Annotated in this window: 72 protein-coding genes, 1 tRNA gene and 2 pseudogenes (1 of these 75 running past the window's edge); 26 read left to right on the forward strand and 49 right to left on the reverse strand. The window is 73.0% G+C overall.

Going from position 1 to position 115,343, the window contains the following annotated elements; genetic code table 11:
- Positions 1-123 precede the first annotated feature (123 nt).
- Both ACLJPY_RS41935 and mca read right to left on the reverse strand, forming a co-directional pair.
- A complete protein-coding gene (locus ACLJPY_RS41935) occupies positions 124-453 on the reverse strand; it encodes a hypothetical protein (protein ID WP_410596547.1) in 330 nt (109 codons plus the stop codon).
- Complete coding sequence (gene mca / locus ACLJPY_RS41940) at positions 450-1,361, reverse strand: mycothiol conjugate amidase Mca (RefSeq protein ID WP_410596548.1); 912 nt, start codon at positions 1,359-1,361, stop codon at positions 450-452. The genes ACLJPY_RS41935 and mca overlap by 4 nt, the downstream gene beginning before the upstream one ends.
- Positions 1,362-1,495: 134 nt before the next feature.
- Here mca and ACLJPY_RS41945 point away from each other — a divergent pair, with 134 nt between their 5' ends.
- The 3 genes from ACLJPY_RS41945 to ACLJPY_RS41955 all read left to right on the forward strand — a co-directional run bounded on the left by ACLJPY_RS41945 (position 1,496) and on the right by ACLJPY_RS41955 (position 3,494).
- Complete coding sequence (locus tag ACLJPY_RS41945; protein WP_410596549.1) at positions 1,496-1,942, forward strand: DUF4307 domain-containing protein; 447 nt, start codon at positions 1,496-1,498, stop codon at positions 1,940-1,942.
- A 195-nt stretch (positions 1,943-2,137) separates the two neighbouring features.
- Positions 2,138-2,638, forward strand: coding sequence for a transcription elongation factor GreA (gene greA / locus ACLJPY_RS41950; RefSeq protein WP_086845342.1), 501 nt, complete (start codon positions 2,138-2,140; stop codon positions 2,636-2,638).
- A gap of 52 nt (positions 2,639-2,690) precedes the next feature.
- On the forward strand, positions 2,691-3,494 hold the full coding sequence (locus tag ACLJPY_RS41955; RefSeq protein ID WP_410596550.1) for an MBL fold metallo-hydrolase: 804 nt from the start codon (positions 2,691-2,693) through the stop codon (positions 3,492-3,494).
- A gap of 30 nt (positions 3,495-3,524) precedes the next feature.
- Here ACLJPY_RS41955 and ACLJPY_RS41960 read toward each other — a convergent pair whose 3' ends face one another.
- Positions 3,525-3,998 (reverse strand): Lrp/AsnC family transcriptional regulator, encoded by a 474-nt coding sequence (locus tag ACLJPY_RS41960; protein WP_410596551.1) that lies wholly within the window; start codon positions 3,996-3,998, stop codon positions 3,525-3,527.
- Between the two features lie 109 nt (positions 3,999-4,107).
- Between ACLJPY_RS41960 and hppD the strand changes: the two genes are divergently transcribed.
- From hppD to ACLJPY_RS41990, 6 genes are all read left to right on the forward strand, one after another.
- Complete coding sequence (hppD, locus tag ACLJPY_RS41965; protein ID WP_410596552.1) at positions 4,108-5,307, forward strand: 4-hydroxyphenylpyruvate dioxygenase; 1,200 nt, start codon at positions 4,108-4,110, stop codon at positions 5,305-5,307.
- Between the two features lie 159 nt (positions 5,308-5,466).
- The gene (locus ACLJPY_RS41970) at positions 5,467-6,027 is read left to right on the forward strand and encodes a YbaB/EbfC family nucleoid-associated protein (protein WP_410596553.1); all 561 of its coding nucleotides are present in this window, start codon (positions 5,467-5,469) and stop codon (positions 6,025-6,027) included.
- 11 nt (positions 6,028-6,038) lie between these two features.
- A complete protein-coding gene (locus ACLJPY_RS41975; protein ID WP_410596554.1) occupies positions 6,039-6,347 on the forward strand; it encodes a type VII secretion target in 309 nt (102 codons plus the stop codon).
- Positions 6,347-10,996, forward strand: a complete 4,650-nt coding sequence (locus tag ACLJPY_RS41980) for a hypothetical protein (RefSeq protein ID WP_410596555.1) — start codon at positions 6,347-6,349, stop codon at positions 10,994-10,996. The genes ACLJPY_RS41975 and ACLJPY_RS41980 overlap by 1 nt, the downstream gene beginning before the upstream one ends.
- Positions 10,997-11,032: 36 nt before the next feature.
- A complete protein-coding gene (locus ACLJPY_RS41985; RefSeq protein WP_410596556.1) occupies positions 11,033-12,592 on the forward strand; it encodes a TNT domain-containing protein in 1,560 nt (519 codons plus the stop codon).
- Positions 12,593-12,595: 3 nt separating this feature from the next.
- Positions 12,596-13,408 carry a ferredoxin gene (locus ACLJPY_RS41990; protein WP_410596557.1) on the forward strand — a complete coding sequence of 271 codons (813 nt, stop codon included), beginning with the start codon at positions 12,596-12,598 and terminating at the stop codon, positions 13,406-13,408.
- On the opposite strand, the gene ilvA is transcribed toward ACLJPY_RS41990, so the two are convergent.
- The gene (gene ilvA, locus ACLJPY_RS41995) at positions 13,405-14,607 is read right to left on the reverse strand and encodes a threonine ammonia-lyase (RefSeq protein WP_410596558.1); all 1,203 of its coding nucleotides are present in this window, start codon (positions 14,605-14,607) and stop codon (positions 13,405-13,407) included. The genes ACLJPY_RS41990 and ilvA overlap by 4 nt on opposite strands.
- A gap of 95 nt (positions 14,608-14,702) precedes the next feature.
- Here ilvA and ACLJPY_RS42000 point away from each other — a divergent pair, with 95 nt between their 5' ends.
- Complete coding sequence (locus tag ACLJPY_RS42000) at positions 14,703-14,975, forward strand: hypothetical protein (protein WP_410596559.1); 273 nt, start codon at positions 14,703-14,705, stop codon at positions 14,973-14,975.
- A gap of 81 nt (positions 14,976-15,056) precedes the next feature.
- Entirely contained in the window at positions 15,057-15,533 is a 477-nt protein-coding gene (locus ACLJPY_RS42005) for a pyridoxamine 5'-phosphate oxidase family protein (RefSeq protein ID WP_410596560.1), read from the forward strand.
- Positions 15,534-15,536: 3 nt separating this feature from the next.
- On the opposite strand, the gene ACLJPY_RS42010 is transcribed toward ACLJPY_RS42005, so the two are convergent.
- The 5 genes from ACLJPY_RS42010 to ACLJPY_RS42030 all read right to left on the reverse strand — a co-directional run bounded on the left by ACLJPY_RS42010 (position 15,537) and on the right by ACLJPY_RS42030 (position 21,028).
- Positions 15,537-16,694 carry a cystathionine gamma-synthase gene (locus ACLJPY_RS42010; protein ID WP_410596561.1) on the reverse strand — a complete coding sequence of 386 codons (1,158 nt, stop codon included), beginning with the start codon at positions 16,692-16,694 and terminating at the stop codon, positions 15,537-15,539.
- Between the two features lie 50 nt (positions 16,695-16,744).
- On the reverse strand, positions 16,745-17,176 hold the full coding sequence (locus tag ACLJPY_RS42015) for a hypothetical protein (protein WP_410596562.1): 432 nt from the start codon (positions 17,174-17,176) through the stop codon (positions 16,745-16,747).
- Positions 17,177-17,593: a hypothetical protein gene (locus ACLJPY_RS42020; protein WP_410596563.1), complete on the reverse strand. Its 417-nt coding sequence runs from the start codon at positions 17,591-17,593 to the stop codon at positions 17,177-17,179.
- 384 nt (positions 17,594-17,977) lie between these two features.
- Entirely contained in the window at positions 17,978-19,531 is a 1,554-nt protein-coding gene (locus tag ACLJPY_RS42025; protein ID WP_410596564.1) for a hypothetical protein, read from the reverse strand.
- A gap of 126 nt (positions 19,532-19,657) precedes the next feature.
- Positions 19,658-21,028 (reverse strand): cystathionine beta-synthase, encoded by a 1,371-nt coding sequence (locus ACLJPY_RS42030; RefSeq protein ID WP_410596565.1) that lies wholly within the window; start codon positions 21,026-21,028, stop codon positions 19,658-19,660.
- 155 nt (positions 21,029-21,183) lie between these two features.
- On the opposite strand from ACLJPY_RS42030, the gene ACLJPY_RS42035 reads away from it, so the two are divergent.
- On the forward strand, positions 21,184-22,404 hold the full coding sequence (locus ACLJPY_RS42035) for an acetyl-CoA C-acetyltransferase (RefSeq protein ID WP_410596566.1): 1,221 nt from the start codon (positions 21,184-21,186) through the stop codon (positions 22,402-22,404).
- 51 nt (positions 22,405-22,455) lie between these two features.
- On the opposite strand, the gene ACLJPY_RS42040 is transcribed toward ACLJPY_RS42035, so the two are convergent.
- From ACLJPY_RS42040 to ACLJPY_RS42050, 3 genes are all read right to left on the reverse strand, one after another.
- Positions 22,456-23,724 (reverse strand): YeeE/YedE family protein, encoded by a 1,269-nt coding sequence (locus ACLJPY_RS42040; RefSeq protein WP_410596567.1) that lies wholly within the window; start codon positions 23,722-23,724, stop codon positions 22,456-22,458.
- Positions 23,725-23,887: 163 nt separating this feature from the next.
- Positions 23,888-24,610, reverse strand: a complete 723-nt coding sequence (locus tag ACLJPY_RS42045) for a hypothetical protein (RefSeq protein WP_410596732.1) — start codon at positions 24,608-24,610, stop codon at positions 23,888-23,890.
- Positions 24,611-24,803: 193 nt separating this feature from the next.
- Positions 24,804-25,637 (reverse strand): Bax inhibitor-1/YccA family protein, encoded by an 834-nt coding sequence (locus ACLJPY_RS42050; protein WP_410596568.1) that lies wholly within the window; start codon positions 25,635-25,637, stop codon positions 24,804-24,806.
- A 316-nt stretch (positions 25,638-25,953) separates the two neighbouring features.
- Here ACLJPY_RS42050 and ACLJPY_RS42055 point away from each other — a divergent pair, with 316 nt between their 5' ends.
- The 4 genes from ACLJPY_RS42055 (at position 25,954) to ACLJPY_RS42070 (ending at position 31,764) form a co-directional block, all read left to right on the forward strand.
- Positions 25,954-27,399, forward strand: a complete 1,446-nt coding sequence (locus ACLJPY_RS42055; protein WP_410596569.1) for a collagen binding domain-containing protein — start codon at positions 25,954-25,956, stop codon at positions 27,397-27,399.
- Between the two features lie 4 nt (positions 27,400-27,403).
- Positions 27,404-28,225, forward strand: a complete 822-nt coding sequence (locus tag ACLJPY_RS42060; protein ID WP_410596570.1) for a class F sortase — start codon at positions 27,404-27,406, stop codon at positions 28,223-28,225.
- 102 nt (positions 28,226-28,327) lie between these two features.
- Entirely contained in the window at positions 28,328-30,322 is a 1,995-nt protein-coding gene (locus ACLJPY_RS42065) for an SDR family oxidoreductase (protein WP_410596571.1), read from the forward strand.
- Positions 30,323-30,468: 146 nt separating this feature from the next.
- Positions 30,469-31,764 (forward strand): cell division protein DivIVA, encoded by a 1,296-nt coding sequence (locus ACLJPY_RS42070; RefSeq protein ID WP_410596572.1) that lies wholly within the window; start codon positions 30,469-30,471, stop codon positions 31,762-31,764.
- 76 nt (positions 31,765-31,840) lie between these two features.
- On the opposite strand, the gene ACLJPY_RS42075 is transcribed toward ACLJPY_RS42070, so the two are convergent.
- From ACLJPY_RS42075 to ACLJPY_RS42095, 5 genes are all read right to left on the reverse strand, one after another.
- Complete coding sequence (locus ACLJPY_RS42075) at positions 31,841-32,008, reverse strand: hypothetical protein (RefSeq protein ID WP_410596573.1); 168 nt, start codon at positions 32,006-32,008, stop codon at positions 31,841-31,843.
- Between the two features lie 759 nt (positions 32,009-32,767).
- Positions 32,768-34,093 (reverse strand): amidase family protein, encoded by a 1,326-nt coding sequence (locus ACLJPY_RS42080; RefSeq protein ID WP_410596574.1) that lies wholly within the window; start codon positions 34,091-34,093, stop codon positions 32,768-32,770.
- A 44-nt stretch (positions 34,094-34,137) separates the two neighbouring features.
- Positions 34,138-34,740 (reverse strand): helix-turn-helix transcriptional regulator, encoded by a 603-nt coding sequence (locus tag ACLJPY_RS42085; protein WP_354913070.1) that lies wholly within the window; start codon positions 34,738-34,740, stop codon positions 34,138-34,140.
- 46 nt (positions 34,741-34,786) lie between these two features.
- Positions 34,787-35,032: a WXG100 family type VII secretion target gene (locus ACLJPY_RS42090; protein WP_410596575.1), complete on the reverse strand. Its 246-nt coding sequence runs from the start codon at positions 35,030-35,032 to the stop codon at positions 34,787-34,789.
- Positions 35,029-35,274, reverse strand: a complete 246-nt coding sequence (locus ACLJPY_RS42095) for a WXG100 family type VII secretion target (protein ID WP_410596576.1) — start codon at positions 35,272-35,274, stop codon at positions 35,029-35,031. Before ACLJPY_RS42095 ends, ACLJPY_RS42090 begins: the two co-directional genes overlap by 4 nt.
- 173 nt (positions 35,275-35,447) lie before the next feature.
- Here ACLJPY_RS42095 and ACLJPY_RS42100 point away from each other — a divergent pair, with 173 nt between their 5' ends.
- Positions 35,448-38,708, forward strand: a complete 3,261-nt coding sequence (locus tag ACLJPY_RS42100; RefSeq protein ID WP_410596577.1) for a BTAD domain-containing putative transcriptional regulator — start codon at positions 35,448-35,450, stop codon at positions 38,706-38,708.
- Between the two features lie 219 nt (positions 38,709-38,927).
- Positions 38,928-42,527 carry a BTAD domain-containing putative transcriptional regulator gene (locus ACLJPY_RS42105; protein ID WP_410596733.1) on the forward strand — a complete coding sequence of 1,200 codons (3,600 nt, stop codon included), beginning with the start codon at positions 38,928-38,930 and terminating at the stop codon, positions 42,525-42,527.
- 233 nt (positions 42,528-42,760) lie between these two features.
- On the opposite strand, the pseudogene ACLJPY_RS42110 reads toward ACLJPY_RS42105, so the two are convergent.
- From ACLJPY_RS42110 to ACLJPY_RS42130, 5 genes and pseudogenes are all read right to left on the reverse strand, one after another.
- A pseudogene (locus ACLJPY_RS42110) lies at positions 42,761-42,880 on the reverse strand (family 1 glycosylhydrolase); the annotation flags it as partial.
- A 117-nt stretch (positions 42,881-42,997) separates the two neighbouring features.
- A complete protein-coding gene (locus ACLJPY_RS42115) occupies positions 42,998-43,822 on the reverse strand; it encodes a carbohydrate ABC transporter permease (RefSeq protein WP_410596578.1) in 825 nt (274 codons plus the stop codon).
- Positions 43,819-44,724, reverse strand: coding sequence for a carbohydrate ABC transporter permease (locus ACLJPY_RS42120; RefSeq protein ID WP_410596579.1), 906 nt, complete (start codon positions 44,722-44,724; stop codon positions 43,819-43,821). The genes ACLJPY_RS42115 and ACLJPY_RS42120 overlap by 4 nt, the downstream gene beginning before the upstream one ends.
- 6 nt (positions 44,725-44,730) lie before the next feature.
- Positions 44,731-45,987: an extracellular solute-binding protein gene (locus tag ACLJPY_RS42125; RefSeq protein WP_410596580.1), complete on the reverse strand. Its 1,257-nt coding sequence runs from the start codon at positions 45,985-45,987 to the stop codon at positions 44,731-44,733.
- 9 nt (positions 45,988-45,996) lie between these two features.
- Complete coding sequence (locus ACLJPY_RS42130) at positions 45,997-46,575, reverse strand: response regulator transcription factor (RefSeq protein ID WP_410596581.1); 579 nt, start codon at positions 46,573-46,575, stop codon at positions 45,997-45,999.
- A gap of 151 nt (positions 46,576-46,726) precedes the next feature.
- Here ACLJPY_RS42130 and ACLJPY_RS42135 point away from each other — a divergent pair, with 151 nt between their 5' ends.
- The 3 genes from ACLJPY_RS42135 (at position 46,727) to ACLJPY_RS42145 (ending at position 49,468) form a co-directional block, all read left to right on the forward strand.
- Positions 46,727-47,905, forward strand: coding sequence for a glycoside hydrolase family 3 N-terminal domain-containing protein (locus tag ACLJPY_RS42135; RefSeq protein ID WP_410596582.1), 1,179 nt, complete (start codon positions 46,727-46,729; stop codon positions 47,903-47,905).
- 242 nt (positions 47,906-48,147) lie between these two features.
- A complete protein-coding gene (locus ACLJPY_RS42140; RefSeq protein WP_410596583.1) occupies positions 48,148-49,017 on the forward strand; it encodes an oxidoreductase in 870 nt (289 codons plus the stop codon).
- A gap of 43 nt (positions 49,018-49,060) precedes the next feature.
- A complete protein-coding gene (locus tag ACLJPY_RS42145; protein WP_410596584.1) occupies positions 49,061-49,468 on the forward strand; it encodes a hypothetical protein in 408 nt (135 codons plus the stop codon).
- Between the two features lie 25 nt (positions 49,469-49,493).
- Here ACLJPY_RS42145 and ACLJPY_RS42150 read toward each other — a convergent pair whose 3' ends face one another.
- On the reverse strand, positions 49,494-50,816 hold the full coding sequence (locus tag ACLJPY_RS42150) for an MFS transporter (protein WP_410596585.1): 1,323 nt from the start codon (positions 50,814-50,816) through the stop codon (positions 49,494-49,496).
- Between the two features lie 109 nt (positions 50,817-50,925).
- On the opposite strand from ACLJPY_RS42150, the gene ACLJPY_RS42155 reads away from it, so the two are divergent.
- Positions 50,926-51,873, forward strand: coding sequence for an Lrp/AsnC family transcriptional regulator (locus ACLJPY_RS42155; RefSeq protein ID WP_410596586.1), 948 nt, complete (start codon positions 50,926-50,928; stop codon positions 51,871-51,873).
- A 231-nt stretch (positions 51,874-52,104) separates the two neighbouring features.
- Here the strand turns inward: ACLJPY_RS42155 and ACLJPY_RS42160 are convergent, their stop codons facing one another.
- Positions 52,105-52,743 (reverse strand): class I SAM-dependent methyltransferase, encoded by a 639-nt coding sequence (locus ACLJPY_RS42160; protein WP_410596587.1) that lies wholly within the window; start codon positions 52,741-52,743, stop codon positions 52,105-52,107.
- A gap of 44 nt (positions 52,744-52,787) precedes the next feature.
- Entirely contained in the window at positions 52,788-52,964 is a 177-nt protein-coding gene (locus ACLJPY_RS42165; RefSeq protein WP_410596588.1) for a zf-HC2 domain-containing protein, read from the reverse strand.
- Between the two features lie 301 nt (positions 52,965-53,265).
- On the opposite strand from ACLJPY_RS42165, the gene ACLJPY_RS42170 reads away from it, so the two are divergent.
- Together ACLJPY_RS42170 and ACLJPY_RS42175 are read left to right on the forward strand one after the other, a co-directional pair.
- Positions 53,266-53,514 (forward strand): hypothetical protein, encoded by a 249-nt coding sequence (locus ACLJPY_RS42170; RefSeq protein ID WP_410596589.1) that lies wholly within the window; start codon positions 53,266-53,268, stop codon positions 53,512-53,514.
- A gap of 302 nt (positions 53,515-53,816) precedes the next feature.
- Positions 53,817-54,836, forward strand: coding sequence for a glycoside hydrolase family 19 protein (locus ACLJPY_RS42175; RefSeq protein ID WP_410596734.1), 1,020 nt, complete (start codon positions 53,817-53,819; stop codon positions 54,834-54,836).
- 38 nt (positions 54,837-54,874) lie between these two features.
- Here the strand turns inward: ACLJPY_RS42175 and ACLJPY_RS42180 are convergent, their stop codons facing one another.
- From ACLJPY_RS42180 to ACLJPY_RS42245, 14 genes are all read right to left on the reverse strand, one after another.
- Positions 54,875-55,621 carry a thioesterase II family protein gene (locus tag ACLJPY_RS42180; protein WP_410596590.1) on the reverse strand — a complete coding sequence of 249 codons (747 nt, stop codon included), beginning with the start codon at positions 55,619-55,621 and terminating at the stop codon, positions 54,875-54,877.
- A 122-nt stretch (positions 55,622-55,743) separates the two neighbouring features.
- Positions 55,744-56,592: a carbohydrate-binding protein gene (locus ACLJPY_RS42185; RefSeq protein WP_410596591.1), complete on the reverse strand. Its 849-nt coding sequence runs from the start codon at positions 56,590-56,592 to the stop codon at positions 55,744-55,746.
- Positions 56,593-56,671: 79 nt separating this feature from the next.
- Positions 56,672-57,499: an AraC family transcriptional regulator gene (locus tag ACLJPY_RS42190; protein WP_410596735.1), complete on the reverse strand. Its 828-nt coding sequence runs from the start codon at positions 57,497-57,499 to the stop codon at positions 56,672-56,674.
- 196 nt (positions 57,500-57,695) lie between these two features.
- Positions 57,696-58,829, reverse strand: a complete 1,134-nt coding sequence (locus tag ACLJPY_RS42195) for a thioester domain-containing protein (RefSeq protein ID WP_410596592.1) — start codon at positions 58,827-58,829, stop codon at positions 57,696-57,698.
- A 216-nt stretch (positions 58,830-59,045) separates the two neighbouring features.
- Positions 59,046-59,876, reverse strand: a complete 831-nt coding sequence (locus ACLJPY_RS42200; RefSeq protein WP_410596593.1) for a serine hydrolase — start codon at positions 59,874-59,876, stop codon at positions 59,046-59,048.
- A 96-nt stretch (positions 59,877-59,972) separates the two neighbouring features.
- Positions 59,973-61,511: a cellulase family glycosylhydrolase gene (locus ACLJPY_RS42205; protein ID WP_410596594.1), complete on the reverse strand. Its 1,539-nt coding sequence runs from the start codon at positions 61,509-61,511 to the stop codon at positions 59,973-59,975.
- Positions 61,512-61,689: 178 nt separating this feature from the next.
- Entirely contained in the window at positions 61,690-63,567 is a 1,878-nt protein-coding gene (locus ACLJPY_RS42210) for a GTP-binding protein (RefSeq protein WP_410596595.1), read from the reverse strand.
- Positions 63,568-63,696: 129 nt separating this feature from the next.
- A complete protein-coding gene (locus tag ACLJPY_RS42215; protein WP_410596596.1) occupies positions 63,697-64,599 on the reverse strand; it encodes an aminoglycoside phosphotransferase family protein in 903 nt (300 codons plus the stop codon).
- 112 nt (positions 64,600-64,711) lie between these two features.
- A complete protein-coding gene (locus tag ACLJPY_RS42220; protein ID WP_410596597.1) occupies positions 64,712-65,203 on the reverse strand; it encodes a S26 family signal peptidase in 492 nt (163 codons plus the stop codon).
- Positions 65,200-67,023 carry an ABC transporter ATP-binding protein gene (locus ACLJPY_RS42225; protein ID WP_410596598.1) on the reverse strand — a complete coding sequence of 608 codons (1,824 nt, stop codon included), beginning with the start codon at positions 67,021-67,023 and terminating at the stop codon, positions 65,200-65,202. Before ACLJPY_RS42225 ends, ACLJPY_RS42220 begins: the two co-directional genes overlap by 4 nt.
- The gene (locus tag ACLJPY_RS42230; protein WP_410596599.1) at positions 67,020-67,514 is read right to left on the reverse strand and encodes a TlpA family protein disulfide reductase; all 495 of its coding nucleotides are present in this window, start codon (positions 67,512-67,514) and stop codon (positions 67,020-67,022) included. Before ACLJPY_RS42230 ends, ACLJPY_RS42225 begins: the two co-directional genes overlap by 4 nt.
- A complete protein-coding gene (locus tag ACLJPY_RS42235) occupies positions 67,514-68,014 on the reverse strand; it encodes a MauE/DoxX family redox-associated membrane protein (RefSeq protein WP_410596600.1) in 501 nt (166 codons plus the stop codon). Before ACLJPY_RS42235 ends, ACLJPY_RS42230 begins: the two co-directional genes overlap by 1 nt.
- Before the next feature lie 62 nt (positions 68,015-68,076).
- Entirely contained in the window at positions 68,077-68,244 is a 168-nt protein-coding gene (locus ACLJPY_RS42240; protein ID WP_410596601.1) for a hypothetical protein, read from the reverse strand.
- Between the two features lie 338 nt (positions 68,245-68,582).
- Positions 68,583-71,015 (reverse strand): tetratricopeptide repeat protein, encoded by a 2,433-nt coding sequence (locus ACLJPY_RS42245; protein ID WP_410596602.1) that lies wholly within the window; start codon positions 71,013-71,015, stop codon positions 68,583-68,585.
- Positions 71,016-71,371: 356 nt separating this feature from the next.
- Between ACLJPY_RS42245 and ACLJPY_RS42250 the strand changes: the two genes are divergently transcribed.
- On the forward strand, positions 71,372-72,940 hold the full coding sequence (locus ACLJPY_RS42250) for an MFS transporter (RefSeq protein ID WP_410596603.1): 1,569 nt from the start codon (positions 71,372-71,374) through the stop codon (positions 72,938-72,940).
- 542 nt (positions 72,941-73,482) lie between these two features.
- On the opposite strand, the pseudogene ACLJPY_RS42255 reads toward ACLJPY_RS42250, so the two are convergent.
- The 8 genes and pseudogenes from ACLJPY_RS42255 to ACLJPY_RS42290 form a co-directional block, all read right to left on the reverse strand.
- Positions 73,483-84,582, reverse strand: a pseudogene (locus ACLJPY_RS42255) (SDR family NAD(P)-dependent oxidoreductase); the annotation flags it as partial.
- Positions 84,583-84,602: 20 nt separating this feature from the next.
- Positions 84,603-102,950 carry an SDR family NAD(P)-dependent oxidoreductase gene (locus tag ACLJPY_RS42260; protein ID WP_410596604.1) on the reverse strand — a complete coding sequence of 6,116 codons (18,348 nt, stop codon included), beginning with the start codon at positions 102,948-102,950 and terminating at the stop codon, positions 84,603-84,605.
- 138 nt (positions 102,951-103,088) lie between these two features.
- Positions 103,089-104,630: a long-chain-fatty-acid--CoA ligase gene (locus ACLJPY_RS42265; RefSeq protein ID WP_410596605.1), complete on the reverse strand. Its 1,542-nt coding sequence runs from the start codon at positions 104,628-104,630 to the stop codon at positions 103,089-103,091.
- Entirely contained in the window at positions 104,627-105,916 is a 1,290-nt protein-coding gene (gene hemA, locus ACLJPY_RS42270) for a 5-aminolevulinate synthase (protein WP_410596606.1), read from the reverse strand. Before hemA ends, ACLJPY_RS42265 begins: the two co-directional genes overlap by 4 nt.
- 52 nt (positions 105,917-105,968) lie before the next feature.
- Entirely contained in the window at positions 105,969-107,540 is a 1,572-nt protein-coding gene (locus ACLJPY_RS42275; RefSeq protein ID WP_410596607.1) for a class I adenylate-forming enzyme family protein, read from the reverse strand.
- Between the two features lie 243 nt (positions 107,541-107,783).
- Positions 107,784-108,344, reverse strand: a complete 561-nt coding sequence (locus ACLJPY_RS42280; RefSeq protein WP_410596608.1) for a hypothetical protein — start codon at positions 108,342-108,344, stop codon at positions 107,784-107,786.
- 1 nt (position 108,345) lies between these two features.
- The gene (locus ACLJPY_RS42285) at positions 108,346-110,193 is read right to left on the reverse strand and encodes a DEAD/DEAH box helicase (protein ID WP_410596609.1); all 1,848 of its coding nucleotides are present in this window, start codon (positions 110,191-110,193) and stop codon (positions 108,346-108,348) included.
- 15 nt (positions 110,194-110,208) lie between these two features.
- Positions 110,209-111,774: an MFS transporter gene (locus ACLJPY_RS42290; protein ID WP_410596610.1), complete on the reverse strand. Its 1,566-nt coding sequence runs from the start codon at positions 111,772-111,774 to the stop codon at positions 110,209-110,211.
- A 533-nt stretch (positions 111,775-112,307) separates the two neighbouring features.
- Here ACLJPY_RS42290 and ACLJPY_RS42295 point away from each other — a divergent pair.
- Positions 112,308-112,997, forward strand: a complete 690-nt coding sequence (locus tag ACLJPY_RS42295) for a response regulator transcription factor (protein ID WP_410596611.1) — start codon at positions 112,308-112,310, stop codon at positions 112,995-112,997.
- Positions 112,998-114,113: 1,116 nt separating this feature from the next.
- On the opposite strand, the gene ACLJPY_RS42300 is transcribed toward ACLJPY_RS42295, so the two are convergent.
- Positions 114,114-114,190 (reverse strand) — tRNA-Leu (locus ACLJPY_RS42300).
- Between the two features lie 24 nt (positions 114,191-114,214).
- A protein-coding gene (locus ACLJPY_RS42305; RefSeq protein WP_410596612.1) for a lectin crosses the window boundary here: on the reverse strand, positions 114,215-115,343 show its 3' portion. Its footprint extends 197 nt past the window's final position; 1,129 of the gene's 1,326 nt are visible here — the last part of the coding sequence; the start codon falls outside the window, past its right edge; it ends in the stop codon at positions 114,215-114,217.

Raw genomic sequence — 115,343 nt, forward strand, 5'->3', positions numbered from 1 at the left:
CGGCATCAACAGGCTCAAACGCAACCGCGCCGTCGCCACACGGTTCGACAAACTCGCGGTCCGCTACGAGGCCACCGTGCACATCGCAGCGATCAACGAGTGGCTACGCCATTGAAACAGGCTCTAGTCGGCTTTCGAGGTGGTCGAGGAGTCCTTCACGGGCTTCTCGGCCGCTTCCGGCTCGGCCTTCCCGGTGGCCTCCGGCTGCTCCGGCGCGGCCTCGGCGGCCGGCTCGTCGAAGCTGGCCGGAACGCGCTTCAGGTGCTTCGTCATCGAACGGACCAGGAAGGCCACCGCGACGAGGAACAGGATCAGCACCAGGAAGCCGACCGGGGAAGACTTGCCGAAGTCCTCCCCCTGCCCGCCGTTGTCGCCGTTGCCCGGCTGCTGCGTCAGGACCAGGGCCGACGCGGTCACCGGAAGCGCCACGCCGGCCGGCAGCGTCAAGCTCATGTGTTCACCTTCTCCTTGATGCCGGCGAACAGGTCGTCCTCCGGCAACGTGCTGTCGACCAGCGACTTGACCAGCTCGTACTCCTCGGTCGGCCAAATCCTGCGCTGGATCTCCAGCGGGACGAAGAACCAGCGGCTGTTCGGGTCGATCTGGGTGGCGTGCGCCTTGAGCGCCTCGTCCCGCACCTCGAAGTATTCACCGCACTCGACGCGGGTCGTCACCCGCTCCATCACATCGGCCCGCTCGGGGTCCCACTTGGCCAGCCACTCGGTGTACGGCGACTCGAGCCCGGCCTCCTTCAGCGCGGCGTCGAAGGCCACCATCCGGGCCTTCGAGAAGCCGTGCATGTAGTACAGCTTCAGCGGCTGCCACGGCTCGCCGGCGTCCGGGAAGCGCTCGGGGTCCGGCGCCGCGTCCCACGCCGCCATCGACACCTCATGGGTGCGGATGTGGTCGGGGTGCGGGTAGCCGCCGTTCTCGTCGTAGGTCGTGATGACGTGCGGGCGGAACTCGCGGATCACGCGCACCAGCGCCTCGGCCGACTCCTCGAGCGGCACGACGGAGAACGAGCCCTCGGGCACCGGCGGCAGCGGGTCGCCCTCCGGCAGGCCGGAGTCGACGAAGCCCAGCCAGCGCTGGTTCACGCCGAGGATCTTGGCCGCGCGGGCCATCTCCTCACGGCGGATCTCGGTCATGTTCGCCAGCACCTCGGGCCGGTCCATGGCCGGGTTCAGGATGCTGCCGGCCTCGCCCCCGGTGCACGTGACGACCAGCACCTCGTGACCCTCGGCGGCGTAGCGCGCCATCGTGGCCGCACCCTTGCTCGACTCGTCGTCCGGGTGCGCGTGCACGGCCATCATGCGCAGGCGCGGGTTGGCGGTCTTCCTCAGCTCGTCGGCTTCCACCATGCTCCGAACGACTCCCCTTCTGCCCTTATTCCGCGACCCACCTGCGGGCCGCCCACCCGGCGGGCGGATACTCGGGACGTACCCGCGTCCCCATTGTCCAGGCGGGTACGACAAGAACGAGCAGGAGGCCCGGGTTGGCAGGCGGACCGGCGGAAACGGCCAGCGCGCCCGCGCTGCCCGCAGGCCGGTACGGCACCGCGCGGGCGAAGACGTCCCGGCGCTGGCGGCGCTGGCTCTTCCTGGCCATCGCCCTGCTGGTCAGCGGCCTGATCGCCTGGGTCGCGTACGTCAACCTCGGCTCGGCGCCGATCGACGCCGAGCGCATCGCCTTCAGCGCGAAACCGGGCAACGCGATGGAAATCACCATCAACGTCACCCGTGACGACGACAGCAGGCCGGGCGTGTGCGTCGTCCGGGTCCGCGACCGGACCGGCGCCGAGAGCGGCCGCAAAGAGCTCCTGATCCCGGCCGGCGCGAAGTACAGCAGGATGAGCACGACGATCAAGAGCATCGGGGAACCGGTTACGGCAGACGTATTCGGCTGCTCGTACGACATACCACGCTATCTGTCAACCCCATAGCGGCCAACGGGGTGAACCGCGCGCTCAACGCCCAGGGCGCGCGGAAATAACGGGCGTCGACCTCTCGCGCCGTGATAGTCTGACCCATCAGCACGGCCCACGACGGGCCGTGTTTTTCCTTTATCTCAGCCACGCGGGCACCTACGCCCGCGTGGGCCGGCTTGAACACGCAAGCCTGGCAGGCCCGACGAGGAGATGGTGACCGTGAGCGACACCAAGGTGACCTGGCTCACCCAGGATGCCTACGACCGGCTCAAGCACGAGCTCGACGAAATGATCGAGAATCGGCCGGTCATCGCCGCGCGCATCAACGACAGCCGCGAAGAGGGTGACCTCAAGGAAAACGGGGGCTACCACGCGGCTCGCGAGGAGCAGGGCCAGGCCGAAGCGCGCATCCGGCACCTGCAGGAGCTGCTGCGCTCGGCCAAGGTCGGCGAAGCGCCCGCGAACGACGGCACCGCCGGCCCCGGCAAGGTGCTCACCGTCCGCTACGAAGGCGACGACGAAGACGAGAAGTTCCTGCTGGCCACCCGCGAAGAGGGCGCCGAGGGCGAGCTCGACGTGTATTCCCCGGAGTCGCCGCTGGGCAAGGCCCTGCTCGGCGCCAAGGAGGGCGAGTCCCGCGAGTACGAGCTGCCCAACGGCAAGGTCCAGAAGGTGACGCTCGTCAAGGCGGTTCCCTACACCGACGCCTGACGTCCACGGCTAGCGTGTCCTCCCAGGATCCACATTCTGGGAGGACACAGCTGTGAGCACGCTTCCGATGTGCCAGGCCTGCGGCATGCAGTACGCCGTGGCCCGCGACGACTGCCCGATCTGCGAGGACGAACGCCAGTACGTCCCGCAGTCCGGGCAGCAGTGGACGAGCCTTTCCGCTCTCCGCGAAAGCGGCACGTACACCCCGCGCATCGAGGAGCAGGGCCCCGGCATCACCGGCGTCGGCTCGAACCCGGGGTTCGCGATCGGCCAGCGCGCGCTGCTGGTGCGGGCCCGTTCGGGGAACTTCCTCTGGGACTGCGCCGCGTACCTCGACGACGCGCTGGTGGCGCAGGTCCGCGAGCTGGGCGGGATCACCGGCATCGCGATCAGCCACCCGCACTACTACACGACGATGGTCGAGTGGGCCCGGGCGTTCGACGTGCCGGTGTACCTGCACGAGAACGACCAGCAGTGGATCGGGCGCCCCGACCCGGCGGTGAAGCTGTGGTCCGGCTCGACCCTCGACGTCGCCGACGACCTGCGGCTGGTCAACCTGGGCGTGCACTTCGCCGGCGGCACGGTGCTGCACTGGCCGGACGGCGAAAACGGCCAGGGCGCCCTGCTGACCGGCGACATCGTCCAGGTCATCCCGGACCGGACGCACGTGGGCTTCATGTACAGCTACCCGAACCTGATCCCGGAGCGCCCGGAAGTGGTCCGTCGCGCGGCGGAGCTCCTCGCAGGTTACCGCTTCGAGACGATCTACGGCGCCTGGTGGGACGCGATCGTGCGGACCGACGGCTTCGAAGTCGTCCAGCGCTCGGCCAAGCGGTACCTGGCGCAGGTCGTCTGACCGGGCACTTCCACGTGAAAGTGTCCGGTCTCAGCCCCGCGCGGTCCGCTCCAGCAGGGGGCGGACCCGCGGCGGCACCGGCGTCGACAGGGCGATCGACGTCGACGTCCGCAGCACGTCCGGGACGCCGACCACCTTGTCGATGACCCGCTGCAGGTCGTCGTTGCCCCGCGCCACCATGCGGACGAACAGGTCGCCCTGGCCGGTCGTCGCGTGGACTTCGCAGACCTCGTCGATCGCCGCCAAGGCTTCCGCCACCTCGGCGCGGCGGCCCTGCGCTATTTCGAGCACCGCGAACGCCGTCAGGCCGTAGCCCATCGCTGCCAGGTCGAGTTCCGGCGGGAAGCCGCCGAGGATGCCGCGCTCGGTGAGGCGGTCCAAGCGCGCTTGGACCGTGCCGCGGGCGACACCCAGCCGGCGCGCGCACTCCAGGACCCCCAGGCGCGGGGAGTCCGTGAGCAGCAACAGCAGTCGCGCATCCAGCGCATCGAGGTTCTCGGACATGCACAGATTGTCCACGATGACTGCCGCTACCGGCCAGACACCGGTCAACTTGTCCAGCAAAATCAGAGACCATTGCGCATCTTGCCTCGCAAGGATGATCCTTCGAGGTATGACCCAGACTGCCGAACCCCAGGGTGCCCTCGACGACGTCAGCTACGACCAGCTGCGTCAGCTGGTCGGGCTCGTCGACCACGACGCCTCGACCGACCCGTTCCCGGTCAAGGCCATGGACGCGGTGGTGTTCATCGCCGGCAACGCCACCCAGACCGCCTGGTACTACCAGATCGCGTTCGGGATGCAGCTCGTCGCGTACTCCGGTCCCGAGACCGGCGTCTACGACCGCAAGTCCTACGTGCTCAAGTCCGGCTCGGCCCGGTTCGTCATCACCGGCGGCGTGAAGCCGGACTCGCCGCTGCTCGACCACCACCGCAAGCACGGCGACGGCGTCATCGACCTGGCGCTGGAGACCACCGACGTCGACAAGTGCATCGAGCACGCCCGCGCGCAGGGCGCGACCGTCCTCGAGGAGCCGCACGACGTCTCCGACGAGCACGGCACGGTCCGCGTCGCCGCGATCGCGACCTACGGCGAAACCCGCCACTCGCTGGTCGACCGGTCGCGCTACAACGGCGTCTACCTGCCCGGCTACGAGCCGCGCGAGAGCACGGTCAGGCGGCCCGAGGGCGCGCCGAAGCGGCTGTTCCAGGCCGTCGACCACTGCGTCGGCAACGTCGAGCTCGGCAAGATGGACTACTGGGTCGACTGGTACCACCGCGTCATGGGCTTCGTGAACATGGCGGAGTTCGTCGGCGACGACATCGCCACCGAGTACTCGGCGCTGATGAGCAAGGTCGTCTCGAACGGCAACCACCGGGTCAAGTTCCCGCTGAACGAGCCGGCCGTGGCGAAGAAGAAGTCGCAGATCGACGAGTACCTCGAGTTCTACGACGGCGCGGGCTGCCAGCACATCGCGCTGGCCACCAACGACATCATCGCCACGGTGACGGCGATGCGCGCCGCCGGCGTCGAGTTCCTCGACACGCCGGACTCCTACTACGACGACCCGGAGCTGCGCGCCCGGATCGGCAACGTCCGCGTGCCGATCGAGACGCTCAAGGAGCACAGCATCCTGGTCGACCGCGACGAGGACGGCTACCTGCTGCAGATCTTCACGAAGCCGATCGGCGACCGCCCGACGGTGTTCTACGAGCTGATCGAGCGGCACGGCTCGCTCGGCTTCGGCAAGGGGAACTTCAAGGCTCTGTTCGAGGCGATCGAGCGCGAGCAGGAGCGCCGAGGCAATCTTTAACGCCGAGGCGCCATCAGACGCTGTCGCGGCAACCTCTGACACATCTTGGCGAAAGGCCACGATAGGTGATCTCCGGGTCCCCTATCGTGGCCTTTGTCGTGAACCGGGAACCGACGGCGGCCCGGGTCCGTCTGTGTGGGTGGAGGGAAGGGGGCCGTGATGCCGGAGAGCATCGACGCCAGCGATGCGCTGATCGACAACTGGACCAAGCGGCTCGAAGAGAACGCCGCGCGGTACCAGGCGCTGGCCGATCGCGTGCAGGGCCAGACGGTCACCGAGCGGTCGAAGGACGGGATGGTCCAGGTGACCGTCGACTCGCGTGGGTTGCTGAAGAACCTCGTCATCGCCGAGACGGCGGCCGGGAAGCGGATGGCCGAGGTGTCGGCGCAGGTCATGCAGCTGGTGCAGCGGGCACAGGCGCGGATCCCGGAGCTGCTGCAGCAGGCCATGACCGAGACCACCGGCACCGGCGACCAGGCCGCGGCCGAGATCGTCCGCGAGGCGCAGAGCACGTTCCCGGCGCCGCCGCCCGAGGGCGAACCGGCGTTCCCGGAGCCCGACCGCGTCCGCCGGTTCCTGCCGGAGGACGTCGAGGAGCCGCCGCGCACACCGCCCGCCCCGCCCGCGCCGCCCGCGCCGCCTGCCCCGCCGCAGCCGCCGCGGCGCCGTCGTCCGGTCGACGACGATGACGACGACTTCGGCGGGCCGATCCTTTCCTGAGGGGGAAACCGATGACGGACGTGGAACTCAGCACCGACCTGACGGCGCACGCGAAGCAGCTCGACGCCATCGGCGACGGGCTGCAGCAGGCCGTCGACGCGGCGAACCAGGTGAGCATGCCGACCGACGCGTACGGCATCCTCTGCCAGCCGTTCCGGATGCTGCTCGACCCGGTTGAGCAGTACGGGATCGAGGCGCTCAAGGACGCCGTGCAGGCGATGACGGCCGTGTCCGGCAAGGTGCGCGAGGCCGCGCTCGCCTACCGCTCGTACGAAAGCGGTGTCGCCGACGACCTGAACAAGTCCGTGGACGGTGCCTGATGTCGGAGGGCAACCCGCTCGTCGCGGAGGCCAAGAAGGATCCGGACGGGCCGGGCGGGTTCACGGCGGGCAACGGCGACTACGGCTGGGCCGGCGGCATCGGCATCGCCGAGTCCTCGATGGACGCGTTCAACGGCATCAAGGACGGCGACTGGGTTTCCGGCGGCCTCGGCGTGCTGTCGCTGGCCGGCGAGGTCGCCGGGGCGGCGATCGACCCGTTCGGGTACCTGATGTCGTCGGTGGCGTCGTTCCTGATGGAGCACGTCCAGCCGCTGAAGGACATGCTGGATTCGGTGGCGGGCAACCCGCCGGTGATCCAGTCCTATGCGGACACCTGGGGCAACGTCTCGAAGGCGCTGGGCGAGCGCAAGACGGACTTCGACAACGCGGTGAAGAACGGCACGACGGGCTGGACGGGCGCGGGCGCGGACGCGTACCGGAAGTTCGCGGCCGAGCATTCGGACGCGCTGTCGGGCGCGGCGACGGTGGCGGGCGCGATCAGCACGGTCACGATGATCATGGGCCAGGTGGTGTCGTTCGTCCGCGAGACGGTGCGGCAGCTGATCGCGGACCTGGTCGGCAAGCTCATCGCGTGGGTGATGGAGGAGGTGTTTTCCCTCGGCTTCGGCACCCCGGTGGTGGTGGCCCAGGCGACGGCGGCGATCGCCAAGTGGGGCAAGAAGATCGGCGAGCTGCTCAAGAAGCTGACGGACACGATCCGGAAAGTGTCGCCGCTGCTGTCGAAGCTGGTGGACCTGTTCGAGAAGATCGCCAAGGTCTTCGGGAAGGTGCTGGGGAAGGTCAGCGGCCTCGACGGGCTGAAGGTGGAGAAGGTCGGCTTCGTCCACAAGATGCCGAAGGAGGGCGGCGGGGTCCACGCCCGGGCCCACGGCGAGTCTTCCCAGGGTTCCGGCCACGCCGACGGGGATTCGCCGGGTTCGGACCCGATGCACACGGATTCTTCGAACGGCTCGCGCGGAGGATCGTCGTCGCGCGCGGGCGGCGAGGAGGGCGCTCCCGACGGTCCGGCCGGGGCGCCTGACGGCAGCCCGTCGGCGGGGCGCTCGAGCGAGGGTGGGCCGAACACGTCGTCGCGTGCGGGCGAAAGTGGGTCCGCGGCGACCGGGGATGGGGACGGCACGCTGTCGCACTCCGGCGACACAAGCTCCTCGCCTGCTCACGTGGGTGACAACGCGCCGGTGCGCGGTGGCTCGTCCGCTCGCGGCGGGGAGAACGGTTTTGCGGACCCGGGATCGTCGCGAGTTGGCGACGGCGGGCCTGCGCCTGCTCGCGGTGGGGACAGCGGGCCGTCGCACACGGGCGACCCCGGTTCATCGCGAATCGGCGACAGTGGACCGTCGCACATCGGCGACAGTGGGCCCACGCCGACCCGAACCGGTGCTCCCGCGGAGGCAGGACCGTCGCGGATAGGCGACAGTGGACCGTCGCCCACCAGGGTCGGTGACAGTGGGCCCTCGCACCTCGGCGACAGCGGACCCGCGCCCAGCCGGGTCGGCGACAGCGGACCGTCGCACCTCGGCGACAGCGGATCCGCGCCCAGCCGGGTCGGCGACAGTGGGCCGTCGCACGGTGGCGACACCAGCCCTGCTCCCGCGCATTCCGGCTCGTCGCCGGGTGGGCGGGCCGGTGGGCCGGACTCGCACGCCGGCACCGAGGCTCCGAGCAGCGCCGCGCCACCGCGGGTCGACGGGACCACCTCGGCCAGTGGAACCGCTCCCACCGCCCCACGGACGGGTGAGCCCGGCCCGGCCGTGCCGTCACCTCGCGGCGACGGGATTCCACCGCAGGGCGGCCAGCCCGTGCCCGGCGGCTTGCCACCCGGCGGCGCGGCACCTCCGCCCGGCAGCGGTCCCGCCGCCGGCGGATCCCCCCGCACGGGTGGCGGCGCCGGTTGGACGGGCACACCGGGCACCCCCGGCGCCCGCATCGACACGCCCGGACGCCCCCGCCCGGGCAGCGACCTGCCCGAAGGACGCCCCCGGACACCCGACACCCCGGCACCCGCGGCCCGCGGAGCAGCTCCGGCCCCCACGCGCCCCGGCCCGGACACCCGTCCGGACGGCTCGGGCCGCGGTCCCGGCGACCCGAACAGGCCCGCCGCCCCTGGTCACGGTCCCGACACCCGGCCGACCGGCCCCGGGCCCGGCGGCAGCTCAGGCCGCCCCGGCGCCGACACCCCGCCGAATGGCCGTGGCCCCGCCCGCACCAACCGATCCGACGGCACCCCCGACCCACGGCCGAGCAACTCCGGGCAAGGCCCCGCCGACCCCAACCACACCCCCGAAACCCGGCCCAGCAACTCCGGGCAAAGCCCCGCCAACCCCAACCACACCCCCGAAACCCACCCGGGCAATCCCGAGCACAGCACCCCCGAAACCCACCCGCACGGCTCCGACAGCCCGCCCAGCCCCGACCCCCGCAACCAAGACCTCCCGCCCGACCCCGACCTCCCGGGCCCGCACGACCCACACCCCCTCACCCCGGACGAAGTCAACGCCCACCACGCCGAAAGCACCCCCTCCGGCACCTCCTACCACGCCGGCGACCCCGCCATGGGCGACCTCCCCCACCGGGTGCAGCCCGATCCCGCCGGGCGCTACACCGTCGACGTGCACGTCACCCCCGATGGGCACGCCCGGATCGGGGATCGGCTCTACACCCCCGAGGAATTCGCCGACATCCTGCGGCGCAACGGGGACTACGACGGGCGGCCCGTCCGGCTGATCGGGTGCGATGCCGGCTCCAACGACTTCGCGCACCGGCTTTCGCGGGAGCTCGACACCGAGGTGCTCGCGCCCAGCAAGCCCGCCTGGACCGACTCGCACGGGCGGGTCTTCTCCTCCGACTACGAGATCGGGCCGGACGGGAAGATGCGGCCGCGGATTCCGCCGGACGGCGAATGGAGCGTGCACCACCCCGACGGCTCGACGCACGCCGCCGGGGAAACCGGGTTCGCTCCCGATACCCGGCACCACGATCCGCACGACGTCGATGCCGGCAGCTCGCGGCACCGCGGTGGTGACGACACCCGGCAGCGCCACGCTCCCGGCGCCGACCCGGATGCGCCGCCGTCCGTTCCGGAGGATCGGAATCCCCTTTCGCGGCAACAGGAACGCGAACTCACCGATCCGCAGCACCAGGCCGAGGTCCGGCGGAACCCGCAGCACAGCACCGACTTCACGCCGACCGGTGGGGAGCCCGTGCCCGTCGGGCCGGGCAGCGCGCACCCCGACGCGCCGCGGCCGCCGCACGCCGGGGAGCGCTTCCCGGGGGACCAGCCGCTGCAGGCGAACCGGTCCTACCAGGTGGTCGACGCCGACGGGCACCCGCGCGGCACCTACCACACCGACAGCTCCGGCCGGGTCACGCACATCGACACCTCGCACCCGAACGTGCCGCCGCGGATCCCCACCGGGCAGGCCGATCCCGCGTTCAAGCCGAACCCGGCCTACCACCCGAACCCGGACGTCACCCACCCGCACCCGAACACCACCTACCGGGTCGAGGTCGACGGGCACCACCAGACCTTCCACACCGACGCGGACGGCGTGCCGCACCCCTCGGTGCAGTACCACCGGCCGGACTTCGACGCCCCCGCCGTCGAGATCGACCGCCACCACCCGAACGCACCGGGACCGAAGCAGTCCTTCGCCGAAGGCGGCCCCTACGAGCCGCACCGGCGGTACGGCGTCACCGACTCCAGCGGTGTCCACCGCGGCACGTTCCACACCGACGCGAACGGGCACGTCCGCTGGGCGGAGGTCGACTCCGGCCGGATCGCGCGGACGAACCCGGACTGGAACGCCATCAGCTCCCTGCCGGGGAACCCGGAGGTCCACCTGCGGCAGCGGATCGACGCCGACGCCGAGGTCCCGCACGGCGTCCGGGACCCGGAGCGGTTCCGCGGCGCGCAGCAGCACGACGTCAAGCTCGCCAGCGGGAAGTCCTTTTTGGACACCCACCCGGACCTGGAGCCGAACTCCAAGTACGTCGTGCACAGCGACCACCGGGAGGGCAAGAACAAGATCGACCAGGTCCGCTCGGTCTACTGGACCGACGAGCACGGGAACGTCGCGGTGGTCGAGACCTTCCGGCCGCACCACCCGGACCTCAACAACCCGGCGCCGAACATGGTCTACCACGTCGACGACGGCCGGTTCACCTACCAGACCGGTCCCGAGGTCGACGGCGGCCCGGCGCAGACCGTGCACGGCCGCTCCCACCAGCCGGAGCTCGCTCCCGAGGGCGAGCTGCTGCGCCGGGACGGCTCGGCGCAGGGCGATTCCGGCCGACTGGGCGCGGGCATGGGGCTCTACGACGGCGGGCACATCGCGGGCAACCAGTTCCGCGGCCCCGGCGAGCTGGTCAACATGATGTCCCAGTGGCGGCCGCAGAACCAGGGCTGGCCGAACCAGGCCGGGCCCGACCACTGGTACGCGTTCGAGTCCGACCTCGCCGAGCACCTGAAGAAGGGCGGCAAGATCGACGGGATCGACGTGTTCCCGATGCGGCACGACGGCGATCTGGTGCCGCACACCATCCAAGTACGGTGGGTCGAGGTGGACACCGCCGGCAACCGCAGCGTCCACCTGCGCAGCTTCACCAACACGCCCGCGCGAGTGTCCTGATGGGACCGGCCGCCGCACCAGAAAGGACCGGCACGCATGCCTCGTGACGTCTCGCAGTGGCGGGAACAGTCGCACGAAGTGGGCAACGCCCTCGTCGACGCCGCACCCCCGGGGTGGCGGCGGATCGACCTGGTGAGCCGGGTCAACGTCGACGTCCAGGACTTCGTGCTCACCGTGCTGATGGCCGACGGGAGCCAGGTCCCGGTCGCGGTGCCGGACCGGGTGGCGCCCGCCGTGCGCCGCATCCGCGACGCCTACTACGTGCCGGGCGAGGGCACCTGGTTCTCGATGCGGTACATGATCGACCCGCCCGGGCGCATCCAGACGCTGTTCAACCTGGACTGGGACCCGCACTGGGCGCCGTCGATCGACAACGCGGGCTGGGTGCGCGACCTCGAGGCCTACCCCCGCGATCCGGCGAACATCCAGCCGTGGCTGCGCGCGCGGCTGGCCGAAGCCGGTCGCCCGGTGCCCGGCGACGTCCCGCCCGCGCGGCCGCGGCCGCCGCTGGCTCCCCCGGAGCAGAACTGGTACTGGGACCAGATCGCGAACGTCGTCGCGCTGTCCGTGCCGCCGGACTGGACGCAGGTGATGCTGACCTGGCGGGCGATCGGCGGGTACACCGAACGGCCGGTGTTCGTCCGCCGGGCCACCGACGGCGGCCTGTACCCGTGGGAGCCGCCGCGGGAAGTCGCCGAGCTGCTGGCCGAACTGCGGGCCGCCATGTACGTGCCGGGCCGGGGCACGTGGTTCCAGGCGGTCGCGCACGTCGCGCTCAACTCGAGCATCGAGTACACGTACACGTGGGACGACGAGCCGGCGTGGGACGGGCCGCGGCCGGTCGCCGAGTTCGCCCGTGAGCTCGCGCAGTTCCCGCGCACCGGTGCGGCCCTGCCCGGCTGGCTGGCCGAGGCGGCCGGTGGCGCCGCGACGACGGGTCCGGCGGACCCCGAAGCCGCGGAGAAGGAAGCCCTGCGCGCGGCCGAAGACGCCGCGGCCGAGCTGGAGATCCCCGCCGCCCGCTACCGCATCGGCGAGGTCGCCGACGGCGCCTGGTGCCTGGTGCGCGAGGACGACGGCTGGGCGGTGTTCGACGCCCGGGGCGGCGAACGGCTGGAGGCGGCGACGTTCCCGACGGCGGTGGCGGCCGTCCGCTACTTCACCGGGCACCTCTACCTCGACCGCGTCGCCCTGCGCGGCGAGCTGCCGCCCGACGCCAAGCGCCAGACCGACCAGTGGCCGATCCAGCCCGTCGGCGGGGACGCCCCGCTGTCGATGTACAGCGGGAAACGCCTGGTCACCCTGCCGCCGGGCACCGAAGTGGACCGCTACGGCGAGCCGTCGGGCAACACGCTCTACGCGGCCCGGACCGAGTGGCCGCACCGCTCGGAGCCGGCCGAAGTCCAGGGCTGGCCCTACCACGTCTACCGCCTGCGCCGGCCCGTGCGGGCCCTCACCGGCACGGCCGTCAGCTGGTACGACCAGCCCGGCGGCGGCACCGCCTACGTACTGGAGCGGCCGGTCGCCGACCTCCTGGCCGACGACGCCGTCGAGGAGATCCCGCAGGCGACCACGCGGCCACCCGAGCGGGGCTGACCGGTGAGCACACCGCCGGTGCCGCTGAGCCCGGAACAGCAGCAGCAGCTCGTCGACCGGATCGGGCACGGGCTGGCGTCGATGGCCCCGCCCGGTACCTGGCGGTCGGTCCGGGCCGAGTACCGGGCGGCCGGACGGCACATCGAAGCCGACGTCGTCGTCACGGGCCAGGACGGCGTGCCCCGCGCGGTCCAGCCGCCCCCGGAACTGCTCCGGCTCTTCGGCACGCTGCGCGCGGGCATGTACCGGCCGGGCGCGGGCACCTGGCTGGGCGCGGTGCTGACCGTGGACGCCGGCCAGGGGGTCGGCGCGGACTTCGCGTTCGACCGGGAACCGCCGTGGCGGCGCACGCCCCCGCCGATCGGCTTCCAGGACGAGCTGCGGGCGTTCCCGCGCGCGGACCAGCAGATCCCGGACTGGCTGCGCCGGCGCGCCACGCCGTTCGACGGCATCCGGACACCGCGCATCCACGACGGCGTCGACGCGGCCGGGCGCCCGATCGTCCGGCGGCCGCCGCTGCCGCCGTCCGAGGTCGAGCCGGTCCTGGCGTACCTGGACGCGGCCCCGGTGATCCTGGCGTCACGCAGCAACGGGCCGGACGCGTTCGACCCCGAACGCACGGACGCCGTGCCGCTGAACTTCCGCACCGACGGCGCCTGGGCGTGGCCCGGCGCGGTCGCGTACTACCTGCGCGAGCACGGCGTGCCGCCGGACCCGGACCTGGTCGCCCACATCCGGGCCCGGCGCTTCGCCGCACCGGCCGAAGTCCCCGAAGCGGCCACGGACCTCGCCCTGGCCGCCATCACCGGCGGCTAGACGACGGTGTAACCGGCGTTGGTCAGCGCGAACTCGACTTCCTTGCAGTGCTCGGGGCCGCGGGTTTCCAGCGCGAGCACGACGTCGGCCTCGCCGAGGTCGAGGCTGCCGGAGATGCGCGAATGCTCGACGTCCAGCACGTTCGCGCCCAGTTGGCTGACGCACGCCAGCACGCCGACCAGGGAGCCGGGGCGGTCCGGGACCCGCAGCCGCAGGTGCAGGTAGCGGCCGCCCGCGGTCATGCCGTGCTGGATGATCTGCAGCAGCAGCACCGGGTCGACGTTGCCGCCGGACAGGATGGCCACGACCGGGGGCTCGAACACGCCGGGGTGCTGCAGCAGTGCGGCGACCGTCGCCGCGCCGGCCGGCTCGACGACCAGCTTCCGCCGCTCCAGGCACAGCAGGACGGCGCGGGAGAGGAACTGCTCCGACACCGTCACGACGTCGTCGACCAGCGACTCGACGTGGGCGAAACTGACCTTGCCGGGCTCGCCGACCGCGATCCCGTCGGCCATGGTCGAGGTCTGGCTCAGCCGCACGGGCGCGCCCGCGGCCAGCGACGGCGGGTACGCGGCGGCCTCCTCGGCCTGGACGCCGACGACGCGGACGTCCGGCCGCAGCGCCTTCACCGCCGAGGCGACCCCGCCGACCAGCCCGCCGCCGCCGGTGGCGACCAGGATGGTCTTCACGCCCGGCACCTGCTCCAGGATCTCCAGCCCGACCGTGCCCTGGCCGGCGATGACGTCCGGGTGATCGAAGGGGTGGATGAACACCGCGCCGGTCCGCTCGCCGAACTCGACGGCGGCTTTCAGCGTCTCCTCGAGGAGGGCGCCGTGGAGGTGGACGTCGGCGCCGTAGCCGCGGGTGGCGGCGAGCTTCGGCAGCGGGGCCCGCAGCGGCATGAAGACGGTCGACTTGGCGCCGAGCAGCGACGACGCCAGCGCGACGCCCTGCGCGTGGTTGCCGGCGCTGGCCGCGACGACGCCCCGCTCGCGTTCGGCCTCGGTGAGGCCGTGGATGCGGGTGTAGGCGCCGCGGATCTTGAACGACCCCGTCCGCTGCAGGTTTTCGCACTTGAGGTGCACGGGACCGCCGTGGAGCCGGCGCAGGTCGCGCGCGTGCTCCATCGGCGTCACCCGGGTCACTCCGGTGAGGAGTTCCCGGGCGGCCTGGATCCGCTCGAGGGTGACGAGTTCCATGGGCCGGACTATGCCACTCAGGAACTCCACAGGTTGCCGGCACCGTGATCCGGGTACTCTGGGTCGCGTCAACACGCGGTAAACAAGGAGCAACCATGGCACCGGGGAACGACGCGGACACGGCCCGACGGGCCCGCGCGACGCGCTCCGCCGGTCTGCTCCCGCTCGTCGTCGGCCTGGCTTCGGCCGCCGCGCTCACCGGCGCCGCGTACTTCACGGTGGACAGCGCCTCGTGCGGGTCCCCGGCCCAGTACATCCGCCACGACAGCCACGTCGAGCTGGTCGGTGGCTGCGTCGACGGCGCGAACCTGCCCGCCACCGGCACGCCGTCGACCGGCGGCGTCGTGCACGGCAACTACAGCCCCTGACCTGGCGGGTTACCCCGGTGTGCCCGGGGAACACGAAAGTGCCTTCTTCCGCGGTCGCGGCGCGTCTTCGATGATCATCGGGTGACCACCGTCTACGAGCCGGGCCGCGGCCCCGGCCCCGCCAAACCCACGCCGGACGCAGTCAGCAGGCTGCTGAGCGAGCACTCACTGGGCGCGCTGGCGACCGTCAACCGCGCGGGCCACCCGCACCTGTCGACCGTCGCGTACAGCTGGGACCCGGCCGAGCGCGTCGTGCGGATCGGGTCCGCTGCGGGCCGCGCGAAGGTCCGCCAGCTCGCGAACAACCCGCGTGCGTCGCTCTATGTCGGCAGCGACGACCACCTGGCGTTCGCGGTCGCCGAAGGACTGGCCGAGGTTTCGCCGGTCAGCCTGGTTCCCGGCGACGAAACCGGCCTCGCCCTGCTCGCCATGCAGGCGCCGCTGCGCGACCCCGAGGACGAGGCCGCTTTCCTGCGGAGCATGGTCGAAGACCGCCGCGTGGTGATCACGCTCCGGGTGGAGCGCCTCTACGGCGGCGGCCTCGACGTGGGTGCCTGAAGCTCAGCCCAGCGCGGCCAGCAGGTCCGCGACCAGGTCGCGGCCGTCTTCGATGCCGACGGAGAGGCGGAGGAGGTCGGCCGGGACCTGCAGGGTCGAGCCCGCCGTGCTGGCGTGGGTCATCTTGCCCGGGTGCTCGATCAGCGACTCGATGCCGCCGAGGGACTCGGCGAGGATGAACAGCTTCGTGCGCGAAGCCACCTCCAGCGCCGCCTGCTCGCCGTCCACGTGGCTGAACGACACCATGCCGCCGAAGCGGCGCATCTGCTTCGCCGCCGTCTCGTGGCCCGGGTGCTCCGGCAGGCCCGGGTAGTAGACCTTCGCGACCTTCGGGTGCTTCACCAGCGCCTGGACGACCTTCTCGGCGTTGTCGCTGTGCCGCTCCATGCGCAGGGCGAGGGTCTTGATGCCGCGCAGAGTCAGCCACGCGTCGAACGGGCCCGGCACCGCGCCCGCGGCGTTGCGCAGGTAGAAGAACTGCTCGCGCAGCTCGTCCTCGTTCGTGACGATCGCGCCGCCGACGACGTCGGAGTGGCCGCCGAGGTACTTGGTCGTCGAGTGCAGGACGATGTCGGCGCCGAGCGCCAGCGGGTTCTGCAGGTACGGCGTCGCGAAGGTGTTGTCGACCACCAGGCGGGCGCCGGCGTCGTGCGCCGCCCCGGCCAGCGCTGCGATGTCGGCGATGCCGAGCAGCGGGTTGGTCGGCGTCTCGCACCAGATCAGCTTCGTCTCGGGGCGGATGGCGGCCCGCACGTCGTCGAGGTCGGCGAGGTTCGCGACGGTGTGCTCGACGCCCCAGAGGCTGAGCACCTTGTCGATCAGGCGGAACGTGCCGCCGTACGCGTCGTTGCCGAGCACGAGGTGGTCGCCGGGGCGGAGGGTACTGCGCAGCACCACGTCGGACGCGGCCATGCCGGACGCGAAGGCCAGCGCGTGCCGGCCGCCTTCCAGCGACGCCAGCGCCTCCTCCAGCGCCGAGCGGGTCGGGTTCGCGGTGCGCGAGTACTCGTAGTCGCCCTCGCGGGTTCCGCCCACGCCGTCCTGCGCGTAGGTGGAGGTCTGGTAGATCGGCACGATCACCGCGCCGGTGCGGGGGTCGGGCTTCTGACCGGCGTGAATCGCGCGCGTCTCGAAACCCAGTTCGGAGTAGTCGTCCACCATCGGTTCAGCGTACGGGCCACCCCTGGCATTCCCGTCAGGTGGGACGGATCTCAGCGGCGCGTCCACCGGCTGGTGGCCGGCAGGGCCGCGAGCACGAGCAACGCCGTGAACGGCACCACGACGACGATCCCGCGCAGCACGTCGGAGTCGAGCCCGGTCGGGCCACCCACGAGGAAGAGGACGCGCTGGTAGCGCAGCACCAAGGCGACGACCAGCGCGACCAGCGCGAGGACGGCGGCGGCCACGCACAGCACCCGGCCCGCCGCCACGCCGCCGAGCAACGAGACGCCGCCGAGCAGGAGCAGCAGGCCGACGACGGCGTCCGCGATCTGGCCGGGAACCATGATGTCCAGCTGGTCGTACCCCAGGACGAGGGTCCACCAGAAGGTGCCCGCCAGGAACCACATCCCGCCGAGCACGGCCAGCACCCCCGCGGCCACCGCCGGTCCGGTACCCCGCTTCGGCGGGGCGGTGACCGCCACTCACCAGCTCCGCGACGAGTAGGCGCCCTGGCCGGACAGGACCGGCGTCATCGACGTGCGGTAGCGCAGGTAGCGGAACGTCGGCGGCAGGAACGCCAGCACCAGCACGAGCACCGCCAGCGCGGCGAGGCCGACGCGGTCGGCCATCGCCAACCCGCCGTGCGTGAACATCGCGTCGGCGAACCGGGCCGGCGGCACGCCCACCGACATCGGCTCGGTGAGCAGCGCGCCGATGGCCAGCAGCGCGCCGAGGCCGAGCAGGACCGCGCCCGCCGTCGCGCGGAAGAGCGTCGCGAGCGAACCGATGAGCAGCACGAGCCCCGCGACCACGTACCCGGCGAGGTCCACCAAAACCCAGGACGGCAGCGCACCGAGGCTGAACTCGGCCGGCATGTCGAGGAAAATCTTGACCGGCACGTATCCCGCGGCGATCGCGGCCGGAAAACCGAGCACACCGGCGAGCACCGCCGTTACGCCGGATGGCCGAGTCGATGAATGCGAATGCGAATGCGACACCGGGTATCGGTGCGGACCGGTCACATCTCCCCCATCAGCCGAACACAGGGACCACGGCGTTCACCCTAGTCGGAATCGGAGAACCAGTCCTTAAACAGAACGGAATTCGGCCGGACGGCGGAACCCAAGATCATTTGTGTGCGGTAGTGGCAGAAATGCTGTCACACGATTACGCGGAGCTGTGGCACGGCGGTTCTTGTCCTTTTCGGACAATTGTGTGACCGGCCCTTGATGCAGCGTGCCCCGGAGCCGAAACGGCTCCGGGGCACGAGGGGGAACTGGTGGTCACCACTGCTGGTGCGGCGGCTGACCCGGCTGGCCGAACCCGCCGCTCGGCGGGCCCTGCTGGCCCGGCGGCGGCCCCCAGCCCTGCGGGGGCTGGCCCGGCTGGCCGTACCCACCGGGCTGCTGGCCCGGCTGGCCGTACCCACCGGGCTGCTGCCCCGGCTGGCCGTACCCGCCCGGCTGCTGCGGCGGCTGGCCCGGCTGCGGGAACCCGCCGCTCGGCGGCTGCGGGAACCCGCCGCTGGCCGGGTTGGGACCGCCCGGCTGGCCGTGGCCCGGGGGCGGCCCGTAGCCCTGCGGCGGCTGACCCGGCTGGCCGTACCCGCCCGGCTGCTGGCCGAAGCCACCCGGCTGACCGGGCTGGCCCGGCTGACCGAACGGCTGCTGCGGTCCACCGAAGCCCGAGGGCGGTCCGCCGAAGCCCTGCGGCCCGGCCGGCGCGGCACCGCCGCCGCCGAGGCCGATCAGCTGGGCGGTGGCCGGGATGAGCCCCAGCACGCCGACGACGAGCAGCAGGATGCCGAAGACCAGCGGCGGGATGCCGATGCCGGTGGCGCTGTCGAGGTTGCTGCCGAGGCTCTTCAGCCGCTCCACGAACGCGGGGTTCGGCGTCGTGCCGATCAGCAGCAGGACCGAGAACAGCACGGTCAGCGCGCCGCCGACGGCGAGGGCGATCGGCACGATCCTGCGCAGCTTCGCGGGCAGCTTGCCGGCGAGCGCAAGACCGATGCCGCCCGCCAGCGCGATCAGGCTGCCGACCAGCAGCCCGATGACGTAGAACCACAGCGTGCCCGGCCGCGCGGTGCCCGCCTCGTCGAGGAAGCGGTTGAGCACGGCGTCGCTGGGAGCCTCGCCGAGCGCCGTCGAGTAGTCGCTGACGTCACCGATGTAGACGAAGGTGTAAATCAGCGCGACGAGAGCGAAGAGCGTCGCGAGGCCGCCGGCGATGTAGCCGAACAGGCCGTTGCCGCCCGCCGGGGCCGCGCCGAGCTGCGGCGGCTGCCCGCCGAAGCCCTGCTGCTGGGGAGCACCGAAACCGGGGGCACCGAAGCCCTGCGGCGGCTGCCCCGGCTGACCCGGCTGGCCGAACCCGCCCGGCTGCTGACCGAAGCCGCCCGGCTGGCCCGGCTGCCCGAACCCGCCCGGCTGCTGACCATAACCGCCGTGCTGCTGGCCGAAGGCCGCGGCCGGGTTGTCGGCCGCGCTCGGCGGCGGGGTGTACGGGATCGCCGGCGGCTGGGAGCCCGGCGGCACGAACTGCGTCGAGTCCGCGACCGGGCCGCCGCCGGCCGGGTTCACCGCCTGGGTCGCGTTCGCGTCCACCGGCGGCATCGCCTGCGTCGCGCCGCCCCCGCCGTCACCCGGCTGGACGACCTGGGTGGGCTCCGGCGTCTCCCCGAACGGGGAACCGCCGTGGGGCTGCGCGGGCTGCACCACCTGGGTGGGCTCCGGGCTGCCGAACGGGTCGTCCTGCTGCGGCTGGGGGCCACTCGGCGGGCCCTGAGGCGGCTGGCCGCCGCCCCACGGCTGGTTCGGTGGCTGCGGTGCACTCATGTGGGTCTTGAACCCCCTTGACGAGGACGCGAAAGTGTTCTACTGGCGCCCACGCTATCGGATCACCCGGCCGGGCGCTCGCAACGCCCGGCCGGGTCCACCGATGAAGACCCGTCCCGGATCCGGTCAGCGACCGGCCAGGAAGCCCAGGAGGTCGTGCCGGGTGAGGACCCCGGCCGGCTTGCCGTCGACCAGCACGAGGGCGCCGTCGGCCCCTTCGAGCGCGGTCATCGCCGCCCCGACCTGCTCGCCGCCGCCGATCGTCGGCAGCGGCGGGGACATGTGCTGCTCGAGCCGGTCGGCCAGCTGCGCCTTGCCGGTGAACAGCGCGTCCAGCAGGTCGCGCTCGTTGACCGCGCCGACGACCTCGGCGGCCATCACCGGCGGCTCCGCGCTGACCACGGGCATCTGGCTCACGCCGAATTCGGAGAGGATCCCGATGGCTTCGGCGACCGTCTCGTTCGGGTGCGAGTGCACCAACGCCGGCAGGTGGCCGCTCTTCCTGGTGAGCACGTCGGCGACCGTCGCGCCGGAGGAGTCGGGCGGCAGGAAGCCGTAGGAGGACATCCAGGTGTCGTTGAACACCTTCGTCATGTAGCCGCGGCCGCCGTCGGGCAGCAGCACGACCACGACGTCGTCCTCGGTGAGCCGTTCGGCCAGCTTCAGCGCCGCGGCGACGGCCATCCCGCAGGAGCCGCCGACCAGCAGGCCCTCCTCGAGCGCGAGCCGCCGGGTGATCTGGAACGAGTCGGCGTCGGAGATCGGGATGATCTCGTCGGCGATCGTCCGGTCGTAGGTGTCCGGCCAGAAGTCCTCGCCGACGCCTTCGACCAGGTACGGGCGCCCGCTGCCGCCGGAGTAGACGGAGCCCTCCGGGTCGGCGCCGACCACCTGCACGCGGCCTTCGCTGACCTCCTTGAGGTAGCGGCCGGTGCCGGAGATCGTGCCGCCGGTGCCGACACCCGCGACGAAGTGCGTGATCCGGCCTTCGGTCTGCGTCCACAGCTCCGGGCCGGTGGAGAGGTAGTGGCTCTCGGGGTTCTGCGGGTTGGCGTACTGGTTGGGCTTCCAGGCGCCGTCGATCTCGCGGACCAGCCGGTCGGAGACGTTGTAGTAGGAGTCCGGGTGCTCGGGCGCGACCGCCGTCGGGCACACCACGACGCGGGCGCCGTAGGCCTTGAGCACGTTGCGCTTGTCCTCGCTGACCTTGTCCGGGCAGACGAACACGCACTGGTAGCCCTTGCGCTGGGCGACCATGGCCAGCCCGACGCCGGTGTTGCCGGACGTCGGCTCCACGATCGTGCCGCCCGGGCGCAGCTCGCCGGAGGCCTCGGCGGCTTCGACCATGCGCAGCGCGATGCGGTCCTTGACCGAGCCACCCGGGTTCAGGTACTCGACCTTGGCCAGCACGAGCGGCTTGAGCCCCTTGGTCAACGAGTTCAGCTTGACCAGCGGGGTGTTGCCCACGAGGTCTGCGATGTGCTCTGCGTACTCCACGACCGCCAGCCTAAACGCCGCACCGGCGGGGTTGTCCACTCGTGCGGGTTCGGCGCCCGGTAGTGGCGCAGGTCGCGTTCGGCTTTGCCGCCGGGGCCGTACCCGGCAGTATGGTGAGCAACTGCTTAGCTCGCGATACGAGGATGTGTCACGTCATGCCTGAAGCCGTCATCGTCTCCACCGCACGCTCGCCCATCGGACGGGCCAACAAGGGCTCGCTGGTCGGCATCCGGCCCGACGACCTGACCGCGCAGATGGTCGCGGCGGCGCTGGCCAAGGTGCCGCAGCTGGACCCGGCCGACATCGACGACCTGATGCTGGGCTGCGGCCTGCCGGGCGGCGAGTCGGGCTTCAACATGGGCCGCGCGGTCGCCGTCGAGCTGGGCTACGACCACCTGCCCGGCTGCACGATCACCCGGTACTGCTCCTCCAGCCTGCAGACCACCCGGATGGCGTTCCACGCGATCAAGGCCGGCGAGGGCGACGTCTTCATCTCGGCCGGCGTCGAGACCGTCTCGCGCTTCTCGAAGGGCAGCTCGGACTCCTGGCCCGACACGCACAACCCGCTGTTCGCCGACGCCGAGGCGCGCACCAAGGCGACCGCCGAGTCCGGCACCGACACGTGGACGGACCCGCGCACTTCCGGTGACGTGCCGGACGTCTACATCGCGATGGGCCAGACCGCCGAGAACCTGGCGCGGCTGAAGGGCGTCACGCGCGAGGAGATGGACGAGTTCGGCGTCCGCTCGCAGAACCTGGCCGAGAAGGCCATCGCGGACGGCTTCTGGGCGAAAGACATCACCCCGGTGACGCTGCCGGACGGCACGGTCGTCTCGAAGGACGACGGCCCGCGCGCCGGCGTGACGATCGAGGGCGTCGCCGGCCTCAAGCCGGTCTTCCGCCCCGACGGCCGGGTCACGGCGGGCAACTGCTGCGCGCTCAACGACGGCGCGGCGGCGCTGGTCGTCATGTCCGACGTCAAGGCGCGTGAGCTGGGCCTGACGCCGCTGGCGCGGATCGTGTCCACCGGCGTCACCGGGCTTTCGCCGGAGATCATGGGCTACGGCCCGGTCGAGGCGTCCAAGCAGGCGCTTTCGCGCGCGGGGCTCTCGATCGGCGACATCGACCTGGTCGAGATCAACGAGGCGTTCGCGGCGCAGGTCATCCCGTCGTACCAGGACCTGGGCATCGACCTGGACCGGCTGAACGTCAACGGCGGCGCGATCGCGGTCGGCCACCCGTTCGGCATGACCGGCGCCCGGATCACCTCGACGCTGATCAACTCCCTGCAGCACCACGACAAGCAGTTCGGCCTCGAGACGATGTGCGTCGGCGGCGGCCAGGGCATGGCGCTGATCATCGAGCGCCTTTCCTGATTTCCGTGACGGAGGCCCCCACCCGGCGGGTGGGGGCCTCCGTCACGGAAATCAGGAGACGCTGTCGGACGGCTCGGGGTTCGCCAGCCCGAACAGCGGCCGCAGCTTGAGGCCGATCCACGTGCCGCCGAGGGCGAACACGCCCCACAGCCAGCCGTGCAGGCTGCCGGTGGAGATGCCGCCGAGGTACGCGCCGATGTTGCAGCCGCCCGCCATGCGCGCGCCGACACCCATCAGGACGCCGCCCAGGAGGGCCGCGACCGCCGTGCGCCACGGGATCGAGCTGTGGATCTTCCACGCGCCCGCGGCCGCGGCGGCGACCGCCGCGCCGATCATGATGCCGATGTCGGTGAGGCTGGTCTTGTCCCGCCAGATCGGGCCGGCCAGCGACGCCGCGTTCGCCTTCAGCTGCCAGAACTCCCACGTCTCCGGGTGCAGCCCGAACACCTGCAGGACCTTGGCTCCCCACAGCGCGAACGCGCTGGTGATGCCCCAGATCCCGCCGGAGACCAGGAACACCGCGGCGGCCAGCACGCCCAGCACCACCGCGCCGACGAGCATCGGCCAGGACCCGCGGAAGACCCGGGCGAAGCCGTGCGCGGTCGGCACGACGTCCACCGGCGGCGGCGTCCGGCGGCGCTGCACCGCGCGGGTGACCAGGACGATCCCGGCCAGGACGGCGATGGTGATCGCCCACGAGCCGAACCAGCCGACGTGGTCGGCGAGCAGCACGCCCTTCAGCTCCGGCCAGCCCGACAGCACCGGGTAGGCCCAGGTGTAGAGCACCGAGCCGAGGACGAACCCGCCGAGGGTCAGCACGATGGTGGACTGCCCGGACCCGACGGCGAACAGCGTCCCGGACGCGCACGCGCCGCCGAGCTGCATGCCGATCGCGAAGAGCGTCGCGCCGACGAAGAGGGCGAGGCCGAGCGCGCCCGCCGTCGGCGCCGGTTTGCTGCCGAAGAGGCCGCTGCCGGTGCCCGCGATCAACGCGATGAGCGTCGCGGCGGTGCCGAGCAGGACGGTGTGGGCCCGCAGCCCCTGCCCGTTGCCGACGGCGATCAGCTGCCGCCACGCCGAGGTGAAGCCGAACCGGGAGTGGAACAGCGCGAGCCCGAGGCCGAGCCCGAGCAGCAGCAGGACGCCGAACTTGGCGCCTTGGCTCGCCCACACGTACCAGGTCAGGCCGGCGGCGAGCACACCGGCGACGGCCAGCGGGACGGTCTTGACGGGGTCTTCCGGCCGCGGCACGGGCGCGGCGCAGGACGTGGGGAAGTCGAGGAACTTCTTGTCACCGATCGGGGATTCGGTTGTCGCCACCGGTACTCCAGGCTCGGGCGGGCAGGACGACCAAAAGCTAGATCGGGTGACGGCTCCGTCGCAGCCCGTCGCACAGTGTGGGACGAACGGAGCAATCCGGGTACGCCTGAATGCGGCGAAGGCCCCCTCGCCGCGTGGTGAGGGGGCCTTCGTGAGGCCACCGCTATTCGTTCGTCTTCACGCACATCGTCGTCGCCGGTTCCGGGTACACCGCCACGCGCGTTGCGTCGGTCCCTTCGCAGACACTCTTGTCCGCCTGGCCCGTGACGACCTTCACCAGCTCGCCGTCCTTGGTCGGGTCGGTGCACGGGACCTTCACGTAGCCCTTCGTCTGGGACGTGAAGTTCGCCAGGCAGTCGCCCTGCTTCGCGTTGATCATCAGGCACAGCTTGTACGAGCTGCGGCCGCTGACCGAGTAGGTGTCGTAGCCGGCGCCGGAGGAGCCGCCGGGGCAGTCGTCCGAGGCGCTGTCCAGCTTCTTGGCGATCTTGACGTTCGCCTTCGGGTCGTTGCAGTCGGCCTTCGCCGGGTCGTCGCCGCCCTGGGTGAACTCGGTGATCGTGAGGCAGTCGCCGGCCTGGGAGGTCGCGGGCGACTTCATGAACGAGACGATCCCGATGACGATGATCGCGACCACGACGATCGCCCCGATGCCGGCCAGGATCAGGCGGGGGGCCTTCGAGCGCTTCGGCGGGGCCGGCGGCGCGGGCGGGAACCCGGGCTGGCCCGGCGCGAACCCCTGCTGACCGGGCGGGAACTGCCCGGGCGGCGGGCCGTACGGACCCGGCTGGCCCGGCTGGCCGTACTGCCCCGGCTGGCCGTACGGCTGCTGCGGCTGCTGCGGCTGGCCGCCCGGAGGCGGACCGTAGGGATCGGGCTGACCCACCGGCTGCTGGCCCCCGGGGGCCGGAGGGGGAACGCTCACTGTGAACCTCACACATGTGAAATGAGAACCGACCGGCTCATCAAACACGCAGGGTGAGCGTCGTCCGCAGCGGGGTCCTCATTTGCACGAATTACCCACAGAAAAGGCGCTCCGCTGGTTACGGAGCGCCTTCACTGCGGGACTGTGAGCCAGGTTACTCGCGGAAGTAGGAGAGCAGCCGCAGGATCTCCAGGTACAGCCAAACCAGCGTCGTCATCAGGCCGAACGCCGTGTACCAGGCCCACTTCGACGGCATGCCTTCGCGGATCATCCGGTCCGCCTGGTCGAAGTCGAGCAGGAAGCTGAACGCCGCGATGCCGATGCACAGGATGCTGAACGCGATGGCGAGCGGGCTGCCGTCGCGCAGCGGGTTGAACCCGAAGGCCAGCGAGCTGATCAGGTTGAACAGCATCAGGACCGCGACACCGACGACGGCGCCGACGATCCACTTCGTCAGCTTGGGCGTGACCTTGACCGCACCCGTCTTGTAGACCACCAGCATGCCGATGAAGACACCCACGGTGCCGACGATCGCCTGCAGCGCGATGCCCGGGTAGATCACCTCGAAGACGCCGCTGAGCGCACCGAGGAAAAGACCTTCGGCAGCCGAGTACGTCAGCGTCAGCGCGCCGCTGGGCTTCTGGCGGAAGATGATGACCAGCGAGACGACGAGGCCGACGAGCAGGCCGGCGATCATCACGCCGATGAGCGCGCCGGAGAGCCGGCCGGTGTCGGCCAGCTGGACCTGCGCCCAGATCGCCGTGATCACGCCGAACAGCAGCGCGGTGCCGAGGGACAGGCCGGTCTTGACGACGACGTCGTCGACGGTCATCGGGCGATCGCCCTCGCCGGAGGCGGCCCGGCCCGGGCCGTACCCGGGCACGCCGCCCTGCGGCTGGTTGAAGCCCACCGGGGGCCCGTACTGCCCGTAAGTCTGGGTTCCGCCGCTGGGCAGGTTGCGGAACGCCGGGTTGCTACTGGAACGCACCTGATCCTCCTGGATCTGCTGCTTCGTGGATCATCGCTGCATCGGGTTCAACGACCGCCGGGGACGAGCGGTTCCCGCCGAGTAAAGAACACTTTACTCGACCACCGCGGACCGGCCTCGGACGACACGGTAAGCGACGGCCGCCACGACCGTTCGGCGACAGCCACCCGAAGAGCGGTACACAGTTTCGCTCCTTGACGCAACGCTCACTTCGCGTGCTCGGACGTTCACCGAACGCGCGTCGGGGACTTGATCAGTCGTGTGACCTGCACAGACGTGGGGCACTGCCGTGCGTCGAACGAAGGAGCATTGACACATGAGGTGGTCAGCACGCCTGCGCGCGCTCATCGGACTCCTCGCCGCGACCCTCCTCGGCCTGCTTTCCGTGACGGCCGGCGCGACCCCGGCCGCGGCCGCCGTCCAGCAGGGCATCGGCCACGACGTCGGCGGCCAGCCGGGCTTCGGCACGGTCTGGCTCGGCTCGTACGTCGTAAGCGGCCAGCAGGTGTTCTGCGTCAGCTTCCTGCTCAAGGCGCCGGACACCGACGAGCAGTACAAGCCCGGCGACGAGCTGCTCACGAAGTGGGGCACGAAGCTGCCCGCCGGCGACGCCGCGAACATCTCGTACCTGCTGCTGCGCTACGGCGGCACCAAGAACGCGGACGAGGCGACCGCGCTCGCGCACCTGCTGCACTCGTGGACCGCGGCACCGCGCACCCCGGCCGATCTCGACCCGAGCCTGCCCAAGGACAAGATCGCCTACGACGCGCCGGGGCACCTCCAGTACCTGCGCGACCACTTCCCGGCCGCGGCCGACGCCGTCGACCGGCTGAAGACGGACGCCGAGACCAACCGCGGGCCGTGGACCGCGTCGATGACCACGCCGAAGGGCGACCAGCACCCCGGCGAGGCCGCCGAGTGGACGGTCACCGTGAAGAACGCCGGCGACAAGGGCGTCCCGGACGTCCCGGTGAAGCTGACGGCGACCGACGCCACCCTCGGCGACGGCAAGGCGGACACCACCGGCGGGAATTCGAGCCCGCAAGCCGCCGCGAAGGAAGTCACGCTGAAGACGGGCGCGGACGGCACCGTGACCGTGAAGCTGACTCCGGCCGGCGACGAACCGAAACTGGTGGCCTCGCTATCCGCGCCCGCCGACCGGCCGTACGTGCGGGTGCCGGTCGACACCGCGGTGCAGCGCGTGGTCTCCACCGGCGGCGAGAAGGAGCTGACCGCCCAGGGCGTGGTCGAGGTGACCAAGCCCGGCACCGTGCAGGTGACCAAGACGGACGCGAACACCGGCAAGGGCGTCGGCGGCGCCGTCCTGCGGGTCACCGGCAAGGACAAGACGTCGGCCGCGCTCGGCCAGGACGGCAAGCCGCTCACCGGCGCCGACGGCAAGCCCGTGGTGGTCACCACCGACGGCAAGACCGGCGGCGTGACGGTGGAGAACCTGCGCGCGCCGCAGGAGATCTGCGTCGTCGAGGCGAGCCCGCCGCCCGGCTACACGAACGCCTACGACCCGCAGAACCCGCCGTCGGCGTGCGGCACGCTGAAGCCGGGCGAGACCCTCGCGCTGACGGTGGCGAACAAACCGAACGAGGTCCCGCGCGCGATCCCGGCCGGCGACCAGCCGGTGGCGCTGGCCCGCGGGGTCGTCGAGACGCACTACTCCGCGCTGGGCCTGGCCGGGCTCGGCCTGCTGGTGCTGCTGGCGGCCGGGCTGGCCGGTGCCGCCGCGCGGCGGGCGTCCCGGCGGTAGCGGCGTGGCGCACCACGGCGGCTGGCAGGGCGAGGACTGGTTCACCGAGGAATGGCACCGGGGCACCGGCTGGGCGGCCGCCGACGACGAGCCGCCCGCCGGTCACCCGGAGCCGCCCGCGCCGAAGCGCGGGCGGGGCCGGCTGCTCGCCGGCTTCGCGCTCGGCGCGGCGACGGTGCTCGCGGTGGAGTTCGGTTCTTCCGTGGTCACCGCGCCGCCCGTGGCCGTCGTGACCGGCACGGCGCTGCCCGCCGCGGGCGCGGCCGGTGCCGCGGCTCCGGCGCCGTCCTCATCCCCGGCGGCGGCGACACCCGCGGCTCCGGCGGCCCCGGCCGCGCAGACGACCTCTTCGGCGGCGCCACCGCCGTCCCCGGCCTCCCCGGCGGCGCAGCGGCCGGGCACGGTCCGGCTGCCCGCCGGCGGGACGGCGACGCTGGTGCGGATGGACCTCGGCCCCGGCGGCGAGCTGCCGATCCCCGCGGACCTCGGGCAGGCGACGTGGTGGGGCGCGGCACTCGACGCGGCGAGCGGGGCCAGCGTGTTCGCCGGCCACGTGAACTGGCGGGGCGCGACCGGGCCGTTCGCCGAGCTGTGGTCGGCCAGGATCGGCGCCGAGGTGACCATTGTGGACACCGCGGGCAAGACGTGGCGCTACCGGATCTCGCAGCTGGTCACGGTGCACAAGAGCGACCTGCCGGCGCGCGCGGACTACCTCTTCGGCCCGTCCGGCCCGCACCGCGTGGTCCTGGTGACGTGCGGCGGCCGCTGGGTCGGCGGCTCGGACGGCTACGAGGAGAACCGCGTCGTCATCGCGGACCCCGCCTAAGTTACCCGTGGGTAACATCACGTTTCGACACGGTGGTCGCGGGCGACGCCATGCAGCACAATGCCCAGGGTCAGGGCGGTGGCGGCGAGAGGTGTGAGTCAGATGGCGACGTTCTTGGTGACCGGGGCGACCGGACTGATCGGGCGTCACTTCACCCGGCTGCTGCTCTCCCGGCCCGACGACGACCGCGTCGCCCTCGTGGTGCGCGCGTCCTCGCGGGCCAAGCTGGCCGCGCTGGTCGACCAGTGGCCGCACTCCGACCGCGTCACGCTGGTCACCGGCGACCTCGGCGAGCCGCTGCTCGGCGTGTCCGAAGCCGACCGCGAGCAGCTGCGCGGCGGCGTCGACCACATCGTGCACCTCGCCGCGCTCTACGACCTCACCGCCGACGACGAAGCCAGCGTCAAGGCCAATGTGGACGGTACGCGGGCCGTCGTCGACCTCGCCGCGGACCTGCGCGCGGGCTGCCTGCACCACGTGTCCTCGGTGGCCGTCGCGGGCGACCACGAAGGCGTGTTCACCGAGGAGATGTTCGACGCCGGGCAGCGGCTGGTCACGCCGTACCACCGGACGAAGTTCGAAGCCGAGAAGATCGTCCGCGAGCAGGACCGGGTGCCGTGGCGGGTGTACCGGCCCGCCGTCGTCGTCGGGCACTCCGAGACCGGCGAAATGGACAAGATCGACGGCCCGTACTACCTCTTCCCGGCGATCAACCGGCTCTCCGGGCTGCCGGACGTGCTGCCGGTCGTCGGCCCGGACCTCGGCGACACCAACATCGTGCCGGTCGACTACGTCGCCAAGGCGCTGCTGGAGCTGGTGGTCAAGCCGGGGCTCGACGGCCACGCCTTCCACCTGGTCAACCCCGAGCCGCAGCCGGTCGTTTCGGTGTACAACGCCTTCGCGCGGGCCGCCGGGGCGCCGACGATCACCGTCCAGCTGGGCGAGGGCCTCTCGAAGCGGATCGTCGGGCTGGTCAAGCTGACCGAGCACATCCCGGGCGTCACCATCGCGCGCGACGCCGTCCTGGAGCGGTTCGGGATCCCGCCGGTGCTGCTGGACACGATGGCGTTCCCGTCGGTGTTCTCCTCGGCCGAGACGCGCAAGGCGCTGGCCGGCACCGTCGAGGTCCCGCGGCTCGAGGAGTACGCGCCGACGCTGTGGCGCTACTGGCGCGAGCACCTCGACCCCTTCCGCGCGCGCAAGCACGGGCCGCGGGGCGAGCTGGACGGCCGCCGCGTGATCATCACCGGCGCGTCGTCGGGCATCGGGCGGGCGACGGCGCTGAAGGTCGCCGCCGCGGGCGGTGTTCCGCTGCTCGTCGCGCGCCGCCAGCACGAGCTGGAGGAGGTCCGCGACGAGATCATCGCCGCCGGCGGCACAGCGTCGGTGTACCCGGCCGACCTCACCGACGAAGACTCGGTGCGCAAGGCCGTCGACGCGATGCTGGCCGAGCACGGCCGGATCGACATGCTGGTGAACAACGCCGGCCGGTCGATCCGCCGCTCGATCAAGCTGTCCTACGACCGGATGCACGACTACGAGCGCGCGATGGCGATCAACTACTTCGGTGCGGTGCGGCTGATCCTCGCGGTGCTGCCGCACATGTCGGAGCGGAAGTTCGGGCACATCGTGAACGTGTCGTCGATCGGCGTCCAGGGCATCGCCCCGCGCTTCTCGGCGTACGCGGCGTCGAAGGCGGCGCTGGACTACTTCTCGCGCATCGCGGCGACCGAGACGCACGGCGACGGGATCACGTTCACCACGATCCACATGCCGCTGGTGCGCACGCCGATGATCCGCCCGACGAAGATCTACGACGCGTTCCCGACGAAGTCGCCGGAACAGGCCGCCGACATGGTGCTGAAGGCGCTCGTCGAGCGGCCGAAGCACATCGGCACCCCGGCCGGGCAGGCGATCGGGCTGGCCTACACGCTCACACCGGGCCTCACCGACGCCATCGCGTACCAGGGTTTCCGGATCTTCCCGGATTCGGCCGCGGCGGGCGGTTCGGGCGAGCTCAAGATCGGACGTGGCGAGAAACACCTCTCGCGCGCGGCGATGGCGCTGGCCCGGCTCTCGCGCGGCTTTCACTGGTGACTGCGTCCCGCTGGTCAGCGCGGATGCCGGTTTCGGGCTCACGCTGCGTTTCCCGGGTGAGGCCATTCCGGCGACACCGCGACACGTGTTGGTGATTCGTTAAGCCGGACGGCGGAGGCGGCGGGTGCCCGGGTACGGTCGGGCCCATGGTTCCTGAGCGCGACCCCGCCGCAACCGCCCTCAACGGCCTCCTCCCCCTCCGTCGTGAGTACACCCAGGCCTGGCACGGCTTCGACCGCAACGAGGTCCGGCAGTACCTCGACCACGTCGAAGCCCAGCTGCGCCGCGTGCTCAGCGAGCGCGACGCCGCCGCGGCCCAGGCCGCGACCGCGGCCCGCGAGGTCGAGTCCGTCCGGCAGCAGGTCGCGGCGCTCGAGGCGCGCGTCGAGGAACTGAAGAAGCCGCCGGAGCGGCTGGAGGACCTCGACGAGCGGATGCAGCGGACGGTGACGCTCGCGCAGGCCCGCGCGGACGAGATCATCAAGCGCGCCGAGGTGGCCGCGGAGAAGACGTGGGCGTCCTCGACGGATGCGTCGACGAAGCTGCGCGAGCGGTACACGAAGCTGGTCGCGGAGCTGGACAAGCAGGCCGACCTGCTGCACTCCGAGCACGAGGCCGCGCTGGCGGAGACGCGCGCCGAAGTCCAGCGGCTGACGATCGAGGCGGCCCAGCGGCGCGAGCTGCTGGACAACGAGGCCGAGCGGAAGCGCCGGAAGCTGGAGCGCGAGTTCGAGGCGACCCAGGCGGCCCAGAAGGCGGCGCTGGAGAAGCACATCGCGGACCAGCGCACGGCGAGCAAGAACCAGGCGGAGCGCCGGATCGCGGAGGCGACGGCCGAGGCGAAGCGGCGCCTGGACGAGGCGACGGCGGAGGCCAAGCGCCGCCTCGACGAGGCGACCACCCAGGCGGCCCAGCGCACGACGGCGGCCCACCGCAAGGTGGAGCGGCTGGCGGAGATCCGCGAGCAGGCGCGCAAGAGCCTGGCGATGGCGGAGGACATCCTCAACCGCAGCGAGACGCAGCTGGCGGCGCTGCCGGAGGAAGCGGTGATCCCACAGGCGTCGAGGCTGGTCGGCGGCGACTCGGCCGAGTCGGCGACGACCCCGGCGGCGCCGGTCGTGCCGGTGGTGCAGCCGACGATCCCGAAGGCGGCCGTGGCGGCGAAGCCCGCGGCGGCGGGGGAGCCGAAGGCGGCACAGCCCGCGGCGGCGGCAGCGGCACAGCCCGCGGCGGCGGCGGGCGTGGAGCCGAAGGCGGCGGCGCAGGCCGCGGCGGCGAAGCCCGCGCCGCAGGCGGCTAAGCCCGCTGTGGCTGCGAAGCCGGCGCCGCAGGCGAAGCCGGCGAACTCGAACGGCCCGGCGACCAAGCCCGCGAGCGGCAACGGCGCGAACGGCAACGGCGCGAAGCCGCTCTCGCCGACGGGGAGCAAGCCGGGCAACTGAGCCACGACAGCAGGCCCTGCCGCGCTGGACATCCGCGAAGGCCGCCTCGAGTGCTTCGAGGCGGCCTTCGGCGTGTTCACGATCGTTTCCGCTCCCTCTGTCGCTTCGAGGCTCTCGCGTTGAGCCGCGCTTCGAGGTACCGCCAGAAGTGCGGATACCGCAGCAGCGGCCGTGTCAGGACGGCCAAGGCCAGAATCACACCGGCGACCGGCGTCATGGGCGACTGGGTGATCGTGGTCAGCACGGAAGCTCCCCGGGTACGAGCGATCGATACACCCGAGGAATCTCCAGCTTCCGGGCAGAGCGGACAACCGTCTAACACGTCGTCGGACCCAGGCGAAGCATCAAAAACTGATTTCGCAAGCTAACCTTGACAAACCAGGCCCATCGTCGCTGATGACAGGATCAGCGCAGAACAGCACCTAACGTACTCTTGTCAAGGAAACCCGGAAAAAGCTCGTCAGGATCAGCTTGACGCCTTCACCCCGAGACGGATCGCCCGAACCATGTCGAAACCAGATCGCCCCTCTCTGCGCTCGCACGCCGAGTTGTTCGCCAAAGTGGCCCGTGCGTACTCGAGCCTCGCTCGGCGGCACCGGTCGGCCGCAGACGCGTTCGCCAGGAAGAAGCAAGCCCCCACCGCGGAGGGCGACTTCACCAGGTGGCTGCTGGAAGCCTCTGAACTCGCCGCGAACGCTGAACTCCTGCTCGCATACGAAGTCGACCTGGCTCGCAGTTTTGGAGTGAAGTGGGACGAAATCGCCGAAGCGCTCGGCGTCAGTCGCCAGGCGGTCTGGGAACGCTACGCAAAGGAGCCTCGAAGGGCGAGGAGCAGGCGTTACACGCAAGCGATGCGTGCACTACGAGCCGATTGGCATCGAAGTCTCGAGGTCCGTCCAAGCCGGGAACGCTACTCCGGCCTGGTTACGCATGAACGCGCTGTGTTCGACGGATCCGAGGACTAAAAGCCTGCGCGCTTCCAGTCGCGCACAGCTGCCCGCTCTCAGTTGCGAGCGGTCCGGGGCCAGGGGTTCGCCGCCTCCAGCTGAGCCGCCAAGCCCAGCAGCAGGGACTCCCCTCCCGGGCGGGCCACCAGCTGGACCGACGTCGGCAGGCCCGACACCACCGAACGGCCCGCCGGGACCGTGATCGCCGGGTAGCCCGCGAAGTTCCACTGGCCCGTGAAGCCCGCCAAGCGCGTCGACGGCAGGACGTTCGCCAGCCAGCCCTTCTCGTGCCAGCGGCCCGCCTTCACCGGCCAGTGCGACAGCGTCGGCGTCAACAGCACCTCGTGCGTCGCGAAGAACTCCTCCGCCCGGGCGATCCAGTGGTCGCGCGTGCGCGGGCGGATCAGGCCCGCGCGCTCGACCAGGCGGCCCGCGCGGACGTGGGCTCGCGTCCGGCGCTGCAGCCGCGCGCCGTCGAAGGCGCGGGCCTGGATCGCCGGGCCCGCCAGCCAGCGGGCCGTCATGCCCAGGACCATCGTGGGCGGGTAGCGCGGGGCCGCCGGGGTGATCGCGTGGCCGGCCGCCGCCAGGTGGCCCGCCGCCGTCGAGACCGCCGCCACCAGCTCCTTCGGGACCGGCGTGTGCAGCAGCGGCACCGTCGTCGACATCCCGATCCGGACCGCGGACGGCGACGGGACCGAAGCCAGCGCGGGTGCGTCGGCCAGCACCGACAGCAGCACCGCCGTGTCCGCGACCGTGGTGGCCAGCGGGCCGTGCACCGACATGCCGAACCAGCCGCCCTCGGCCAGCAGGTCCGCGCCCGGCTTCAGGCCCACCAGGCCGCACATCGCCGCCGGGAGGCGCACCGAACCCATGCCGTCCGAACCGTGGGCCAGCGGGACCAGCCCCGCCGCCACCGCCGCCGCGCTGCCGCCGGACGAACCGCCCGCGGCGTACGTCGGGTCCCAGGGGTTGCGGGCGATGCCGTCCGGGGTGTCGCTCATCGGCCAGATGCACAGCTCCGGCACCCGCGTCAGCCCCACGATCACCGCGCCCGCCGCCCGCAGCCGGGCCGCGATCACGCCGTCCGCACCCGCCTGCGCGGACGATCCCGCCTGCGAGCCGTGCGAGGCGTACTCGCCGGCCAGCTCCGTGACGTCCTTGACCGCGACGGGCACCCCGGCCAGCGGCAGCGACGCGAGATCCGGCCGGGCGGCGACCGCTGCGGCCTCCTTCAGCGCCTCCTCGGCGCGCACCCGCCGGAACGCGCCGACGACGCCGTCCGCCGCGGCGATCCGGTCGAGGGCCTCCTCGGTGACCCGCACCGGGTCCAGGTTCCCGGCCCGGACCGAGGCCGCGATCTCCACTGCCGTGAGCGCCATGACCGGACCCTAGCCGAAAAGGTGACAGCAGCAGAGAAAACGTCTCAGATTGCGCCCGCCCGCAGCGCGTAGGCGACGGCGTGGGCGCGGTTGTTCAGGCCGCAGCGCGTCATCAGGCCGTAGAGGACGTTCTTCACCGTCCGCTCCGAGTAGCACAGCTTCGCCGCGATCTCCTCGGTGCCGAAGCCCTCGGCGACCAGCCGCAGCACGTCGCACTCACGCGCCGCGAGCCCGGAAAGCGTGAGGCCGTTCGGCTCGAGGACGTCCTTGCGCATCCGCTGCACCTGCGCGAGCAGCGCGCCCTGCAGCCGCGGCGGCAGGTTGGCCGTGCCGTCGCCCGCGGCGAGCACCGCCGTGACCAGTTCGGCGCCGCCCGTCTCGCGGCGCGGCAGGATCGCGACCACCCCGCACTCCAGCGCCGCCATCAGGTCGCTTTCGCGGAAGTGCTCGACGACCAGCACGACGTGGGACGCCTTGGCCGCCCGGATCTCGCCGAGGACGGACTCGGTGACGTGGTCCTCCATCACCAGCAGCACGTCCGGCACGAGGTCGGTCAGCCGGACGTCGGGATGGTTGTCCAGCAGGCTCACCGCGCCGGCGTGCGTGATCGGGTCCGAGGCGAGGACGCTCACTTCGACGGGCTTCATGCGCGCAGTGTGGCCGACGTGTCTTCACGCCTTCCCTATTCCACCTTCACGCCCGTGAAGAAAGCTCCCCGAACGCCGCCCGCGCCCGCTCCAGGCACCCCGGCATCCGCCCGGCCGCGCGGGCCCAGTCGCGCTGCGCTCGCCGGTAGCCCTCCCGCGCCTCCGGCGGCCAGCCGGCCAGGTCCGGCTCGACCCGGGCCTCCAGGTCGGCCAGCACCGCGCCGAGCTGTCCGGTGATGGCGTCCATTCGGTCCAGCACCAGATCGGCGAAGCCGAACTCGAGCCGCGTCACGGCAGGCGCGGCCGCGGCATCGGGCCGCCGGTCGCCTCCAGCAGCTCCGCCAGCCGCGACAGGATGACGTCGTACTCCTGCTCCCAGTCGCGCATCGCCTGGCCGAACCGCACCGACGCCTCACCGCGCCACGACGCCTGCACGACCGCCATCTCGCTGTTGACCGCACGCAGGTGCGACCGGGCCGCGTCGAGCGCGGACGCGAAGCAGGCGGCGGCCCGCAGCATGTCTTCGGTCGGCATCCGCGGCTCCTCTCGGGCTTCCCGAGGGTGGCGCAGGCCGCGGCGGCGCGGAACCCCGACCGCGCCCGCGTTGCCCGAATGTCCGCCATCCTTGCCTGCCGGTTCACGGTGTCCGCGTATGCTCACGGCAGGCATCCGGCGCGTGACGATTCGTCGCGCACGAAGGGAGACCGATGTCGGCCGCGGACAGCTCCGCACCGAGGCTCCAGCTGCTGGGACCCATGAAGGCCTGGCAGGGCGAGACAGAGCTGGACCTCGGCTCCGCACACCGGCGGACGGTCCTCGCCGCACTGGCGATGCACCCCAACCGCACGGTTTCGCGCGAGGAGCTGATCGACGCCGTCTGGGGCGAGGCGCCGCCGCAGAGCGCGCAGGGCTCCATCTACACCTACGTCTCCGGGCTGCGGCGCGCGCTGGAACCCGGCCGGGCCAAGGGCGAGGGCCCGCAGCTGCTCGCGTCGATCGGTTCCGGCTATTCGCTGCGCCTGGACGCCGAAGCGATCGACGTCCACCGGTTCGAAACCCTGCGCGAGCAGGCCCAGCGCCGGCAGGCCGCGGGCGACCTGCGCGGGGCCCGCGAAACCTTCGACGAAGCGCTGGCGCTCTGGCACGGCGTTCCGCTGTCCGGCCTGCCCGGGCCGTTCGCCGCCGCCCAGCGCGCCCGGCTCACCGAGGTGCGGCTCGCGACCGTGGAGCGGCGCGCCGAAGTCGTGCTGGAGTCGGGCGGGCACACCGAACTCGTCGCCGAGCTGACCGCGCTGACCCGCGAGCACCCGTTCCGCGAGACGTTGCGCGGGCTGCTCATGCGCGCGCTGGTCCGGGCCGGGCGGCGGACCGAGGCGATCGCGGTCTACGCCGACGTCCGCGAGCGGCTCGTCGAGTCGTCGGGCACCGAACCCGGCCCGGCGCTGCGGCGGCTGCACGACGAGCTGCTGGAGCGACCCGCCGCGGCGCCCGACCCGAAACCGGCGCCGGCCCGCAGGCCGGCGCGGCTGCCGGCCGCCGCGCTGCCGGAGCGGGCCGACGTCTTCGTCGGCCGGGAAGCCGAACTCGACCGGCTGCACGAGGCCGTCGCCGGCCTCGGCGCCGGGACGGGCCGGTCGGTGTGGCTGGAGGGCGAGCCGGGCAGCGGCCGGACCGCGCTGCTCGCCGAGCTGCTCACCGCGGCGCAGGACTTCGAACCCGCCTTCGCCGCCGCGGACGCGCTGGACCAGCGGTTCGCCCTGCGGCCGCTGCTCGACGCACTGGGCGTGCACCCGCGCGCCACCGACCCGCGCCGGGCCGACCTGGCCGCGCGGCTCGCCGGACAGGCCGGCGAAGACCCCGTCGACGACGTGCTGGGGTTCGTCCGCGAGCTGTGCGCGGAAGCCCCGCTCGTCCTCGTCGTCGACGACCTGCACTGGGCCGACGACGCCACGCTGCACGTCTGGCGCTACCTGAGCCGCGAGACGCGGCAGCTGCCGCTGCTGCTCGTCGGCGCGTGCCGTCCGGTGCCACGACCAGCGGCGCTGGACGATTTGCGAGCCGAGCTTGACAACGATGACATCACCGTCCTGACCCTGCCGCCGCTGGCCGAGGACGCCACCCGCGAGCTGGCGACCGAGCTGGCCGGCGCGCCGCCCGGGCCGGGGCTGCAGCTGCTGGTGTCCTACGCGGCCGGGAACCCGCGTTACGTCAGGGAAATCGTCGAAACGCTGGTCGCGCAGTCGATGATCGTGCTCGACGGCGTCCACGCGCACCTGGACGGCAATGCGTGCCAGACGATCCCGCCGCCGCTGGGCTCGCGGATCACGCTCTACCTGAGCTTCCTCTCCAGCGGGACGCGCGACACGCTGCGCTGGGCGGCACTGCTGGGCCACGAGTTCTCGCTGGCGGACATCGCCGTCGCCACCGAACGGCCGCCGACGGCGCTCGTCGGCGCGGTCGACGAGGCGATCACGTCCGGCGTGCTCGTCGAATCGGGCGACCGGCTGGCGTTCCGGCACCCGCTGGTGCGCCGGGTGCTGTACGAGAAGACGCCCGCCGCGATGCGGGTCGCGCTGCACCGGCAGCTGGCCGAGGCCTTCGCCGCCGCGGGCGCCCCCGCCGAGCGCGTCGCCGGGCAGCTCGCCGCCGCGCCCGCGCAGGTCGACCCGTGGGTCACCGCGTGGCTGCTGGAGCACATCGGGACGGTGGCCACCGAAACCCCGCGCGTCGCCGTCGACCTGCTGCGCCACGCCGTCACGCAGGGCACGCTGCCGCCGGACGCGCGCGAGACGCTGACCGCGACCCTGGCCCGGCTGCTGTTCTGGCTCGGCCGGGAGCCGGAAGCCGAAGCGCGCTCGGTGGTGGCGCGCACGGCCGACAGCAAGCGCGCGGCCGAAATGCGCTGGATCCTGGCCTACGTCTACTACCGCCGCGGTGACTTCTCGGAGGCGACGGCCGAGCTGAAGCGGACGCTCGACGACGCCGACGTCCCGGAGATGTGGCGCGGGCGGCACGAGGCACTGCTGGCCACGCTGGAGAAGCTCGGCGAGGAGACGGCGCTGGCCCCGGCCGGGCTGCACCCGCTGGACGACGCGGCGTTGGCCGTGCCGAACCTCGACAGCCTCGAGGACGCCGCCGAGCCGCTCGACGCCGCCCGGCGGATCGCCGCGACCCGCGCGGTGCCGGGTGAGATGCACCTGGCCGGCGCGGTGCACTACTACTGGCTGGGCCGCTGGCCCGAGGCACTGGCCGAGCTGGACGCGGTGATCCGCGACGGCGCGGAGACGGCGTCCTACGTGCTGCGCAGCCCGGGTTCGGCGCTGCTGGTCCACGGCGTCGGCGCGCTGATCGCCGGGCACCGCGGCGATCCGGGTCAGGCCAGGACGCACCTGGACGCGGCCGAGCGCCGGCAGTGGCCGCCCGGGCTCGAGCCGGACGGCGGCGACTTCCTGCTCGCGGCGCGGGCGTTGCTGGCCGAGCAGGAGGGCAGGCCGGAGGCGGCGCTGGCGGCGTTGTCGCCCCTGCTGGAGGACAACTACCCGCCGGCGGCCCGCCACCAGTGGCTCCCCGACCTGGTGCGGCTGGCGTTGTCGCTCGGCGACCGGCAGCGGGTCGCGGAGGCGCTGGACTTGCTGGAGCCGGACGGCGAAATCCCTCCGGCCCACGCAGCGGCGGCCGCGCACTGCCGCGGCCTGGCGACGGGCGACCCGGCCCCGGTCCTGACGGCCGCGGGGCACTACCGCGCGGCCGGCCGGGTGCTGAAGGAGGCGAAGGCCACGGAGGACGCGGCGATCCTCCTGGCGGAGTCGGGCGAGCTGACGCAGGCACGGACGGCGTTCCGGGCGGCATTGACGGCGTACACGGGAATGGGCGCGGCGTGGGACGTCCGGCGCGCGGAGGTCCGGATGCAGCCGTTCGGGATCCGGCGGGCCCATTCGGTGCGGTCGCGGGCCGCTGCCGGGAGCTGAGGGGCTTTCGCCCGGCTTGACCGGCCGCGCTGCGGCCACCCGGTCTCGCCCCGACGAAGGTCGGGAGTTGCGGTTGAACGCGCAACCTTGCCCGGGGCCGTCACGTCGGTAAGGTCACCGGAGTAGCCGGTAGCAGATGTCCCTGGGGGATGGGGTCTGGGCGGATGTCCCAGAGGGGACGGCAACGACGTGCGAGCGGATGCGGACACCGGCCTGCGGGTGGGTGTGCTCGGCCCGCTGCGGGCCTGGCGCGGGGCGGCCGAAATCGGCCTCGGCCCCGCTCGTCAGCGTGCCCTCTTCGCGGTGCTCGCCGTCAACGCCGGGCGGCCGGTGCCGCGGGCCGAACTGATCGCCGGGGTCTGGGGCGACTCCGCGCCGGCCAGTGTCGAAGGCAGCGTGCACACCTATGTCTCCGGGCTGCGGCGGGCCCTCGAACCCGACCGCTCGCGGTGGTCGGCCGCCAGCGTTCTCTTGTCGGACCCGGCCGGGTATTCGCTGATCCTCGGCGAAGACGCGCTGGACGCCGCCGTGTTCGAACGGCACCGCGAACGCGCGCAGCGGCTGCTCGAACGGGGCGATCCGCGCGCCGCCGTCTCCGAACTCGACGACGCGCTCGCCCTCTGGCAGGGCGAGGCCCTCTCCGGGGTGCCCGGCGGGTTCGCCGAGCGGCACCGCGAATACCTCGCCGAGCTGCGGCTGGACACCCTCGAACGGCGGGCGCAGGCCGTGCTCGCCCTCGGCGGGCACCTCGATCTTGCGCCGGAACTGGCCGTGCTCGCCGGCGAACACCCGCTGCGCGAGTCGCTGCGGGAGTCGCTCATGCTCGCCCTCTACCGCAGCGGACGGCCCGCTGACGCCCTCGACGTCTTCCGGGACGCCCGCGCCACCCTCGTCGCCGAGCTCGGCGTCGAACCCGGCCCGTCGCTGCAGCGGCTCCAGCGGCAGATCCTCGCCCAGGACCCCGCTCTCGACGCGCCCGCGGCGCCCGTCGTCGTCACCGGGCACCGGCTGTACGGCCGGGGCGCCGAAACGGCGAAACTGGCCGAGCTCGTCAGCGACGTCCGCGCCGGGCGCGGGCGGGCCGTCTGGATCGAGGGCGACGCCGGGATCGGGAAGTCCGAGCTGCTCACCAGCTCGCTGCCGGACGGCCCCGGCTTCCAGCGGCTCTGGGCGGCCGCCGACGAGCTGAGCACCCGGTTCCCGCTGCAGGTCGTGCTGGAGTGCCTGGCCATCGACGTGCACTCGCCCGACCCGCGGCGGGCGCGGGTGGCGAAGGAGCTCGCGGGCGAAGGAGCGGCGCGCCGCTCCTGGGGGCCGGCCGACCCGGTGCTCGCCGCCGTCGACCGGCTGCTGGCCCTGGTCGACGAGCTGTGCGCGCAGTCGCCGCAGGTGCTGGTGATCGACGACCTCCAGTGGGCCGACGAAGCGTCCGTGCTGGTCTGGCACCGGCTCTGCGCGGCGACCCGGCAGCTGCCGCTGCTGCTGGTGGCCGCGACCCGCCCGGCGCCGGACCGCGCCGAGCTCGCGCAGCTGCGCCGCGGCGTCCAGGCGCGGGACGGGATCGTCCTCGACCTCGCGCCGCTGACCGGCGACGACGTCGGCAGGCTGATCGAAGACCAGCTCGGCGCCCCGCCCGGGCCGGGGCTGCGCGAACTGGCCGCCCGTGGTGCCGGGAACCCGTTGTACGTCAAGGAGATGGTCGACGTCCTGCGGCGGGCCGGTGCGGTGGCGGTGCACGACGGCCGGGCCGACGTCGACGACCCGGCGGAGTTCGAGGCGCCGCGGTCGCTGGTCGCCGCGGTCGACCGGCGGCTCGACTTCCTGACCGCGCGGACCCAGGAGGTGCTGCGCTGGGGTGCGCTGCTCGGCATGGAGTTCGCCGTCGGCGACGTCGCCGCGGTGCTCGGCTCGCGGCCGTCGGACCTGCTGGCGCCGCTCGAGGAAGCCGTCGCGGCGAACGTCCTCATCGACACCGGGACGCAGCTGGCGTTCCGCCACCCGCTGCTGCGCCAGGCGCTGTACGACCGGCTGCTGGCCGGGACGCGCGCGGCGCTGCACCGGCAGGCCGCCGAGGCGCTCGCCGGGATCGGCGCGCCGGTGAAGCGCGTGGCCGAGCAACTGGTGGCGGCACCGGCCACGGTGGACGAATGGGTGCTGGACTGGCTCGCCGCGCACCACGCCGCCGTCTCGACCCGGGCGCCACTGATCGCCGTCGAGCTGCTGGAACGCGCGCTGGCCGCGTGCTCCGCCGTCGACCCGCGCCGGGAGACGCTGCTGGTCGCGCTGGTCAAGGTGCTGTTCCGGCTGGAGCGCAGCCCGGAATCGCTGGCGCAGCAGGCACTCGACGCCGCCACCGACCCGGACGCCGCCGAGGAGATGCGGCACGTGCTCGCGGCGCTGCGGCACCGGCGTGGTGACACCGAAGGCGCCGTCGCGACGCTCGCCGCGTCCGTCGACGACCCGGCCGTGCCCGAGCTCTGGCGGGTCAAGCACCGGCAGCTGCTGGCGAACTTCCGCCGCGGCGACCTGTCCGATTTGGACAGAGCGGAACAGACCGCGCGCGAGACGAAGGCGCTCGCCGGCGGCGACCGCTACCTGACCGCGCACGCGCTGCAGTCGTTGTGGCTGGTCGATTCGGTGCGCCGCGAGCACGACCGCGCGCTCGCCCACATCGACGCGGCGATCGAGGCCGTCGGCGACGAGCACGAACTGGCCGACCTGCACCTGGACCTGCTCGACAACCGCGTCTTCACGCTGCAGAACCTCGATCGCCTGGCCGAAGCGGGCGACGCCCTGCGCGCGGCGGGCGAGGTCGCCGCCCGGCACGCGCTGCCGGTCGGGCTGCAGGTGTCCGCCGCGGTGCACCGGTACTGGGAGGGCCGCTGGGACGAAGCGCTGGTCGAGCTGGACACGGTCATCGAGGACGGCCCGGCGATCACGTTCTACGGCCTGCGCGAGCCGGGCCCGGCGGCGCTGCTGCTGCACGGCGTCGCGGCGCTGATCGCGGGCCGCCGCGACGACCGCGCCCAGGCCGCGGCCCACCTGGACGCGGCGGAGGAGTACGCCCCGGCGACCGGCGCCGAGCGCGAGAGCTTCGACTTCCTGCTGGTCGCCGACGCGCTGGCGGCCGAGCAGCGTGGCGACCGGGCCCGCGCGCTGGCCGTGCTGGAACCGATCCTGAACCCGACGTACGCCCAGATGATGCTGCGGCACCAGTGGCTGCCGGCGTTCGTGCGGCTGGCGATGGAGCAGGACGACGTCACCCGCGCCCGCCGGGCGTTGGCGGTGTGCGAGGAGGAAGCGGCGAAGGAGCGACGTCCGGCGCGGGCGCACGCGGCGGCATCGTGGTGCCGCGGCCTGATCGACGAGGACCCGGCGCCGGTACTGGCGACGGCGGAGCACTTCCGCACGGTCGGCCGGCGCCCGGAATTGGCTGCTGCGCTGGAGGACGCGGCCGTGCTGCTGGCGCGCACGGGCCGCATGGACGCGGCGCACGCGGCGTTCGAGGAGGCCGCCGAGCTGTACACGACGTTGGCGGCACGCTGGGACCTCCGCCGTGCGGAAACCCGGCTGCGCCGCCTCGGCGTCCGCCGGGGTGCGCTGTTGTCCCCGATCCGGCCGGGCCACGGCTGGGAGTCGCTGACGCCGATCGAGGTCCGCATCGCGGGGCTGGTCGCGGAAGGGCGGTCGAACCCGGACATCGCGGCCGAGCTGTCCCTGCCGCGCCGGACGGTCCAGGCCCACGTGGCCCGGCTGCTGGGCAAGCTGGAGACGCAGTCACGCTCGGGCGTCGCCGACGCCGTCCGCCGGCGCGGATAGCGGCGGTCCCAGTGGGTGGTCGCAGGCGACGACGCCGGTCGTTCGCTGACGGCCGCCGCGAAGGTGGCTCAGACGGATCGCCGTCGCCTTCGGCCACGGCGCCTTCGACCTGGCAGGACGCGATCGCCGCGCCCCACAGGAAACACGCCGGCACGGATAGCACAGCGGTCCCAGCGGGTAGTCGCAGGCGACGGCGCCGGTCGCCCGCCGACGGCCGCCGCGAAGGTGTCTCAGACGGACGGCCCGCCGCCGCCTTCGGCCACGGCGCCTTCAACTTGGTAGGACGCGGTCGCCGCGCCCCACAGGAAACCCGCCGGCACGGATAGCGCAGCGGTCCCAACGAGTAGTCGCAGGCGACGGCGCCGGTCGCCCGCCGACGGCCGCCGCCAAGGTGTCTCAGACGGACGGCCCGCCGCCTTCGACCTGGTGGGACGCGGCCGCCGCGCCCAACAGGAAACCCGCCGGCAGGGTCACACCGGTGCCCCGCTGAGGATGCCTCGCACGATGTGGCGGCCCAGCAGCAGGAACAGCGCGATGACGGGCACGACGGCGACGGTTGCGCCCGTGAGCATCAGCGCGTAGTCGGTGTAGTAGCCGCTGGCCAGCTGCGACAGGGCGACCTGCACGGTCGGCGTCTCGTTGGGGTCGAGGACCACCAGCGGCCAGAAGTAGTCGTTCCACGTGGCCGTGAACGTCAGCATCGCTAGCACCGCGGCCGGTGCGCGGAGGGCGGGGACGGCCACGTGCCAGTACGTGCGCAGGATCGAGCAGCCGTCGACGGTCGCGGCGTCGACGAGGTCCCGGCCGATCGCGTTCTCGCACGCCTGGCGCATCCAGAACACGCTGAAGGCGCCGACCAGGGCCGGCACGATCACCGCTTCGAGCCGCCCGTACCAGCCGAGGTCGCCGACGACGAGGTACAGCGGGATCACACCCAGCTGGGCCGGCACCATCGCCGAGCCGATGACCAGGAGGAACAGCGTGTTGCGGCCGCGGAACTCGAGCCGCGCGAAGGCGAACCCGGCGAGGCTCGCCAGCACGACGTTGGCCACCGTGACCGTGCCCGCGACGATCAGCGAATTGCCGATGGCCAGCCAGAAGTCGACGGTGTCGAACACGCGCCGCACGTTCTCGGCCAGGTGCCCGCCCGGGAGCAGCAGCGGCGACGTCTCGCCGATCGCCGAGTTGTCCCGCGTGGCCACGACGAACGACCAGTACAGCGGGAACACCGACGCGCCGAGCACCCCGACCAGTACCGCGTACACCCAGCCGCCCGGCCGGCGGCGCGGCGTCACGCCGACCTCACGAACCGGCGCACCAGCCGGTAGTTGACCAGCGCGAACAGCGCGCAGATCACGAACATCACCCAGGTCAGCGCGGCCGCGTAGCCGGCGTCGAGGTGCGTGAACCCCTTCTCGTACAGGTACATGACCAGCGTCTGGAACTGGCGGTCGTTGCCGCCGGTCCCGGCCGAACCGCCGGCGTCGAACAGCTGCGGCTCGGCGAACAGCTGCAGCCCGTTGACCGTGCCCGCGATGGCGGTGAACGCCAGCGCGGGGCGGATGCCGGGCACGGTGATCGACCAGAACGTCCGCCACCGCGAAGCGCCGTCGAGCTCGGCGGCCTCGTACAGGTCGCCGGGAACGGCCTGCATCGCGGCCAGGTAGATCAGGGCGTTGTAGCCGGTCCAGCGCCAGAGCACCATGCTCGCCACGGCGAAGTGCGACGACCAGGTCGTCGCCCGCCAGTTGACCGGCGCGATCCCGAACCAGCCGAGGACCTCGTTGACGACCCCGTAGTCACGGCTGAACAGCTGCCCGAACACGAGCCCGACGGCGACGACGGACACGACGTTCGGCAGCAGGATCCCGGTGCGCCACCAGGTCGCGCCCCGCAGCGGCCGGTCGAGCAGCGCCGCGATGCCCAGCGCCAGCAGGAACTCCGGGACGGCGGCGAGCAGGAAGATGGAGACCGTGTTGGCGAGCGCGTTGTAGAAGTGCGGATCGGTGAGCAGATCGCCGTAGTTGGCCAAGCCGAAGGCGCCTTGGTTGCCTTCGAGCAGGTTCCAGTCGTGGAGCGAAACCCAGGCGGTGTACAGCAGCGGGAAGGCGCCGAAGACGACGAAGAGCGCGAAAAAGGGCGCGACGAACAGCAGCGGCGTGACGGCGCGGTCGAAACGGGCGAGCCGGTGCTGCACGCGCGGCTACTTCAGGGCGGCTTGGGCCTGCTGGACGGCTTTCGCCCAGGCCTGGTCGACGGTGTCGGTCCGTTCCTCGATCCGCCCGAGGGCGCGGCCGAACTCGGGCCGGACGTCGGCGTCCCGCAGGCCGCGGTAGTTCGGCCGCAGCTGGTCGGCCGAGGCGGCGAAGATCCGCCCGATCGGCGCGTTCCCGAAGTACGGATCGGCGTGCGCGACGACCTGCGGGTCCTGGTAGACGGCAGGCTCGCTGGGAAGGATGCCGTCGGAGAGGAAGAGCTTCTTCTGCTGCTCCGGGGCGGTCAGCCAGCGGGCGAGCTCGTAGGCCGCCTTCTGGTGGGCGCCCTGCTTCGGCACGGTGAGGAACGAACCACCCTGGTTTCCGCTCCGGCCCGGCACGGTGGTGACGTCCCATTTGCCGCGGCCGGCGTCCCCGCCGGCTTCCTTGATCTGGCTGAGCATCCACGCGGGGCAGGCGACGGTGGCGAAGGAACCCTGCTTGATCGCCACGTTCCAGGCCTGCGTGAACGTGGTCGCCGCCGCCGTCTCCCCCTTCGCGGCCAGGCCGCCGGAGAGGAAGAAAGCCGTGCGCACGCTCGGGTTGCGGTCGGCGATGAACGAGTCGTCGCGTGCGGAGAAGTAGTTCTCCGGCGACTGGTTGAGCATCGCCGTGTAGACGGTCCCGGCGGAGTCGGCGAACTTCACGTCCGGCGTCTTGGCCGTGAACCGCTCGGCGGTGGCCGCGTACGCCGGCCAGTCCGGCATCAGCTTCGCGACCTCGTCACGGTCGGTCGGCAGGCCCGCCGCCTGGAACAGATCGCGCCGGTAGCAGAGGGCGAGGCTGCCCATGTCCGTGCCGAGGCCCAGGACGAAGGCGCCGTCGGTGCCCTGCGCCCACTTCCACGGCACCCACTGCTTTTCCAGGTCGCGGGCACCGAAAGCGGCGAGATCGGCGAACTTGTCCTTCGCTTTCCGGTACTGCGGCACGTACTGCTCTTCGATCGCGACGACGTCGGCGGCGCCGTGCCCGGTGGCGAGCTGCGTCGCGAGCCCCTTGTGGTGGGTGTCGAAGTCGGTGACGCGGTTCTGGACCGTGATGTCCGGGTGCAGCTTCTCGTACTCGGCGATCAGGGGCGCGTAGCCGAACTCACCGAAGGTCGCGATGGTGAGCTTCGTCTTCTCCCCCGTGTCACCCGGACTGCACGCGGCGAGCGCTGTCAGCGCGGCGACCACGAGCGCGGTCCGGCGGGCGATCGTTCGCAACAGGCTTCCTCAGATCACACCGGCCCGTACGGCGTACGCGACCGCGTGCGGCCGGTTGCGCAGGTTGAGCCGGTTGGTCATGGCGTAGATGACGTTCTTCACGGTCCGTTCCGAGTAGCAGAGCTTGCCCGCGATCTCCGCAGTGTCCCAGCCTTCGGCCATCAGGCGAAGCACATCCACCTCGCGCGGCGTCAGCGCGGCGTCACCAGCCGCCCCGGCCAGCGCCTCCACCTGCTCGTGCAGGGACGACGACCGGCCCTGCGCCGCAGCGACCACGGTGGCGGTGAGCCTGTCGAGCGCGGTCCGCGGCAGCACCGCGGAGACGTGGCACTCGGCGAGCAGGCCGACGTGCGCGGGGTCGACGTGCCCGGCGACCAGCACGATCGCGGCCGGCGACTCGGCGGCCGCGGCCCGCAGCGCGGCGACGGCCTCCCGGTCGACCTCCCCGACGGCGAACACCAGCACCGCCGCCTCACCCCGGTGGGCGCGGGGCAGGACCAGCAGCTCCGGCCGGGACTTGAGGTGGTTGATCAGCCCGGTCAGGGCGATCGGATCGGACGCCCACGCCGCCACTCGCACCTGGTTCATCGAACCCTCCCCGCCCACGACGAAACCTGACTGCGGCCAGTCTGCGGAGAACGCCTTCACGAATTCTCTAAGGGGCGCCGGGCCATTCTTCACGCCGTGAAGTTTGGCCGTCCACTACGGTCGAGGGGACCACGAACGAGTGAAGGGACCGATGAACCGCCGACGTCTTGCCGCCCTCGGGGTGGCGTTCTGCATCGTGGCCGGGTGTCTGCTGGTCGCGGGCCTGCAACCGCGGATCGTGTCCGGGTTGGCGCTGCCCCTGACCTCCGACCGGCCCACTCCTTCGCCGGTGGCTCCGCCCTCGCCTTCCGTGCCCACCTCCCGCCTCGCCCGGCCGGGCGACTGCGCCGCCCAGGTGGCCGGCCTCGACCTCCGCGCCCAGGTCGCGCAGCTGGTCGTCGTCGGGGTTTCGGGCGACAACCCGGCGGCCACGGTCTCGCTGGTGCGCGATCACCAGGTCGGCGGCATCTTCATCGGGGGTAACGCAACAGCGTTGTTGAAAGATCGCTCGCTGGCCGCCGTCCAGGCCGTGGCCCGGGTGCCGGTGGCGGTCTCGGTCGACGAGGAGGGCGGCCGCGTCCAGCGCATCGACGACCTCGACGGCGACCTGCCCTCGGCCCGGACGATGGCCGCGACGAAGACGCCGGACGAGGTGCGCGCACTGGCCGCCCAGCGAGGCCGCCAGCTGCGCGCCCGCGGGGTGACGGTGGACTTCGCACCCGATACCGACGTCACCGGCGCGCCGGACGACGACGTCATCGGCGATCGGTCCTTCAGCCCGGATCCGGCCAAGGTGACGACCTACGCGAAAGCGTTTGCCCAAGGCCTGCGCGACGCGGGTGTGCAGCCGGTGCTGAAGCACTTCCCGGGCCACGGCCACGGCTCGGGCGACTCGCACAAGGGCACGGTGGTCACGCCGCCGCTCGCGCAGCTGCGCGCGGTCGACCTGGTGCCCTACCGTGACCTCGCCGGCTACGGCCCGGTCGCCGTCATGGTCGGCCACCTGGACGTGCCGGACCTCACCGGCGGGGTGCCGGCTTCCTTGTCTTCGGCCGCCTACGCCTTGCTGCGCGGGGAATTCCGCTTCACCGGGCCGGTGGTGACCGACGACCTCGGCGCCATGAAGGCGATCACCGCCCAGTATTCGCTGCCGGACGCGGTCCTGAAGGCGTTGCAGGCCGGCGCGGACCAGGCGCTGTGGTCCTCCGGGGGCCGGGTGGACGAGGTGCTGGACCGGCTGGTGAAGGCGGTGCAGTCCGGGGAACTGCCGCCGAACCGCGTGCAGGAATCGGTGACGCGGGTGCTGCGGGGCAAGGGACTCTGCGGTTGAGCTGCGGACGTTCACGGTGATCTCCTTTCGCGATCACCACCGACGCTACCGAACGTGTGTGCGAACCCGCATCGCTGAACCGGGTGAAACCTGCGGATCGGTTTTCCGTTGCAGCGCAAGGAAAATCGCTTGAGCAGCCCCCGATTCCAGCCTACCCGTGTGCACCGACAAAATCGGCGGCGCGAAGACTTCGGTGACTGCGCCTAGACTTTCCGGCAACAGCACCCGGAGCGAGGAGCGGCATGGCGGATCTCGGCGGCACCTTCACCCTCGGCGGCGAACTCCCCGTGACGCGCATGGGTTACGGCGCCATGCAACTGGCCGGGCCCGGCGTGTGGGGGCCGCCGCGGGACCACGACACCGCCGTCGCCGTGCTGCGGGAGGCCGTCGAACGCGGGGTCACCCACCTCGACACCAGCGACTACTACGGCCCCCACACGGTGAACGCCCTGATCAAGGAGGCCTTGCACCCCTACCCCGAACCGCTCGTCATCGTGACGAAGGTCGGGGCGCGGCGGAGCGAGGACAAGGGCTGGCCGCCCGCGCTGTCGGCCGCCGACCTCACCGAGGCCGTGCACGACAACCTGCGCGACCTCGGCGTCGACGCGCTGGACGTCGTCAACCTGCGGCTCAGCAACGCCGCCGGTGACTACCCCGTGCCGATGTCGCTCGCCGAACCCTTCGGCGTGCTCGCGGACCTGCGCCAGCAGGGTCTGATCCGGCACCTCGGCGTCAGCCACGTCAGCGCCGAGCAGCTCGACGAGGCGAAGGCGATCGCGCCCGTCGTCTGCGTGCAGAACCAGTACAACCTCGCCCACCGGGAGAACGATCCCCTCGTCGACAAGTGCGCCGCCGAGGGGATCGCCTTCGTGCCGTACTTCCCGCTCGGCGGGTTCAGCCCGCTGCAGTCCGGGCTGCTCGACGACTGCGCCGCCCGGGTGGGCGCCACGCCGATGCAGGTCGCGCTCGCGTGGCTGCTGCAGCGGTCGCCGTCGATGCTGCTCATCCCCGGGACGTCGTCGCCGGGGCACCTGCGGGAGAACCTCGCCGCCGCCGATCTCGAGCTGCCCGCCGAAATTCTCGCCGATCTGGACCGGATCGGTACCGCCTGATCGCTACGCTGAGCGCCCGGACAGGCATGAGGACGGAGAAGCCGTGGCGGAGTGGGGCGATCTGGTCGCTTACATCAGGGAGTCGTACCGGGTGGTGCGCGACGAGCCCGACGAACTGCGCATCCGCCTGGTGTTCGGTGACGACCCGGACACCGAGCAGCGGGCGCAGATCGTCGTGGTCGCCCGCGAGATCCTCGACCAGCGCGAGGACTGGGTGCAGATCGCCACGCCGTTCGCCCGGCACGACGAGGTCGACCTCCTCGAGGTGCTGACCGAGGTCGGCGAGGCGATCGTGGTGGGCGGGATCGCGGTGATGGGCGACCACGTCGTGCTCCGCCACTCGCTGCCGTTGATCAACCTCGACATCAACGAGTTCACCGACCCGCTGGAGCTGGTCGCCGGCGCGGCCGAGCTGCTGGAGCAGCAGTTCACCGGCCGCGACGACTACTGAGCCACCCGCCTATTGAGCCGCCCGGCTACCGAGCCGCCCGGCCACCGGCGAGCGGCACCACCGCGATCGCGGCGGCCACGGCGAGCGCGGCACCCAGGCCGAGCGCCGCGGCCGCCGTGCCCGTGCCGAGGTAGAGCCCGCCGAGGAGGGCGACGCCGAGGGTGCCGCCGAGCTGCTGCACCGCGTTGAGCAGCCCGGCGGCCGAGCCCGTCTCGTGCGGCCGGACCCGGTCGAGGGCCGCGGTGAAGAACGGCACCGTGAACGCGCCCATCCCGAGCCCGCACAGCGCCAGCACCCACGGGTACGCGCCGGCCCCCAGGGCGAGGGCGGCCAGGAGGCCCGCCGTGAGCAGGGCGAGCCCGGCGAACATCACGCGCGCGCCGAACTTCGGCACCAGCCGGGCACCGGCGAAGTACGACGACACCGCGAGCCCGGCCGAGAGCGGCATCAGCGTCAGGCCCGCGGTGCGGACGTCGACGCCGAGCCCGAGCTGCAGCTGCATCGGCACCACCTGCATCAGGCCCGTCATCACCGCGAAGAAGAGCAGCGACCCGGCGAGCGCCGCCGGGAACCCGCGGTGGGCGAACAGGCTCGGCTCGACCAGCGGCGCGGCCACGCGGCGCTGGTGGAAACCGAAGACGACCAGCACCGCGGCGCCGGCCGCGAGCAGGCCCCAGTTCGTCCCGGCCGGATCGATCAGCGGGTACACGAACAGCCCGGCGCCGGCCGCGACGAGCAGGGTGCCGGTGACGTCGAGCCGGGGCCGGGTGGCGGCCCGGTCCTCCCGCAGCAGCCGGGCGGCGAGGAGCACCGCGAGGCCGAGCGGAACGTTCACCAGGAACACCGCCCGCCACGACACCGCCTGCGTCAGCAGCCCGCCGAGCAGCGGCCCGGTGACCGCGGACAGGCCCATCACCGGCCCGATGGTGCCCAGCGCCTTCGCGAGCTCGCCGCCGTCGAAGAGGGCGCGGATGAGGCCGATGGTCTGCGGGATGATCAGCGCGGCCGCCGCGCCCTGCACGGCGCGGGCCCCGATCAGCAGCCCGGCGTTCGGGGCGATTGCGCAAACGAGCGACGCGAGCACGAACCCCGCCACGCCGAGCTTGAACACCCTCGCGCGGCCGAAGACGTCGCCGAGGCGGCCGCCGGTGATGAGGAAGGCGGCGAACGGGAGCGTGTAGGCCGCGCTGAACCACGGGACGTCGGCGGCCGGGCCGGGCAGGTCGGCGTGGATGACCGGGCCGGCGACCTGCACGATCGTCGCGTCGAGCAGGTTCATCGCCTCGGCGGTGAGCAGCACGGCCAGCGCGGCCCAGCGCCGCCGGTGACGGATGGTGGTGGTGGGCAAGAGGTGCCTCCTTTCGTTGGCGCCCACCCTGACGGCTCGCTCGTGACCCGTTCCAGCTGCCGGATCGAGATCGCGGATTTATTCCGTCTAATACGCTTCAATGAGGGATATGACCACCTTGGACGACGTCGACCGCGCGTTGATCCACGCGCTGCACCTCGACGCGCGGGCGCCGTTCACGAAGATCGGCGACGTGCTCGGCGTCTCGACGCAGACGGTGGCGCGGCGCTACCGGCGGCTGCGGGCCGAGGCGTCACTCCGGGTCGTCGGCCTGCCGGATCCGCAGCGGGCCGGGCGGGCCGAGTGGATGGTCCGCCTGACCGCGACGCCGCACGCGGCGCAGGACCTGGCCCAGGCGCTCGCCCGCCGCGGCGACACCGCGTGGATCAAGCTGATGTCCGGCGGCACGGAGATCTGCGTGAACGTCCACACGCGAGCGGCGAGCGACCACGCGCTGCTGCTGCGGGACATCCCGCGGACGGCGAGCATCACGGCGGTCTCGGCCCACCAGCTGCTGCACCGCTACTTCGGCGGCCCGACGGCGTGGCTGGGCCGGGCCAACGCGCTCGACGCGGCGCAGATCGCGGCGCTCACGCCGGTGCACGCCGGGCCGGGCAAGCCGCTGACCAGCGAAGACGATGCTCTGATGGCGGCGCTGCAGCAGGATGGCCGCGCGGGCCTCGCCGAGCTGGCGACGGCGACCGGCTGGTCCGCGGCGACCGTCGCCCGCCGCCTGGCCGATCTGCAGGCGGGCGGCACGATGTTCTTCGACCTCGAGATCGACCCGGCACCGCTGGGCGCGACGACGCAGGCGCTGCTGTGGATGGCGGTGGCCCCGGCCCGGCTCGAGCAGGTGGCCCGGACGCTGGCGACCCACCCGGAGCTGGCGCTCGTGGCCGCGACGACGGGGCCGGCGAACCTGGTGGCGCAGGCGCTGTGCCCGGATGCGGCGGCGCTGCACCACTACCTGACCCACCGGCTGGGGGCGCTTGATGCCATCCGGACGCTGGAGACCGCGCCTGTGCTGCGGACGGTCAAGGCTGCTGCTTCGCGTTGAGGGGTCGGCGCCCTTCAGGCTGGCTTCGGGCGGGGAAGCACCGCCGGGGCGCAGGATTCGGGCCGCTCCGGGGTCGGCGCGCGTCAGGTGGCTTCGGACAAGCAGCACGGCCGGGCGGCGGCACCCGCGCTTCCGGGCGCCGCGGCCGCCGCCGCCCCGCCCGTAGTCAGCGCACGCCGGCGCCGCACCCGCCGCCGGGCCGCCCGTGCTCCCCGCCGCCCGCGGCACGTGTCACGGCTTCCGTGCCAGCACCCGGCCCTGGGGCACGCGGGCGGCCGGGTCGCGCAGTACCTGCGTCAGGATCTCGAACCCCGCGCCCGCCAGGAACTCGCAGACCCGCTCCACCGGCAACCAGTAGATGTCCAGGGAAAAGCCGTCGTGGCCGTAGCCGTCCGTTCGGTGGTGGCGGCGGTCGCCGACGTGGAACGCCAGTTGCAGGTGGCCTCCCGGGCGCAGGACGCGGAACAGCTCGGCGCACAAGGCCGGCAGCCGCGCCGGTGGGGTGTGGATGATCGAATACCAGGCCACCGCGCCGGCCAGGGCGGCGTCCGGGAGGTCGAGCGCGAGCAGCGATCCCTCGGAAAAGCGCAGGCCGGGGTGGTCGCGGCGGGCGATGGCCAGCATCTCCGGCGTCAGGTCGATGCCCGAAACGTCCAAACCCGCGGCGGCCAGGTAGGCCGTCACGCGGCCGGTGCCGCAGCCGAGGTCGGCGACCGGGCCGCCGCCGTCCGCTCGGACGAGGTCGGCGAACGCGGTCAGCAGCGCGCGGTCTTGGACGTCTTCGGCGATCGGGGGCGCGAAGCGGTCGTAGCTGCCGGCCACGACGGCGTACGTGTGGCGGGTCGGCTCGAGGAAGTGGTCGTCGGTCACGGCGCGGACCGTACCGGCGGGCACCGACAATTTCCCGCCGTGTCCTAAGTGGACTTCGTCCGGACCAGGTGGTCGAGCAGGCCGCGGACGGCTTCGAACTCCCGGACCTCCTGGCGGCAGTCCGGGCACGCCGCCAGGTGCCGCTCGACCCGGGCCGCTTCGGCGGCTTCGAGCAACCCCAGGCTGTACGCCCCGAGGTCGGTCCGGTCGTACCGGCCCATGGATCGCGTCTCCCGTTCCGCGTCCCGTGGGGAACGCCCGCCTCCAGGGTCCGGAGCCGAAGGCGCCACCGGTGCGGTTCCGCGGATTTCTACCCGAACGGCCGACAACTTCGGACGGCAAACGGCCCATGTGAGTGACGGCAACGATCACGGTACTCACCGGTCCGAACACGGAAAGCTTTTGTGCCACGAACTTCGCCGTTTCGGCGTCATGGCCTCCCGGCTCGTCCGTCGGACTGGCGTCGGGCCGGATTTTTCCGCTCCGACCTGGGTGAGAAGGCGATCCGAAACGAGGAGAGCGATGACCGTACGGAGCCACCGGGCGGACGACGTCGTGGACGAGGTCGGGGTGTGGCTGGCCGGGGAGTTCGCGGGGCGCCTCCCCGCGTCGGAGATCGACCGCGTCGTCCGGACGACGCGGCTCGACCTCGAGGGGAGCATCGCGCCGGAGGAGCTCGGGGAGATGCTCCACCGGCTGGGCCGGGCCAGGCTGCAGCGCATCCTGAACCTCGCCCCGGCGGCGCAGGTGAAGATCCCGCACGCGCGGTGACGTGCCGGGCGGGCCACGCGGCTTCGTGCCGCGTCGCCCGCCCCGCGGCACGACGGCCGCGGACCAAACCTCTTCGGGGACGATCGCGCACAACTGCTGCCCGCGCCCGCACGCAATCTTGACTGGACTAGACCAATCTGCTCTAGTGACCGGTGTCACGTTCGTCTCGGCCGGATGAGCATTCCCCACTCTCGACGACGGGCGCCTGCGCGCCCGGGTTCCGTCGTGGCCGAAGGAGTGAGCCAGTCTTGAGAAGACGTCCTGTCGCCGTCCTGTCCGCCGTTGCCGCCGTTGCCGGGCTCGTGTTCGGCACCCCCGCCGTCACCGGGCACGCGCCGCAGGCGGCCGCCGCCGCGTGCAGCGCGCCGAACTGGGTGGCCGGGCAGTGGTACGACGTCGGCGCCGTCGTGCGCTACACCGACGGCGGCTACTACCGCGCCAAGAACGCCAACCCGGGCTACGACCCGGTCATCAGCACCTGGTACTGGGAGCCCTACAGCTGCGGCGGGAGCGAGCCCGGCACCGGCTGCAGCGCGCCGAACTGGGTGGCCGGCCAGTGGTACGACGTCGGCGCGATCGTGCGCTACACCGACGGCGGCTACTACCGCGCCAAGAACGCCAACCCGGGCTACGACCCGGTCATCAGCACCTGGTACTGGGAGCCCTACAACTGCGGCGGCGGCACCGACCCGGGCAACCCGGGCGCGTTCGTGGTGAGCGAAGCGCAGTTCAACCAGATCTTCCCGGGCCGCAACTCCTTCTACACCTACAGCGGCCTGACCGCGGCGCTGTCGGCCTACCCCGGCTTCGCGACCACCGGCAGCGACACCGTGAAGAAGCAGGAAGCCGCCGCGTTCCTCGCGAACGTCGACCACGAGACCGGCGGGCTGGTCTACATCGTCGAGCAGAACACCGCCAACTACCCGCACTACTGCGACTGGAACCAGTCCTACGGCTGCCCCGCCGGCCAGTCCGCCTACTACGGCCGCGGCCCGATCCAGCTGAGCTGGAACTTCAACTACAAGGCCGCGGGTGACGCGCTCGGCATCGACCTGCTCGGCAACCCGTGGCAGGTCGAGCAGAACTCGGCCGTCGCGTGGAAGACCGGGCTCTGGTACTGGAACACCCAGAGCGGCCCCGGCACCATGACCCCGCACAACGCGATCGTCAACGGCCGCGGCTTCGGCGAGACCATCCGCAGCATCAACGGCTCGATCGAGTGCAACGGCGGCAACCCCGCCCAGGTCGAGAGCCGCGTCTCGAAGTACCGCCAGATCACGGCGGTCCTCGGCGTCGACCCCGGCGCCAACCTGTACTGCTGAAGCCGGTGGCGGGCGGGGTCTCGGCCTCGCCCGCCCGCTCAGCGGCCGAGCCGCTCGGCGAGCAGGCCGATGACCGCCGCCGCGTGGTCGTTGAGGTAGAAGTGGCCACCCGGGTACGTCTTCAGCTCGAACCCCCCGGACGTCCGCTCCGCCCACAGCCGGGCGTCGGCTTCGGTGACCTTGGGGTCGCTGTCGCCGATCAGGGCCACGATCGGGCAGGAGACGTCCGGGCCCGGGCGGTAGTGGTAGAGCTCCGCGGCCTTGTAGTCGCTGCGCAGCGCGGGCAGCACGAGGCTGCGGATGTCTTCGTCGTCCAGGATCGCCGCGTCCGTGCCGCCGAGCCGCTTGACCTCGGCCAGCAGCGCGTCGTCACCCTTTTCGTGGACCCGCTCGTCGTGGGGCGCCGACGGCGCCCGGCGCCCGGAGACGAACAGCGACAGCAGCCGCGTGCCCCGCGCCTCGAGCCGCCGCGCGACCTCGAACGCGAGGCTGGCGCCCATGCTGTGGCCGAAGAACGCCACCGGCCCGGCCGTCTCCGCGACGAGCACGTCCGCCAGCCGGTCGGCGAGCACGAACAGGTCGTCCACCGGGGCTTCGGTGTGCCTGTCCTGGCGCCCCGGGTACTGCACGGCCAGCACCTCCACCGCGGGTGCCAGTGCGGCCGAGACCGGGTGGAAGTAGCTCGCCGATCCCCCGGCGTGCGGGAAGCACACGAGCCGCGCCGTGGCGGACGGCGCCGGGTGGAAGCGCCGGACCCACTCCGAAGCATCGAGGGAAATCGTCATGGCCCCCAATCTGGCAGGCCGCGCCGCCGCCGTCGACCCCCAAGGTGCGCAGCCTGGGGCCGGCAGGTCCCGGGCCGCGGCCGGGACCTGCCGGTTCTCCCTCCCTCCTCAGCGGGACGGCCTCACTCCGCCCGCCAGAGCGCCGGCACGTTCGGCGGCTCCCAGCCCGGCTGCGCGGTGTGCGCCTGCAGGCACACGTAACCGCGGCCGCCGTAGGTGACCCGCGCGCCCGCCGCGTACGCGGTGCCCACAGCCCACGTCGTGCCCCCGGGCGGGGTGGAGGTCGGCGGGGTCGAAGACGGCGCTGTGGAAGACGGCGGCGTGGACTGCGTCGACGTCGGCGTCTGCGGGACGTCGAGCACGAAGTCGAAGGCGGCCTCCTTCGCCGAGCCGTTGTCGCGCACGGTCATCAGCAGGCGCGCGTCGAAGATCGTGTCGGTGTTGTTCCGCGGCTCGCCGGGGAAGTACAGCTGCGTGGTCAGGATCGGGCGGCCGGGTGCCTGCACCTTGACGTGGATGTGCCGCGTCCGGCCCGGGTAGAGGCCGGGCACGATCGTGGACAGCGTGAACGCGCCCTGTGCGTTGGTGTACTGGTGCCCGCGGAACGTGTAACCGGTGTTGTCGTAGGCACCGTTGACGTCCGCCTGCCAGAAGTCGAGCAGCGCCCGGTTGATCGGCAGGCAGGCCCGGCCGAAGACGTACCCGGACACGGTCAGCCGGGTGCCCTGCGTACCGGGCGTGACGAGGTTGGTCCGCTCCGGCGAGTTCGGCTTGAAGTAGGGGCCCTCCGTCTGCTCGATCGTCGGCTCGTCGCCGTCGTGGCACGCCGGGGTCAGCTCCGGTGCCGTGCCGCCGACGGCGTTCGCGCGGGCGAGCGCCGGGCCGCCGATCAGGGCGACCGGTGCGGCGACACCCGCGGCGAGCGCGGCCTTGAGGACCGTCTTGCGGCTGAGCTTGGTTTCTTCGTCCATGCCTGCTCCTCGTGGGGGAGGTCGGGGATCCCCTCGAACGTAGGCAGCGCACCGGGTGAGCGGCGATGGACTGGAACGGTCAGTCGTGGTGCTTCTCCCCGCCGCGCCGGAAGTCGCCGGGGCTCAGCCCGGTTTCGCGGCGGAAGAACCGGCAGAAGTACGCCGGGTCGGCGAACCCGACGCGGCTGGCGACCTGCCGCACGGTGAGGTCCGTCCGGAGCAGGAACCGCTGCGCCTCCCGGGTCCGGGCCTCGCGCAGCAGCTGCGCGGCGGTGCGGCCGGTCGCGGCCTTCACCGCCTCGGTGAGGTGACCCGGTGTGACGCCGAGGCGTTCGGCGTGCGCACGCACCGACCACAGCCCCGGCTCGGGGCGGCCGGTGAGCCGGACGAACTCCGCCGCCACCGCGGGGGCGGGCGCCGGCGACGGCGTGCCCAGCAACCGGCCCGCCCGCACGACCAGGACGTGGACCAGCGCCCGCAGCACCGACTCCGTGCCGTCGCCGCCGCGGCGGTACTCGTCCTCCAGGTCGGCGATCAACCGCGTGACGTGCGCGTCGGCGTGCTCGTCCAGGTGCAGCCACGGCCGTTCGCTCAGCCGGCGCAAGAGCTCGCGGTCGGCCGGGTGGTCGAGCAGGAAGTCGTCGGTGAACAGCACGACGTGCCCGGTGAGGTTCCGGACGTCCGCCCACTGGTGCACCTGCCCGGGCGCGAGGACACCGAAGTGCGGCGGCCGCAGCGGCCAGCGCGCGGTGTCGACGACGTGCGCGCCGGTACCGCCGGTGACGTGGACGAGCTCGTGGAAGGTGTGCCGGTGCGGGAAGTCCGCGTGCGAAAGCGGTCCCAGCGCGGCGAACGTGCCGACCGCGAACGGCGGCGCGTGCGGGGCGGGCACCTCCAGCCGGTGCATCGGCAGCTCCCCCGGCTGCGGGGGCCGGCAGGGCGTCCCGGGCGGGACCGTCGTACCGCGCATGGGTGAAAAGTCTAGACCAATTTAACGGCGATTCGCCGTTTTTGCCCCGATGATCGCAATCCGATCGTCGGGTTCCGGACACGAAGAACGGGGCCGGTCCACAGTGGACCGGCCCCGTTTCGTGAAGCGCTGCTTACGCGCGGCTGCGGCGCCGGTTCACCAGCAGCAGCAGCGCGCCGCCGCCGAGCAGCAGGCCGCCGATGCCGAACGGAACCGCGGCGTCGACACCGGTGTTGGCGAGCTCGCCGCCACCGGAGGGCGCACCGCCGGGGGTGGTGCTGGGCGCGGGGGTGCTCGGGACAGCGCCGGCTTCGGTCCAGCTCGCGCCCGCCTTCGCGGCCACCTGGGTCTTCTCCGAGTCGGCCACGATCAGCGACTGCGCCGGCTTCCGCGCGTAGTTCTCCGCGACGAACAGGCGGCCGGTGTCCAGCTCGCCGGTGACCTTGAGCGAGAACGAGCCGTCGCCCGGCTTGGCGCCGGCCGGGACGTCGACGAACAGCTTGCTGCCGTCCTTGACGTCGGCGGTCTTCAGCTCCTTGCCGTCGGCGTCGGTGACCTTGACGCCGTCGGGCAGCTCGGTGGTCAGCGACGTGACGTCACCGGACGTGGCGACCGAGAACGGGCCGACCTTGGTGCCGGCCTTGCCGTCGGCCTTGGCCGGCGAGATGTTCAGGGTCGGCTTCGGCTGCGCGCCGATGCCCTTGTTCTGGTCGCCGATCAGGTAGCTGTACAGCGCGGCGACGTCGGCGTTGGCCTCGGCCGGGTTGGCCTCGGCCAGCGGCTTCTGCAGGTTGAGGTTCACGCCGTCGCTGAAGTGCCACACCGCCGCCTGCGTGGCGGCGATCGCCTCGCGCTCGGAGATGCCGTCGTGGACCTTGACACCCTGCTTGGTGAGGGCGGCACCGACCTCGTCGAGCGTGAGGCCCGGGTACCCGTGGTGCAGCACCCAGTTGATCTTGTCGCTGTTCTTGTTGAACGGCGAGTCGGCGGCCGGGTACTTGTTCCACGGCGTCTCGACCATGTCGACGTCGGTGCGCATGCCGACGGTGATCTGCACGCAGTAGAGCTTGAGCGACTTGCCGTCCGACAGCTTGAAGCCGAAGAGCTTGGCGATGTAGTCGCCGCCACCGTCGAGGTTGATCCGGTAGCCGACCGTGCCCGCGTCTTCGACGACGCGGCCGCGCGCGGCGCCGTCGTCCGCGAGGGCGGAGGGAGCGCTGACCATGACCGCGGCGGCCGCGGCGAGCACCGCGATCCCGCCACGCACGAAAGCTGACCTGACCTGCATAAATCTCCTATCCGAGCCCGAACCACGCCGTTAGGGCCGCGTGAGATCACCAACCCCGACCACGGCGGCCACTGATTCGGGTGAGTGATCACCCGGTCAAGCGAATGGCAGCATACACAGACCTCACAGGGGCCTACGCACGGTGCCCCCATAAACACGATTGCGCTCGGAAATCCCCTGAAAGGGGGGCAGATTTCAGGCGCCGAAATACCCTGCGAACAGGATTCCGGCGATCTTCGTGGTGGTCTCGCGACCGACCTCCTCGCCGCCGGCGACGACGCCGGTGTCGTTCATCAGGGCGAGGGTGTACCGCTCGTCCGGGCCCGCGAAACCGACCGAGTCCATGATCCAGGAACCGTCGTCGTTGTCGTCGGACCAGCCGTTCTTGTTCCCCGGCCGCGCGGCGGGCCCGGCACCCCAGACGCCCCACTGCTGGTTGACGTCGACGGCGCGCAGTTCCCGCACGAGCTGGTCGCGGTGGCGCGCGGGCAGGCGGGTCAGGACGTATTCGATCAGCCGGTCCAGATCGTCCGCCGTCGTGCGGATCCAGCCCCAGTGGTGCGGGTGGCGATCACTGAACCGCATGTCGGTCATTCCGTATGCCGGAAACCGCCGGGCGAATTCGGTCTCGCCGCCGTAACGGGTCCACAACACGTGCGCGGCGGCGTCATCACTCGAATGGAGCATCCGGTGCAGCAGATCTCGATCTTCGGCCGACAGCGCGATCGCCCCGGCATCCTCGCGTAGCAGCAGGTCGACGGCCATCGCCAGCTTCGGCGTCGAGCAGGCCCAGATCAGCGTGCCGGCGGCCGGGCTGCGGTAGACGGCCCCGGTCCGGCGGTCGCGGAGCACGATGCCGGTCACCCCGGGCCGGCTGTCGGCGTACGCCTGCGCCCGCGCGATCCGCGCCCGCAGGTCCGAGCCGAACGGGTCGTCCGGCGCGTCTGCGGCGCGCCGGCCCGGGCCGGGCGGCGACGGCAGCAGCGCGAACGCCGCCAGCAGCGCGGCGAGCAGCAGCTTGCCCATGAAGTCCCCCGGGTGCGGACGAGCGGGTGGGTCCGCCCTGAAGACTCGCACGGACGCCGGGGGTGCGGCGAGCGCCGTCGCACCCCCGGCGTTCCCTCACGGGTGAACGGCCAGCAGGTGGGCGCGGAAGCCCTCGCCGTAGGTCTTGGTCGGCGTGCCGGCGAAATCTTCGATCAGCACGTTGCCGCCGCTGCAGCCCCACGGGTTCCACGTCCAGGCCGTGTACCCCAGGTTGTGCGCGTCCAGCCAGGCCATGACCTGGTCGAGGTAGTCGTGCGCGCAGGTGTTCTGGCCGATCTCCCCGGCCTGCACCGGCACCTGCGCGGCGACCGTGCCGATCTGGCTGTCCCAGCACGACGCGGTGACGCAGGCGTTGAAGTTGTACGAGTGCCAGGACGCCACCAGGTTGCCCGCCGGGTCGGCAGGCTTGTAGGCCAGCCACTGCGTGAGGTCGTTGGTCCACGTCAGGCCGCCGGTCATGACGACGTTCTGGGCGCCGGTCGCGCGGACGGCGTCGAGGAGTTCCTGCATCCCCGCGACGGTGTAGCCGATGCCGGTGCAGGTGCCGCCGTCACGCAGGCACCGCCACGAGGCGGCCGCGTCGGACCAGTTGGCGGCGGCGTCCGGGTACGGCTCGTTGAACAGGTCGAACACCACGGCGTTGTCGCCCTTGAACGCGGTGGCCACCTGCGTCCAGAACGTCGGCGTGTACTGCCGGTCGGGCATCGGCTTCTGGCAGGTCGCGTTGACGTCGGTGCAGGCCGAGGAGTTGCCGGTGTACTGACCGTGCGTCCAGTGCAGGTCGAGGATCGGGTTGATCCCGTTGGCCTCCAGCAGTTTCGCGTAGTCCTTGACGGCCTGCTGGTAGGGCGCGCCGCTGGGCGTACCGGACAGGCCGAGCCAGCAGTCCTCGTTCAGCGGGATCCGCACCGCGTGGATGTTCCAGGCCTTCATCGCGTCGACCGACGCCTGGTCGACCGGGCCGCTGTCCCACATGCCCTTGCCCTGCACGCAGGCGAATTCGGCGCTGGAGCGGTTGACGCCGAGCAGCCGGTAGGTCTGCCCGTCGGCGGTCAGCAGCTTGGTGCCCGACACGTGCAGCGCAGGCGCCGGCCCGGGCGGCGGCGGGGTCGAGGTCGTCGTGGTCGGGGTGGTGGTCGGGGTCGTCGGCTTGGTGGTCGGGGTCGTCACCGTGGTCGGCGGGGTCCCGGTGCACGCGGCGCCGTTGACCGCGAAGGTGGCCGGCGTCGTGTTCGTGCCGCTGTAGGAGAAGTTCGCGCCGGTGCTGACCGAGCCGCCGGCCGGGATGGCGGCGTTCCAGCTCGCGTTGGTCACGGTGATCTGCTTGCCGGACTGCGTCCACGTGCCCGACCAGCCCTGCTGCAGGGTCTGGTTCCCGGTGTAGGAGTAGGTCAGCGTCCAGCCGTCGGCCGCCGCGGAACCGACGTTGGCGATGCCGACGGTGGCGCTGAAACCGCTTCCCCAGTCGTTGGCCGAGTAGGTGACGCGGCAGGCGAACGCCGCGCTCGGCTCACGCGCGGACGACACCGCCGTCGTCGAGGTGACGACCCCGGCGGCGACCGCGAGACCCGCGACCGCCAGCGCGGCAGGACGTTTTCCGGCTCTTCCCCACATCGGCACTCCCTTGTGCACACTGACGTCGGCCGCGTCTGGGAGCGTTCCCAGACGCCGTCCACACCGTTGCTCCCCGGCCCGGGGTTGTCAATCACCAACGGCGGGAAACCGCGCCGATTCCGGCGAACAGCGTCCGGCGCGTTCCCCCGACGACCGCAGGCAGCTCACCCGGCCGGAGTCACCGCACGGGCCGCCACGGCCGGTAGCCGCCGGGATCGGCCGTGAAGACGGCTTCGCCTTGCCCGAGGGCCGGCAGCCGGCGCCGGAACTCCGCCGTCGCGGCCGCCGGGAGCGAGCCGGCGATCCGGGCGACGTCGCCGTCGGCCACGGGCGGCTCGCAGACCGCGTCGAGCTTCGCCAGCGCGATCAGGGCCGCTCCGGCGGCGGGTCCGGGCACCTCGAGGTCGAACCGGTCGACCGGTTCGTGCACGCGGGTCCGCGCCCGCGCGAACGCCTGCGAAAGCAGCCGCGCGGTGACCTCCCGGAAGCCGCCTGCCGTGCTGAGCGGCGGCTTGAACCCCGAGTGGGTCAGCGTGACGACGCAGTCGACGACCTCCCAGCCGTGCGGGCCGCACTTCGCCGCGCGGTGGACCGTCTGCTCGATGGCCGTGTGGAAGGCGCGCGGGAGCGAACCGCGCTCGACGGCCAGTTCGTACCGGACGCCGCTGCCGGTCGCGCCCGGCGCCACCCGCAGTCCCACCGTCACGACCGGATCGGTGGGCCCGAGCCGGTCGAGGAACTGGACCGCTTCCCCCACGCCCACGGGTTTTTCGACGTGCACCGGCGCCGGCGGCGCGAACCGCGCCACGAGCCCGAAGTCCTCCCGCAGCCGCTCGAGGAGCACCTCGATCTGGACTTCGCCGTAGGTCCGCACCGACAGGGCGCCGCGGCCGACGCGCAGGCCGAGCAGCGGGTCCTGGTCGCACAGCTCCCGCAACGCCTGGTGCAGCCGGGTTTCCTCGCCGGGGCGCGCGGTGACGACCGAGACGAGCCCGGGCGGCGGGAACAACGCGGCGTCCGCCAGGCCGTCCGGCGAACCTAGACGGTCGTCGACGCGGACGTCACCGAGCCCCGACAACCGGACCAGGTCCCCCGCGCCCGCCCGGGTGACTTCGCGGCCGGCGAGCGTCATCGCCGTCACCCGCCGCCGGCTGCGCTCGAGCGTGCCGTCCCCGGCGCGCCGGAACAGCTTCACCCGGTCGCGCACCTGCAGTGTGCCGCCGCGGACGCGGGCGTAGGCGATCCGGTCGCCGCCGCGGCCGCGCTCGACCTTGAACACCGTGGCCCGCAGCCCGTCGCCCGGTGCCGCCGCGGGCAGGAACTCGACGATCCCGGCGACGAGCTCGGGCACGCCGGCGCCGGTCACGGCCGAGCCGAGGAACACCGGGCAGGCGGCGCCGGCCGCCACCTGCTGCCGGAACGCCTGCCACATCAAGGCGTCGTCGAACCTGCCGGCCACGTAGTCCGCCAGGAGCTCTTCGCTGCGTTCGGCGGCGACCTCGGCGACCTCCTCGACGACGTCCGGGGCGTCCCGTGGCCGGCCGCGAACGACGACGTCCGCGCGGCCGGCCGCCTCGGCGGTCACCATCGGGACCAGCGCGCGGGAAAGCCTTTTCCGCAGGCCGGCGAGCACCGCGGCCGGGTCGGCCCCGGCCTGGTCGAGCTTGTTGACGAACACCAGCGTCGGCACGCGCAGCCGGCGCAGGGTGCGCCAGAGGATCCGGGTGCTCGCCTGGACCCCCGCGGGCGCGGAGACGACGAGGACGACCCCGTCGAGCACGCCGAGCGCCCGGTCGACCTCGGCGACGAAATCGGCGTGCCCCGGGGTGTCGATGACGTTGACCGTCCGGTCGCCGGCCCGGAAGGAGACCACGCCGGTGCTGATGGTGATGCCCCGCCGCCGTTCGACGGCGAGGGTGTCGGTCCGGGTCGTGCCGTCGTCGACGCGGCCGAGCGCAGCGACCGCGCCGGTGTCGAACAGCAGCCGCTCGGTCAGGCTGGTCTTACCGGCGTCGACGTGGGCGAGGATCCCGATGTTGAGCGGGGTTTCGGGCAAAGAACACTCCAGAGGCCGCAACGCTTGCTGGGAATTCGGCGGTGTTGCGGATCTGGCGCATGGTGCCCCCTCGCGGACGGGTCGGAACCGGCCCGACCGTAGCCGACGGCCGGGCGGCGGACCAAAGGGTTAATTCCCGGTCCGGTACTCGGTGAAGATTTCCGCGAGAACGCGGTGCGCGGCCTCTTCGCCGGGCCGGGCCGCGGTCACGAGCGTCTTCCACAGTGCCCAGCCGCGCCCGCGCGCCCAGGTGGCGTCGTCGACCGGAAGGCGTTCGCGGAACGCCTTCCGGCCGTCGGCGGTCAGCAGCGTCCAGGCGATGGCCGTGTCGCAGGCCGGATCGCCGACACCGCAGGTCCCGAAGTCGATGACGGCCGTCAGTTCCCCCGCGTCGAGCAAGAGGTTCCCCGCCGCGACGTCACCGTGGAACCAGACGTCCCGGCCGTCCCAGCGGGCGTCCAGTGCGGCCGCCCAGACCTCGCGGGCCAGGCCGGCGTCGACCCGGTCGCCCAGCGCCGCGAGCGCGCGTTCGGCCGCCGCCTCGTAGGTGCGCAGGGTGGCGCCCCGGAACCAGTTGTGCTTTCCCGGCCGCGGACCGCCGTCGGTCTCGACGTCCTGCAAGGCGGCCAGGAAACCGGCCAGGTCGGTGGCGAAGCGGACGGGATCGGCGATCCGGTCCGGGCTCGCGGGTTCGCCGTCGAGCCACCGGTGGACCGACCACGGGAACGGGTAGCCGGCGCCGGGATGCCCTTTCGCCACCGGAACCGGGACCGGCAAGGGCAACCGGGCAGCGAGCAGCGGGAGCCACTGCTGTTCCTTCGCGACGGCCAGTGCGTATTCGGCCGCGCTGGGCAGCCGCGCCACCAGGTCGCCGCCGACGTGGAAGGTGAAGTTGTCCCAGCCGCCGTGGGCCACCGGCCGGACCGGGAGCGCCGCCCACCGCGGGAACTGCTCGGCGATCAACCGGCGCACGACTTCCGCGCCGACGGTGACGCGCTCGGGCGGCGGGCCGAGATCCGGGGTGGTGTCCAACGGCGGTGTCCTCGGCTCGTTCGGGGACTCCGAGCATATGCCCGTGCGGCCCGCGGTTTGTGCCAGGTTGGCCGGGTGGATACCGCCGTTCGCCTTGTCCGGTCAGCTGCGCTCAGTGATGTCCCCGAGTACGCGTATGCGGCGACCGCCCAACGCAGAGCGCCGGATTTCCGCCCGCGCGGAGAACGTGTCGCACCACCACGCCGACGACCCGCTCCCGCGGCACGAACCCGTAGTGCCGGGAGTCCCAGCTGGTCGGCCGGTTGTCGCCCAGGACGACCGTGCAGCCGGGCGGGACGACTTCGCCGCCGAGGCCGTGCACGTCCGGGTCGGCCCAGCCGGGCGGGAGGCGGTCGCCGGCCACCGCCACCACCCGTTTGAGCAGCAGCTGGTTCCCGGCCGGCGCGCCGCTCGGCAGCGGCGGGAAGCGCAGCAGGGCCACCTGGCCGCGGCGCGGGCGGCGGGTCCGGCGCACCAGGACCCGGTCACCGGACCGCAGGGCCGGGGTCATGCTCGGACCGTCCACAGTGGTCAGAATGAGCCGGCGGCGCGCGACGAAGACGCAGCCGGCGACCAGCAACCCGGCGCACCGCAGTACTTTCACGACACGGCCTGGTAGCCGTCGGCCTGCAGGCGGAACAGGCGCGCGTAGCCACGGCCGTCGGCGAGCAAGCTGTCGTGCGTGCCCAGTTCGGTGATCCGGCCGTCCTCGAGCACGGCGATGCGGTCGGCGTCGCGGACCGCGCTCAGCCGGTGGGAGATGAGCAGGCTCGTGCGGCCCTGCCGGTGCTCGCGGATGCGGGCGTGCACCTCGTGTTCCGCCTCCGGGTCGAGACCGGAGCTCGGCTCGTCGAGGATCATCAGGTCCCGGCCCTCGCGCACCAGCGAGCGGGCCAGCGCCAGCCGCTGCCACTGCCCGCCCGAGAGCACCACGCCGGTCGAGGTGTCCTCGGTGCCGATCTCGAAGATCCGGGTGAGCGGCGTGTCGTACCCCCGGGGCAGGGCGGCGATCCGCTCGTGCGCGCCCGCGCGGGTCGCGGCGGCCATCAGGCGGGCGCGATCGTCCAATGCGGACAGTTCGCCGAGCCCGATGTTCTCCGCCGCGGTCATGTCGTAGTTCATGTGGTCCTGGAACACCGCGCTGATCCGCCCGCGCAGCATCGCGTGCGGGATGTCGCGCAGGTCCACGCCGTCCCAGAGGATCTGCCCGCGCGTCGGGTCGTACATGCGGCACAACAGCTTCACGAGCGTGCTCTTGCCGGCGCCGTTGAGGCCGACGAGGGCGACCGCCGTGCCGTGCGGGATCGTCAGGTCCACCCCGCGCAGCACCCACGGGAGGTCGTCGCTGTACCGGAACCACACGTCACGCAGCTCGAGTCCCCGCCGCAGCGCGGGAACCACCCCGCTGGACGCGCTCGGCAGATCGGGTTCGGCGCGGACCACGGCGACGTAGTGCGCGAACGAGAGCAGCCGGGCCTGGCCGTTGGCGATCGACGACGCCAGCGTGCCCAGCGCGGCCTGCACCCCGGCGACGGCGGCGACGAACATCGACACGTCACCGGCGCTGAGCGACCCGTCGCGCGCCGACGTGATCGCCCACCAGAGCCCCGCCCCGGCGACGGCCGCGCTCAGCGCCGTCAGCCCGCCCATGGTCCACAGTTCGCGTTCGTCCATGCGGCGCTGGGCTTCGTTGGCGCTGCGGCGTTCGGCCATCATCCGGGCGCGCAGGAACGCCCCGGTGCCGAACAGCCGGATCTCGGTCGCGGCCGGGATGCCGGTGAGCAGCTGGCTGTAGAAGAACTCGCGCCGCGTGTACCGCTCGATGCGCCATTCCACCGCGGCGCGGCGCCGGGCCAGCAGCAGTTCCGCGAGCAGGGCCGGGATCGCGGCGGCCAGCACCACGCCGGTCATCGCCGGGCTCAGCACGAGCAGCGAGCCGAGGAACCCGGCCAGCGACAGCGTCCCGCTGAGCGTGCCGCCGGCGCCGTCGACGATTTCCGGCATCCGGCCGCAGCTTTCCTGGGCCAGCCGCAGCCGGTCCTGGTAGGCGGGGTCTTCGAAGGTGCGCAACCCGACCTGGCGGCCCAGCGCGTCGAACAGCCCGTCGACGGCGACCGTGCTCGCCGCCCGGCCGATCTGCGCGCGGACGTAGTGCACCACCACGGGCAGCGCGGCGACGGCGAGGCCGGTGAGCACCAGCGCGACGGCGAGGCCGCCGACCGCGCCGGTGCGCTCGACGAGGCGGTCGAGGACGAGCTTGGTCAGCCAGGCGGTGGCGATCGGCGCGGTGGCCGCGGCCGCCGTCATGACGAGCAGGGCCGCCAGCCGCGCCGGGCCGGACCGCCACAGCAGCACGGCGGCGGCCGCGCCCGCGGCGCGCACCTGGCCCGCGCCGATCCGCAGGTCGGCTTGGCGCACGGTCACCGGCCGGCGGGCACGGGCAGTTCGTGCACCCGGCCCGCGGTCGCGGTCACCCGGCCGTCGGCCACGACGTACAGCGCGGGGGTCCAGGTGTTGCGGAACGCGGCGGCGACCGGGCCGCCGTCGAGTCCGGCCGTCACCACGTGGGCGACCTCGGCGAGCGCGCGCACGGTCTCCGGGTCGTCGCCGCCGAAGACGGCGAAGACGTTGTCGCGGCCTTGCGCGCGTGCGTAGGCGAGGAAGTCCGGCAGGGTGTCGTGGCAGGCGGCGCAGTCGGCGGAGAAGAACCCGACTGTGCCGGTCAGGGTGGCGGTGGTGAGCGGCTGTCCGCCGGTGGTGGTCGCGGTGAACTCGCCGACGGCCGAACCGGGGCGCAGCGCGAACGGCGTCGCGGCGGGCTGGGCGCGCATCCGGCGCAGGATCCCGACGGTCAGGAGCAGGTTCAGCAGGCACACCAGGCCGAGCAGCACCAGGGTGGCGACGACGTAGGGCATCAGGAACTCCTTGCGAACACGACGGCGATGTCGTCCATGGCGACGACGAGCACGGCCACCACCGCACCGGCGGCGAAGGCGACGGCGGCCCCGGCGACGGGCAGCCCGTGCTCCGGCGCGAGCGCGCCGAGGACGGCGAAGCAGATCAGCAGGCCGTTGCGGGCCAGGTGGCGCGGGCCGATCGGGGTTTCGGCCGCGCCGAAGCAGCGGCACGGGGCACGCCGCCCGCGTCGCAGCGAAGCGGCGATGGCGACGGTGAAAGCCAGCAGCAACGCCGACGCGAGGACGAAGCCGGCCACCGCGGTGACCAGCACGAGAACGGCGGAGGCCAGTTCCGCGGCCACGACGGCCACCGACACCGGCGTGACCCAGCCGGCGGGCATCGGCACCAGCGCGGGCACCGACCGGGCGAACCCGCGGAAGTCGCGCAGCTTCGAGACCGACGACGCGGCGAACACCACGGCGATCAGCGCCGCGGCGGCGGCCCGCAGGTACTCCATGTCACTCCCTCCACACCGGGCGGTGTCCGCGGGGAAGGCGGCGGACACCGCCCGCGGCCGGCTCAGCAGCTGCTGCGGACCTTGGACCACTCGCAGCCGGTCTGCGGGCAGCAGAACCGGTACCAGTAGCCGGGGTGGCCGGCGGAGTTGCAGAAGTAGCCGCCACTGCAGGCGGAAGCCTCGGCGGTGGGCACGATCCGGTTGAGCACGCGGTCGATCAGGCGCCCCATGGTGTCTCCCTTCGACGGTGGTTGTCCGCGGTGTGGGACGCGCTACCGCGGTCCCGCACCGGCTGCGAGCATCGCGGTCGGCGCGGTCGCCGGGCAGCAATCCCGGACGAACCCGGACGCGCACACGTCCCGGCCAAGCGCCCCGATGTGGCCTTCGGTGCGTTGAACCGGCACTGCGGCGCGGAGCGCCTCCGTTGAGGGGGCGGTGGGGGCATGGATGGAGCACCCAAGGCGGCCTTCGGTGCGTTGAATCGACACTGCGGCGCGGAGCGCCTCCGTTGAAGGTGGCGGTGGGGGCATGGATGGAGCACCCAAGGCCGCCCTGGGGCGCTTGGGGCTCACCCGCCGGCGGCCACCGGGCACCCCAGTGCCTCGGCGATCTCCGCCGACTCCGGCAGCCCCAGCTCACGGTGGTGAGCACGGGCCACCAGCCAGTGGGACCGGGCCTGCTCCGCCTCGCCCGAGGCCGTCAGCGCCCGGGCCAGTCCCGCGTGGGCGCGCGCCGCCGCGTGCAGGCTGCCCAGGTCCGCCGCGATCGCCACGGCGCACTCGTACGTCGCCCGCGCGTGGCCGGTGCGGCCGAGCTCCAGCGATGCGTCCGCGAGGCACAGCAGCGCTTCGAGGTGCAGGTCGCGGTCGCCGGCCTGCTCGGCGATCGCGACCGCGCGGTGGAAGTGGCCGTAGGCCTCCGCGTGGCTGCCGGAACGCAGGTGCGTGTCACCGATGTTGAGCAGCGTGCGGCCGGTGTCGCACAGGTCGCCGGTCTGCTGGTCGATGGCCAGCGCTCCGGTGTGGAACCCCAGTGCTTCGGTGTACCGGCCCAGCCGGCCGTAGACGTACCCGAGGTTGGTCAGCGCGGTGCGTTCGCCCGCGCGGTCGCCGAGCTCGCGGGCCAGGGCCAGCGCCGCCCGCTCGAACTCCGCCGACCGCGCGAAGTCCGCGTTCCAGGAGGCGATCGCGCCCAGCGTGCCGAGCGCCCGGCATTCGCCGGAACGGTCCCCGGCACCGCGGAAGCAGTCCAGCGCCTGCGCGGCGAACCGCGTCGCCACCTCGTAGCGGCCGACCTGGCTGTGCGTGGCCGCGACGCTCACCAGTGCGTGCCCGCGGGCGAGGGGGTCCGCCGACTCCGTCGCGCTCGTGTGCAGGACGAGCGCCTCGCTGATGTAGCCGCCGGTCTGCAGGTACCGGAACAGCAGCCGCGACAGCAGCCCCGCGTGACCGGTCGGCACCCCGTGGACGCCGGCGCCGACCAGGTTGGCCCGTTCGGCGTCGAGCCACGCGGTCGCCGCCTCGCGGTCGGCCAGCGGCGGGACCGGCAGGCCGGGGTCGGGCACGCGCGGCCGGTAGGCCCGCGTCCGCGGGGCGTACTGGTCCATCGCAGTCGCGGCGGCGAAGGCGTAGTAGTCGAGCAGCCGCGTCAGCGCGGCCTTCCGGCCGGCCGGAGCGTCCTCGTCCTGGGCGCGCGCCATCCCGAACGCGCGGATGAGGTCGTGCAGCTCGAACCGGCCCGCCCCACCGCGGCGGACGAGGCTCGCGGCGACGAGCCGGTCCGCGGTCCGGGTCGCCTCCGCCAGGCCGGTCCCGGTGAGCGCGGCCATACCGTGGGCGTCCAGGTCCGGACCGGGGTGCAGGGCGAGCAGCCGCAAGGCCCGCCGTTCCGGTTCGGCGAGCTGGTCGTAGGAGAGGCTGATCGACGCGTCCACGGCGTTGTCGAGCCGCAGGTGCGCGCGGCGCTGCTCCAGCCGCTCGAGGTGATCGGCCAGCAGCCACGACCGGTGGGCGGGCGCGGTCATCCGCAGCGCGGCGAGGCTCAGGGCGAGCGGCAGCCCGCCGAGTTCGGCGGTGATCCGCCGGGCCACGCCGGGCGCCCGGTCGATCCGCTCGGCGCCGACGGTGCGCCGCAGGTACGCGAGCGCGTCGTCCGGGCTCAGCACGTCCAGCGGCACGGAGACGGCCCCGGTCAGGCCGCCGAGCGCCCGGCGGCTGGTGACGAGCACCGGCCCGCCGCGCTCGTCGGGCAGCAGGGGCCGGACCTGGTCCTCGTCCGCCGCGTCGTCGAGGACGACGAGCAGCCGCCGCCCGGCCGATCGCTCCTGGTAGAGCCGCTGCTTGGCCGCCAGGTCGGCGGGGACGGCGTGGCCGGGCACGCCGAGCAGCCGCAGGAAGGAGTCGAGCACCGCGGCCGGGTCGACCGGTGGCCGCCCGGGGTCGGGGTGGAACCCGCGCAGGTTCACGAAGAGCGCGTTTTCGCACCGGCCGGTGCGCAGCAGCTCGTGTCCGGTGTGGACGGCCAGCCCGGTCTTGCCGACCCCGGCCATGCCCGCGATCGCCGCCACCCGGCCACCCTCGGCGGCACCGAGGACCGCGCACAGCCGCGCGAGTTCCGCCCGGCGCCCGGTGAAGTCCGGGAGCGCCTCGGGCAGCCCGAGCCGGGCCTGCACGAGGGTCGCCGCCTCGGCGCGGCCGCGGACCACCCGCAGCACGTCCTGCCAGCGGGCGACGTAGGCCGCGTCCGGGTGCAGCACCTCGACCACGGCCAGCAGCAGATCGGTGTTGGGCCGCGCCCGGCCGGTCTTGAAGCAGTCGGCGACGGTCGTGCGGGCGGTCCGCTCCCCGGGTGGCCGCCCGGCGGCCGTCCAGAGCCGGTTGACCCGCTCGGCGATCTGCGTGTACGACGGGCCGCCCGCCCACGCCTTGAGCAGCCGCAGCTGCCCGATGAGCTCCGCCAGCGTGCGCGCGTGCCCCGGATCGGGTGGTTCGGTGAACGCCATACCCGCCATCGTGGCGGCGGCGGGCCGGTCGGCGGTCCGGTTTCCGGAAAGATCCGGCGGCCGTCCTCACCAGCGCCCTGCGGTTCGAGCTGAACGAGCAGCCGGCCGGCTGCTGGAGTGCCGCCGGCGATCCCGAGGGCACGGCCCCTGCCGTGGGGCAACCCTTCCGGCGTCATGAAATCCTTTTGGGCGCAAATTCGCCGGGAGGCACACAATTGCATTGACGGCAAATCCGTCCCCGGGCATATCACCAGGTCGGCCGCAAGATAATCGGCAACAATCACGAAACTTGACAGCGTTGCGCGCGTTTGCTTATGGTCGATCGAGTTCCCGTCGATCGAAATACGAAGGTGTCCATGACCGTGCCTCCAACGCTGCCCAAGTTCCGGCAGCAGTTGATTCTTGCCGTTCTCATGGTTTGTTCGCTGTTGATCTGGCTGGACAACACCGTTCTCAGCATCACGCTGGAAACCCTCGCCGACCCGGTCCGGGGGCTGGGCGCGAGCCCGGCCGAGCTGCAGTGGGCCACCGGGGCGTACACGCTGGTCTTCGCGACCTTGATGTTCACCGCCGGCGCGCTGGGCGACAGCTTCGGCCACCGGAACGTGCTCGCCGTCGGCCTGGTGGTCTTCGGCGCGGCTTCGGTCTGGGCGGCGTACGCGGGTGGCGCCGAACAGCTGATTGCCGCCCGGGCCGCGATGGGCGTCGGCGCCGCACTCATCATGCCCGCCAACTTCGCCATCCTGTTGTGGACCTTCACCGGCCCCGGCCGGGCCACGGCCATCGCGATTTCCTCGACGTCCACCGGGGTCGGAATGGCCGCGGGCCCGGTACTGGCCGGGCTTCTGCTCAGCCATTTCTGGTGGGGCTCGGTGTTCCTCGTCAACGTTCCCGTCGTCGTGGTGGCGCTGGCCGGGATCATCCTGTTGGTCCCCAATTTCCGCAGCCCGACCGTGCGCCCGCTGGACCCGGCCGGGATCCTGCTGTCGATCAGCGGGCTCGCGGCGTTGACCTACGGCCTGATCCGCGCCGGGCAGGTGGACGACTGGAGCCGGTGGGACGTCTGGGCGCCGATCGCGGCGGGGCTGGTCCTGCTGGCCGTCTTCGTGCTCGTCGAACTGCGGACCCGGGAGCCGAGCTTCGATCCGCGGCTGCTGGCGCAGCGGGTGTTCGGCGGTGGCAACGCCTCGATGGCGCTGCTGCTGTTCTCGGTGGCGGCGGTGACGTTCTACAACGCGTTCTACCTGCAGGGTGCGCTGGGCTTCTCGCCGATGAAGGCCGGCCTGGCCAACGTGCCGACCGCGATCGGTGCGGTGGTGGGCGCGCCGCTGGGCGCCCGGCTGGTCCGCCGCTGGTCGCTGCGCGTCGTCGCCGTGCCGGCGCTGACGGTGGCAGCGCTCAGCTTCGGTGCGGTCGGCTTCTTCGAGCTGGACACCCCGCTCGTCTGGATCGAGGTTCTGCTGCTGGCGCAGGGGCTGGCCGTCGGCCTGGTGCTGGCCCCGGTGACCGGGGCCCTGATCAGCAGCCTGCCGCTGGAACGCTCCGGCGCCGGCTCGGCCGTCACCAACACGGCGCGGCAGGCGGGCAGCGTGATCGGCATCGCGGTGGGCGGCACGATCATGTCGATCGCCTACCGGAGCGCGATCGAGCCCTCGGTGGCCGACGTCCCGCCGGGGCTGCGCGACAGCGTCCGGACTTCCGCGGAACAGGCCCGGCACGTCGCCGGCACCCTCGACCGGCCGGCCCTAGCGCAGGCGGCGGACCAGGCGTTCATCCACGCGATGCACGTCGGCGCGGTGTGGATCATGGTCATCGCCCTGGTCGCGACGGCGGTGCTGGTGTACGCGCTGCGTCCGTCCCGGAAGCAGGCGGAGCCGGTGGCGCGGGCGGAAGACCGCACCGAGGCGGCCTCCCCCGCCGGCTGATCCCGGTCCGGCGCCGGGGCACGGGCTCGGCCGGGACGCCACGCGCGGGTGGCGTCCCGGCCGGCACCGTTCCCCGGCGCCGCTGGTACTTGCCCCCGCACCGTCGAGCCGCGGCCACCGGTCTCCCCCAGCCGGCGGCACGCCTCCGGACGCAGGGCGCAAGCCGACAAGCCCGGCCCGCCCCCAGCGAGCCGGGCTTGTCCGGACCCATCCCCCCTCGAGAAAGCCGCGGTCACCTGCTCCCGCCGCGCATTGCTCCCCGGAGTCACCGTTCCGGTACCGGCAACGGAGAAGCTCGCCTCGCCCGGCGCTGCGCTTTCTCGGTCCCGCAACGGAAGTGAAGAAGCTCGCCGCTGTGCTTGACTCGCCCGGACAGCCGGACTCGATCGCACGGCGCCGGTCGGGTCGCGACCCGACCGGCGCCGCTGGTCTTTGCCCTCGCACCGTCGAGCCGCAGCCACCGGTCTCTCCAGCGGGCGGCACGCCTCCCGACGCAGGGCGCAAGCCGACAAGCCCGGCCCGCCCCCGACGAGCCGGGCTTGTCACCCGCCGAGAGAGTCGAGCCAGCCGCGAAGGTGACCCGCCGTCTTCGGGGCCTGCTCCTCGATGATCGAGAAGTGGTCCGACTCGATCCACCCGGCCGGTCCGCCGTGCTGCCAGCCGGGCAGCGGGGCGGCGTCGCCGAAGCCCGTCAGGGGCTGCGTTGCGCGCAGGTTCAGCGTCGGCGCGGTGATCGGCCGGGCCTCGCGGTCCGCATAGATGCGGACGTAGCCGCCCATTGCGACCAGGCCGTGGTCGTCGACCGGGGTCAACGCGTTGTCGCGGGTCAGGATGCGGCCCAGCGCGTCGGTCAGCACCGCGCGGTTCAGCTCGACGTCCTCCGGTGCGTACGTGTCGATCATCGCCACGCCCGCCAGCTCGACGCCGTCGTCTTCGAGCCTCCGGGCGACCGCGTGGGCGATCGCGCCACCGGCCGAATAGCCGATCAGCGCCACCGGGCTCCGCTCGGCTTCCGCGGCGACCGCCGCAGCGAGGCTGCCGATCGCCGCCGTCCAGGTGGCCGGGAGGTCGTCGCCCGGTCGCGTTCCCGGCAGGCGCAGCGCGCTGAACCGGCGCTCGCCGCCCAGTTCGCGGGCCAGGCGGGCGAACTGGTGCGGGCCCGAGCCCGCCAGGAACGACGGGATGCCGATCAGGGCCGGCTCCGCCGCGCCGCGGGCCAGCAGCTGCACGGCCGGGCGCTGAGCCGGAGCTTCGCCGTACGTCGCCATCAGCTCCGAACTCGCGACCAGCAGCGGCAACGCCCCTTCCAGGTTGCCGCGGCGGTGCGCCGCCGACACCAGCTCGGTGATCGTGCCGCGCACGCCGGCCGGGGCCTGCTCGGCCACGCCGGTGTCCTCGAGCTGCGAGCGCACCAGTTTCGCCACGTCCGCGGCGGTCGGGTGGTCGAAGACCAGCGTCGACGGCAACGCCAGCCCGGTCCGCCTGCCGAGCCGGTTCCGGAACTCGACCGCGCCGAGGGAGTCGAACCCGAGCTCGGTGAACGGCGCGGCCGGGTCGATCGCGTCGCCGGACGCGTGGCCGAGCACCGCCGCGGCGACGTCACGCACCTCGCGCAGGACCACGCCGTCGCGTTCGGCGTCCGGCAGGGCCGCCAGCCGACGCGCCAAGCTCACCTCGGCAGTCGCGGCAGCCGGCGGCACCCGGATCATCCCGCGCAGGACCGCGGGCAGCGTGCCGCCGCGGGCCAGACCGGCGAGCGCCGCCGGGTCGAGCAGGGCCGTCACCGGGGTCGCCCGATCGGACGCGAGGGCGTTGTCGAACAACGCCATCCCGGCCTCCGGGTCGATCGGGAGCAGGCCCAGCCGGGTCCGGATCTGCCGCGCGTGCCGCTCGCCGCCGTCGCCGCCGCCGAGCGCCCCGGCCATGCCGACCGTCCACAGTCCCCAGGCCAGCGAGTGCGCGGGCAGGCCGGCCCCGCGCCGCACGCGGGCCAGCGCGTCCAGCACGCTGTTCGCGGCGGCGTAGTTGCCCTGTCCCTGGCCACCGAGCAACGGCGCCGCGGACGAGAACAGCACGAACGCCGACAGCTCCAGGTCGCGGGTCAGCTCGTGCAGGTTCAGGGCCGCGTCGACCTTCGGGGCCAGCACCCGGGTCGTCTGCGCCGCGGTGAGGGTGTCGAGCGTGCCGTCGTCCAGGACGCCCGCCGCGTGGACGACGGCGGTCAGCGAGGCGTCGAGGCGGGCCAGCAGGGTCTCGACCGCGGCCCGGTCGGCGACGTCGCACGCCTCGACCCGGACCTCGGCGCCCCGCCCGGTCAGCTCGGCGACCAGCTCGGCGGTGCCGTCCGCGGCGGCACCGCGCCGCGACACCAGCAGCAGCCGCCGGACGCCGTGCGCCTCGGCCAGGTGCCGGGCGACGATCGCGCCGATGCCCCCGGTACCCCCGGTGACGAGCACCGTGCCGTCACCGAACGACGGCGGCTCACCCGCTCCGGCGGGTACCGGCTGCAGGCGCGGGACCAGGAACCGGCCCCGGCGGACGGCCACCTGCGGTTCGTCACGGGCCACGGCGGCGGCTAGCGACTCCATCGGCAGGGCGTCGCGGTCGTGGTCGACGAGCAGGAACCGGCCCGGGTGCTCGGACTGCGCGCTGCGCACCAGGCCCGCCACCGCGGCCCCGGTCAGATCGGGCTGCTCACCGGGCAGTCCGGCGGCCAGCCGCGTCACGATCGCGAGCCGGCCGGTGTTCCCGGAACCGAGCCAGCGCTGCAGCAGCGCGAGCGTCGTGAGCACGCCGGTGTGGACGTCCGCCGCGCCGGAGCCTTCGGGCGCCGGCCAGACCACCGTGCCGGGACCTTCCGGCAGCGACGCGAGGTCGGCCTGGCCGTCGAGGACGACGAGACGTCCGGAGTCCATTTCGGACACTGCGGGCGCGGCGACCCAGTCGAGGTCGTACAGCGGGGCCGCGCCGCGCAGCCGGGCCAGCGCCTGCGGCTCGACCGGGCGGACCCGCACCGAATCCACGCTGAGCACGAGGGCACCGGTCGCGTCGGTCGCCTCCACCCGGAAGGTGTCCGGCGCGGTGCGGACGACGCGGACGCGCAGAGTCCCGACGCCGGGCTGAGCCAGCTGGACGCCCTCGAAGACGGACGGCAGCGGCGTCCCGCTCTCAGGCATGAGCCCGACCGCCGCGTGGAACACCGCGTCCAGCAAAGCCGGATGCGCTTCGAAGGCAGCGGTTCCGGTGTCGAGCGCCACTTCGGCGAAGACTTCCTCCGCGCGCGACCACGCGGCGCGGACGCCGGTGAACGCCGGCCCGTACCCGAAGCCGAGGTCGCCGAGCGCGCGGTACACCTCTTGCGCATCGACCGGTTCAGCCGCCGGGGGCCACGACCAGTCCGGCGTCGCGGCCGGTCCGGCGGGCGTCAGCAGACCACGGGCGTGGCGCACCCAGCCGTCGGCGGCCCGGGCGTGCACGGCCAACGTCCGGTGCCCGTCGGCGTCGGGCTCGCCCACGGCGAGCTGGAGGTCCACGCCACCGTCGGCCGGGACGACCAGCGGGGCTTCGATCGCCAGTTCCGCCAGGCGCGGCACGCCGAGCCGCGCACCCGCGGCCAGGGCCAGTTCGACGAACCCGGTGCCCGGCAGCAGGACCGTGCCGTGCACCGTGTGGTCGGCGAGCCACGGGTGCGTGCGCAGCGAAAGCCGGCCGGTGAACAGCCACTCGTCCTTGCCCGCGAGCTGCACCTGGGCACGCAACAGCGGGTGGTCGGCGGAGTCGGCGTCGGCGAGCGGCACGTCGGCCTCCACGGGCCGCAACCAGAACCGCTCGTGCTCGAAAGGATAGGTGGGCAACGTGATCCGCGCCTGCGGCCGGCCGCCGAAGAAGTCCGCCCACCGCACCGGCCGGCCCGCGCAGTGCGCGGTGGCGAGCGCGGTGACCAGCTGCTCGGGTTCGCCGGTCGTGCGCCGGGAGGCCGCGACCACCGAGGCGCTCGCCGTGGGGTCGGCCGCGAGCGTGGCCCGGGTCATCGCCGTCAGCACCGCGTCCGGGCCCAGCTCGAGGAACAGGCCCACGCCCGCATCGAGCAGCGACCGGACCGCCGGGGCGAACCGGACGGCCTCGCGCACCTGCCGCACCCAGTACTCGGGCGTCAGCAGCTCGTCAAAAGCACCGGAAACCGTGGAACACAACGGAATCCGCGGCTCGTGGTAGGTCAAGCCCGCGGCGATCTCGGCGAACCCGGTCAGCATCGGCTCCATCAGGGCGGAGTGGAACGCGTGGCTCACCCGCAGCCTGCTCGTCTTGACGCCCTCGGCCACCAACACCGCTTCGAGCGCAGACACCGCTTCGGTGGTCCCGGAGAAGACCACCGCATCGGGCGCGTTCACTGCGGCTAGAGACACGTCTTGGGCGAGCTCCAGCGCGCGCTCCTCCGGCACCGCCGCGGCCAGCATCGCGCCCCCGGACGGCAGCGCGCCCATCAACCGGCCGCGGGCCGCCACCAGCCGGCACGCGTCCGGCAGCGACCACACCCCGGCCACGAACGCCGCGGCCAGCTCACCGATCGAATGCCCCACCACCACGTCCGGCGTCACACCGAACGACTCCAGCAGACGGAACATCGCCACCTCGAACGCGAACAACGCGGGCTGGGTGTACTCGGTCCGGTCCAGCGGGGTCTGCTCATCGAACATCACGTCCCGCAGCGGACACTCCAGGTGGGCCTCGAACTCCGCGCACACCTCGTCGAGCGCGGCCGCGAACACCGGGAACGCCCGGTACAACCCGTCGCCCATCCCGCTGCGCTGGGCGCCCTGACCGGTGAACAGGAACGCGGTCCGGCCGGTGGCACCGCGCGGTTCCGGCTCGTCGACGGCCAGCCGCGCCAGCTCCGCGAGCAGCGTCTCCCGGTCCGAGCCCACGACCGCGGCGCGCTGGTCGAGCTGCGCGCGGTGCAGGGCCAGCGTCGCCGCGACGTCGGCGAGGTCGAGCTCCGGACGTTCCTGGAGTGCGTCGTGCAGCCGGCTCGCCTGGGCCCGCAGTGCGGCCGTCGTCCGCGCGGACAGCAGCAGCGGCAACGCTTCCGGCCGCGGGAAATCGCCCGTCCGCAGCGGGACCGCGGGTGCCTCTTCCAGGATCAGGTGCGCGTTGGTCCCGCTGATCCCGAACGACGAAACCCCGGCCCGGCGCGGCCGCTCCCCGGCCGGCCACGGCTCGGCCCCGGTCAGGATCCGCACTTCGCCGGCCGACCAGTCCACGTGCGGCGACGGCGCCTCGACGTGCAGCGTGGCGGGCAGCACCTCGTGCCGCAGCGCCTGCACCATCTTGATCACCCCGCCGACGCCGGCCGCCGCCTGGGTGTGCCCGATGTTCGACTTCAGCGAGCCGATCCGCAGCGGCTCGGCGCGCTCCGGTCCGTAGGCGTTGATCAACGCCCCCGCCTCGATCGGGTCACCCAGGGTGGTGCCGGTGCCGTGCGCTTCGACGGCGTCGACGTCGGCCGCGGCCACCCGGGCGTTGGCCAGTGCCTGCGCGATCACCCGCTCCTGCGAAGGACCGTTCGGGGCGGTCAAGCCGTTGCTCGCGCCGTCCTGGTTGATCGCGCTGCCGCGGATGACGGCCAGCACCGGGCGCCCGTGGCGCTGCGCGTCGGACAACCGCTCCAGGGCGAGCACGCCGACGCCCTCGGCCCACGAGACGCCGTCCGCGGTGCTCGAGAACGCCTTGCAGCGCCCGTCCGGGGACAGCGCGCGCTGCCGGGAGAACTCCAGGAACAGCAGCGGGGTCGCCATCACCGTCACGCCGCCGGCCAGCACCAGCGACGTCTCCCCGGCCCGCAGCGCCTGCACCGCCAGGTGCACGGCGACCAGCGACGACGAGCACGCCGTGTCCACCGTCACCGCGGGGCCTTCCAGGCCGAGGGCGTAGGACACCCGGCCGGAGACGACGCTGCCGGCCGAGCCGGTCGCCAGGTAGCCTTCCGCGGCCCCGCCGGCCTCGCGGGCCGTGTGGCCGTAGTCCTGGTACATGACACCCGCGTACACGCCGGTGTCGCTGCCCCGCAGCGAGGCCGGGTCGATCCCGGCGTCTTCGAGGGCTTCCCAGGACGTCTCGAGCAGCAGCCGCTGCTGCGGGTCCATCGCCGCGGCTTCGCGGGGCCCGATCCCGAAGAAGGCGGGGTCGAAATCACCGGCGCCGCGCAGGAACCCGCCTTCGCGGGTGGCGATCCGGCCCGGCTTGCCCGGGTCGGCGTCGTAGAGCCGGTCGGGGTCCCAGCCGCGGTCGCCGGGGATCGGGGTGATGGCGTCGACCCGCCCGTCGACCAGGTCCCAGAGCTGGTCGGGGTTCTCGACACCGCCGGGGTACCGGCAGCTCATGCCGACGATCGCGATCGGCTCGTCGGCCCCGGCCTTCGTCCGGACCGCGGCCGGACGCGGGCGGGCCGGCGCCGAGCCGTCGACCCGGGTGCGCAAGAAGCCCGCGACCGCGGCCGGGGTCGGGTAGTCGAACACCAGCGTGGACGGCAGCTCGACCCCGGTCGCGGCGGTCACCTTGTTGCGGAACTCGACGCCGCCGAGCGAGTCGAAACCCAGTTCGGTGAACGGGGTTCCGGGGTCGACGGCGTCGGCCGACTCGTGGCCGAGGACCGCGGCGGCGATCGCCCGGACCTCGTCGCGGATCAGCGTCTCCCACTGCCCGGCGGGGGTGTCGAGCAGCCGGCGGCGCAACGGGCTGTCGGCGACCCGGCCGCGGGCCGGGACGTGGATCAGGCCGCGCAGCACCGCGGGCAGCGTCCCGAGCCGGCCCAGCGCGGTGAGCGCGGGGGTGTCGAGCACCGCGGTCATCAGCAGCGGTTCGGCGGTGGCCAGTGCCTGGTCGAACAGCCGCATGCCGGTGTCCGGCTCGATCGGGGCCAGCCCGAGCCGGGTGCGGATCTGCCGCACCAGGTGCTCGCCGCCCGGGTCGTTCAGCGCCTCGGCCATGCCGAGCTTCCACAGCCCCCAGGCCAGCGAGTGCGCGGGCAGGCCGGCGCTGCGGCGGACTTGGGCGAAGGCGTCCAGTGCGGCGTTCGCGGCCGCGTAGTTGCCCTGGCCCTGCCCGCCGAGCAGTGGCCCGGCCGAGGAGAACAGCACGAACGCGGCGAGGTCCCGGTCGCGGGTCAGTTCGTGCAGGTGCCAGGCGGCGTCGACCTTCGGCGCGAGCACCCGGTCCACCTGCCCGGCGGTCAGGGTTTCGACGGTGCCGTCGTCGACCACGCCCGCGGTGTGCACGACCGCGGTCACCGGTTCGGCCTCAAGCAGGGCGGCGACCGCGGCGCGCTCGGTGACGTCGCACGCGGCGACGCGGACGGCCGCGCCCAGCCCGGTCAGCTCGGCGACCAGCTCCGCGACCCCCGGGGCACTGTCGCCGCGGCGTGAGACGAGCAGCAGGCTGCGCACGCCGTGCGCGGTGACCAGGTGGCGGGCGGTGACCGCGCCCAGGCCGCCGGTACCGCCGGTGATCAGGACCGGGCCGGCGCCGAAGGACCCGGCGGCCGGTTCGGCGGCCGTGGTCCGGACCAGCCGCGGGGCCGTCGTGACGCCGTCGCGGATTGCCAGCTGCGGTTCGTCCGTGGTGAAGGCGGCGGTGACGGGTGTGTCGTCGACGACGTCGATGTTCACGATGCGGCCCGGGTGTTCCGACTGCGCGCTGCGGACCAGGCCGCGGACGGCGGCGGCCGCGAGATCCGGCGTCTCGCCGGGCAGGCCGGCGCCGTTGCGGGTCAGCACCACCAGGGTCGAGCCCGCGCAACGGGGTTCGGCGAGCCAGTCGCGCAGCAGCGCGAGAGCGTCGTGCACGGCGGCGCGGACGGACGCGGGGACATCGTCCGCCGGCAGCGGTTCAGGCGACCAGACGACAACCGCGCCCGGGTGTTCCCCGGCGGCGAACGCGGCGACGTCCGCGAAGGTTTCGGCGCACCCGGAGACCGGACGGCCCAGCGCGACCAGCGGCCGGTCCGGCACCGGAGGAGCGCTCACCGGCGTCCACTCGACCGCGTAGAGCGGGCTGCGGGCCCCGGCGAGGGCGTGTGCGTCCGCGGGACGGGCGAGCACGGCGTCGATCGACAGCACCGCGGCGCCGGTGTCGTCGCACGCGTCGATGCGCACCTTCCCGGCGCCCGAACGGCCGATGCGGGCGCGGATCGCGGTGGCGCCGGGGCGGAACACCCGGACGCCGGTGAAGGAGAAGGGCAGCGGCAGTTTGCCGTCCGGCAGGTCTTCGGCGAGGCCGGTGAGGGCCGCGTGGAAGGTCGCGTCCAGCAGCGCCGGGTGCACCACGAAGCCCGCGGCCGGCTCGTCCAGGGCCACTTCGGCGAAGACGTCGTCGCCGCTGGTCCAGGCCGCGCGGACGCCCTGGAACGCCGGGCCGTAGCCGAAGCCGAGGTCGGCGAGCCGGTCGTACAGGCCGGTTTCGTCGACCGGCGTGCCGTCGGACGGCGGCCATTCTGGGTCGGGCCAGTCCGGCGTGCCGGTGTCGGCGGCGAGGACGCCGGTGGCGTGCAGCGTCCAGTCCGGCTCGCCGGTGCCGGTCGCGGCCCGCGAGTGGATCGACAGGCGACGGCGGCCGGTGTGGTCGGGCTCGGTCACCGCGACCTGCACGTCCACCGCGCCGGTCCCGTCGAACGGCAGCGGGGCCGACAGGACGAGCTCGTCGACGACGGGCAGGTCCAGGTGGCAGCCCGCGGCCAGCGCGAGGTCCACGAACCCGGTGCCGGGCAGCAGCACCGTGCCGAACGCCGTGTGGTCGGCGAGCCACGGCTGGGCGGTGGGGCAAAGCCGGCTGCTGAACAGCCATTCGTCGCGGCCGGCCAGCGGCGCGGCCACGCGCAGCACCGGGTGGTCGAGCGCGGCGAGCCCGGCGTGGCCGAGGTCGCCGAGCGCCCGGTCGTCGGGCTCGACCCAGTGGCGGCGCCGCTGGAAGGCGTAGCCCGGCAGGTCGAGGTGGGTGGCCGGTTTGCCCGGGGACAGCGGTGTCCAGTCGACGGCGAGACCCGCGCAGTGGGCGGCGCCGAGCAACCGCAGGAACTGGCCGGCCTCCGCGGCCTTGCGCCGGGACGCCGCCGCGACCAGCGAGCCGGACGCCACTTCGTCGCCCAGCGTCTGGCGGGTCAGCGCGGCCAGCACGGCGTCCGGGCCGACCTCGACGAACCGGCGCACGCCGGCGTCGGCGAGCGACTGCACCGCCGGGGCGAACCGGACGGCCTCGCGCACCTGCCGCACCCAGTACCGCGGTGTCAGCAGCTCGTCGCCGGCCGGCGCACCGGAAACCGTGGAGCAGACGGCGATCCGGGGCGCCCGGTACGCCACCGAGGCGGCGACCTGTTCGTACTCGGCGAGCATGGGCTCCATCAACGCCGAGTGGAAGGCGTGCCCGACGGTCAGCCGGTTCGTCTTCACGCCCTCGGCCACCAGCCGGTCCTCCAGCGCGGCGATCGCCGCCGGCTCGCCCGAGAACACCGTCGCCGCCGGCGCGTTCACCGCCGCCAGCGTGACGTCTCCGGCCAGCTCCAGCGCCCGCTCCTCAGGCACTGCGGCGGCCAGCATCGCGCCACGGGACGGCAGCGCGCCCATCAACCGGCCGCGGGCCGCCACCAGCCGGCACGCGTCGGCCAGCGACCACACCCCGGCCACGTACACCGCGGCCAGCTCACCGATCGAATGCCCCACCACCACATCCGGCGTCACACCGAACGACTCCAGCAGGCGGAACATCGCCACCTCGAACGCGAACAGCGCCGGCTGCGTGTATTCGGTGCGGTCCAACAGCTCCGGGCGCTCGACGTCGCCGAACATGACTGAGCGCAGCGAAACCCCCAGCAAGGCGTCGAATTCCGCGCACACCTCGTCGAGCGCCGTGGCGAACGCCGGGAACGCGGCCGCCAGCCCGGCGCCCATCCCGGCGCGCTGCGCGCCCTGGCCGGTGAACAGGAAGGCCGTCTCGCCGGTGGTGACAGCACCCGTCACGACGTGCGGGGAGTCCGCACCGGCGGCCAGTGCGGTGAGACCGGCGAGCAGGCCGGCGCGGTCGGTGCCGATCACCGCGGCACGCCGGCCCAGCCGGGCGCGCGCGGACAGGGCGGCCGCGACGTCGGCGTCGGCCGCCTCGGGGTGCGCGGCGAGCCAGGCCAGCAGCCGGCTCGCCTGCGCGCGGAGCGCGGGCTCCGACTTGGCCGAGAGCAGCCACGGCGCCGGTCGGACCGGCTGCGGCACAACAACTTCCGGCTCGGCCGCGCGCGGTGCCTCTTCGAGGAGCACGTGCGCGTTGGTCCCGCTGATCCCGAAGGACGACACCCCGGCGCGGCGCGGCCGGTCCAGCTCGGGCCACGGCTGGGCCTCCGTCAGCAGCCGCACCGAGCCCGCCGACCAGTCGACCTCGGGGGTCGGCTCGTCGATGTGCAGCGTCGCGGGCAGGACGCCGTTGCGCAGCGCCATGACCATCTTGATCACGCCCGCAACCCCGGCCGCGGCCTGTGTGTGCCCGATGTTCGACTTGACGGAACCCAGCCACAGCGGCCGGCTGTCCCCGCGGGCCTGGCCGTAGGCCGACAGCAGCGCCTGTGCCTCGATCGGGTCACCCAGCCGCGTACCCGTCCCGTGCGCCTCCACGACGTCCACTTCGGACGCCGACAGCCGCGCGCCGGCCAGCGCGGCCCGGATGACCCGCTCCTGCGCGGGGCCGTTCGGTGCGGTCAGCTGGCTGCTGGCGCCGTCCTGGTTGATCGCGCTGGCGCGGACCACGGCCAGCACGCGGTGCCCGTTGCGCTGCGCGTCCGACAACCGTTCCAGCACCAGGACACCGGCGCCTTCGGCCCAGCCGGTGCCGTCCGCCGACGACGAGAAGGCCTTGCACCGCCCGTCCGGCGCCAGGCCGCGCTGCCGGGAGAACTCCACGAAGGTGCCCGGGGTCGCCATCACCGTGACGCCGCCGGCCAGCGCCATCGTGCACTCGCCCTGCCGCAGGGCTTGCGCCGCGAGGTGCAGCGCGACCAGCGACGACGAACAGGCGGTGTCGACCGTGACCGCCGGCCCCTCCAGGCCGAAGGTGTAGGCCAGCCGGCCCGACGCGATGCTGCCCGCGCTGCCGGTCAGCAGGTAGCCCTCGAAGTGCTCGGGCTCCTGGGGCGTCCGGGAACCGTAGTCGTCGTACATGACGCCCGCGTACACGCCGGTGCGGGTGCCGCGCAGCGCGGTCGGGTCGATGCCCGCGTGCTCGAAGGCCTCCCACGCCGTCTCCAGCAGCAGCCGCTGCTGCGGGTCCATCGCCGCCGCTTCGCGCGGGCTGATGCCGAAGAACTCGGCGTCGAACTGGTCGGCGTCGTACAGGAACCCGCCCTCACGGCTGTAAGAGGTCCCCAGCCGGCCGGGATCCGGGTCGTACAGCGCGTCCAGGTCCCAGCCGCGGTTCTCCGGGAAGGTGCCGACCACGTCCCGCCCGGCGCGCACCACGTCCCAGAACTCGTCCGGCGACCCGACCCCGCCCGGCAGGCGGCAGGCCATGCCCACGATCGCGATCGGCTCGTGCGCGCGCTCCTCGAGCTCCTGGACCCGCTGACGGCTCTCGCGCAGGTCGACCGTGGCCCGCTTGAGGTAGTCGCGGAGCTTTTCCTCGTTGTTCATGCCTACCTGCCGAGTTCGTTGTCGAGTGCCGCGAAGAGGTCGTCGTCGGTTTCCAGCTCGAGGGCCACGGCGGTGGACCCGCCGTCCACCAGCCGGAGCAGCCCGCGCAGCCGCGCGGCGACCGTTTCCGCGTCGGGGGTGTCCGGGCCGTCGATGACGGCTTCCAGCGCGTCCAGGGCGTGCCGGACGGGATCCGGCTTCTCGCCGGCCAGCCGGCTCCGGAGGTACGCGGCCAGCGCCTCGGTGGTCGGGTGGTCGAACACGAGCGTGCTGGGCAGCCGCAGCTCGGTGGCCGTGGTGAGCCGGTTGCGGAGCTCGACCGCGGTGAGCGAGTCGAGGCCCAGGTCCAGCAGGCCCCGCCGGACGTCGATCGTCCGCGGCGCCGGGTGGGCCAGCACCAGGCCGACCTGCTCCTGCACGAAGGCGAGCAGCAGCGCGTCCTGTTCCGCGTCATCCAGCCCCGCAAGCCGCTGGGCCAGCGGCAGTTCCGCCGGCACGGCCGGGCGGGCGGTCCGGGTCCGCACCAGGCCCCGGAACAGCTCCGGCAGCGCGTCCCCGAGGGCGCGCAGCGCGGCGAGGTCGAGAGCCACCGGCGCGAGCACCGGCCGGGTACCCGGGTCGCCCGCCATGGCCAGGTCGAGCGCTGCGAGGGCTTCGCCGTCGGGCATCGGCAGGACGCCGCCCCGCAGCAGCCGGGCCCGGTCGGCGTCCCCGAGAGCCGCCGCCATCCCGGCCTGCCACATGCCCCAGGCCAGGGACACCGCGGGCAGGCCCGCGCCGCGGCGGTGCTCGGCCAGCGCGTCCAGGAAGGTGTTGCCCGCGGCGTAGCCCGCCTGCCCGGCGTTGCCCACCAGCCCGGCCACCGAGGAGAAGAGCACGAAGTCGGTCAGCTCCAGCCCGGCGGTCAGCTCGTGCAGGTGCCAGGCCGCTTCGACCTTCGGCCGCAGGACGCGGGCGAGGCTCTCCGGGCTCAGACCCTCCACAGTGGAGTCTTCGACGACGCCGGCCGCGTGCACCACCGCGGTGAGCGGGTGCCCGGCCGGGATCGAAGCGAGCAGCTCGGCCAGCGCGGCCCGGTCGGCCACGTCGCAGGCCGTGACCCGCACCTCCGCGCCCAGCGCCGTCAGTTCGGCCACCAGGTCCTCCGCGCCGCCGCGGCGGCTGGTCAGCAGCAGCCGCCGCGCGCCGCGGGCGGTCACCAGGTGGCGGGCGACCAGTGCACCGAGCGCGCCCGTGCCGCCGGTGATCAGCACCGTGTGGTCCGGGTCGAACCGAGCCGCGGCGTCCGTGCCCTCGGCCTTCGCCAGCCTGCGCACCCAGGCCTGTCCGCCGCGCAGTTCGAGCTGCGGCCGGGGATCGGCCAGCGCCGCCCGCAGCACGTCACCGGCGAGCGGGCCGTCGGTGATCAGGTGCTGGAACCGCCCCGGGTGCTCCGACGCGGCCGTCCGGAGCAGCCCGGACAGCGCACTGTGCCCCAGTTCCCCGGTGCCGAGCACGGCCAGCCGCGCCCCGGACAGGGCCTCGGTGGCGAGCCACTGCCGCACCACCGCCAGCACTTCGCCGGTGACCTGGCCCGTCTCCTGCGGGGTCGCCGGCCGGACCGGCAGGACGACCACGTCGGGCCCGGCCACCCCCGCCGTCACGGCGGCGAGGTCGGAATAGCACTCGGCGCCGAGGCCCAGGTCGTCCGAGCCGAGCACCGCGATCGTCCCGGCTTCCGCGGCGGGGAGGTCCACCGCGGTTCGCTCCACCGCGTACACCGACGGGCCGCTGGAACCGGCCGGAAGGGCACGCAGCGCGAGCGACTCGACGGTGGCGACCGGCGTTCCCGTCTCGTCGGCGATGTGCACCGAGACGGCGTCGTCCGGGCCGGCCGAGAGCTTCACCCGCAAGGAATCCGATCGGTTTCCGGACAGCTGCACCCCGGAGAAGGCGAACGGCAGCCGGACCTCCGCCCGCTCCTCCAGGAGCAGCGCGTGCAGCGAGGCGTCGAACAGCGCCGGGTGCAGGACGAACCCATCCGTCTCGACGGAAGCCCCTACCTCGGCATAGAAGTCGCCACCCGATCGCCAGGCCGCCTGGAGACCCTGGAAGGCCGGGCCGTACGCGTAGCCGCGGTCGGCGAGGCGGTCGTAGAGGTCGTCGACGGGCTGTGGTTCGGCACCGGACGGCGGCCACGACCCGAGCTCCGGGTCCGGGCCGACGGGGAGAGCGGGCACCACGCTTCCGGTGGCGTGCTTGCGCCAGCCGTCGCCGTCCCGGTCGCCCCGGGAGTGGACGGCCACCGGACGGCGGCCGCCGTCGTCGGGGCGGCCCACGGTGATCTGCAGCTGGATTGCCCCGGTTCCGGGCAGTACCAGGGGTTCCTGCAGGACCAGCTCCTCCAGCCGCGCGCAGCCGGCCGCGGCGCCGGCGTGCAGGGCGAGCTCCACCAGTGCCGTGCCCGGCAGGAGCCGGGTGCCGGCGACGACGTGGTCGGCGAACCACGGGTGGCTGCGGGCCGAGACCCGGCCGGTGAACAGGACTCCGTCGGAGTCCGCGAGCGGAACGCCGGCGCCGAGCAGCGGGTGCCGCGCGGAGTCCAGGCCGGCCGAGGTGACGTCGCCGCCGCCGGGGCCGTCGGTGAGCCAGAAGTGCCGTCGCTGGAACGGGTAGGTCGGCAGGTCCGCGGTCGGGCCGTCCGCACCGAAGAAGGCACGCCAGTCCACCGGGACACCCCGGACGTGGGCGTGGGCCAAGGCGGTGACGGCGGTGTGCGGTTCGGGACGCCCGTCGCGCAGCACCGGGACCAGCAGGGCGCCCACGTCGAGGAAGTCCTGCCCCAGCGCGCTGAGCACGCCGTCCGGGCCGAGCTCCAGGAACGTCCGGACGCCTTCCGCCTCGAGCGAGCGGGCGGCGTCCAGGAAGCGCACCGGCTCGCGAACGTGGCGGACCCAGTACTCCACTGTGGTCAGTTCCTCGGCGGCCGGTTTCCCGGTCAGTGCCGACACGATCGGGATGGTGGGCGGGGCGAGGGCGAACTCCTTCACGACCGCGTGGAAGTCGTCCAGCATCGCGTCCATGTGCGGGGAGTGGAACGCGTGGCTGACGCGCAGCCGCTTGCTCCGCCGTCCTCGGGCGCTCAGTTCCGCACCGGCCGCTTCGACGGCATCCGTGTCGCCCGAGAGCACCACGGACGTGGGGCCGTTGACGGCGGCGATGTCCAGCCGGCCCTCCTGCCCGTCGAGCAGGGCCAGCACCTCCTCCTCGCCGGCCTCGACGGCGAGCATCGTCCCGCCGCCGGGCAGGGCCTGCATCAGCCGGCCGCGGGCCGCGACCAGCTTCGCCGCGTCCGCCAGGGAAAGGACGCCGGCGACGTGCGCGGCGGCCAGCTCGCCGACGGAGTGCCCGGCGAGGAAGTCCGGCCGGAGCCCCCAGCTTTCGAGGAGCCGGTAGAGCGCCACCTCGGTGGCGAACAGCGCGGCCTGCGCGAAATCCGTCCGGTTCAGCAGCTCGGCGTCCGCACCCCGGAGGACGTCGAGCAGCGGCTGCTCCAGCCACTGGTCGAGCTCGGCGCAGACGGCGTGCAGGGCTTCGGCGTACGCCGGGTAGGCGGCGGACAGCTCCCGGCCCATGCCGAGCCGCTGGCTGCCCTGGCCGGTGAAGAGGAACGCGGTCCGCCCGGCCACCGGCGTACCCCGCACGACCGGCGCCGCGAGGCCCTCGACGGCGTCCGGGGCGGTGGCCGCCACGACCACCGCGCGGTGCGGCAGGGCGGCGCGCCCGGTGGCCAGGGTCCGGCCCGCCGCGGCCAGGTCCTCCGGCGTGGCCCCGGCGAGGGCCGCGCCGATCCGCTCGGCCTGCGCCGGCAGGGCCACTTCGGTGTGCGCGGACAGCACCAGCGGCACGACCGGCATCGAGCGGGACGGCGGCACCGGCTCAGCGGCCGGCGGCTGCTCGACGATGACGTGGGCGTTGGTGCCGCTGATGCCGAAGGAGGAAACACCCGCCCGGCGCGGCCGCCCGGATTCCGGCCACGGCGTCGCCGCGGTGAGCAGCTCCACCCGGCCGGCGGACCAGTCCACGTGCGGGCTGGGCTCGTCGATGTGCAGGCTCTTCGGCACGACCCCGTGCCGCATCGCCATGACCATCTTGATCACGCCGGCCACCCCGGCCGCGGCTTGGGAGTGCCCGATGTTCGACTTCAGCGAGCCCATCAGGAAAGCTGCCGGGCGCTCCCGGCCGTAGGTGGCGAGCACCGCCTGAGCCTCGATCGGGTCGCCGAGGGTGGTGCCGGTGCCGTGCGCTTCGAGCGCGTCGACGTCCGCGCCGGTCAGGCCCGCGTTCGTCAGCGCCTGCCGGATCACCCGTTCCTGGGACGGGCCGTTGGGCGCGGTGAGGCCGTTGCTCGCGCCGTCGGAGTTGACGGCGGTGCCGCGCAGCACGCCGAGGATCCGGCGGCCGTTGCGCCGGGCGTCGGAAAGCTTCTCCAGCAACAGGATCCCGGCACCTTCGGCCCAGGCCGTCCCGTCCGCCCGGCCGGCGAAGGGCTTGCAGCGGCCGTCCGGGGCCAGCCCGCGCTGCCGGCTGAACTCGACGAACATCCGCGGCGTGGCCAAGACGGTCACACCGCCAGCCAGCGCCAGCCCGCACTCGCCGTTGCGCAGGGCCTGCGCGGCGAGGTGCATCGAGACCAGCGAGGAGGAGCAGGCGGTGTCGACGGTGATCGCCGGCCCCTGCAGGCCGAAGGTGTAGGCGACCCGGCCGGAGGCGACGCTGACCGTGCTGCCGACCGACAGGTAGCCCTCCACGGCCTCGGGGGCGTCCCGCAGCCGTCCCGCGTAGTCGTTCGCCATCACGCCGGCGAACACCCCGGTGTCGCTGCCCTTGAGCGAAGCCGGGTCGATCCCCGCGCGCTCGAACGCCTCCCAGCAGATCTCCAGCAGCAGCCGCTGCTGCGGGTCGACGGCGGTGGCCTCGCGGGCGCTGACGCCGAAGAACTCGGGGTCGAATCGCGTTGCCCCGTCGAGGAATCCACCGTGCCGGGTGTAGGACGTGCCGGCGTGGTCCGGGTCCTCGTCGTAGAGGTGGTCCAGGTCCCAGCCGCGGTCAGCGGGGAACGGCCCGATGGCGTCCCGCTCTTCGGACAGCAGTGCCCACAGCTCTTCCGGCGAGCCGACGCCACCCGGGTAGCGGCAGGCCATCGCCACGATCGCGATCGGCTCGTCCGCCGCGGCGGCGACCGGTTCCGCGACCGCCGCCGCGGGGGCGGCACCGAGGAGCCCGGTCCGCAGGAAGGCAGCCAGCTCGGCCGTGGACGGGTGGTCGAACACGACCGTCGCGGGCAGCTTCAGCCCGGACACCGCGTTCAGCCGGTTGCGCAGTTCCACGGACTTGAGCGAGTCGAAGCCGAGGTCGTTGAACGCGCGGTCCGGGGCCACCTCGGCCCCGCCGGTGTACCCCAGCACCGAGGCCACCGCGTCCCGGACCAGCTCCAGCAGGACGCGGTCCTGCTCCGGGCGGGGCAGGGCGGCCAGCCGCTCCGGCAGCGAGCTTTCCGCGGCCCGCTCCCCGGCGGCGGACCGGCGGGCCGAGCGCACCAGTCCGGAGAAGAGCGGCGGCAGCGTGCCGTCGTCGCGTTGGCGCCGCAGCGCGGTGTGGTCCAGCGGGGCCGGGACGAGCACCGGCCGCCCGGTCGCCAGTGCGGCGTCGAACAACGCCGTCCCCTGCTCGCTGCCGATCGCGGCGATCCCGCTGCGGGCCAGCCGGGCCAGGTCGGCGCCGGTCAGGTGGGCGGTCATCCCACTGTCGTCCGCCCACAGGCCCCAGGCGAGCGACGTGCCCGGCAGGCCCAGCGCCCGGCGGTGCACGGCGAGGGCGTCGAGGTAGGTGTTGGCCGCCGCGTAGTTGGCCTGTCCCGCGGTGCCGACCGTGCCGGCCAGCGAGGAGAACAGGACGAACGCGGCCAGGTCGAGGCCGGCGGTGAGCTCGTGCAGGTGCCGGGCGGCGTCGACCTTGGGCCGCAGCACCGCGTCCAGCTGCCCGGGCGTGAGCGCCGGCAGCGTGCCGTCGTCGAGGACGCCGGCGGTGTGGAGCACCGCGGTGAGCGGGTGCTCGGCGGGCACGTCCGCCAGTACCGCGGCGAGCGCGGCGCGGTCGGCCGTGTCGCAGGCGGCCACGGAAACCGCGGCGCCGTGGGCGATGAGCTCGGCTTCCAGCTCCAGCGTGCCCGGGGCCTCCCGCCCGCGGCGGCTCACCAACAGCAGGTGCCGCACGCCGTGTTCGGCGACGAGGTGGCGGGCGAACAGCCGGCCCAGGGTGCCGGTCGCCCCGGTGATGAGCACGGTGCCCTCGGGGTCGAGGGCCGGTGTGGCCGCACCCGCCGCGGGCGCCTTGGCCAGCCGGGGGACGAACAGCGTGCCGTCCCGGAAGCTCACCTGGGCGTCCGGTACCGCCAGGGCGCGGCCCAGCTCGGCCTCGGTGAGGTCGCGGTCCGCCGCGTCCACCAGGCCGAACCGATCGGGGTTTTCCGACATGGCGGTCCGCACCAGCCCCCAGACGGGCGCGGAGGCGAGACCGGCCTCCGTGCGGGCGGTGGTCGCGTCACGGGTCAGGAAGACCAGCCGCGAGCCGTCGAACCGCGCGTCGGCCAGCCAGCCCTGCGCCAGCCGCAGGGCGCGGTGGGCCACGCCACGGGGACCGCCCGCCGCGTCGACGGGCACCACGACGAACGGCGGGACGTCGACGACGTCCGACAGGGCCGCGTAGGTCCCCGCGGGGGCCGGCACCCCGTGGCCGAGCACGGCCCACCGGGTGCTCGCGGGGACGTCCGGAGCGGCCGTCCAGTCCACTTCGAGCAGCGGGGGCTCCGGGGTGGTCCGGGCGGTCAGCCGCGCCGGGTCGACGGGCCGCAGGTTGAGCGATTCCACCGTGGCGACCGGGGCACCGGTGGAGTCGGCGAGGGACAGCGTGGTGCCCGAGCCGTCCGGGGTGAGCCGCACCCGCAGCGCGGCAGCGTGCGCCGCGTGGAGCCGGACACCGGTCCACGCGAACGGCAGCACCAGCCGGCCGTTCCCGGCGAGCGCCAGCGGGTGCAACGCGGCGTCGAGCAACGCCGGGTGGATGCCGAACTCGCCCGGCGCGACGTCCTCCGGCAGCGCGACTTCGGCGAACATCTCGTCCCCGGCCCGCCACAGCGCCCGCAGCCCCTGGAAGACGGGGCCGTACTCGAAGCCCCGCTCGGCCAGCGTTTCGTAGGCGGCCGACAGGTCGACCGGTTCGGCACCGGCGGGCGGCCAGGCCGTCGTGTCCGGCAGCTCGGTACCCACCTGCGCGAGGCAGAGCGTTCCGGTGGCGTGCAGCACCCACGGGCCGGGCGGCACGTCGGCGGTCTCCGGCTCCGGCCGGGAGTGGATCGACAGGGCGCGCCTGCCCTCCTCGTCCGGCGCGTCGACGACGACCTGGAGCTGCACCCCGCCGCGGCCCGCGAGGACCAGCGGGGCCTGCAGCATCAGCTCGTCGAGCTGGTCGAGTCCGGTGTGGTCGCCTGCGCGGACCGCGAGGTCCACGAAGGCGCTGGCCGGGAGCAGCACCGTGCCCGCGACGGCGTGGTCGGCCAGCCACGGCTGCGCGGCCGCGGCGATCCGTCCACTGAGGACGATCTTGTCCTCGTCGGCCGTCCGGAGCACGGCACCGACGAGCGGGTGGCGTTCGGCGGTCAGCCCGAGGCCGCCCGCGTCGCCGGCGAGCGGCGGGCCGTCGAGCCAGTGGCGTTGGCGCTGGAAGGGGTACGTCGGCAGGTCGACCGGGACGGCGGGGCCGCCGGTCACCGCCGCCCAGTCGACCGCCACGCCGGCGACGTGCACCTCGGCGACCGAAGCCAGGAACCGCTCCCGGCCGCCCTCGTCGCGCCGCAGGGAACCGACGACGACGGCGTCGCCCACCCCGGCCGCCTCAGCCGTGTCGGCGAGCGCCGAGGTGAGCACCGGGTGGGCACTGACCTCGACGAACACGCGGTACCCGGCGCCGAGCAGCGCCCGGGTGGCCTCTTCCAGCCGGACGGTCTGCCGGAGGTTGCGGAACCAGTACCCGGCGTCGAGCTCGGCGCCGTCCAGCGGCTGCCCGGTGACCGTGGAGAAGAACTCGACGGCGCCGGGACGCGGCGAGACGTCGGCCACCAGCTCCCGCAGCTCCGCTTCCAGCACGTCGACGTGGGCCGAGTGGGAGGCGTAGTCGACCGCGATCGTGCGGGCCCGGATGCCCTGGGCCGTGCTGTGCGCGACGAGCTCGGCCAGGGCTTCCGGGTCACCGGAGACGACCGTGCTCGCCGGGCCGTTGTGCGCGGCGATGTCGATCGCGCCGTCCCAGCGGGCGATGAGCTCGCGCACCTCGACGGCCGGTAGCGCCACCGACACCATCCCGCCCGTGCCGACCAGCCGCACGATCGCCCGGCTGCGCAGCGCGACGAGCTTCGCCGCGTCCTCGAGCGACAGCACCCCGGCGACCACGGCCGCCGCGATCTCGCCCTGCGAGTGACCGGCCACCGCGTCCGGCTCGATGCCCACCGACCGCCACAACGCCGCCAGCGACACCATCACGGCCCACAACGCGGGCTGCACGACGTCCACCCGGTCGAGACCGGGCGCACCGTCTGCTCCGCGCAGGACGTCCAGCAGCGACCAGCCGGTGTGGGGCGCCAACGCCCGCGCGCACTCCGCCAGCCGCGCGGCGAACACCGGTTCGGCGTCGACCAGCTCCAGCGCCATCCCCGGCCACTGCGAACCCTGGCCGGGGAAGACGAACACCGTCTTGCCCGCACCGGAAGCCGTGCCCCGCACCAGGTTCGCCGTGGACCGCCCGCCGGCCAGTGCGTCGAGACCCGCCAGCAATTCGTCGCGGTCGGCACCCGAAACGGCCGCCCGGACCGGGAGGTGCGGGACGCGCGTCGCCAGCGTCGAGGCGACCGCCGACGGCGTCACGTCCGGCGAAGCCAGGAGTCCGCGGATCTGCTCCGCCCGGGCCGCGAGCGCCGCTTCGCTCCGGGCGGACACGACCACCGGAAGCCCGGTCGCGTCCGGCGTACCGGCCGGGATCTCCGGTCCCTGTTCCAGGACCACGTGCGCGTTCGTGCCGCTGATCCCGAACGAAGACACCGACGCCCGGCGCGGACGGCCCGGCCCGGGCCAGTCCCGAGCCTGCGTCAGCAGCTGCACCGTGCCCGCGGACCAGTCGACCTCGGGGGACGGCTCGGCCACGTGCAGGGTCGCCGGCAGCTCGCCGTGGCGCATCGCCATCAGCATCTTGATGATGCCCGCGACGCCGGCCGCGGCCTGCGTGTGCCCGATGTTCGACTTGATCGAACCGAGCCACAGCGGCTGCTCGCCGGACCGCTCCCGGCCGTAGGTGGCCAGCAGGGCCTGCGCCTCGATCGGGTCGCCCAGCCGGGTGCCCGTGCCGTGCGCCTCGACCGCGTCCACTTCGGACGCCGCGAGGCCCGCGTTGGCGAGCGCCTGCCGGATCACGCGCTGCTGGGCCGGGCCGTTCGGGGCGGTGAGGCCGTTGCTGGCGCCGTCCTGGTTGATCGCCGAGCCACGGATCACGCCCAGGACGTGGTGTCCGTTGCGCTGCGCGTCCGACAGCCGCTCCAGCACCAGCACACCTGCGCCCTCGGCCCAGCCCGTGCCGTCCGCCGACGACGAGAACGCCTTGCACCGGCCGTCCGGCGAAAGCCCGCGCTGCCGGGAGAACTCGATGAACGTGTTCGGCGTCGACATCACCGTCACGCCGCCGGCGAGCGCCATCGAACACTCGCCCCGGCGCAGCGCCTGGGCGGCCAGGTGCACCGCCACCAGCGACGACGAGCACGCCGTATCCAAGGTGACCGCCGGGCCTTCGAGGCCGAAGGTGTAGGCCACCCGGCCCGACAGCACGCTCGGGATCGTGCCGGTCAGCAGGTGCCCCTCGAAGCCCTCGGGCGCACGGCCCAGCCGCGAGCCGTAGTCGTTGTACATCACGCCCGCGTACACGCCGGTCGACGTGCCGCGCAGCGAAGCCGGGTCGATGCCGCCCCGCTCCAGCGCCTCCCACGCGACCTCCAGCAGCACCCGCTGCTGCGGGTCCGTCGCCACCGCTTCACGCGGGCTCAGTCCGAAGAACTCGGCGTCGAAGTCCGCGGCGTCGTAAAGGAAACCGCCGCGGCGGGTGGACGACTTGCCGGTCTTGTCGGGGTCCGGGTCGAAGAGCCCGTCGACGTCCCAGCCGCGGTCCTCGGGGAACTCGCCGGTCGCGTCCCGGCCCTCGGCCACCAGCCGCCACAGCTCCTCCGGCGAACCGGCCCCGCCCGGGTACCGGCAGCCCATGCCGACCACGGCGATCGGCTCGTCCGCCCGTGCGTCGTGGGCGGCCACCACCGGGACGCCCGCCGGTCCGGAGTCACCGAGCTGCTCCAGCAGGAAGTCCGCTACCGCGGCCGGCGACGGGCAGTCGAACACCAGGGTGGCGGGCAGCCGCAACCCCGTCGTTTCGCCGAGCCGGTTGCGGAACTCGACGCCGGTCAGCGAGTCGAAGCCGGCGTCCTTGAACGCCCGGCCGGGGACGACGTCGGCCGCGGCGCCGTGGCCGAGCACGAGGGCGACGGTCTCCCGGACGGTCTCGAGCACGGCCTGCGCCCGGTCGTCCGCCGCGGCCATCCGCTGCGACCAGGACGAGCCGGTGGCGGGGGCGGCACCGGCCGCCGTCCGCCGGCGCGCCCGGACCAGACCGGAGTAGAGGCCAGGCAGGCCGGACTCCTCGGCCAAGGTGCGCAGCGCACCCAGGTTCAGCTCGGCCGGGACCAGCAGCGGCTCCGGCGAACCCAGCGCGGCGTCGAACAGCGCCATGCCCGCTTCCGGGCTCAGCGGGATGATCCCGCTCCGCTTCCACCGGGCGACGTCCGCGTCGCCGAGGCTGCCCGCCATGCCTTCGGTGCTGTCCCACAGGCCCCAGGCGAGCGAGGTGGCGGGCAGGTCCCGCGCCCGGCGGTGCTGCGCGAGGGCGTCCAGGAAGGTGTTCGCGGCCGCGTAGTTCGCCTGACCGGCGTTGCCCACGAGACCCGCGATGGACGAGAAGACGACGAAGGCGGACAAGGTGCTTTCGCGGGTGAGCCGGTGCAGGTTCCAGGCCGCGTCCACCTTGGGCCGCAGCACCTGCTCCAGGTGGTCCGCCGTCAACGAGCCGACCGTCGCGTCGGCCAGCACGCCCGCCGTGTGCACCACGGCCGTCAGCGGGTGCTCAGCCGGGATTTCGGCGAGCAGGGCGGCCAGCGCGGCGGCATCCGCCACGTCGCACGCGGCCACCGAAGCCTGCGCGCCCAGTTCCACCAGCTCCGCCACGAACTCCGCGGCACCCGGGGTTTCGGCGCCGCGACGGCTCACCAGCAGCAGGTGCCGCGCACCGTGCCGGTCAACCAGGCGCCGGGCCACCAGCCGGCCCAGCGTGCCCAGCCCGCCGGTGACCAGGACGGTGCCTTCGGGGTCCAGGCCCGCGAACTCGGCCGCCGAGGCCGTCGCCCGCGCCAGCCTGGGCACGAAGAGCTCGCCGCCGCGCACCGCGATCTCGGGCTCGCCCGACGCCAGCACCGCCGGGAGTGCCGCCGTCCCGGTCTCATCCAGGTGCGCCAGGACCAGCCGGCCCGGGTGCTCGGACTGGGCCGTGCGGACCAGGCCGGCGAGCGTGGCGGTGGGCAGCGCGCCGTCCGGCAGCGTGACGACCAGGCGGCTCTCGGCGAACTGCGGGGCCGACAGCCACTCCTGGACGGCTTCCAGGCCGCGTGCCGCCGTCGCGTGGGTCTGCGGCAGCACCTCGGCCGAAGCGCCGGCTGCGAGTTCGTGACCGCCGATGACGACGAACTCCGGCGCCGGACGGCCCGCGTCGACGGCGGCGCGAAGGGCGACGAGGTCGGCGTGCGGTGCCTCGCCCAAGCGGATCCACCGCTGCTCGTCGACGGGCTCGGCCGCGGGCACGGCCTCCCACGTCACCCGGTACAGGGATTCCGTGGCCGGGCCGGCCGGGGCGAGCTGGTCACGGCTGATCGGCAGCAGGGCGACGGCGTCGATCGTCGCCACCGGGGCGCCGGTGCCGTCCGCGACGACGAGGCGCGCGGTGTCCTGGCCGGTGTGGGTCCAGCGGACGCGGAGCACGGTGGCGCCGACCGCGTGCACGGCGAAGCCGGTGAACGAGAACGGCAGCCGGATCGTGCGGTCGTCCTGCGCCCCTTCGAGGACCAGGACCAGGGGGTGCAGGGCGGCGTCGAGGAGTGCGGGGTGCACGCCGAACCGGCCGGCTTCGTCGTGCAGCCGGGCAGGCAGCACGACCTCGGCGAAGAGGTCGTCACCGGCCCGCCAGGCCGCGCGGAGCCCGGAGAAGGCCGGACCGTAGCCGTACCCGAGGTCGTCGAGGCGGTCGTAGACGCCCTCGAGCGGGATGGCGACGCCGTCGGCCGGCGGCCACTGGCCCAGGGACACCCCGGGCGCGGGGGCCGCGAACGTGAGCAGGCCGGCCGCGTGGGCGGTCCACTGCTCGCCGCCGGTGCTCGAGTAGACCGTGAACCGGCGGTCGCCGCCCGGGCCGGGCGGGTCGACGGTGAGCCGGATCGAGACGGTGCCGGTTCCGGCCAGGCTGAGCGGAGTCTGGAGGGTGAGTTCTTCGACGGCGGCGCAGCCGAGCTGTTCGGCCGCCTGTCCGGCCAGCTCGAGGAACAGCGTCCCGGGGACCAGGATCGTCCCGCCGATCGCGTGGTCGGCCAGCCAGGGGTGCGCCGACAAGGACAGCGCCCCGGAGAACTGGACCCCGGCGCCGTCCGGCTCCGCGATCACCGTGGCCAGCAACGGGTGGTCCACCGCCGTCAGCCCCAGGCTGCTCGCGTCACCGGACCGCGGAGCGGTTAGCCAATAGCGCTCACGCTGGAACGCGTACGTGGGCAGGTCGACCACACCGGTGCCGGGCAGGAACCCCGTCCAGTCCACGTCCACGCCGTGCGCGTGCACCGCACCCAACGCGGTGAGGAGGGACCGCTTCTCGGGACGATCCTTGCGCAGCAGAGGAACCACGACGACACCCTCGGCCAGGCACTCGCCCGCCAGACCCGCCAACGTCCCGTCGGGACCCAGCTCCACGAACGCCGTCACGCCGAGACCGGCCAGTGTGGCGATGCCGTCAGCGAACCGCACAGCCGACCGGGCCTGAATCGCCCAGTACTCCGCCGTGAACTCCTCGATCACCTCACCGGTGACATTCGAAACGACCGGGATCCGCGGAGTCGCGTGGGTCAACCCCCGCGCGACCTCGGTCAGCTCCGCCAACATCCCGTCCAGGTGCGCGGAGTGGAAAGCGTGGCTCACCTTCAGCCGGGTCGCCTTGACACCCTCCGCACGAGCCAGCTCCATGACTTCGAGCACCGCGGTCTCGGCACCCGAGATCACCGTGCTCACCGGGCTGTTGACCCCGGCAATGTCCACATCGGACCGACCGGCGAGCCACCCGGCGACCTGCGCTTCCCCGGCGTTCAGCGCCACCATCGCGCCGCCCTCGGCCACCGCGTCCATCAGGCGGGCCCGCGCGCACACCAGACGGGCCGCGTCCTCAAGGGACAGAACGCCAGCGACGTGCGCCGCCGCCAGCTCGCCGACCGAATGCCCGACCAGGTAGTCCGGGGTCACCCCGTGGTGGGCCAGCAGGCGGAACAACGCGACCTCGATCGCGAACAACGCGGGCTGGGTGAACGCCGTCCGCTGAAGCAGCTCCGGCTCGCCCTCGATGACGTCGGCGAGAGATCGGTCCAGATGCACGTCAAGCGCCGCAACGACTTCGTCGAACGCCGACGCGAACACCGGCTCTGCCGCGGCCAGCTCACGCCCCATCCCGACGCGCTGGCTGCCCTGCCCGGAGAACAGGAACGCCACCGAACCGGCCGAGACCGCCTCGCCCGGGGTCAGCGTCCGCAGCGCGGCCAGGAGTTCCTCGCGGGTCTCCCCCACGAGCACCGCGCGGTGGCCGAACCGGGCCCGCGCCCCGGCCAGGGACCGGCCCACGGCCACGACGTCCAGTTCCGGCCGCTCCTCCAGGAACGGCACGAGCCGAGCCGCCTGCTCGGCCAGGGCGGCATCCGACTTGCCCGACAGCACCCACGGCACCGGCCCGCCCGGCGCTGTCGCCGGAGCTTCGGGCTCGGCGACCTGCTCGACGATGAGGTGCGCGTTGGTCCCGCTGATGCCGAACGACGAGACGGCCGCCCGGCGCGGCCGGTCCGGGTCCGGCCACGCCTGCGCCCGCGTCAGCAGTTCCACCTTGCCCGCGGACCAGTCGACGTGCGACGCCGGCTCGTCAACGTGCAGCGTCGCCGGGAGAACGCCGTTGCGCAGGGCCATGACCATCTTGATCACGCCCGCAACCCCGGCCGCGGCCTGCGTGTGCCCGATGTTCGACTTCAGCGACCCGAGCCACAACGGCGTCTCGCGGTCCTGGCCGTAGGTGGCCAGCAAGGCTTCCGCCTCGATCGGGTCGCCCAGCCGGGTACCCGTACCGTGCGCCTCCACGACGTCCACATCGGACGCCGAGAGCCGCGCGTTCGCCAGCGCGGTCCGGATGACCCGCTCCTGCGACGGGCCGTTCGGCGCGGTGAGGCCGTTGCTCGCGCCGTCCTGGTTCACCGCGGAGCCGCGGATCACGGCCAGCACGCGGTGCCCGTTGCGCTGCGCGTCCGACAACCGCTCCAGCACCAGCACGCCGACGCCTTCGGCCCAGCCGGTGCCGTCCGCCGACGACGAGAACGCCTTGCACCGCCCGTCCGGCGACAGCCCGCGCTGCCGGGCGAACTCGACGAACATGCCCGGAGTCGCCATCACGGACGCGCCACCGGCCAGCGCCATCGTGCACTCACCGTGCCGCAGCGCCTGGGCCGCGAGGTGCAGCGCGACCAGCGAAGACGAACACGCGGTGTCGACCGTGACCGCGGGGCCTTCCAGCCCGAACGTGTAGGCCAGCCGGCCCGACGCGATGCTGGCGGTGTTGCCGGTCAGCAGGTAGCCGTCGTGGCCGCCGGACGGCTCGTGCAACCGCGGCCCGTACTCCTGCGCCGTCGCGCCGACGTACACGCCGGTGCGGGTGCCGCGCAGCCCGGCCGGGTCGATGCCCGCGTGCTCGAACGCCTCCCAGCCCGTCTCCAGCAGCAGCCGCTGCTGGGGATCCATCGCCGCCGCCTCGCGCGGGCTGATACCGAAGAACCCGGCGTCGAACCGGTCCGCGTCGTGCAGGAACCCGCCCTGGGTGGTGTAAGTGGTCCCGGTGCTGTCCGGGGCGAAGAGCGCGTCGAGGTCCCAACCGCGGTTGTCCGGGAACCCGCTGACGGCGTCGACCTCGTCGCCGACCAGCCGCCACAGGTCGTCCGGCGAGGCAACCCCGCCCGGCAGGCGGCAGGCCATGCCCACGATCGCGATCGGCTCATCCGTGACGGCGGCCTCGGGGATGTCGTCGCCACGACCCTGGTCCAGGCCGCCGAGGTGGTCGGCGAGGATGGCCGGGGTCGGGAAGTTGAAGAGCAGGCCGGAGGGCAGCGAAAGCCCGGTGGCCGCGCTCAGTGCGTTGCGGAGTTCGACCGCCGCGAGGGAGTCGAACCCGAGGTCCTTGAACGTCGTGTCGACGTCGACGTCCTGGGCGGAGCCGTGGCCGAGCACGGCCGCCACGTGCGCCCGCACCAGGTCCAGCCGGTCGCCGCGCGGCGCGGGCCGCTCCGGCTCGGCCGCCGGACCGTCCAGCCAGTAACGACGGCGCTGGAAGGCGTAGGTGGGCAGCTCCGCCAGAGCCGAGCCCGGCAGGAACCCCGTCCAGTCCACGTCCACGCCGTGCGCGTGCACCGCACCCAGGGCCGTCAGGAGAGACCGCTTCTCGGCACGATCCTTACGCAGCAACGGAACCACGACAACGCCCTCGGCCAGGCACTCGGCCGTCAAGCCCGCCAACGTCCCGTCGGGACCCAGCTCCACGAACGCCGTCACGCCGAGACCGGCCAGCGTGGCGACGCCGTCGGCGAACCGCACAGCCGACCGGGCCTGGACCGCCCAGTACTCCGCTGTGAACTCCTCGACCAACTCACCGGTCACGTTCGAAACGACCGGGATCCGCGGCGGCGAATACGTCAGCTCCCGCGCAACCTCAGTCAGCTCCGCCAACATCCCGTCCAAATGCGCGGAATGGAACGCATGACTCACCTTCAGCCGGGTCGCCTTCACACCCTCCGCACGAGCCAGCTCCAGGACCTCGAGCACCGCGGTTTCGTCACCCGAGATCACCGTGTTCGCGGGACTGTTGAACCCGGCAACGTCCACGCCCGGACGAAGCCACCCAGAAACCCGTTCTTCGCCCGCGTTCAAGGCCACCATCGCCCCGCCGGTGGTCACCGCACCCATCAACCGCGCCCGCGCACACACCAGACGCGCCGCGTCCTCAAGGGACAGCACACCAGCCAGGTGCGCCGCCGCCAGCTCACCCACCGAATGCCCCACCAGGTAGTCCGGGGTCACCCCGTAGTGAGCCAGCAGGCGGAACAACGCGACCTCGATCGCGAACAACGCCGGTTGCGTGAACTCCGTCCGGCTCAAAAGATCCGGCTCGCCCTCGATCACGTCGGCAAGAGATCGATCCAGATGTACGTCAAGCGCCGCAACGACTTCGTCGAACGCCGCCGCGAACACCGGCTCCGCCGCGTACAGCTCACGCCCCATGCCCACCCGCTGGCTACCCTGTCCGGAGAACAGGAACGCCACCGAACCAGCCGCAACGCGACCCGACACCACACCGGCCGCGGGCAGGCCCGCAGCCAAGGCCCCGGCGCCCGCGAGAAGCTCCTCACGATCCTCTCCCACGACCACCGCCCGGTGGTCGAAGCGAGCGCGTGACACCGCGAGCGCACGGCCCACCGCCGTGACGTCCAGCTCCGGCCGCTCCGCCAGGAACGACACCAGCCGCCGCGCCTGACCGGCCACCGCCTCGGCCGAACGGCCCGACAGCACCCACGGCACCGCACCCCGGCGCGGCTCGGCGCCGGGCAGCTGCGCCGGCTCGGCAGTCCAGTCCGAGAGCACGACGTGGCAGTTCGTCCCGCCCATGCCGAACGAGCTGACCCCGGCGTAGAGCGGCTCGTCCGGTCGCGGCCACGGCTCGGCCTCCCGCTGGACGGCGAGCTTCCACTCGTCGAACGCGATGCCGGGGTTCGGAGTCTGGAAGTTCAGGCTCGGCACCAGTTCGCGGTGGTGGAGGCAGAGCACGGCCTTCAGCAGGCCGACGATGCCCGCGGCCCCTTCCAGGTGCCCGACGTTGGTCTTCACCGAGCCGACCCGCAGTTCGGCTCCGGACCCGCGGCCGCCGCCGAGCACCGCGCCCAGCGCCGACGCCTCGATCGGGTCGCCCAGCTTGGTGCCGGTGCCGTGCAGTTCGACGTACTGCACCCGGTCCGCGGCCACCCCGGCGCGCTCGTACGCCTGCCGCAGGACGTCCTGCTGGCCGGCCGGGCCCGGGACGGTGAGCCCCTCGGTCGTGCCGTCGTTGTTCATCGCACTGCCGTGCAGCACGCAGTAGACCGGGTCGCCGTCCGCCACGGCGGCGGACAGCGGCTTGAGCACCACGAACCCGCCGCCTTCACCACGGACGTACCCGTTCGCCCGCGCGTCGAAGGTGAAGCTGCGGCCGTCCGGGGAGAGGGCACCGAACCGCTCCGCGCCGATCGTGCTGTCCGGCACCAGGTTGAGGTTCACGCCGCCGGCGAAGGCCAGCTCGGACTCGCCGCGGCGCAGGCTCTCGACCGCCAGGTGCACCGCGACCAGCGAGGAGGACTGGCCGGTGTCCACGGCCGCGCTGGGGCCGTGCAGGCCCAGGGTGTAGGAGATCCGGTTGGCGACGACCCCGCGGTTGAGCCCGGTCAGGGTGTGCCGGGTGATGCCGTCGATCCCCTGCTGGTGCGTCAAAGCGGCGTAGTCGTCGGCGATGACGCCGACGAAGACCCCGGTCCGGCTGCCGGCCAGCGACGGCGGGACGATCCTGGCGTCCTCCAGGGCTTCCCAGGCGAGCTCGAGCATCAGCCGCTGCTGCGGGTCCATCGACGCCGCCTCACGCGGGCTGATGCCGAAGAAGGCCGCGTCGAACCCGCTGACGTCCTCGAGGTAGCCGCCCGGCCGGGCGGGCAGTCCGGCGCGGCCCGCCGGCGGCGCGCCGATCGCGCTGCGGCCGTCGCGCAGCAGCTGCCACAGCCGGGCGGGGTTCTCCGCCTGCGGCAGCCGGCAGGAGAGCCCGACGACGGCGATCGCCTCGGTCGATGTCGACGTGTCCGCTTGGAATTCCACCATGGTCGAGCTGCCCTTACCCCTGTTGTCACGTACGAAGCCTGAGCGCAGGCGTAGCACCCGCAGCGGTGCTGCGGGCGCTACGCCGTTGTGCTGTTCCGGTTGCTCAGCGGAGGTCGCGGGGCACCGCCGGGTTTCCCGCTAGGCGACGGTCGTCGCCGCGTATTCCGCGACGAGCACCCGCTTGAGCACCTTTCCGCTGGACCCCGTCGGGAGTGCGTCGGTGAACTCGATCCGACGGGGGTACTTGTAGGCGGCGAGCCGCTGCTTGGTCCATTCGACGAGCTCGCCGGCCGAGTCGTCGGTGACGTCCTGCGGCCGGGACGGCACCACGACCGCCCAGACCTCCTCCCCGAGCACCGGGTGCGGGACGCCGATCACCGCCACCTGCGCCACGGCCGGGTGCCCGGCGAGGAGTTCCTCGATCTCGCGCGGGTAGACGTTGTAGCCGCCCCGCAGGATCAGGTCCTTCTTCCGGCCGACCACCGCGAGGTAGCCGTCGTCGTCCAGCCGGCCGAGGTCGCCGGTGCGGAACCAGCCGTCGCGCAGCACCTCGGCGGTGAGGTCCGGGCGGCCGAGGTAGCCGGCCATCACGCTCGGGCCGCGCACCACGATCTCGCCCACCTCGCCGACGGGCAGGAGCTCGACCCGCTCGGCGTTCGGCGGCGCGATCCCGACGACGACACCGTTGATCGGCACCCCGACCGTGCCGGGCCGGAACGCCACGCCGGGGTAGTGGTAGGCCACGCTGCAGGACAGCTCGGTCGCCCCGTAGCCCTCGTACACTGGGCACCCGAACACCCGCCGGACGTCCTCGAGCGTCTGGGCCGGAAGCGGCGAACCCCCGCTGTACACGCGGTCGAGCCGGGGCACCGGTCCGCCCTGCGCCACGGCGTCGAGCAGCCCGAAGTACATCGTCGGCACCCCCATGAACACCGTGCACCGGTGTTCCACCATCAGTTCGAGGGCCTCCTTGCCGGCGAACTTCGACATCAGGACGAGGGAGATGCCGGCGCGGAAGCCGGTGAGCATGACGCAGATCTGCCCGAAGCTGTGCGCCAGCGGCAAACAGGCCAGCAGCACGTCGTCGCCCCGGAACACGTACGGGGTGGCGACCATCCGCTCGACGTTGTAGAGGATGTTCCGGTGGGTGAGCATCACACCCTTCGGCGCCCCCGTCGTGCCGGACGTGTAGAACACGACCGCGACGTCGTCGGGCGCCGGCTCGGCGAGGTCCTCGAGCGGTGCCGTGTCCCGCGCCGCGGCCACCAGGTCGACGGTGCCCGCGGGCCCGGGGCCGACGGTGAACAACGCCGTGCCGCGCGGCTCCGCCGCCGCGCTCGCCTGGGCGAGCAAGGAGGCGGAGCACACCAGGAACGGCGCTTCGGCGTCGGTCAGCACGTGCTCGACCTCCGCCGCGGTCGACATGACGTTCAGCGGGATGGCGACCGCGCCGGCCGCCAGCACGCCGAAGTAGACCGCGGGGAACTGCGGGGTGTCGACCAGGAGCAGGACGACCCGGTCCCCCGGCCGCACCCCGTTCGCCCGCAGCACGGCGGCGTAGCGCCGGGCCCGCTCCCACAGCCACCCGTAGCTGACGGTCCCGGACTCGTGGACCACGGCGGGGTGGCCGGGCCGCTGCGCCGCCGTCTCGGCCAGCACGCCGGCGACTGACCTGGTCATCGCGGCAGCAGTCCGGCTTTCGCGGCGGTGCGGGCGCCGTCGCCGCGGAACTCCGAATTCAGCCAGTCCCGCGCGCTCGCGGTCGGGATGCCCAGCTCCGTCCAGATGCCGTGCAGGGCGTCGGCGAAGCTCTCGACCTCCTTCTGCTCGTGCACGGCGGACGGGGCGATCCGCAGGATCTCCCGGCCCGCGGGCACGCTGGGGGCGTTGATGGACTGGACGTAGATCCCGTGCCGCTCGAACAGCAGCCGGGACGCCCGCTTGCACAGCTCGTCGTCGCCGACGAAGGCCGAAACGATGTGGGAGTCCGTGGAAAGGAACGGGATGTCGGCCTCGACCAGCAGGCGGTGCAGCAGCCGCGCGTTCTCCGAGAGGAGCTTCCGCTCGACGTCGGAGGACCGCAGGTACCGGACCGACGCCAGCCCGCCGGCCGCGATCGCCGGCGGCAGCGAGGTGGTGAAGACGAACGAGCGCGCGTAGGTCCGCACCGCGTCGACGAGGGCCGCCGGCCCGGTGATGTAGCCGCCGACCAGGCCGAACCCCTTGGCCAGGGTGCCCATCACGACGGTGAACCGGTCGGCGATGCCCTCCCGCGCGGCGATCCCGGCGCCTTGCGGGCCGTACATGCCGACCGCGTGGACCTCGTCGATGAAGGTGGTGGCACCGTAGCGGTCCGCGATGTCGGCGATCTCGGCCAGCGGCGAGACGTTGCCCGACATGGAGTAGACCGTCTCCACGACGATGAGCTTCGGGCGCTCCGCGGGCGCGGCCGCGATCAGCTCTTCCAGGTGCGCGACGTCGTTGTGCCGGAAGACCTGCTTCTGCGCGCCGCTGTGCCGGAGGCCGTCGATGATCGAGGCGTGGTTCTTCGCGTCGGAGAAGACGATGGTGTCCTTCGGCATGCTCGCCAGCACAGTGAGGGCGCCTTCGTTCGCGGTGTACCCGGAGGCGAACAGGAGCGCGGCTTCCTTGCCGTGCAGGTCGGCGAGCTCGTTCTCCAGCAGGACGTGGTAGTGGTTGTTCCCGCCGATGTTGCGGGAACCGCCGGAGCCGACGCCGTGGACGTCGATGGTGGCCTGCACCGCGTCGATCACCTGGCGGTTCTGCCCCATGCCCAGGTAGTCGTTGCTGCACCAGACACTCACTTCCGAATCCACCCCGTCGCGCCGCGCGCTGGCCATGGGGTAGTTGCCGGAACGGCGGCCGATCTCCAGGAACTCGCGCTTGCTTTCCGCGAGGTCGTCCGCGGTCTGCCCGCTCAGGTAGGAATCCAGGTGGACGTTCATTCACTCGCCTTCTCGACGTAGCAGCAGATTTTGTTGGCAGGAAACGGAAGGGTCACGACCGGACGGCCGCCGACCGCAGGATCACCTTGTCCGGCTTGCCGTTGCGGTTCATCGGCAGGACTTCCAGGACGTTGATCGTTTCCGGTACGTGGATCGGGGAGAACGCTTCGGCGATGCTCGCGCGGATGTCGGCCACGTCGACCGCCAGCGCGGGGTCGCATTCGATGGCGGCGTGGATGTGCTCGCTGCCGTCTTCGTCGCGCACGCCGTAGACGGCGGCGTGGCGGACACCGGGGTGGGCCAGGATCTCCGACTCGACCACGATGGGGTGCACCTTGACGCCGTCGACCTTGATGACGTCGGCCACCCGGCCCAGCAGGGTCAGGTACCCGCGCTCGTCGAGGCAGCCGATGTCGCCGGTGGAGTACCAGCCGTCCCGCAGGACGCGGGCGGTGAGCTCCGGGTCGCCGAGGTAGCCGTCCATCGTCTGCGGTGTGCGGACGCGCACCTCGCCGACCTCCCCGGCGGCCAGCGGCGCACCCGACTCCGAGTGGCAGACGACGACCTCGACCTCGGGGAAGGGCCGCCCGACGGTGCCCGCGAGGTCCGGGTCGCCGTGCTGCAGCGGGGTCAGGGTGGTGATCCGGCCGGACTCGCTCGTGGCGTACCCCTGCGCCAGCACCGGGCCGAAGAGCTCGAAGGCCTGCGCGATCCGCGCGGGCGCCGCGGGGCTGCCGCCGTAGACGATCCGCTTCAGCGAGGACAGGCCCGCGGCCGCCACCGCGGCCCGGTCGCCGATGCCCTGCTCCAGCAGGTGGTCGCTGAGCTGGAAGACGTGCGTCGTCGCCATGAACGTCCACGTGACGTCCGGCTCCGCGGCGACGTTCTGCACGAACTTCGCGGCGTCGAAGCGTTCCTGCGCGTAGAGGGCCGAACCCGAGGCCAGGACCGCGTCGGCCATCGGGGCGACGCCGTGGCTCAGCGGGGTCGAGACCAGCAGCGACGTGCAGCCGGCTTCCCCGCCGAGGCCCTGCCACGCCCGGAGGGTGGCGTCCCACGCCCGGCCCGACACCCGGATGCCCTTGGGCCGTCCCGTGCTGCCGCTGGTGAAGTTGATGAAGGCCAGCGCCTGCGGGTCCCACGCCGCGGCGTCCGGGACGTCGACGTCCCCGCTGCGGGCGGCCTCGCTCCGCGTGACCGGAATGCCCTGGGCGGCGGCGATTTCCGTGGCCCGCTCGGCACATTCGGCGTCGGTGTACACGGTCACGGCGCCGGTGTCCTGCAGGATCTGGATCTGCTGGTCCAGCGGGAGGACGGTGACCTTGGTGCCGGGGTTGGTGGTGCGCAGGTAGCACACGGCGCCGCCGAGCAGCTGGGCCGCGTACCGCGCGGTGAGCGTCTCGGGGCTGTTGGCGGCGACCAGGATCGCCACGACGTCGCCCCGGCCCACGCCGCGCTCGCGCAGCGCGAGGTAGGCGTCCGTGACCGAACGGATCAGCTCGTCACCGGAGAAAGCCGTGCCACGCCAGTGGAAAACCTCGCGCCCGGGCTCGGCCGCGAACAGCGAGAGGATCTCCGAAACGTAACTTTGGCTGGCACTCCACCAATGCCCGGGCAGGCTCATGGGAACTTCCTTCGATTTCGCCGGCTACCGCGATGTCGTCAAACAAGCGGTTCCATCTTCGCCACGCGGTCGACGGGAGCGGGAGATCGTTCGACCGGCTACAACGGAGTGCCGGACGGCATCCCGGCCGGGGTAGCCGATCGGGGCGCCCGGCCGGGGTAGCCGATCGGCTACCCCAGGAGTCCCGGGTTTCTCGAAATGTGGAAGTGAACTGTGTGCGGGGTGCGTCAGCCGTGCGGACCGTTACTCGGAAACGGTGAAGTAGCCGGCCGGATCCAGCGCGGTGAGCGCGATCCACCGCTGCGGGGCCGCCGCCGCGGGGACCCGGGTGTGCTCCGAGGAGGCGTGGAAGAACTCCTGGACCTCGAGGGCGATCCGCGGGTCGTCGTCGACGCGCCGGGCCATCTCGTAGAAGACGGCGAGCACGTGGACGCACCGCCCGGTGTCGTCCGAGCAGGAGCAGTCGACGCCGGCGAGGACCGGTGCGGGCGGGTGGCCCGCCTCGGTGACCACGCGGTGGACCTCGTCGGTGAGGATGGGCCGCGCACCGCACAGCTGGCCGGTGATCCCCGTGATCGTCTCGCGGGCCATCGGGGCCACCTCGATGCTGGTCACCAGGGTGGTGCGGCCGCGCTGGACGGCCCCGCGCAGGGTGCGGCCGTCGATCGTGAGCTGCACGCCGCCGAGGCGCGCCAGCTTGCGGGCGCGCGGCAGCGCCGGGTTGGGCAGGGTCTGGCGCAACGGCTGGGCCAGCCGGACCCAGTCCCGCCCCCACGCCGTGTAGCCGAAGTCGTCGTCGGGCATGTCAGCTGCTTCGCTTCCGGCGCAGGGTCGCGATCAGGTGGTCGTCGTCCAGCCGGGCCAGTTCGGCGACCCCGGACATGTCGGCGATGTCGGAGAGCGCCGACTTGCGCGAGTGCATGGCCGCGATGTGCTCCTCGACGGTGGTGTTGGTGGTCAGCGTGGTGACGGTGACCGTGCGGGTCTGCCCGATCCGGTGCACCCGGTCGGAGGCCTGCGCCTCCACGGCCGGGTTCCACCACCGGTCGAAGTGGATGACGTCGGCCGCGCGGGTCAGCGTGAGCCCGGTGCCGCCCGCCTTCAGGCTGAGCACCAGCACCTTCGGCCCGTCGTCGGCCTGGAAGCCGCGGACGATCTCGGCCCGCTGGTCCTGGCTCAGGCCGCCGTGGAAGAACGGGGCGGACACCCGGAACTGCTCGCCGAAGTGCCGCACCAGCAGCTCACCGGTCTTCCGGTACTGGGTGAAGATCAGCGTCGGCGAACCGGTTTCGAGGTTGTTGGCCACGATGTCGGTGCACAGGTCGAGCTTCCCCGACCGCCCGGCCAGTTCCTCGGCGTCGACGACACCGTCGGCTTCGCCCGGCCCACCGGCGACCAGCGTCGGGTGGTTGCAGACCTGCTTGAGCGCGGTCAGCGCCGCCAGCACCCGGGCCTGGCGCTGGGCGCCGCTGCCGAAGCCGTCGTCGATTGCCCGCTCCAGCACGCGGTCGTACAGCCGCTGCTGTTCTTCCGTGAGGTCGCAGATCAGGTCGGCGTGGATCTTGGGTGGCAGCGAGCCGGCGACCTGGGACTTCTTGCGCATCAGCACGACCGGCTCGATCACCCCGCGCAGCCGGGCCACGGCGGCGACGGAGCCGTCCGCGATCGGCCGGGCGAAGCGGCGGCGGAACTGCGTCTTGTGCCCGAACAGCTGCGGCGCGACCAGGTTGAGCAGCGCCCAGAGTTCCTCGAGCCGGTTCTCGACGGGCGTTCCGGTCAGCGCGATCCGCGCGTCGGCCGCGATGGTCCGCGCCGCTTTCGACACCTGGGTGCGCGGGTTCTTCAGCACCTGGGCTTCGTCGAAGACCGCCGTGGCCCACTGGTGTTCCATGAGGGCCGGGCCGTGCAGGCGCAGCGTCGGATACCCGGTGAGCACCACCGTCCGCCCGGCGATGGCCTCCAGCGGCTCGCCCCGCCAGGCCACCGCCTTCAGGTCCGGGGCGAAGCGCGCGATCTCGTGCGCCCAGTTGCCGACCAGCGACGTGGGGCAGACGACCAGCTGCGGACCCGCGTCGGCGCGTCCGACGAGGTAGCCGATGGCCTGCAGCGTCTTGCCGAGCCCCATCTCGTCGGCGAGCACCGCGCCACCGTGGGCGTCGACGGCCTCGCGCAGCCAGCTCACCCCGCGGACCTGGTACGGCCGCAGCTCGGCGGTCAACGCGGTGCGCAGCTCGGCGGCGACCTCGGTGGTGTGCCGGAACACGGCCGCCGCGTGCTCCGCCGACGTCACGGCGGTGCCGGTGGCGTCGGGCACGGCGTGCGCGGCGATCGGCAAGGCCGCGTCGCCGCCCGCGATCCGCGCCCGCCAAGCCTCGACCGACCGGCCGGGCGAGCCGAGGGGCGCGCCGGCGAGCGCGTCCGGCTCGATCAGCGCGCAGTCGACGTCGGCCACCTCGAAGCTGGCGTGGTCGGGTGCCGGGACGACCAGGGCGAGCCGCTCGACGTCACCGACGTCCGGCGGGCTACCGGCCGCCCGGGACGCCCAGGTCCACAGGGCGAACATGTGCCGGTCCAGCAGGTAGGTGGCCTGGCTCGCCACCTGGACACCGGCGGCGCTCGACCCGGTTTCCCGTACTTCAGTGGCAGCCCGCACGGGCACCCCCGTCCCTCACGGCCGGGACGCCGGGGCGGCCACGGCCTCGGCGGCGTGGGTCTCGTCGTGCTCCGCGACCGGACCACGCTTCTTCCCGGCGGGCAGGGTGACCAGCAGGACGCCGGCGCCGAGGAGCGCGATGGCCGCGATCCAGCCCGCGCCGGTGTGCATGGCGTGGACGAAGGCGTCGTCGGCGGCCCCGGCCAGGCCGGGCGCGGCGTGGCGGGCCTGCTCGGCGGACACCCGCGCCTGCTCCTGCACCGGGCCGGGGAGGCCGACCAGCGCGGGTTCGATCGCCCGCCGGTACCCGATCGACAGGATCGTGCCGCCCACGGCGATCCCGATCACGCTGCCGGCCTGCCGCACGGTGTTGGTGACGGCCGAGCCGGCGCCGGCCTGCGCCAGCGGCAGGTGGCCGATCAGCGCGGCGGTGACCGGGCCGATCACCATGCCGATCGCGAGCCCCTGGACGAACAGCAGCACCTCGATCCAGACGAGGGGCGTCTGCACGTCCAGGAACGCGTACGCACCCATGGTCAGCGCGGCCACGGTCAGCGCCGGCACGGCGACCGGGCGCACCGACCGGCGCCGGACCAGCCGCGCGGCGAGCGGCGCGCCCACGAGGGCGCCGGCCGCGGTCGGGATGTTGGCCAGCCCGGCGGCCATCGGCGAGAAGCCGAGCGCGCCCTGCAGGTAGAAGGCGTTGTAGAAGGTGATGGCGGCGACCCCGAACAGCAGCAGCCCGAGCGCCAGGTTGCCGCCGCCGAAGGTGCGGTGCGCGAGCAGCCGCGGGTCGAAGCCGGGCGCCTTGACCCGCAGTTCGACGACGACGAAGGCGGCCAGCAGCACCAGGCCGGCCAAGATCGGTGCCCAGACGTCGGTCCGGCTCCACGCGGCCACCTGCCCGGCCCGGATCAGCCCGTAGACCAGCGCCACCAGCCCGCCGATCGACAGCAGCATCCCGGCGGGGTCCAGCGGCCGCCGGGTGGGGCTGCGGAAGTTCGGCACCAGCACGGCGATCCCGGCGAGCGCCACGGCCGAAACCGGGACGTTGACCAGGAAGACCGAACCCCAGTGGAAGTGGGCGAGCAGGAAGCCCGCCAGCACCGGGCCGGCCGCCATGCCGACCCCGGCCGACGTCGAGAAGATGCCGATCGCGGCGGCCCGCGCGGGGCCGGTGAAGGTCCACATGAGAATGGCCAGCATCGCGGGCGTGATCAGCGCACTGCCCACGCCCATCGCGGCCCGGGCCGCGATCAGCTGGCCCGCGTCGGTCGCGTACGCCGCCCACAACGAGGACGCGGCGAAAACGACCACGCCGCCGAAGAACACCGTCCGGTGCCCGAACCGGTCGCCCAGTGCGCCGGCGGTGAACATCAAGGTGGCGAAGGCCAGCGTGTACGAACCGGTCGCCCACTGCAGCTCGCCGGGATCGGCGGCGATTCCCCGGACCGGGTCCGCCAGGGTCTCCAGCGTGGTGCTGAGGACGGTGTTGTCCAGCCAGATCAGCACCGAGCACAACATCAGGACGGCAAGAATCAACTGCTGCTTCGATTTCGGCAGCGTCGGCGGCGCGTTCATGGACACCTTCGGATGGCGATCGGCGGGAACCGGACCGACGATAAGCAAGCACGTCCGCGATTGTCAAATCTGTGACGTCGGCCGAGCATGTTGCTTCCAAAGCGATTCTGTGCCCTCCGGCGGATTTGCACAGACGGCGAATTCATGCCTCCGGCGGGATATTTTATCAATCTGAGGGGCTTGCAACCGGACGGATTCTGTGTCTCCCGGCGAGCCGTGAACCGCGGTCCCGGGCCCGGCACCCCCGACCGGCTCCCGGACGCACCCGTCTGAGCAGCGGGTTTGACCCAAGCTTTACCCGGTACTGAATCACCATGTCCGCCACCCCGGGGTGGACAGTTCCCAGCCCTCGTGCCATGCTCGAACGCAGGGGTCGACCCCGCTATTTAACATAACACGATATTCACGTGAGAATGGCCTGCGCAGAGAGGCGTCCACACGCCGGCCGGGCCGCATGGGGGCTAAAAATGACAGAACAAATGACAGTCACACCCGGAGCATCGCCAGGATTCGACGGCGCGATCATCCCCGACATGCGCGACGGACGGGTTTCCCCGTGGCTGGGCCGTTCCCCGTTGCCGCAGGGCACCAACCTCCAGATCATGCTGGTCGTCGAGGACGGCATTCGCCGCTACAGCGTCGAAGGGATGTTCCGCTCCCTGGACATCCGGCTGACCGCCCGGTTCAGCACGGACGTGGCGGACATCTCGACGTTCGCCAACGGCCAGTTGATCATTTCCTCCGGCAGCGCGCTGGCACCCCTGCCGGCCCCGATCGCCGAAAAGCTCCGGCGCCACCACGTCGACGTCCTGCTCCTGGTGGACCCGGCCGACGCCATCGACCAGTCCTGGATCGACCACGCTAAGGGCTTCCTGGACTGGGCGGACCTCCGCCCCGAGACGCTGCGCGACGCAATGGCCGACGTGGCCGCCGGCCGCTTCCACGTATCCCCCACACTGGCCCGACGCTCGGTGTCAGCACCCGACCAGCTCGGCACGGACACCCCGGCGAAGCGCGCGTCGATGATCGCTTTGACGGCGCGGGAACACCAAGTGCTCCGGCTGATCGCCGAGGGGCAGAGCAACCGTCAGGTCGCGCGGTCGCTGGGGATCTCCGAACACGGGGTCAAGCGCACGGTGGGGATCATCCTGGCCAAGCTCAACTGCCCGAACCGGACACTCGCGGTCGTCCGGGCCATGGAGTCGGGGCTCCTGGTCATGTGAGGTGGCCCGGTCGGCTCGCCCCCGGCCGGGGGCGAGCCGACCGGGGGCCTGCTCTACTTCCCGCGGATCCCCCGGCCAGCTCACCCGGGCGGGCTGGACGGGCCGTCGCCACGCTGGCCGCGCTCGCGGGCGGGCTCGGGCCATCACCCGGTGCTGAGCACCCTGCCGCCCGGCTTCGGTTCGCCGTCGTCGTCACCCAACACGGCGACGAGAAGCCGGTCGACGTTCTGTGGCACCGGTGCGGGGGTCCAACCGCATCGGAATTGCCCTTGCAGGAGGCGCCGGCTCACCGCAGCACCACTGTTGGCCGAGGAGCCCATCATCGCCTTGAAGAACGGCCGTCGCCAGGCGCTGGCCGTGGGGCGAAGTGAAACATCTGATCTTCACTCTTCCGCGCCCATGCTAATGAACCAACGCATCCATGACAACATGATCTGATTTCCTGACCTAGTGATCACGAGAGAACACCTTGTACCGCAGGGACAACCCGCGGTCGTCGTCAGTCATTGTTCAGCAGCGCTGGGCGGCGCCATCCTGCATGACTTTTGCACGCGGCGGATGTCAGACCTCCGCGCAGGTTTGAGCTACCTAGTCGGCGTCCCACGAGTTGCTGACGACATGGACCTTCTCGTCGGCATCCCATGAGTTTTTGACAACGTAAACCTTGCCCACTTTTGCCACCTCCGCGGTTCCGCACAGACTGCATCGACGCCAGGTGGCCATGGCGATCTCTGTGCTCGCCATGGACCATCCATCGAGTGCTCTGCCGAGAGGTCGCCGAAGCGAATCGAGTTGTTACGAACCCTTCCAACCTTGGCTGACGCGACTTGCGCAGATCGGGGCAATTACTTACAAGTGGGTGGCCTTTCGGCATCTCGGAGACCTACCCGTCCAGCGAAGACATTCCCCTCTTCTTGAGCGGCGGGCCCCGCGCGTGCCGTCCGACAGCGGCGCAGTCCTGGAGGGCCGCCTTGACCGGTACGTCGGCCGGGACGCCGGGGCACCCACGATCGCGGACGCGATGGAACACCTCTTGTGACGGTCAGGGGAAAGTGGGGCGTGAGTGGAGCACTTGCTCTTCGTTGCGCCCCACCCCAGGCCGCTGACCAGGGTGTTTGGTGCCCCCGACGGGACTCGAACCCGCACTGAATCGATTTTAAGTCGACTGCCTCTGCCGGTTGGGCTACGGGGGCACCGCACACTCTAGGCGATCCGCCTCAGTTGAACGTCCAGGACTGGTTCGCCGCTCCCGTGCACGTCCAGATCTGCAGCGGGGTGCCGTCCGCCGAGCTCGGGCCGGTTGCGTCCAGGCACTTGCCCGAGGCCGGGTTCACCAGCTGGTTTCCCGATCGCGTCCACTGCTGGGCGCCCGTGCCGTTGCAGTCGTACAGCTGGACGCGGGTTCCGTTCGCCGTGGCCGCCGAGGCCACGTCCAGGCACTTGCCCAGCGCTCGCAGCGTGCCCGCGGAGGACGTCCACTGCTGGGCGTTCGTGCCGTTGCACGTGTACAGGTCGACCGTCGTGCCGTTGGCCGAAGATGCGCCCGCCACGTCAACGCACTTGCCGCCGTAGCCGGTGATCGTGCCGCCGGACGACGGCGGCGGGGTGGAGCCCGAGATCGCGTTGAAGATCCTCGAGTACGCGTAGCCCGTCGCCCGGTCGTAGTCCTGGAGCTCCCAGAACGACAGTTCCGCGACGCCGTTCGAGGCCGCGAAGCTCTCCAGCTGCTGCGCGTCGGACTGGCTGAACTGGGCGCCGTCGTCGTTGCGGCCGGCGATGGGCGTCAAGCCCATCATCGCGTACGCCGCCGAGGTCGAGATGCCGTACAGGCTCGCCAGCTGCGACGCCGACGCGCGCGCGGCCGACAGTGCGTCCGAGAGCACCGGCTGGCCGTCGTAGAAGTCCATCACCATCAGGTTGACCACGCTGACCTTGACGCCCTTGTTCTTCGCGTCGCGCAGCAGGTCCAGCTCGTTCGACGGGATGCCCGCCGGGTCGACCGCCAGCGTGTAGTCCACCTGGACCGACGGGTTCTGCTGCTGCAGCGCCGCCAGCGCCGAATTGCGGCGCTGGTTGGCCGCCGTGTCGTTCAGGACGTCGCCCTCGATGTCGAAGTCGAGGCGGGGCGTTCCGTACGTGTTCACGACGTTCGCGTACGCCGCCGTGAGGCTCGACGTGTTCGTGCACGTCTGGGCGAGCTCGCCGCCCGCCGCGCCGCCGAACGACGGGATCACGTTGCCGCCCGCCGACTGGAGCGCGCTGACCTGGGACTTGAACGAGCCGACGCCCGTGCCGTTCGCCTCCCAGACCGGCGTGCAGCCGGACTGCGGGGTCAGGAACGCCAGC

The sequence above is a fragment of the Amycolatopsis sp. lyj-23 genome (genome assembly GCF_046549135.1).
In the GTDB taxonomy this organism is placed as follows: domain Bacteria; phylum Actinomycetota; class Actinomycetes; order Mycobacteriales; family Pseudonocardiaceae; genus Amycolatopsis.

What these genes read in the sequence shown, in the direction of transcription:
- ACLJPY_RS42010 (WP_410596561.1), bottom strand. Translation starts at nt 16,694, where the DNA reads ATGGTGGACGACTACTCCGAACTGGGTTTCGAGACGCGCGCGATTCAC.
- ACLJPY_RS42065 (WP_410596571.1), top strand. Translation starts at nt 28,328, where the DNA reads ATGGCGACGTTCTTGGTGACCGGGGCGACCGGACTGATCGGGCGTCAC.
- ACLJPY_RS42180 (WP_410596590.1), bottom strand. Translation starts at nt 55,621, where the DNA reads ATGACGATTTCCCTCGATGCTTCGGAGTGGGTCCGGCGCTTCCACCCG.
- ACLJPY_RS42240 (WP_410596601.1), bottom strand. Translation starts at nt 68,244, where the DNA reads ATGGGGCGCCTGATCGACCGCGTGCTCAACCGGATCGTGCCCACCGCC.
- ACLJPY_RS42080 (WP_410596574.1), bottom strand. Translation starts at nt 34,093, where the DNA reads ATGGCGCTCACGGCAGTGGAGATCGCGGCCTCGGTCCGGGCCGGGAAC.
- ACLJPY_RS41985 (WP_410596556.1), top strand. Translation starts at nt 11,033, where the DNA reads ATGCCTCGTGACGTCTCGCAGTGGCGGGAACAGTCGCACGAAGTGGGC.
- ACLJPY_RS41935 (WP_410596547.1), bottom strand. Translation starts at nt 453, where the DNA reads ATGAGCTTGACGCTGCCGGCCGGCGTGGCGCTTCCGGTGACCGCGTCG.
- ACLJPY_RS41980 (WP_410596555.1), top strand. Translation starts at nt 6,347, where the DNA reads ATGTCGGAGGGCAACCCGCTCGTCGCGGAGGCCAAGAAGGATCCGGAC.
- ACLJPY_RS42025 (WP_410596564.1), bottom strand. Translation starts at nt 19,531, where the DNA reads ATGAGTGCACCGCAGCCACCGAACCAGCCGTGGGGCGGCGGCCAGCCG.
- ACLJPY_RS42185 (WP_410596591.1), bottom strand. Translation starts at nt 56,592, where the DNA reads ATGGACGAAGAAACCAAGCTCAGCCGCAAGACGGTCCTCAAGGCCGCG.
- ACLJPY_RS42290 (WP_410596610.1), bottom strand. Translation starts at nt 111,774, where the DNA reads ATGAACGCGCCGCCGACGCTGCCGAAATCGAAGCAGCAGTTGATTCTT.
- ACLJPY_RS42250 (WP_410596603.1), top strand. Translation starts at nt 71,372, where the DNA reads ATGACCGTGCCTCCAACGCTGCCCAAGTTCCGGCAGCAGTTGATTCTT.
- ACLJPY_RS42035 (WP_410596566.1), top strand. Translation starts at nt 21,184, where the DNA reads ATGCCTGAAGCCGTCATCGTCTCCACCGCACGCTCGCCCATCGGACGG.
- ACLJPY_RS42205 (WP_410596594.1), bottom strand. Translation starts at nt 61,511, where the DNA reads ATGTGGGGAAGAGCCGGAAAACGTCCTGCCGCGCTGGCGGTCGCGGGT.
- ACLJPY_RS42280 (WP_410596608.1), bottom strand. Translation starts at nt 108,344, where the DNA reads ATGCCCGACGACGACTTCGGCTACACGGCGTGGGGGCGGGACTGGGTC.
- greA (WP_086845342.1), top strand. Translation starts at nt 2,138, where the DNA reads ATGGTGACCGTGAGCGACACCAAGGTGACCTGGCTCACCCAGGATGCC.
- ACLJPY_RS42095 (WP_410596576.1), bottom strand. Translation starts at nt 35,274, where the DNA reads ATGCCGACCGAAGACATGCTGCGGGCCGCCGCCTGCTTCGCGTCCGCG.
- ACLJPY_RS42070 (WP_410596572.1), top strand. Translation starts at nt 30,469, where the DNA reads ATGGTTCCTGAGCGCGACCCCGCCGCAACCGCCCTCAACGGCCTCCTC.
- ACLJPY_RS42140 (WP_410596583.1), top strand. Translation starts at nt 48,148, where the DNA reads ATGGCGGATCTCGGCGGCACCTTCACCCTCGGCGGCGAACTCCCCGTG.
- ACLJPY_RS42130 (WP_410596581.1), bottom strand. Translation starts at nt 46,575, where the DNA reads ATGAACCAGGTGCGAGTGGCGGCGTGGGCGTCCGATCCGATCGCCCTG.
- hemA (WP_410596606.1), bottom strand. Translation starts at nt 105,916, where the DNA reads ATGAACGTCCACCTGGATTCCTACCTGAGCGGGCAGACCGCGGACGAC.
- ACLJPY_RS41970 (WP_410596553.1), top strand. Translation starts at nt 5,467, where the DNA reads ATGCCGGAGAGCATCGACGCCAGCGATGCGCTGATCGACAACTGGACC.
- hppD (WP_410596552.1), top strand. Translation starts at nt 4,108, where the DNA reads ATGACCCAGACTGCCGAACCCCAGGGTGCCCTCGACGACGTCAGCTAC.
- ACLJPY_RS42230 (WP_410596599.1), bottom strand. Translation starts at nt 67,514, where the DNA reads ATGCCCTACGTCGTCGCCACCCTGGTGCTGCTCGGCCTGGTGTGCCTG.
- ACLJPY_RS42165 (WP_410596588.1), bottom strand. Translation starts at nt 52,964, where the DNA reads ATGGGCCGGTACGACCGGACCGACCTCGGGGCGTACAGCCTGGGGTTG.
- ACLJPY_RS42190 (WP_410596735.1), bottom strand. Translation starts at nt 57,499, where the DNA reads ATGCACCGGCTGGAGGTGCCCGCCCCGCACGCGCCGCCGTTCGCGGTC.
- ACLJPY_RS41960 (WP_410596551.1), bottom strand. Translation starts at nt 3,998, where the DNA reads ATGTCCGAGAACCTCGATGCGCTGGATGCGCGACTGCTGTTGCTGCTC.
- ACLJPY_RS42245 (WP_410596602.1), bottom strand. Translation starts at nt 71,015, where the DNA reads ATGGCGTTCACCGAACCACCCGATCCGGGGCACGCGCGCACGCTGGCG.
- ACLJPY_RS42085 (WP_354913070.1), bottom strand. Translation starts at nt 34,740, where the DNA reads ATGAAGCCCGTCGAAGTGAGCGTCCTCGCCTCGGACCCGATCACGCAC.
- ACLJPY_RS42275 (WP_410596607.1), bottom strand. Translation starts at nt 107,540, where the DNA reads ATGAGCCTGCCCGGGCATTGGTGGAGTGCCAGCCAAAGTTACGTTTCG.
- ACLJPY_RS42200 (WP_410596593.1), bottom strand. Translation starts at nt 59,876, where the DNA reads ATGGGCAAGCTGCTGCTCGCCGCGCTGCTGGCGGCGTTCGCGCTGCTG.
- ACLJPY_RS41975 (WP_410596554.1), top strand. Translation starts at nt 6,039, where the DNA reads ATGACGGACGTGGAACTCAGCACCGACCTGACGGCGCACGCGAAGCAG.
- ACLJPY_RS42295 (WP_410596611.1), top strand. Translation starts at nt 112,308, where the DNA reads ATGCGCGACGGACGGGTTTCCCCGTGGCTGGGCCGTTCCCCGTTGCCG.
- mca (WP_410596548.1), bottom strand. Translation starts at nt 1,361, where the DNA reads ATGGTGGAAGCCGACGAGCTGAGGAAGACCGCCAACCCGCGCCTGCGC.
- ACLJPY_RS42000 (WP_410596559.1), top strand. Translation starts at nt 14,703, where the DNA reads ATGGCACCGGGGAACGACGCGGACACGGCCCGACGGGCCCGCGCGACG.
- ilvA (WP_410596558.1), bottom strand. Translation starts at nt 14,607, where the DNA reads ATGGAACTCGTCACCCTCGAGCGGATCCAGGCCGCCCGGGAACTCCTC.
- ACLJPY_RS42260 (WP_410596604.1), bottom strand. Translation starts at nt 102,950, where the DNA reads ATGGTGGAATTCCAAGCGGACACGTCGACATCGACCGAGGCGATCGCC.
- ACLJPY_RS42135 (WP_410596582.1), top strand. Translation starts at nt 46,727, where the DNA reads ATGAACCGCCGACGTCTTGCCGCCCTCGGGGTGGCGTTCTGCATCGTG.
- ACLJPY_RS42235 (WP_410596600.1), bottom strand. Translation starts at nt 68,014, where the DNA reads ATGGAGTACCTGCGGGCCGCCGCCGCGGCGCTGATCGCCGTGGTGTTC.
- ACLJPY_RS42155 (WP_410596586.1), top strand. Translation starts at nt 50,926, where the DNA reads ATGACCACCTTGGACGACGTCGACCGCGCGTTGATCCACGCGCTGCAC.
- ACLJPY_RS42055 (WP_410596569.1), top strand. Translation starts at nt 25,954, where the DNA reads ATGAGGTGGTCAGCACGCCTGCGCGCGCTCATCGGACTCCTCGCCGCG.
- ACLJPY_RS42100 (WP_410596577.1), top strand. Translation starts at nt 35,448, where the DNA reads ATGTCGGCCGCGGACAGCTCCGCACCGAGGCTCCAGCTGCTGGGACCC.
- ACLJPY_RS42170 (WP_410596589.1), top strand. Translation starts at nt 53,266, where the DNA reads ATGACCGTACGGAGCCACCGGGCGGACGACGTCGTGGACGAGGTCGGG.
- ACLJPY_RS42265 (WP_410596605.1), bottom strand. Translation starts at nt 104,630, where the DNA reads ATGACCAGGTCAGTCGCCGGCGTGCTGGCCGAGACGGCGGCGCAGCGG.